Below are 112,633 nucleotides of genomic sequence, written 5' to 3' on the forward strand. Positions count from 1 at the left end.
GCTGGCGCTCCATCCACCCGCGCTGCTGCAGGCTCCAATTCCAACTCAGATTGTGTCTTCTCAATATGAATACCGTTGGCGACGGACCATTTATGGGTATTGATGAAATTTATCGTCGACGTTTCATAATGCGGGAACATCGGCGGCTGGCGAAGCTCGAAGCCGTCCTTGCCCGCTTTCCTTTCAGAGTTACACCCGCGACAAGCCACAACCAACGTTTCAATCGTTGATTCTTGGTGCGAGTTCAAGCTATCAATCGTGCCACCACGGTTCGACTTGTGGTCAGCAAAGTTCACGGTGCGCCCACACCACCGGCATTGGTCGCCATCGCGCACACGCACAGGAATCGTCAGTTCCGGATTCCGACGATCACGAGTGCGGTCACGGTCGATCTCGACCTCGGCTTTACTGCGCATGTGGACAAACTCAATGTCATTCTTCAACCTGTACAGCCAGCGATCCTCCACTTCATCTTTGTAATTCTCCACCAGTGTCGCTGCACGCAACACATCCATCAGCTTCTTCTCACGGCCCGGCGCGAGGACTCCGACTAGGCCGGGTTCGACGACGTAGTCGGTCAGGTGTGCTGCTGAGGATGTGGCGAGTGCGATGAAGAGGCCGAGAGCTTCGTTTTTGAGTGCGTGGTCGTAGTCGCATGCTTCCACCAGGCGTGACATCAGTGGGTGGGTGTTGATGTTGTCGCCGACTCTGAGCCATGCCATGGTGGCCTCCTTTCTTGTGGGTTAGCGGTTGTTTCGGTTGGTACGAGATAGGTGCGGGTAACAGTTCTCACACAGCCCCTCCCCTTTGTGCTGTGGTGCCGCGCTTGCTGCCACCCGGTCCGGCGGTGTGCATTGTGGCCACATCAGCGCCCCGCAGCCTCGGCAGTGGGACTGCTGCTCGGCGACCTCCGGGCGCGGCAGGACCTTTGGCGGAAGCAGCGACGCACGGGCTGCCGCCAGGTCGCAGTAGCGGCCTGCAACGACCCCGGCGACGCTTACCCCGGCGCGCTCCTTATCTGCGAGGTAGGCTTCGCAGGCTTCAAGTGCTGGGCATTGTGCGCACAGCAGGCGAGCCTTCGCGTGCTCTGGGTCGCGGACGACGGCTTTGTCGGCTGAGTCCCACGGGATGCGCTCGCCTTTGCTTGCTTTTCGACGCCACTTGCGCCGCTGACAAATGCCTTCGATCATGCTGGGGCGAACTCCGATTGCTTCGCTTGCACGACCTTGACGTCCGTGTCGGCGTGTTCTTCCGCGGCGTCCTTGGCGGCTTCTGCTTCCACCGCCGTGGCCTCTTTATCTGGCAGGGTCGACATGGACAGGCGCCAATCCGGGCCGACAACGTACCAACGCACGGCTGCGTCTCGCACGAGGCGCTGCATCACCTGGACTGGGCGGTCGAGGGTTTTGGCGACACTGGCGGCGGTGACGAGCTGGTCTGGTGGGATGACAAACGGCGAGCCCGACCAGACAGCTGTGCGCGATAGCGCGTCCTCGTGGTTGCCAGGTAGGACGGGGTCGGCTTCGCGGTACTCGTTGCGCCCACGAGCGAATGGGAAGAGTCCGGTCTCGTCGCGCAGGCGCAGGGCTTCCTCGCCGATGCGCAGCGAGACCAGCGGGTCAGCGTCGAGACCGCCCGGCATCTTGATTTCAAAGGTCGCGAGTGATGCTGCGACCTGCTTGGTGATGTCGACGGTGCCGTCGCGCTCCTCATTCCAGTGGATGAAGTTTGCGTGCATCGTGGTCGAGAACGTGGCTTTCTCGTTGACTGCTGAGACGGCAAGCCTATCCACGCCGAGCCGGGCAAGCCTTACGTAGGCGAGTTCTTTCTTTCCTGCGATTTTCAGTGCCGCACGCAGTGCACGCGACAGGGTGTCCATTCTGCAGGTCAGCACTGACTCTGATTCGGTGATGGGGGTCGTGGTCATTGCGTTTCTCCTTTCATTTCAATAAGCGGCAATTGGTTCGGCAGGACGCGGTGGGGGCCGTCGTCTTTCGACAGCCACCGCCACAACTGGAGTTTCCGTTTCAATGGCAGCTTGCTCCACCACACGTCGAGTTCCCTCTCATCCACGTCGCCCGCCAGACAAGTCGAGCTTCGCGAGCTTCGCCGCGAGCCAGTCAGGAGCAACTCTCGGCGCAGGACGCCCGGGCCACTTCGGACATGTCACTCGGTGAAGCTTCCACAGCAGAACGCCCTGGGCTCGTAGTGAGGCTGCTTCCTGGTCGGTGAGCCACTCCGCGTAGGTATACTCATCGCCTTCCTCAGTGCGCCGCTTCTGCATCATGTAAGTTCCCGCCGGATCCGGCGATGCATCAAAACTGACCTTTTCGCCGCGGAATATCACCGCCTTCTTGACCGGCTCACCGCAGTACTGGCAGTGCGGCTGTCGACTCTTGCGCTTATTCATCGTCCGGCCTCGTTTCAAGCGCGTGCTTTGCACGCATCAGCGCGGTGAAGGACTTGTCTGGGTCGTCCTCGAACGCCTTCACCGCAGCAGCAAGATGCCGCTCGACAGAGTCCCACGACGTCGCGCTTGAGCGCGCGAGCTGCGCTTCCAGCTCCTTGATATGAGACCTCGCAGCGACTAACAGGCGCTTCGCCTTCGTCGCCTCACCCTTGGCGTGGGCACGCTGACGGTCGGCTTCTTCACAAGCCTGTCGAGCCTCCTCGGCGCGCTCCTGAGCGGTAGCAGTCTCGCGCTCTTCGAGCAGCTGCTTGCGCAGACCCTCCGTCTCTGCGAGCAAAGACTGATTCTTCTCCCGCAAGACGCGCGCGGACTCAAGCGCTTGCTTTCGCTCATGATCAGCACGTTTCAGCTCTTCCAGCAACTGGGCACGGTCGTCGCGGGCAGCAGCGTATTGCCCTTGAGATTCCTCAAGCTTGGCCTTTAGCTCCTCGAGGTGTTTGGCCTCGATGAACGGCGAACGTGGCACGTCAGAGAGTGCGCGCTCGAGCTCGCTGCACCGTTGCGTCACCTCCTGGAGTCGAGCCATTACGATCTCGACCAGCAGAGGCACCTGCTGGCCCTGAATTTCGATCTGAGTCACCATTCCTCCTTTCTCTGCAGCACGGCGTGCCGCGTCCAACGGCGTAAAATCCCCCATCACAGCACCTCGAACGCAATCGCAGCGCCCACCGAGAAGATGACCGAAGCAAGTGCAAACCCCCACAGGGCAGCCCGGACCTCCACAGATCCTCTCGGGAAGAGCACCGGACTTACGACTGGCTCGTCTGGATCAGCTGCGAGCATGTCCTCGAGATACGCCTGCCAGCGCACTGGAATACGCCCGAAGTAAAACGCTGCAAGCTCTGCTACTTCCGCTTGAAAGTTCCTGCGCGCAACCCAATGCGGATCAACGCGTTCATCGGCCGGCGTTGTCATGCTGCACCACCTACCGCCCACACGATGATCGACATCGCCCACAGGGTGGCGACGATCATCACTCCGCCTACCACTGTTTTCCAGGTCGGTTCTCCGTCGTCGTCGGCGGTCGCACGGACATGTGCTGCCGACGGTGAAATTTGCTCGAACGGTACGCGGTGACGCTGCACGAAGGGCGCGCCCAGCACACCCACCGCCGATGCCACAGCGGTCCAGTCATCTGTCTTCATTTTCTTCTTCCTTTTTGTTATTCACGTTTGGGTGGCAGTGGAGGCACCCAGTGCCGCGGATCGCGGATAAGTCCTTGCGAGAGCGCGAGAGTTCCCTCGACGCCACTGCCTAGTGCCTGCGCCCGGAGTCGAACCGGAATGCGTGGAGAATCGCCCCACCGTGGAGCCTGCGCAGGCCAACCCCGGAAGCATCTCCGGGCACTGGGCGTTAGACGTACGCCAGCTGCTCCAACACGACGGGCGGGAATAGTGGCCACACCACGTCCAAGAGCGAGTTGATTGCGATCTGTGTCATTACGGTGTTCATGGCTAGCTCCTTAAACGGCTTCGGCTTCTGGATCTGGTGCGAGTGCGTCGATCACCGCACGGGGGAATCGCAGGGCCTCGCCCACCTTGATGGGTTTGAGCTGTTCGGCTTCGCCCAGCTTGACCCACTTGCAAATGGTGGATTTCGAAATCCCGAGGATTGCGGCGGTTTCAGCTGCGCTGTATGTGCGTGGTGTAGGCTGCATTACGAGTCCTTTCATGGTGACTTGGCCCTTTGGTGCTGGTGGTGCAGCCCAAGGGGCGTTTTCTTTTGTGAGGCCGCACAACGGTGGCCGTTTCGTGGTTCACTCATTCTTTGGGGCTGCTGCCCCCAGGAAGGAGGTGAACACAGATGAAGCTCACTGATGAGGAAAATCACCAGCGGCTGCTTGACATGCAGTATTTGATGCAGGAGGCGATCAAGCTCCAAGAGGAGCACGAGCCGAAAGAAGACGTTGACCTTCGACTCCTCGAAATCAACAAGCGCGGTCTCGAAAACATAAATCGGCTCCTTGCTGAAGCGGAGGAGAGGCTCCGCGGCTAGCGGCGCTGTGCAGTTGGCCTGAGGTTGTTGCAGCAGCCTCGGGCTGGCCGTCCTCTCCGAGAAGGATTGATACAAATTCCTCGATGTGCGATGCACAATTCGTGAGAATCTCAGCGCGCCGATCGTTTCCGACGCCTTGCCGGGCGATGATTTTGATCATCTCGAGGTTCGTGTAGACGCCGACTCTGATTGCTTTTTCCCGATAGGGATCGAGTTTCATTTGTGAGCTCATTACTCCCCGCCCCCTTCCAGCATTTCGTCCGCTAGCTCGTTCGCTGCGTCACGGATGTTGCTGTATTCGCGGGCGCCGAAGTTGCCGAAGAGGCCAATCGCAAACTCGTAGATGATCTCGTCGATGGTGCGCTCAACACGCGCCCACTCCCTGAAGTTGTGCGGTTCCGCCGTCTCGTAATTCGCCTTGGCTCTGGCCCAGATGCGGATGACCCTTGGTAGGTGGTCTGTCATTTCTGTGTTCATTGGTTTTCCTTTCTTTTCGACGGCCACTCCGCCGCCAGTTGTGCTTCACTTAATTCAGGGCAACCAGCCCTAGAAAGTGAGGTGAAATGAAGATGGATAAGGAACAAGAACGAGCCCAATTGCAGATAGCGAAGTCGTTGGTCGACCAAGCGGCTGCCTTTGTCAGTAACGCTCGTTTCAACCTGGATCAGGCCGAGGCATCCAAGCAGGCAGCTGCCGAGGAGTACGCCAAGGCTGAGGATTTCCGCCAGCAAGCCGAGAGTTCACACAACTCTGCCGTAGATGCTCTCTGCGCCGCAGTTACTGCGTTTGAGCAGAAGTACGGAGAAAAACCGTTCTAGCCAGGCTCGTCGTTTCCAATATTCTGCAGCTCTTCGTTCGCTTTCTTTGCGCTTTCGATGGCTGCTTTGGAGAAGGCGATTGACTTTTTAGTCAGTTCCTCCGGCGTTGCAGCGCCGGGGGTTTCCCTTTTCTTTTTTGAGTTCATTCCTGCTCGCCCCCTTTCAGCATCTCGTCTGCCAGCTTGTGTGCTGCTGCACGCACGGCCTCGTATTCGTCCTTGCCGAAGCCTTCGAAGCGGCCCAGTGACAGGTCGAAGACGGTTCGGTCGATGCCTTTCTCGATACCGATCCACAGCTCGGCTTCTCTTGGACCTGACCGTTCGATGTTCGCCATAGCGATGGCCCATCGACGGATGACTCCCCCGAATCGGTCTGTCATTTCCGTGTTCATTGGTTTTCCTTTTCTTTTCGACGCCTGCCCAGCGCTACGCGGCGGTTGGGTTGAGGATTTCGGCGGCTTTGAGGTGTGCTGCTCGGCGGGCTTCGAGGACTGCTGCGGTTTGGGGTGTGATTTCGGCTCCGTAGCGGAGGTTCTCGAGTTGCTTCTCGGTGAGTCCGAGGAAGCTGGCGAGGTCGTAGTCGCTCTTAGCGTTGATGTCTGCAGCGAGCTGGTCAAGAAAACCGGGGCGTAATCTCATTGCTATCTCCTGTCCACTTTGTACGTTAGTGTCCATTCTGTACCAGCGCGTCCACTTTGTCAACTCTTCCGACAAATCAACCAATTTGCGCAGTACATTGCGGACGTCCATAATGGACACATGAGCAAACAAACGTTTCCAGAATGGCTCGCCTCGCTGCCCGGCGCGCCAACCCCCTCTCAAGCCGCGGAAGCGGCACAACTCCCACGGCCCACGCTGCTACGCCACGCTGAGCGCGAACGAACGACAGCGGAGAATGCGATTGCGATTGCGCGGGCATACGGCGTCGCCCCGGCGGATGCGCTCGTCGAAATGGGCTTCCTCGAAGCCAACGAGGTCAACGCGAGCGACAAGCTAGCTGTGCGTGAGGCGCTCGAGCGTGCTGATTGGTCGGAGATTTTCGACGAGATCACCAAGCGCGTGAATGCATCACCAATGTTCGAGGGCGATTTCGAGCTGTCCCTCGATTCACCGGTGCATATCCCGGAGCCCGCCGACCTCGAAGAGAAGCGGGCCCGGCGCGAGGCGGGCGTCGAGAAGCAGTTCAAGGGCGCGAACTGGCGTGACAACCCAAAGCCTGGGCATGATGGGTATGCTGCGGACTCGTCGCCGCGTGAACCGCAGATGGGAGACGACGGGTACCACGATGGCCCCTAGTTACGTTGACTTGCTCGACATGGCCAGCGAGCTCGGCGTGTGGGTCGATGTCGATGATGCCGGCTGGCTCGACGGCGACGCTGGCGGCTGGTTCCCCGACTACGACCTCATCTTGCTTGCGCCGGGCCTGCACCCTGTCGAGCAACGCTGCACCCTGGCACACGAACTGGGACACGCTACTCACGGACACCATGCGGGGACGAGTGGTTGGCTGCATGCCCGTCAGGAACGACAAGCCGACCAATTCGCTGCCACGCTGCTTATCTCCCCGCTAGAGTACGAGCTAGCTGAACGTCTCTACGGACACAGCCCGAACCTGCTCGCACAAGAGCTAGACGTCACAACCAACATTGTCACCACGTGGCAACGCCTCAACGCCAGCCACACAATCGAACAAAGACGAGAAGCATGACCACGAAACCCCGCTACCCCATCGAAAGCATCACTTATCACGATCGCACGAAAGTGAAGGGGACATACTTTCATCAGAAACCGCTCGACTTAATGTTCCGGACATTGAACGGTCGGCTTCAACAAGAGTTTCAGGCAGAAGTCAGACTCGTTCCAGAACCGGACAACCCATACGACAAGCATGCAGTTTCCGTCCGATGGAAAGATTCGGTTATCGGGTACCTGCCCGCCGAACTGTGCGAGAGCTATGCACAGCTGCGACGTGTCGCCGCCAGTGGCTACGACGCCTCAACTACAGCGGGTGTTTGGGCCACCGATGACTGGGACGGAGAACGCAAGTACCACGTGTGGGTCACGCTCCCATCACCAGAGCTGCTTCTGCCACTGAATGAGCCACCTGCTGACGGATTCGCGCTACTGCCAGTTGGAGGAAAAGTCCAAGTCACCAAAGAATCCGACCACAGTGACTACCTCACCGACTTCGTTCCCCCAGAAGGTGAGGGACAAATCCTCGTCAGCCTCCACTGCTTTGAAGCTGGCAAAACCAAAAAGTGGACCGGTGTAGAAGTGCGCCTCGACGGCGAACGCATCGGCGAGCTAACCAAGGTGTCTTCTGAGAAGTTCGCGCCAGCAATCGAACACTTCAATAATCGGGGTCTCGACCTGTATTGCCGCGCCATCATCCAAGGGTCGTCAGTCGCTGCTGAAGTGGTGCTCTGTGGTGCGAAAGCCTACGAGCTGCCAGAGAGCTTCCTTGAGACAAAAGACACGAAACCACTCAACAAGCTCGTCGACTTCCAGCCTGATGCATCCGACTACCCAAGCGTGAACCGCTACGATCCGAAGTCCTCGAACGAGCGTCGCAACCGTCTGCAAAACGCGAACACTCGCACTCTCACAGAGCAAACCGCCGCATACACAAGCGCTAAAGTCGCCCCGTCAACCTGGCTGCCCGATGATTCTCCGGACACGCCTGCAGAGCGCGACACTTCGAGCAAGCCGGATGACTCAACCCTTGGTTGCATCGGGTGCGGTGCCATTTTGATCGTCTTGCTACTCATAATGATTCTCTGACATAACCGCAGTTCAGAGCGTCCCCTATGTAACAGTTCGAGTGATATTTTCACACAGTTGTGAAATTATTACACGCACTGTTACATCCAACGACCAGACCCCTGTTGTAAAAGCTTTTTACAACAGCCAGGTCAAAAAGCATGCCGAGTTCTTCTCCTATCTCTCACCGCATCAAAGACGTCACGCTCTCGCGGGAAATTGGCGGAGAAGCTACTTTCAAACAACTTTTGAAAGTAGCTGGTCAAACCCGCCCAGTATATCCACCCACATATCGCGGTTCATCGCATCCCATCGCCCCCGTCACTCAGGATAATTCCATCATTTTAATGCTTGATACATAGCGCTTTAGCGCGCTACAGTGTAGTTAGTTCCATAAGGACCAACGAAAAACCCAACAGAGACAGGAACCACACAATGACCACAGCCACCGTAGCCCTCTTCATTATCGGCGCCATCTTCAACTGGCACCCCGCCGCTCTTGCTGCCATCGGCGCATGCGCAATCCTCTGCCTCACACTCGACACCCGAACACTCATCATCAACCGGGAGGCATAACGATGCGCCCCATCATTACCGACGCCGACACCGGACGCGAGCTCTGGCGCGTCAAAGAGTGCGCCACCCACTGCGGTATCAAACCCTCAACCTGGACCACTTACACCGCACAGGGACGCACACCGGCCCCCATTGCTCACTTCGACGGCAGAACACCCCTCTGGGACGCCGAAGAAGTCCAAACCTGGCACGCGAACCGGCCCGGCAGCCCAGTGAAAAACCACCCCCATGGTGGCAGCAACGAAGCATAGAAAGCCGACTCTGACACCACGCCCCAACTATCAAGCGTAATTTAACACTTCCCCAGAAACCCAACGATGAAACCGCAAAAGCGAACCACAAAAACCGGCGCCGTCCGCTGGGTCGCCCGCTACACCGACCCCACAGGCAAAGAACGCTCCAAAAGCTTCGACACCCAACGCGAAGCCAAAGCCTTCATCCAAGAACAAGAACGAGCAATCCGTCGCAGCGAATGGATCGCACCCACCGACATCACCGTCGCCGACCTCACCCAAGACCGCATCAACCAAGCCCGCACGCCCTCAACCCGCAACAACCGCACCACGCTCAAAGGCAACCTTGGCGACCTCGCCGACATGCCCATCCTGGAAGTCAAGCCCGCCCACATCCGGGCATGGCTCACCCAGCTCACCGACGGCCGGCCATGGGCAAACAACACCGGGCTTGCAAACTCGACCATCGCATCACTCGCGGCGATCCTGCACGGCATCTTCACCCAAGCCATTAACGATGACCTGATTACCCGCCACCCCATGCGCGGAGTCCCCCTCCCTCGCGTCACCATCAGCGCTGACCGCGCTCGCATCCCCACCATTGAGGACATCAACCTACTGATTACTACCGCGCTTGGCACTGGCGTTGGAAGAGCGCCCAACCCCACAACCGCTGCCATGATCCAAGTCGGCGCTGAAACCGGCCTACGCGCAGGCGAGCTCTGTGGGCTGCGAGTGCGCAACGTGGACTTCCTACGAAAAGAGCTCCATATCGTAGAGCAGATCGACCAGAGAACCCGCACATTTGCACCACTGAAAACCGCCTCATCACGGCGTGTGGTGCCGATTGGTCAATCCACAGTCGACGTCATTGAGGCGCAGCTACAGCGCCACCCACGCAACCCTGACGAAACTGTGTTCTGTAGTAAGGAAGGCAAGCCACTGTCTTCCGGCGATGTGGGCGCCAGGTTCCGCACCGTTGCTAAGGCATGCGGGCTGGATGTGACATTTCACGGGTTAAGACATTTCTATGCGTCGGCGCTGATTGATTCGGGCGCGTCGGTGGTAATGGTACAGCGCGCGTTGGGACATGCTTCGGCATCAATGACACTGAATATCTACTCACATTTGTTCCCGGGTGCTGGGGACCAGTTGCGCAGTAAGTTGCCTACGGTCCGGGATTCTTCCGGGATTTCAGGCAAAAATAACACCGATAATAACGGCATTGATGCTGGTTAAGATGCTTTTATCTGGTTTGGCGCTCTACTTTGACTGCTAGATTCTGAGCCCAGGTTCGTCCTGGCCTCTTGCCCACGGTTTCCGTCACGGTTGCCGTGGGTTTTTCTTTGTCTTCTTCCTGTGCAGCGGACTTTTGCACCACATTCCCTCACGCGAAATCGGCGACCTGCGCATTTGCCGACGTCCCCTTCCCAAACCCAGGAATCTGGTGCGGGCCGCTTCGTGCCAGTGCCAAAAGACGCAACACATAACATATAGCCCTTTTGTGACCTGCGGGAACGTGGAGGTCGAAATTCAAACTTGCGCCCCCTGTCACTACGCTTCAGGCCCGGACACCAAATTCCCCATTTCCCCCAGAAAGACTTGAGTATTTCCCCAGGTGGCCGAAGTCCGCGGACGGATTGTGGTGCACAGCTCGCCCACAGAAACCTGCTCCACCCGCCCCGCTATACACAACTCCACACAAACCACACAACTCCACATAAACCACACATCTCCACACAAGAGCGCTAATGTGTAACTATGACGACCACGCAAAACCCTTTCCGTGCTTCGCTTGGGACTAGCCCGCCACTCCTAGTCGGCCGCGACGAAGTAATCGATGACTTCAGACTCGGGCTTGAAGAAGGACCAGGTGCACACGAACGCATCTCACTCCTCGTTGGCGCACGAGGTATTGGAAAAACAGCGCTACTCAACGAGTTAGAAGACACCGCAATAAACGCTGGGTGGCTAACGTTTTCCGAAACGGCGACTGAGGGGTTCGTCGATAAGTTGAGAGACCAACTTACAGAGTTTCTCGAGAGCGATGCGCCGACCCGAACCTCTTTTCAAGTTGGTCCGAGCGCTTTGCGCCTCAAGCATGAGTTCGAACGGCCCGCTCAAAGGCCACGTTCACTCCGTACTCTACTCACGGAGGTCCTTGACACGCTCGCGAACCACAACAGGTTTAACCGCTCTGCCAGTGGTGTCTTAATTACGGTCGATGAGCTTTATTTCGTACATCATGATGAAATTGTTGAGTTCGCGACGGCGATTCAACACCTCGTTAGAGAAAACAGGGAAATCGCCGTGGTAATGGCAGGTATCCCAAGTTCGGTGAGACCTCTGCTTGCCAGTGACGAAGGACGCAATCCAATCACTTTCCTAAGACGTGCAAATCGCGTGGATCTCGGCCGACTCAGAGGTACAGAGGTCCGTGAGGGACTCACAGTTCCCGTCCAGCAAGCTGGACGCTCGTGGGACGAGGGAGCCCTTGTGTCAGCTGTCCAAGCTACTGGAGGTTATCCGTTCATGATCCAGTTGATTGGCAACTTCGCTTGGCGCTTTGAATCCTCTGACACAATTCAATTGGAGGCTACGGAGAAGGCGATTACTCGTGCACGGAAGAAACTCGGGCAACTTGTTCATGAACCAGCGCTCAACGATCTTTCTGCGGAGGATCGTAGGTTCCTTGCTGCAATGTCGCTCGATGATGGTGCCTCGAAAATCAGCGACGTCGCCAACCGCCTCGAGGTGAGCGAACAGCAAGCTTACAACTATCGACGCCGTCTTAGCGAGGCCGACTTAATCACTTATGACCGCGGCACCGCAGACTTAGCGCTCCCCTATCTGCGCGAGTACCTTCGCACCCATGTGGTCGCAGATATTCTTCGTCTGCCCGAGTTTGAAGAGTGACAGTTTGCTTACTCGCAACGTGCCTTCCGGCAGACCGAGGGGCTATCGCTTGCATACCATCACCACTACTCCATCAGGCAGCAAGGGACTGCTCGGAGGAGATCATCGGATGCAAGCAACTCTCGTCTTTGAAAGTCTGTAGGTAGGCGCATCACAATGTCGGGACCGCCATATAGAGTACGAACCATGTCCCGTATGAATCCGCTCATCCATGCCGTTCGCCAAGCGCAGGACGGCAATCCGCTCGCAAACCCCGTGACAGTGTTGTGCATGCCAGGTGCACGTGATGCTGTGATGGATGCGTTGTCGCAGTCCGGCGTGGCTGTGGGCGTGAAAGTCCTGTCGTTGCAGTTGTTTGTGGAGTCCCAGTTCCCGGGATTAGTTGACCCTGCTGAGGTCGCCGCTTTGGTGGTGCATGCGTTGCAGGAACTCCCGGAGGATTCCGAGATCCGCGCGCGGGGGCTCGCTGGCGAACCGGCTACACGAACGGGAGTACGAAAGGCGGTATGGCAGCTGCTGCAGGCCCCGCGGGAGCGATGGGGACTCACTGGTACCAGGACACTGCCGAAGGAGATCGCCTCGATCACGGAGCGGATAGCGGACAGGTTCAAGTCATCGTCCAAAGGCGAGCCGGCCAGGACGCTTCCATATGAGGCTTGGCAGCAGGCCTGCATCCCGGAGCGCACCATTGTGTGGGATGTTGTTGGGCTGACGCCTGCTGAGGATCGTCTGCTCGAGCGGCTGCCGGAGCCATTGCGCCCGGACGACACTGCCCAGGTCACCACGATGGAAGTTGCGGATGAACACGTCCAGGCGCTCGCTGTACTCAGCAAGGTCCGGGAAAGCATCGCCGAGTCGTCTGCCCCACAGGAAGAGGCGCTGGACCGCGTCGGGGTTGCGATGATGAATCAGGCGTTCTACCCGGTGTTAGTTGATGCTGCGCAGGGTCTCCCGCTGGTGGGTGGCGCAACGGAGTGTCTACTCGACGCCCCGGAGGTCGCCACGGTGGTCGGGCTTGTGTCGCTCGAGGTCGACACGATACCGCGAGCGCAGCTTGCGGAGATTCTGCTGCGCGGACGGATCGGCTGGCAGGATGCGGCGGGTAAGCGCCCGGCAATCTTCGGGTTCGATTCGCTCAGTCGCCACCGAAACGGCCCGCGTTCTTGGCCTCGCTGGCAGGAGTTCAGCGTGGATCACGTGGTCAATGGAGAAAAGGTCCCGGCGCGGGTGGAGGCTGCGTGGGTTGTGGCGCTCCACGACGACCTGGTGGCGCTTCGCGCGTCTGAATCTTGGGGCGAGTGGGCGACACAGGCGCTCCAGCTGGCGAAGAAGCATGTGCAGGGACCGGTGCCGGAGTCCCTGTTTTCGAACTTGGCACAGTTTGATCAGTTGGGAATCGACTTCAGTGTGCTCGCAGCACAGGAGGCGCTGTGGGAAGCTGCGGTTGCAACTCCACTTGGTACCGATGATGCGTTTCCGGCTGGTTTGCGCGTCGGTGCACTGTCTGGGCTGGTCGGTGGGGATCTGGACGTGCTGTTGGTATGCAACGCGTCGTCGATATTTATGCCGCACGGTGTGCCGGAGCCTGCTGGTGTGTCACTCGAACAGCTCGGTACCAGCGTAGAGCGCGAGACCAGCCGTCAGCATGAGATCCTCGAAGCTGCTCTGCGTACGGCGAACGAGGTGCGGTGTATCCACGCCGATCAGCTCAGCGGTGGCGAGTTTGGCGGGGAGCCCAGCCATTGGATCCCAGCAGACCACACCCCAATAGATGGCTGCGAGGCGAATGACTTCCCGGCCGCAAGCAGGCGAACCGCCAGCTTCACCCACGCCCTGCGCGGAGCATGGCCGGTATCCACGCAGCAGACGATGTCAGTGGTGAAGGCTCGCAGCGAGGGCAACCCGAGCGATGAGTTCAATGGCTTCGTTGAGGGTCTGAGCGACTGGATTGCAGATCACGAGTTCTCTGCGTCGGCATTGAACCTGTATGTGGAGTCCCCGTACCTTTTCTTCATTCAGTACGTAGCTGGCATGCGCGAGCTTGAGGCGGATCCCGCCGAGGACCTGGATTCTCGTGATAAGGGCACGATCTTCCACTCCATCGTGGAGGAATGGACGCGCCGTGTGTGGCTCGATGCGTCTCCTCGACCTGCCAGTTATGCGGAGCTGGACTGGGATGCGGCTCGCGAAGTGCTGGATTCTATCGCCGCCGCGCACCTGAGCGCGCCCCTGCTCAGTGAGGTGAGCGCGCTTTCGCGGCACGCCTTCGAGCTGCGCTTGACCAAGGCTCTGGGTGCCTGGTTTGAGGCAGAACGTCAGCAGGCTGAGGCAGGCTGGATGCCTGTTGGTGTCGAGCTTGCATTCGGTCGGGGTTCAGACATCGAGGTATTTTTCGACACCTCCTTCGGCCAGGTATCGCTGAAGGGGTTCATTGACCGCGTCGATTTCCACCCGGAGACCAGAAGTCTGCGCGTGGTGGATTACAAAACTGGCAGGAACCGGATCGCGAAGAAGGACGTGCTCGCTTGGGACAACGTCTCCTCGTTTACCGTCCAGCCGGATTTCTACGGCCTAGCCATGTGGCAAGCGATTTCTAACGGTGCGCTCGCAGCGTGGTTGGACAAAATGGGCATCGGCGAGGATGTGGTCACGGTTTCTCCGAGCGTGGACGTGGATTTCCACTTCGTGTTCGCCGACAATCCCGATGAGGAGCACTACCTTGCCATTTTTGACCAGGAACGCTATGACGATTTCGTCCACGTGTTGGGCAGCACCCTGGAATTAATGGCCCAGGGAGTCTTCTTCCCGCGGCCGATTGATACTGAACGCTTCCTCCGCACCCAGATTCTGCGCTTGGGTGCAAATAATTACGTCCGCCAAGCCGACGCAATCAGCGATTATCTCTTTGAGCTCTACCAAAGCCTGACACCTGCGCGCGAAAATGAAGGTGAGAACTAACATGACTCTGTTGCCAGATTTTGAAAACCGTGAGCGGATCCGCACGGATGTTGACTCCACCTTGTTCGTGGAGGCCGGTGCCGGGGCTGGTAAAACGTACTCACTCGTCCAGCGCCTGCTCACGCTCATCTTGGAACGTGAAGTTCCAGTCACCCAGATCGCGGCGATCACGTTTACGAAGAAGGCTGCGGCGGAGCTTTCGGAGCGTCTCGCCCGTGAGCTGGCAAAGCACGCGGGCAACCCAGTGGCGGATCGCGCTCTGCTTGAGCTGCCCAGCGCAGCCATTGAAACGCTGCACAGCTTTTGCCAGCGCCTGCTGTGTCTTTACCCGCTCGAGTCCGGCATCCCTCCAGAGATCACGGTGCAGGATAACTTCGCCGAGGAGCGTCAATCCGACGTGCTTCGACGCCGAGTAAGCGAAGCGTTTTCGAGCGCACTCGAGGGGGTCTTCCCCATCGCTGAGCTGAGCGGGGGCAAGATTCTCGACGCCGACCTCCGCGAAGCCCTGGAGCATTTCGCGGGCGAGAACGGTTCGATGTCTTCGCTGCTGCAGCTTGCCCAATACATGGACGATAACTGGGGTGAGTTGGAGCCGACGATCGCTGCTGCCCTGCCGGAGGCGTTCGTGTTCGATGAGGACGCAGCCACGCGAATCGTGGGTGAGCTCAAGCGCACTCTCAACGAGTGCTCAGACCCTGAAGACGCGTTTGCGTTGACCTTGGGAGAACAAATTACGGATCTTCAGCTGCGGATCACCGCGGGTGATTTCACGAAGGTCGGCAAGTTCCGCAAGGGCAACGGTGGCCGAAAGGCGAACTGGGGCGGAGCGGTTGTCAAAGAAATCAAGTCGGCGTGTGAGCGTGTCTGGGACTCCTGGAATGAGAACGTGGAAAGGCAAGCGGCGCGTCCCAAAGCGGTGCTTCGCGCGTCGTTGGCCTTGATCGTGCTGGATAACGCACGTCGACGCCACCGCACTGGTGAGCTCCAATTTGGTGACCTTGTGTACCTGGCAGACCAGCTGTTGAAGCACCACCCGCATGTCCGGGAGGACGTGCACACACGGTTTACACACCTGCTTGTGGACGAGTTCCAGGACACCGACCCTGCCCAGTTGCGCATCGTGCGCGCGATTGCCACCGACCCTGCTACCGGGAAGCTCACTCCCGGGGCCTTGTTCACGGTGGGTGACCCGAAGCAGTCGATCTACCGGTTCCGCCACGCGGATCTGGACACCTACCTTGCTGCCCGTGACGCGCAGGACTGCGAGGTCGTCGAGCTGACCACGAACTTCCGCTCCACCTCGAAGGTCCTGGACTGGTCCAACCAGGTCTTCGAACGCTATTTCCCGAACGCCTTGGCTACCAGCAAGAAGCCAGACCCGAAGCTTGTGCCCCGAGAAGTGGCCTTTACTGCACTGGACGCACGGCCTGGGCTTGATGACGCCCCCGAGCTGGCAGACTTCAATAGTCGCACGATTGTCGCGCATTACGAAGCCATCAAGGAGGACAATCTGTCCAAGGAGGAGGCTGAGTGCCGCCTCATCCTGAGTATTATCAAGCAGGCGCTTGCGGAGGACTGGCAGCGCCGCGACAAGGTTGTACGTGACGACGGCACTTCGTATGAGACCCTGGTCGGGTTGGAGCCGCACGATATTGCGATTTTGGTGCGTACCCACCGTCAGGCGGCGTCGTTAATGGCGTTTCTTGATGCGCATGACGTGCCCTACGTCCCGGAGGGCGCTGCGCTGACGTATCTGGCGCCCGAGATTGAGGAGCTCCACGTCGTGCTGCACGCGGCGGCTGACCCGGCGGAATCGCTGTCGGTGGGCGCCGCGCTGCGTACAAGCCTGCTTGGTATTTCCGACCTTGAGCTTGCGCAATGGGCCGCTGCGGGCAGCAGTTTGAACATTTACGGGCCTCGGTTGCACGACCTGACTGGGCGTATTCCGGATGCGCTCAACCTCATTTTGAAGCTGCATGAGGCTTCCCGTGAGATGTCCGTCGGCGCCCTGGTGTCCTGGGCGTGCGACCAACTGAACATGGTGGAGCTGGCCGCTGCGCGAAGCGCGTTCCCCTTGGAGGCGCTGCGCCGCCTCGAGTTCGTGAAGCACAATGCGCGCGCCTTTACCGAGGCGACTCACGGTACCCTGCGCGAATACACCGCGTGGACTGATTCGTTGGCCAACGAGCGTCATCAGATCACCGATCCGGAGAGTACGACTGCGGGCGGGGTGCGCATTCTGACGCTGCACGCGTCCAAGGGCCGGGAGTTCCCGATGGTGATCTTGGCCGGGATGTACGGCGGTAGGAACAACAACCCTCAGGTCAGCCGCCCGCATCCTGCGGACCATGTGTTGGAGTACAGCGAGTTCCGGCTCACCTCCCCGCGTTCGAGGGAAATCCTGGAGCACGAAAAGCTTGCCGACGCCGCCGAGCGCGCCCGCCTCTTCTACGTCGCCACGACGCGTGCGCGTGACCACCTAGTGGTGTGTAAGCGAACTGATAACCCGAACAGCGTGGCGTCGAAGGCGTTCAATACGGCCATCGAGAACACGATCGCGGAGGGCGCAATCCCGGAAGCGATTGCTGCGGAGGACATCCCAGCATACGAATATGACTTCACCACCTCCGCCACGCGGCCCACAGAGCCGAACGCCGAGGGACTGCCGGATCTTCATGCCTCGGAGAGCGCGTGGCAGTCGGCTCGTGCACGCCGTGTCGCCAGCACGGCGGTGGCTCATGCTCGAGACGCTGACGTCGTGAAGCTTGGGCTCACGCGGGAGACTGCCTCACTCGACCCGGCATTGGTGGTTACTGGGGAGGCCCGCGCTGAGCACGGCGCGGCAGTGGGCACCGCGCTGCACGCAATGATGGAGCGCGCGACGCTCGATGACCTCACAGCTGCCGGTGGTGCAGCCGATTACGCGGCCACGCTCAGTGTGGACTGCGGTGCGCCCTCGCAGTTCCGGGAGACGCTCGCATCAATGGCGGAACAGCTGCTGGAGTGCGAAACCGTCACGCACGCCTTTTCCTCGCAGCATTACAGGGAGCTGCCGGTATTCGGCCGACTCAGTAGTGGCGGCCCAATTATCGACGGCGTCGTTGACCTGCTCTACCGCGAGGGAGATAGCTGGGTCATTGCCGACTACAAAACGGATGTCAGCGCCGATGCCCAAACTGTGTCCGAGTATTTCAACCAGCTCCGGCTGTACGCCGAGCTTTTGGGCGGGGAGCTCGACGCCCCGATTACACGCTTAGAGCTGCTCTTCCCCCGCAAGCAAGGAGTTGTGATACGCACGCGTTCACTGGGCTAAGCCGACCGAATTATCCCCGATCAACCTGCACCAACAGGCGCCACGTTAGGGATTTGGTAAGTCGCACTTTAGGGATTTGGTAAATTGCACTTTAGGGATTTGGTAAGTCGCACTTTAGGGATTTGGTGAAATAGTGTTCATTCCGAGGGAATTGGGACAGCATCTTGAGCAACTGGCTTCGTGGTTTCCGATCGTGAGCGTGACCGGACCACGGCAAAGCGGAAAATCGACGTTGATTCGTGAACAGTTCCCTGATTTCACCTATCTCAATCTCGAAGACCCAACGCTACGCGCGTTCGCCATCGAGGACCCCATGGGCTTTATCCGTGATCGTGGCTCTGCCCTCATCATCGACGAGGCCCAGTATGCGCCCGAGCTTTTCTCGGCCCTGCAGGTTATTTCAGACGAACAGGGCACACCGGGACAATACGTGCTTTCCGGCTCGCAGAACTTCCTCCTCATGGAGAAGATCTCGCAAAGTCTAGCCGGAAGAGTCGGCATCACCCACCTGCTTCCACTCTCTTTCCGGGAGGCACTCACCGCACGACCCGACACGAGCGCTGAAGATTTCATGGTTCACGGTGGGTATCCGCGCCTTTATCAAGTAGATATGCCACCAGAGATCTACTACCAGAACTACCTCCGCACATACGTCGAACGAGACGTCACACAGTTACTCAATGTTCAGAACACGGACGCCTTCCAAATGATGATGAAACTGATGGCCCTTAATGCCGGCAACCTCATCAACTACACTGGACTGGCTCGCGAACTCGGCGTCGCGTTTGCGACCGTGAAGAACTGGGTAAGCATCCTGGAATCCAGCTTCATCGTGTTCACACTGCGTCCTTTTCACACCAATTCCCGCAAGACGCTGACGAAGACCCCTAAGTTGTACTTTTACGACACTGGACTGCTCTGCCACCTCCTGGGTATCCGCACAAAAGTAGACCTCGTGAACTCCCCGGCTTTCGGCGCGGTGATGGAAAACCTCATCGTGGCAGAAACAGCCAAGTGCTACCACCACCAAGGGATAGCCCCTGACCTGTATTTCTATCGCGATGACAGCAAGATTGAAGTGGATCTCCTCGACATGACGCACGAGCCACGCGCTGTTGAAATAAAATCCTCCGCAACGTTTCGCTCGCGCCACGGGAGAAACCTCGCCACGGTTGGCAGCCAGTTGGACATTGACCCGACGCAGCGCTGGGTGGTCTACCGTGGCGAGCACGGCCAACAATTGGAAGAGTTCAAGGTGGTGCCCGTTGTCGAGTACCTGCGTCAGGATTTCGCGAGTCCTTCAAACCGGGTACTCTGACACGCGTACTAACTCTGGATGGTGGTGTAAGCAATGCGCAAAGTCGTATCCACGCTCGTTGCGGTGGCGGTACTGTTCACAGCACCGCACGCGGCCGCGAACCCGCTCGCGGGCAGCTCACAGGCGTTCTCGCAGTCCAGTTCCCAGGCTGGTGAGGAGCTCCGCACGGCTATCTATCGGGCGCTGCCTCCGCAGGCGCGCAGCCATCCGTGGGCGCAGCAGCTTGCTCCGGCACCTGCGCCTAGCGCGCCGACGCCTGCACAGGATCAACCTGCGGACTGTTCCAACTGCGTGGCCGTCACGTTCGACGACGGTCCGGCTGCCTCCACGAATCAGGTGCTGGATATCCTCGCTCGCAAGCACGCCACGGCGTCGTTTTTCGTGTTGGCGCCGAAGGTCCGCGCGAATGCGGGCGTCGTGCAGCGGATGCGGGCTGCCGGTCACACGGTAGCCAGCCACACTGCCACGCACCGTGACTTGACGAAGCTTTCGCAGCCGGAGGTGCGTCGTGAAGTGGAGGAAAGCTCCCGCGCGATTGCAGATGCCACTGGTGCTTCCCCGCGGTTTGTCCGCCCGCCGTATGGGGCGCTCAACGCAACCGTGTCTGACGCGGCGCGGGTGCAGGGCCAGGCGGTGGTCTTGTGGGACGTCGATACGCTGGATTGGAAGCACCGCGACCCGGCGCGGACGTGCAAGACTGCGGTTGACCAGGCGCGGGCCGGGTCAATCATTCTGATGCATGATATTCACCCCACGACGGCCCAAGCCGTGGAGTGCGTGATCGACGGGCTGCGTGCGAAAGGCCTGCGGCCGGCGAGCCTGGATCAGATGGTGCCGCAGCCGGTACCCGGTAAGACGTACACCACCAAGAACAGTTAACTCGCCTGCATCCGGGCGACCATGTCTCGGGCGATCCACGCCTCAACTGGCGCGCCGTCGATGGTCCAGGCCGGGTGGTCGCCGCCTTCGAAGTAGGCCAGGTGGTGGGGCATCATGTTCATCACGTGTGGGATGAGGTCAATCAGCGGCATCGGGATCTGAGGAACGCCGAGCCCGGCGGCCATCGGCAGCAGTTCCTGCGCGGCCACGTGGAGCAGCACTCCCAACCCTGTGATGTCCTCTCCCGAAAACGGCGGTGTCTCCCCCGCATATTCCTGTACTACATGAGACACGGCAGCAAGTTCCCATGCCAGTGCGAGCAGCGTAGCAATCGGGTTGTGCCCGAAGTCCTTGAAGCCACGCCCGGCAAGTTTGTGCAGCGGGGCTGCGGCGGGCTGGGCGAGGCGCACGCCGACGCGCTGCGCCAACCCGTCGTGCTGCGTGGCGCAGGCGAGGTCGTTGCTGTGGCAAAACGTGAGTACTTCAGCCTCAGTGTCGTGGAAGCTACCTCGGCGCGGCCCTGTAAGGCCGGAGACGTCGCTGGCGAGTTGTACGCCATCGAGTGGGATGAGGATCTCCCCGTTTTCGCCGCGGACGCCATGAGCACCTGTCAAGGTTTCCGCCGTGTGGTAGGTGGTGCGGCTGCGCCCCGGATCCGCGATAAGGTAGGCCGCGACAAGGCTCGGGTCGGGGGACTCCGCCACGAGGTCCCCGAGCAGGCCAGCCCCTTGCGAAAACCCGAGGAACAACACCTTCGTGTCCGGGCATGCGTCGTGGAGCGTGGCGAGGTGCGTGCGCACCGCCTGCTTACCCGTATCCAGCGATGCCCCGTACGGCAACGCCATGTTCGTCCTGGTCTCCCCCAGCGTCCCAAGCACGCCAACCGACGCCGTGTACGGCACCTGCCACGTGGACACGCTCCCGCCAGCTGCTTCGACGTCAGCGAGCAGGGTCGACCCCGGTCGCAGCCCGCGCACGCGTAGCGGGTCGTCGCCCTGGTTGGAGTCCCCGGTGCCGGCGGCGATGACAAGCTCGTAATCGGTACAGCGCGAAGGTGGGGCCGAGATGTTGCGCTCGAAGGCCTCGAGCGGGGCCGTGGGCAAGGGCTCGCTATCCCCTTTCCCCAGCAGCTGCGCGTTGGCGGGTGGTGTCACAACGCATCCGACGCACACCACGACTGCCAACACGGCGCGCACACCCTTCATCATGCTTGCCTCCATGCGTTGAGGTCCACCGTGAATCCCCCGATGAAGCCGCGGGAGGTGTACTGCCACACCTCGGGGGTGCCCATGCCGAGCGGGGACGGCCAGGCGTCGGCACCGGGGAAGGCTGGGTCGTTGGAGCCCCAGTCGGCAAGCCAGAGAGCGCCGAACTGGGAGGGGCTGGCCAAGCGCATGTATCGACGCCAATACCAGGCATTCGTGTAAACGCCAGCAACGCGCACCCCGAACCGTTGAAAGGTGTCGTAGGCGCAGCGGACGTCGGAAAGTGTGAGCCCAGCGGGGCTTTCCACGTCGAGCCACATCGGGCACTTGATGGCGCCGGGGGCGCGCTGGAGTACCTCGACGCTGGCCTCCACCTGCTCGGCCACGCTGGTTCCCTCGGAAGGGCTGCGCAGGAAGTGGTAGGTGGACACGTTGAGGCCGGCGGAGTGGGCGTCGATAAAGAGGTCGGAAAACGCGTGGTCCTGGTAGGTGCCGTCGGTGGTGCGGATGATGGCGAAGTCGAGCGGGCAGGCGGTGAACTCAAAGCCTGCCTGGTGCTCGGATACGTCGACGCCGAACCGCATTAGTTGCGCTTGCTAAAGCCCATGCGTGGCTGGAAGCCCTCGGGGCGCTTGCGTTGGGCGGCGGCGTCGCCGATGACGAGGCGCCACTTCGCGTCCGTGACCGGCATGTGGGAGAGCGGGAACCAGCCGACGTCGATGGATTCGTCGTCACCGACGACTGGCTCCTGAGAGGGGTCGACGGCTTCGAGGCGGATCTGCGTCGACATGTAGCTTGCGACGTCCCCATTGTCGTGTGTGACGGGGCCGATGGCGCCGACACCGAGGATCGCAGCCGGGGTGGCCTTGATACCGGTCTCTTCGAGAACCTCGCGCACCGCGGCGTCGTGGGCGTCCTCACCCGGGTCGGCGATGCCGGTCACGGGCGTCCACTCCTCGTTGTCCGCGCGGCGGACGAGGAGCACTTCGGGCACTGCCCACGGGGTGTCCGCGGTGGAATCCCGCAGCACGACGGCGCATACGGAGGGAACCCACATTGGGTCGGTTCCGATCTTCTTTCGGGTCTGCACGATGAACTCGGGTATAGGCATGGGTTCAAGTGTACTTCGGTTACTATTTACGGCATGTTGCACACCACCACTGATGACTCCGCACAGTCTGTCGCTTTGCTTCGCCGGGTGCCAACTGCACTGTTTGTGGCGGTGTACGGAGCGCTCGTGGTGGTGCTGGCCTCGCTGGCAGTCGCGTTGTACGCCTACCAGCACAACGCTCCACAGGAGACTCGGTTGCAGCGCGAACTAGTGTTTCAGCCCGAGGCACCGCAGGCCGACATCGCGTCGATAGAAGCGAGCATCCGGCCGTACCTGATCGCGAACGCGGAGGTGCACGAAGCACACCGCGGCGCAGCGCTGCGCGGCAACATCACGGATACCGCGGTGCAAGACGTGGACTCGTTCTCGGGCCACCTCTCACGCCTGCTGCAGCAGAACTGCATCCCCGGCGTCGAGCTGCGCACGGGCAGCAACCTCAACGTGAGTTTGTGGGACTACTGCCACGAAGCGCCCGCACCAGAATCGATTGCGCAGCAAATGCGCCTCGCGCTGAGTTACGACGCCGACTTCGTCGGGTTCCTGCACTACCCGTTCGGACAGAAAGTCAAGGTAACGTGGATGAACGTGGCCGACGAGGCTGATCGCGACAGCCTCATCGCAATGTGGGAGGAAGTCGGCCTGCCCGACGGCTTCGTCGAGGTGATTTACCAGGCCTACGGAGCTGGCGAAGTGACCACGCTCGAGATTGATGACAAGGGCAAGCACGACTTGCAGACGAACCCGACGCCCGATACGCAGTAGCTCACCACTGCTGTTCGACCCACTGGGCGTCCGGCACGACGCGCTCGATGACGCTCAGAATTTGATCAACGTTGGAGTAGGACATCATGATCGGGTCCTCCATGCCTTCCCAGCACTCCTCTCCTGAACGGTCGGCTTCCGTCCCGGAGACCACGCCGATGATGGTGGCGCGCCCATTCACGTCTGCGAAGACGGGGCCGCCCGAGTCGCCGGAGGAGGCGCAGACGCCTGCGATGTCGCCGCGGGACTCACGCTGTTCTTCGTCGTCGTGGGCGGTCACGATCTGGACGCGGCTCGCGGCCTCGAAGTGGCCACAGGTGTAGCCGGTCGTCCCGCCCGTTTTGCAGACGCGGTCAACGGGGCCGATCTCGGCACCGACGCCTGTCGGGATCGGGTCGCCGACGAGCGGCACAGCGCGGTCCGTGTCGTAGATCTCGATAATGCCGACGTCGATGCGCTCCGCCTCTGGGTCCTCTACATCAGGGGTGTAAAGCCCGGAGTAGATAAACCTACCGACTTCCTGCGAATAGTCGTTGGTGTCCGAGGCCCCTTTCGGCCACACCAGGTTGCCTTCACGCCCGCAGTGCCCGGCGGTGACGGCGTAGGAGCGGCCGTCGGCACCCGAGAACGTGAACGCGACGGTGCAGGACTGCGCGGTGAAGCGCTCCCCCGGCTCTGGGTAGTGGTCCGTGGACTGGATCAGCGAGCCCGGCGCCCACGGTGCGAACTCGGGCACCAGGATCCGGTTGCCCGTTGCCGCGGCAGGCGGTTGCTCCCCGGGTCGCTGGACGGCTTCCTGGGCTTGGCGCTCCTCGGCGGTGCGCGTGTCTATTTCAGAGGTGTGCAGGCCCAGCCACACCACCATCCCGACCAAGCACAGCGCGGCGACGATGATGGTAAACCACGCGGCACCACCTAGCCCGCGACGAGGCGCCGACTGCCCTACTGGGGCGACCGGCTCCGGGAACGTCCACTGTTGCCCGTCTTCGGGCTGGTATTTTTTGGCGAGGTCGCCGCTACTGCTCATCGCCCGCTTCATCGTCGGCGAAGGCGGTGTCGCCCTTGGCAGCTTCTTCCTTCTGAATCTTCATGTCTCGGATGAACTTCTCGGGGTCGAACTCGGTGAAGTACTCCGGGCCTGCGAACTGTTCCTGTGCCATGTGCTACTTCCCTTCGATGGAGTCTTGGATAAAGGCCTTCACGGCGTCGGCGTCATTCGGTAATTCGGTGACGTGCCGTGGTTGGTCCATGATGCCACGGAAGCGTTCGGGCACCTCCGGCTGGGTGCCGGTGGCCTCGACGATGGTCTCGGCGAACTTCACCGGCAGCGCCGTCTCAAGCACGACGACAGGAGTGTTGACGTCACCGCTGACAGCACGAGCGGCGTGGACACCGTCGGCGGTGTGCGGGTCAATCAGCACGCCGGAGCGCTCCTGGACCTCGCGAATGGTCGCCACTCGGTCAGCGTGGGTGGACGAGGAGGAACAGAAGCCGAACGCGTCGCGGATGCGGTCGAGGACGTCTGCGCCGCCGAAGTCCTCGGCGTCGAAGCCGCCGCCGTTCACCTTGGTGCCGAAGAGATCGCTGGTCAGCGCGGCGTCACGCCCGACGGCGTCGAACATCATGCGCTCGAAGTTCGATGCCTTCGAGATATCCATGGACGGCGAGGACGTTGCCTGAGTCTCGGCCGCGCTGCGCGGGCGGTACTGGCCGGTGCGGAAGAACTCGTCGAGGACGTCGTTCTCGTTGGTAGCCACGATCAGGCGGTCAACGGGCAGGCCCATCCGCTTGGTGATGTAGCCCGCGCACACGTCGCCGAAGTTGCCTGTCGGCACCGAGAAGCTCACCTTCTGCGAGTTGCTCTCGGTCACACGCAGGTAGGTAGAGATGTAGTAGACCGTCTGGGCCAACAGGCGTGCCCAGTTAATGGAGTTGACGGCGCCGATGGCGTACTTCGCCTTAAAGTCGGCGTCGCCGTTGACGGCCTTGACCACATCCTGGCAGTCGTCGAAGACGCCATCGAGGGCAATGTTGAAGATGTTCGGGTCGTCCAGGCCGAACATCTGGGCCTGCTGGAATGGCGTCATCCTGCCAGCCGGGGTGAGCATAAACACGCGGATGTTGTCGCGGCCGCGCATCGCGTACTCGGCAGAGGAACCGGTATCGCCGCTGGTAGCGCCCAGGATGTTCAGGTGGCGGCCGCGGCGGCCCAGCTCGTACTCGAAGAGCTCGCCGAGCAGCTGCATCGCCATGTCCTTAAACGCCGCGGTTGGCCCCTCGGAGAGGTGTGCCAGCCACAGGTCGTCCTCGAGTTTGGTCACGGGGACGATGGCGGCGTCGTTAAATACGGGGGTGCGGTAGGCGCGGGCGGTGATCGCTTCGATGTCGGCGTGCGGGATGTCGTCGATAAAGAGCTTGAGCACCTCGGCGGCGAGTGCCGCGTACCCGCGCTCGGCGAGCAGTGTGCGCCAGCTGTCGAGCTGCTCGGGGCTCAGCTGCGGGTACTCCACGGGAAGGAACAAGCCGCCATCCGGGCTTAAGCCCGTGAGCAGGATGTCAGTGAACTTGTAGGTTGTGCCTGCGGTATCGCGCGTTGAAATGTAATCCACGGTTGCACAGTCTACGTGACGCACCGGACCCGCATGCCGGATTGCCTAACCGAGGGAGTACCTTGTACCGCATGCCCCATTCCAACTCCCCTGTCTCCCAGACCAACGATCCACAGCAGCGCGTCACCCGACGCGCCCTTTTTGTGTGGTTCGGCGCGGTCGCGGTGTACGTGGTCGCCATCTTGGGCCGCACGTCCTTCGGCGTCGCGGGAGTTGAGGCGATCGACCGCTTTGGTATCGACGCTTCTCGGATCGCAGTGTTCACCGCAGTGCAGGTTGGCGTGTACTCGTTGGCGCAGATCCCGACCGGGGTGCTCATCGATAGGCAGGGTCCGCGCTTCATGCTGATCGTCGGCGCACTCGTGATGGCGGTGGGCCAGATCCTGCTCGGGTTTACGTCCTCCTACCCTGTCGCGCTTGCGGCTCGCGTGCTGATCGGCGCGGGCGACGCCACGGCGTTCCTGGCAGTGATGCGTATCCTGCCGAGCTGGTTCCCTCCCCGCAAGACGCCGCTGTTTACGCAGCTGTCCACTGCGATTGGGCAGATGGGTCAGTTCCTGTCCGCGGTGCCGTTCTTGGCGCTGCTGCACGCGAAGGGCTGGCAGGTCGCGTTCGTCTCGCTCGGTGCGGTCGGGGTGCTCGTGGCGCTCGCCGCGGTGGTCGCAGTGGCGGACGCTCCCACGAAGCCTGGCGAGGAGGCTGCGGCCAAAAGCGCAAAAGTGCCGCTTCGCACCACGCTCTCGACGGTGGTGCGCTCACCGGTGTGCTGGGAGGCATTCTTCATCCACGGGTTCTCCATCTTCCCGATGATCACCTTCACCCTGCTGTGGGGTGTGCCGATGATGACGCTCGGCATGGGCCTGAACGAGCAGGAGGCCGGCACGGTGCTCATCGTGCTGACGGTGTGCATGATCGTCGCATCGCCGGTGCTCGGTGCGGTCTCTGCACGCTTGGGCGTGCGCCGTGACATGGCGGTCATCGTGCTGTGCTCGCTGACGCCGCTGATGTTTTTGTGGTTCTTTTCGACGTCCACTCCGCGCGGCTTCGGCGCGATCCTGGCGGTGGTGATCGTGATGGGCACGGTGGTGCCCGCGTCCAACTTCGGTTTCGATAACGTGCGCGAGCACGTGCCGCCCGCCATGGTGGCGACCGGCACCGGCCTGGCCAACATGGGCGGGTTCACATCCTCCATGGTGGCAGCCCAGGCGGTGGGGATTTTGCTGGACCACTCGGCAGATTCGGTGCAGTACACGTGGGAGGACTTCCAGTACGCCTGGATCGCGGTCTACGTGCTAGCAGTCCTGCTGATCGTGGGCCTGCTGGTGGCACGGGCGAAGGCGCAGCCGCAGATGCGCCGACTCAAGATCGTCGAGCAAGCGCCACCAACGAAGGCAAACTAGCGCCGCGGGGGTTCCTGGCGCCCGGTCAGGATGTCAACGACGGAGCGGATGGCGGCGTCGCCAAGCTGCGGCAGCGCCGAGGATCCGGGCGTGGAGACCGTGGTCGGCCCCTCGCCTTCGCGGGTGCGCTCGGGCACGCGCTGCTGGTGTGCATCCGTGGTGCCGGGCTCCACGGCGATGCTCAGCGTGGAATCTGCCAGTTCGAGTTCGGTGTCGGGGGTGACGCCGGCGACGCGGGCGGCGTCGACAAGCGCGACGAGGTCCGCGAACGTTGCATTATCAAGGTCAATTGAGATCTGTACAGCCATGGGCACCAGCATAAGTTATTCGAACTCGTGCGACGGCGCCTCGCCCCAGAACACCTCCTCCACCACGCGATATGCGCGGCGGGTGGTGCGCCGGTAGTCCTCCAGGAACTGCTGTTGGTGCTCCGGGCTGTAGCCCGCGGAGCCTGCGACGGGGCCGAGCTGTGTGCCCGGCGCGGGCAGCTGGTCGGTGCGCTTGCCGGTGACGAGCACGATGGCGTTGCGGGCCCTGGTGGCCATCAGCCAGGCCTCGCGCAGTTGGCGGGCCTGCTGCGGTTCAATCACTTGCGGTCGGTCGTCGTTTGGGTCGGCGAGGTAGTCGAGGGCCTCCAGCGTGGAGGTGGTGTGCAAGGCCGGGTGGGTGTGCGCGTGCATCATGGTGAGCAGCTGCACGGTCCACTCGACGTCGGCGAGCGCCCCGCGGCCCAGCTTGGTGTGGGTGGCGCGGTCCGCCCCGCGCGGCAGGCGCTCGTTATCCACGCGCGCCTTGATGCGGCGGACCTCCCTGATGTCGCGCTGGCTGGCACCCCCCGGCGGGTAGCGCACTGGGTCGATGACGCGGAGGAAGTCCGCGCCGAGGTCCCGGTCACCGGCGATGGTGACGGCGCGCAGCAGCGCCTGGCGCTCCCACACCTCGCCCCACTCGGTGTAGTAACGCTCGTAGGACTCCACCGTGCGCACCACCGCGCCAGAGCGCCCCTCGGGGCGCAGTCCGAGGTCGACCTCGAGGGGTGGGTCGGCGCTCGGCTTGGCCAGGCGCGCGCGCATCGCCTCAATGACCTTGGCGGCCCACACGGTTGCTTCGTGGTCGTTGTAGCCCTCGTTGGCTGCGGCAACCACCATCACGTCCGCGTCCGAGCCATAGCCGAGCTCCGCCCCGCCGAGTCTGCCCATCCCGATCACAGCGATGCGCGCCGGCGTTGGGCGCTCGGGGTCCTGGTGCTGGGCGCGCATCTCTGCGGCGAGCGCGGCGCGCAGAACGGCGTCCCACACGTAGGTGAGCTCCTCGCAGACCTGGCGCACCTCCATGAAGCCGAGCAGGTCGGCAGCGGCGATGCGCGCGAGCTCCGCCCGACGCAGCGAACGCGCCACCGACACCGCGCGGTCCGGGTCCTCGTAGCGCCCGGCGGCTGCGACGATCGCCTTCTCCACTTGGTCGGGCGCCGCCTCGATGAGGCGCGGACCCGAGGAGCCGTCGCCAAAGAGTTTGACCACCTCAGGGGCCGCGATGATCAGTTCGGAGGCGTACGGGCTGGTGCCCAGGATCTGCATGAGGCGCTGGCTGACCACGCCCTCGTCGCGCAGCATGCGCAAAAACCAGCTCTTATCCTCCGCCGCCTCCGAAAGCTTGCGGTAGTTCAACAGCCCCGCGTCCGGGTCCGCGGTGCCACCCAGCCAGTGCATGAGCGACGGCAGCAGGATCGCCTGCAGCTTCGCCCGGCGCGAGGTGCCCTTCACCAGCGCGGTGAGGTGGTCGTGGGCGCGCGCCGGGTGGCGGTAGCCGAGTGCGGCGAGCTGGGCCTTGACGGCGTCGGCGCTCAAGGTAGCCTCGCCGTAGCTCAGGTTCACCACCGCGCTAAGCAGCGGACGGTAGAAAATGCGTTCGTGCAGGTTGGCCACGGTGAACCGGACCTGCTTGAGGCGGGTGCGCAGCGCCTCGGTCGCGGTCGCGCGTGGGCCGGTGCGGAAGCCTGAGGTGCGCGCGAGCCACCGCAGCGCTTTCGCGTCGTCGGGTTTGGGCAGCTGGTGGGTGCGCTTGAAGCGGGTGAGCTGCAGTCGGTGCTCGAGCAGGCGGAGGAACTCGTAGGCGTCGATCAGCTTGGCGCCGTCCTCGCGGCCGATGTAGCCGCCGTCGGTAAGCACCTGGAGCGCGTCGACGGTGTTCTTCACCCGAATGCTTGGGTCGATGCGCCCGTGCACGAGTTGGAGCAGCTGGACGGCGAATTCGACGTCGCGAAGCCCGCCGCTGCCCAGCTTGAGTTCGCGCTCGCGCAGGTCTTTCGGCACGTGCTCGAGCACGCGCCTGCGCATCGCCTGGACGTCCTCGACGAAGCTTGTGCGTTGCGACGCCTCCCAGACCAGCGGGCGCAACGCCGCGATGTAGCGCTGCCCCAGCTCGGCGCTGCCTGTCATCGGGCGCGCCTTGAGCAGCGCCTGGAACTCCCAGGTCTGCGCCCACCGTTTGTAGTAGGCCAGGTGGCTGTCGACGGTGCGCACGAGCGCGCCGGACTTGCCCTCGGGGCGGAGGTTGGCGTCGACCTCGAAGAAGCACGCGGTGCCAAGCTGCATCACGGTGCTGGCGGTCTTGGTTGCCGGGGCTGTGGCTGGTTCGGCGACGAAGATGACGTCGACGTCAGAGATGTAGTTCAGCTCGCGGGCGCCGCACTTGCCCATCGCCATGATCGCGAGGCGGGAGTCGGGGTCGTCGTCGCCGTAGGTTTCGCGGATGGCGACGGCCAGCGCTGCGGTCAGAGCGGCGTCGGCGAGCGTTGTGACGTACTCGGTGACGTCGCGGTACCCCACCTCACCTGCGAGGTCGGAGGCGGCGATGCGCATCATGAGGGTGAGGTAGTGCTCGCGAAGCGGTGTGGTGGCGCTGGCGTGACGCGACCACTCCTGCCCCGCCCGGTAGGTGCCGGGGGTGGTCAGGTCCTCGCTTGCTGTGTCGCCCTCGAGGCCCGCGGGTGCGGCATCGACGGCCGCGAGCATCGTGCGGAAGAGCTCCTCGCTGCCTGGGAGCGGCTCGAGCAGGCTGCACCAGCGCTGCGGGTGCGCCACCAGGTGGTCGGACAGCGCCGTGGAGCCGCCGAGCAGCGCGAACAGCCGGGTGCGGAACTGGCCGTCGGCCGCCAGGTGGGACTGCACGTCCTGCCAGGATGGGGCGTCGTCAAGCGCGCTGAAGAGACGGTAGAGCGTGTTGAGCGCCAGGTCTGGATCGCCGGCGTCGGCAAGCGCTGCGAGCACCTTCGCATCCGTGATGCCGAGTGTGGTTAAGTCCTCGGCGGCGCGGGGGCTGGTCAGCCCGAGCTTCGCAGGGTTCGGCAAGGGTGCATCTGCAGACATGGTGTTTCCTTAAAGGTCGATGCCGCTTTCGATCTCCCACGGGGTGATCTGGGAGGTGTAGGCGTGGTACTCGTCCCACTTCGAACGCAGGAAGAACTCGAAGACCTGCTCCCCGAGCACTTCCGCCATAAACTCGGAGCGCTCCAGGTGGCGCAGCGCCTGGTCGAGCGAGTTCGGCAGGTCGCGGTACCCCATCGCGCGGCGCTCCCGGCGAGTCAGCGCGAATACGTCGTCGCGGCTTGGCTCGTCGAGCTCATACTCGCCCTCGATGCCGCGCAAGCCCGCTGCCAGCACCGCCGCGTACGCAAGGTAAGGGTTGCAGGCGGAGTCCAACGAGCGGACCTCGATGCGGCGCGAGTCCGCCTTGTGCAGGCGGTAGGTGGGCACGCGCACCATCGCGGAGCGGTTGGAAACGCCCCACGTCGCCGCGGTCGGCGCCTCGGAGCCGAACTGGAGGCGCTTATACGAGTTGACCCACTGGTTCGTCACCGCGGAGATCTCGTTGGCGTGCTCGATGATGCCCGCGATGAACTGGCGGCCCGTCTTAGACAGCGAAATCTCATCGTCCGGGTCGTGGAAGGCGTTGGTCTCCCCCTCCCACAGCGAGAAGTGGGTGTGCATCGCGGAACCATCCATGTCCGCGAACGGCTTCGGCATGAACGTGGCGTGCACGCCATTGGCTTCCGCGACAGTCTTCACGATGTAGCGGAAGGTGACCACGTTATCGGCCATGGTCAGCGCGTCGGTGTGCCGCAGGTCGATCTCCTGCTGGCCGGCGCTGGCCTCGTGGTGGGAAAACTCAGTGACAATGCCCATGTACTCCAACGCGGCGATCGCCTGGCGGCGCAACTTCGGCGCCTCGTTGCGCTTCGCCTGGTCGAAGTAGCCGCCCTTGTCCGCCGGCACCGGGTCCTCCCCAGGCATGTTCTGCTTGAGCACGTAGTACTCGATCTCGGGGCTGGCGTTGAACTCGAAGCCGAGCTCACGCGCGTGCGTCATCTGGCGGCGCAGTACCTGGCGCGGGTCGGCGTAGAGCGGGTCGCCGTCCGGCATGGTGATGTCGCAGAACATGCGGGCGGTCTGCAGGCCGGTGCCTTCGTCGAACGGCAGCGGCTGGAAGGTGGAGGGGTCCGGGCGCAACAAGGTGTCGGACTCGGAGATGCGGGAGAAGCCCTCGATGGAGGAGCCGTCGAAGCCCACGCCCTCGTCGAAGGCGGCCTCAAGTTCGGCGGGGCTCATCATGACGGTTTTCAGGGATCCGAAAATGTCAGTGAACCACAGGCGGATGAACGCGATGTCTCGCTGTTCAACCATGCGAAGTACGTTTTCCTGTTGCGTGTCCATAGTGTTGTACCCTACTGCGCCTGCGCTCGTGCCGCCGCGAAAGTGGGCGAACGCGTTAGACTTTGCGGTGACCGCACATGCTTCGTGTTGAAAGTAGGGCTTCGCCGTGGCTGCACCACATGAGTACGTAGAAATTGAGATCAAGTTAGCTGTCGACGACTCCACCGCCGTCCCCGACATGCGGCAGCTGCCGGGGGTGTCCGCGCTCGCGAGCACGAGCCACCAGCAGCTCTCCGCAATCTACTATGACACGGCTGACCTGCGCCTGACGCGCGAGAAGATCACGCTGCGCCGCCGCACGGGAGGCCCGGACGACGGCTGGCACATGAAGATTCCAGCAGGTCAAGGCCGCACCGAGCTACGCTGCCCACTGCAGGACCCGCACACGGTCCCGCAGGAGCTTGTCGACGCCGTCCGCGCCATCGTTCGCCGCCACCCGCTGCAGCCCATTGCCCAGGTGGACAACCACCGCGTGGAAACCATCCTCGCCGACGAGGAAGGCCAGCCCGTCGCCGAGTTTTGCGACGACCACGTCTCCGCCCGCTCCCTGCTACCAGGGGGTTCGCACACCACTTGGCGCGAGTGGGAACTCGAACTCACGGAGCAGGTCGCGGGTACCAACGCAGGTGCGTCCCTGCTGCGCCAGGCGGAGCGCTACCTGCTCTCCTCCGGCGCTCGCCCGTCCTCCTCGCCGTCGAAGCTGACGTCCGCACTCGGGGACTCGTTGGCGAAAGCTCCGCTGCCTCCGCACCTCACCGAGGCGCACCTGCCTGCGGATTCCCCGCTACATTCTCTGTTAACTTCCGTACGCACGCTTCGCGACACCATCGTCCACGGCGACCGCGCCGTACGCGCCGACCAGTGGGACTCGGTGCACCAGCAGCGAGTGGCAATCCGGGAGCTGCGCTCCATCCTGCGCACCTTCGACGGGCTCGTGCAGGGCGATGCGTTTTCGAAGATCGAGAAGGAACTCAAGCACGTCGCGGGCGTGCTCGGGGTGGCGAGAGACGCTGAGGTGGTGCACGCCCGGTGGTTACAGCTGCTCGACACTGACGACTCCGGCTGCATGGATGATGCTGCCGCAGCCCACCTGCGCGAGGATATGCACAGCGTGTACAAGCTCGCGCACCGCAACATCGTCAACATGTGCAACAGCGACGCCTACCTCAACCTTCTCGACGCCATCGATGAACTCATCGCGAATCCTCCCCAGGTGCGCGAGGGCATCAAGGACAACGACGAAGCCCTGGCCCGCCACGTGCGCAAGGCATATAAGAAGCTGATGAAGCGCCACGCCAAGGTCGACGACCGCTACCACGACACGTCATTGCCGCGCGCGAAGCGCGAGGCCTACGTGCACGACGTGCGCAAGGCCGCCAAGCGGCTGCGCTACGCCGCGGCCGCCACCGGCGACCCGAAGTTCAAGCGCCTCATCAAGGCCTGCAAGCGCCTGCAATCGATGCTGGGTGATTTCCAGGACTGCGCGACCTCGCGCGAGGAGCTGCTGGTGCTTGCGAAGCTGGCGCGCCAGCGCGACGAGGACGTGTTCGCCTACGGCATGTGCTTCCAACGCGAACTCCGCGACGGTGAAAAGGCACTGCGCGGCTACTTCGGCGCAATCCGCGAAGTAAAGAAGGCAGCACAGAAAGCCCTGTAAGCCCTGTTCGTGTAGTAGGGGCTACTTCTCCCAGGAAGGTGGGGTGCCCCAGTTGTCCTCGGCGGCCTCTTCCGCGTCCGCCTGCTGGTTACGCGCGGCCGCGATGCGCAGCGCATCCTCGGCTTCCTCGCGCGTCTTGTAGGGGCCCATGCGGTTTTCCCAGGACTGTTCTTTGCCCTCGGTGATCTCGCCGGTGGTCGGGTTGTAGTAGAAGTTTCCGTTCATGGCGCCCACCTTAGCGCCACGGGTATGGTTGTGCCCTATGAATGTCCAACAGGAGATGCGTGCTGCGCATGCCCACCACGCTGGCTGCGCCCCCGACCACGTGGCGTCCGCACCGGCAACGGTGGTGGTGGCTGGTGATGGCGTCGATAGTTATGGCGGAGCGAGCATCATCGGGCTTGGCCCACAGCGGGTGTGTGCCGCGGTGAGCCGCAGGTCGGACGATGTCATTTCGCTCCAGTTCACGCGTGCCGACGGCCAGGTCCTCGCCGCGACCACCACCCTGGCGGCGCTCAACGCGCCCACCGCGGGCACCGAGGAAGCGCAGCTCGCGCACCGGATTACCGGGCTGATCCATACGCTGATCCACCGCCAGGTGCTTTCCCGCGAGACCACGGGAATGGACATCTCGGTGGTCTCCCACGTCCCGCACGGAGTTGGCCTCGGCGAGATTGCCGCGGCAGAAGCCGCCATCACGTTGGCATGCGCCGGCGCCCACGACGATATCGACGCCCCTCCCCTGCGCACGAAGCTTGCGGAGGTCTGCGCACAGTCCGCCACCGCGTACGCCACGTCCAGCCCACTGAAGGCGCGCTACACCGCGGCGCTTCGCGGCCACGGCACCACGCTGAACCTTGTGGAGCAGGCAGACGGCTCGGTCACGCAGATCACCCACCCGGAGCGCCTTGGCCTGCGAATGTTCGTGGTGGCCAAGGAGCAGGCTGCGCAGCCGGACGCGTTCGCGGAGTCGATGCGGCGACGCCAGGAGTTCATCGAGACGGCAGCTGCAAACTTCGGCGTGGCCTCGCTGCGCCAACTACCGGACGCGACCGCGCGCGTGGTCCAGTGGGTGGAGGCCCGCCACACCGTTGGCGATAGTTCCGCACCGGATCCGCGGCGCGCACGCGCAGTGCTGCAGCGCTGTGAGGACGAAACGGCACGCGCACTGGGTGTGGCGCAGGCGTTGCGCTCGCAGCAGATCGATGCGCTGGTCAACGCGCTAAGCCCCCACGCGGGTGACGCCGCCGATGAGGCCCTGGCAACCCCGGCGCTGCTGAGCCAGCTCGCGTGCGAGTGCGGAGCGAGCGTCGCAAGGCCAGCCGCACCTGGGGTCTCCCAGTCGGTGCTGGCGCTGGTGCCGACGTCGAAAGCCGAAAACTTTGCCTCCCGAATGAAGGAGAACCTGCTGGTCATCCCGATCACGACGGGTGAGGTTGGCAGGATCGAAGTGTAAGGCGAATGAGCCAGCCTATAAGCCGGATTCTGTACCCGCGCCCGTAGGCGCGGGCGGCAACCATCCATCTGTGCGTCCCATTGCTGGGCGCATCAAGCAGCTACCTTCGGACTGGGCGGGCAGCCTCATCACGTCCGACGACCCCAGCCTTGCGGCTGTGGTTCTTGCCTTGCTCCCGGTGGGGTTTACCTGGCCACGCACATCACTGTGCATGCCGGTGCGCTCTTACCGCACCCTTTCACCCTTACCCACCCAGTTGCCTGGGTTGGCGGTGTACTTTCTGTTGCACTTGCCCGCGGATCGCTCCGGGTTGCTGTTAGCAACCACCGTGCCCTGTGGAGTCCGGACTTTCCTCGGTCCCCGCCAGCCACAACGCGTGTGGCGGTTCGGGGCGACGCGGTCGCCCGGCCGGCTCATTCGCACTGTGCCACTCTACAACACAGCGGCCGGTGCGCTTTATTTTCGGTGGTGGGCGACGTCGTTGACGCAGCGCACCACGCCCATCTCCCCGTAGAACTCCACCACAGAAATCGACGCCAAGTCCAGAAACAGGTGCTTGAACACTTCAGCGCTCACGTTCAGCCCCTGGCGGATCACCGACTTGATCGGCGTGGTGTGCGCCACCAAGAGGATGGTTTTGCCTTCGTAGCGTTCCTGGACGCGCAGCCGGGCACGCGTGACGCGGCGATGCAGCGATGCCAGCGACTCCCCGTTCGGCGGCGCGGTGGCGGCGGAGGCCTGCCACGCCTCGAACTCCTCGGGGTAGCGCTGCTGCGCGTCCTGCCTGCTGAGCGCCTCGAAGTCGCCGAAGTCCACCTCGCGGAAGCCCTCCTCGGTGACGATGTCCTCGTGCGCAATCCCGAGTGCGTCCGCACAGGCCTGCGCGGTTTGCTGGGCACGCGCCTGCGGTGAGGCAACGATCACGTCGATGTGCCCCATCTCGGCGAGCGCGGCCGCGGCCCGGCGCGCCTGCGCCTGCCCGATTTCGGTCAGCGGCGGGTTGGCCTGCCCGCTGTAGACGCGGCGGGCGGAGTGTTCGGTTTGGCCGTGGCGCAGCAGCACGAAGCGGGTGCGTGGGGCGTCGGTGCCGGACCAGTGGCCGGGGCTGGCGGTCTCGTGGGGCTGTGCCTCTTTTGGTGCCGCCGGGGCAACCTGCTTCGGTGCTTGCGCAGGCGCCTCGTGCGCAATGAGGCCCTTTTTGCCCTTCGCGGCGGCGTCCATGGCTACGTTGGACAGCTCGTCGGCCTTCTTGTTCTTGGCGCGCGGCACCCACGTGTACGTCACCTTTGTGCACGTGCGCGCAAGCTGTTTCGCCTCCAGTGCGAGCTGCTGCATGTCGGGGTGCTTGATCTTCCAGCGCCCGTTCATCTGCTCGACCACGAGCTTGGAGTCCATGGACACCGCGACTTCGTCGGCGCCCGCGTCGATGGCGGCCTTCAGCCCCTCGATGAGCCCGTGGTACTCCGCGACATTGTTCGTGGACTTCTTGCCCACCGCGTAGACAACTTCCGCCAGCGTCTCCCCGTCCGGGCCGTAGACGACGGCACCGCTTCCGGCGACGCCGGGGTTGCCACGGGAGCCGCCGTCGCAAAACATGGCTACCTTCATGCGCCTACTCCTGTACCTGGGTGCGCACGAGCAGTGTGCCGCAGTTCGGGCACATTGGGACCTCGTCGGCCGGGGTGGCGTTGACCTGGTTGCGCTCGGTGGCGGGCAGGGCGATGAAGCAGCCGTTGCAGGTGCGGCCGTTGAACGCGGCGGCGCCGATTTCGTCGTAGGCCTCGAGGACGTCCGCGGGCAGCTGGCTGCGCAGTGCTTCGGTGTCCATGCGCTCGCGTGCCGGGAGAGCGTCCACGGCGCGCTGCGCGGCCTCGACCTTGCGCTCGAGCCCGTCCAGGCGAGCCCCATGGTTGTCGCGGTTGTTGCGCAGCGCCGCGATCTCGTTGTGGGCCTCCTTCAGCTCATACTGCAAATCCGCGATGCGCGACTTCGTGGTGTAACGATCGTGTTGCAGGTCCTTGCGGCGCTCCTCGTCTGTCTCCGCGCCGAGCATGCGCTTGTTGTCCAGGTCGCGGCGCTTGAGCTTGCGCTCGTCTTCCTGGATGCGCAAGATCTCCAGCTCCATGTCGTCGACGGCGAGCTGCGCCGCAGACGCCGCACCGCGCATGCGCTCGAGCTCCGCGGTGAGGCGCTGCAGCTCCTTTTCCTCCTCGCTCGTGGCCTCGGGGTGGGCGGCCTGGCGGTCAGCCTTGGCAAGATTCAGTAGTACCTGCTGGAGTTCTACGGCAAGTTTCACGGGGAAGCACTGCTCCTTTACTTGGCTTGATTCGGGTGGGCGGAAACGGTCCACGGGTCCGTGCGCACCGGGATGATGCACGTTTCCACGCCTAGCGGGTTCACGATACCCTCTGCCTGCTGCGTCCACGGAAATTCACTCGCCCAGTGCGCAGTATCGATCACGGCGGGCCCACCAGCGCGCAGGGGCTCGTCGACTGGGGGGGGGCGCAGGTCCGAGGTGACATAGACATCGACGCCGAGCGCCCTCGCATCGTCAAGGAAGCTGTCGCCCGAGCCGGAGGAGACGGCGACGGTGCGCACCATCTGCTCCGGGTCGCCTGCGGCGCGCACGCCCCACACGGTCTCAGGCAGGGCGTCGGCCACGCGCTGGGTGAACTCGCGCAGGGTCATCGGCTCAGGCAGGGTGCCCACTCGCCCAAGGCCGGTGGCTCGCTCGAGCGCCCCCGGCGTATCGACGTCCACATCCCCCACCGGGCGAATCGGCCTGCCGGGCCGAATCCCGACCAGCTCCGCCAACTTGTCATTGACCCCCGGGCGCGCCGAGTCCGCGTTCGTATGCGCCGCGAACAACGCGCAGCCGCCGCGGATCAGCGTGTGCACGACCTTGCCCTTCGGCGTATTCGCCGCAACAGAGTGCACCCCGCGCAGCAGTAGCGGGTGGTGAACCACCAGCATGTCCGCGCCTTCCTCCAGCGCGCGCTCCACCACGCTCATCGTGCAGTCCAGGGCAAACGCCACCTTGTGCACGGGCTCGTCCGGGTCGCCGCAAATCAGGCCGACCTGGTCCCAGCTTTCGGCGAGTTCGGGCGGGTAGGCGGCCTCGAGTGCCGCGACAATATCTCCTACAGTCTTCGTCGTCATGGCAACTAGCCTACAAACCTGGAATGCTGGTGGGCGTGACACTCCAAACAAACCGCCCGACCGTGCTCTTTGACGTCGACGGCACCATCCTCGACTCCTTCCCAGGAATCCGCGAAGGCTTCCTGCGGGGGCTCGCCGCCATCGACGTCGCCCCGCCCGACGAAGCGTTCATCGCGAAGATCCCGGGGCCGCCCATGCGCGAGTCCTGCGAGAAGGCCGGGTGCACGCCCGCGCAAGTCGACGCCGCGATGCAGGTCTACTCCGACTTCATGAGCACCGACGGGTGGCAGCAGTTCACCGTCTTCGACGGCATGGCCGAACTCATCGCCCAGCTTGACCGGGATGGGTTCCGTGTCGGTACGGCGACGTCCAAAAGCGAAACCTTCGCCGAACTCGCGCTGAAGCGCGCGGGCATCTGGCCGCACCTGGACTTCCTCGGCGCCGCCGACCACGAGCGCGGCCGCAGCACCAAGATCGCGGTGCTGGAGTACGTCCACAACACCTTCGCAGCAAAGCGCCCCATCATGGTCGGCGACCGCACCCACGACTTCACGGGTGCCGCCCACTTCGACATCCCGTCCGTCGCCGTGACCTGGGGATACGGCGACGCCGAGGAGTGGGCACAGGCCACCCACACCGCACAAACCGCAACCGAGCTCAAGGAGATCCTCTATGCATATTGATTTCGTGTGCACCGGCAACATTTGCCGCTCGCCCATGGCGGAAGTCATCATCGCCGCCAAACTTGCCGACGCCGGCCTCGCCAACGACGTCCGCGTCACCTCCTCCGGCATCGGCGGCTGGCACGTCGGCGGCCCCGCCGACCCGCGCGCCGTCGCCGAACTCGCCAACCACGGCTACGACGGCACCCGCCACCGCGCCCAACAGTTCGGCGCCAACCAAATCGATGCCGACCTCATCGTCGCCCTCGACACCAACCACGTCTCCGAACTCATCGCCCGCGGCGTCCCCGAATCCCGCATCCGCCTGCTGCGCTCCTTCGACCCAGCCGCCCCCGAAGGCGCCGGCGTCGAAGACCCCTACTACGGCGGCGCCGACGGCTTCCAAACCACACGCGAACAAATCGAAGCCGCCGCCCCAGGTATTATCAGCTGGGTCAAAGCGCAGCTAGACTAGCCGGAGAAAGTACGGAATCTGTGAAAGCGGGAGCAACAATGCAACCTGAAACAGGTGCACAACCATGGTGGAAAACGTTTCTGACCCCCGGATGGGTCATCGTCGCCATCCTGATCGTGTTGTTCTCCTACTTCGCGTTCACCCTGCTGGCGCCATGGCAGCTCAACAAGAACGAAGCGCTCGTGGAGCGCAACGACCACATCAAGACCGCCTTCGAGCATGACCCGGTGCCGATCGGAGAGGTCGTCGACAAGCAGGGCGAACTCGCGCCCGGCGCCGAGTGGACCCGCGTCACCGCAACTGGCACCTACGCCCAAGACAGCGATGTGCTGCTGCGCCTGCGCCCCATCGACCGAACCCCATCCTTCCAAGTACTGACCCCATTCCGCCTGGACAACGGACAAAGCGTGCTCGTCAACCGCGGATGGGTCCCCGCCATCGGCTCCACCCAAGTCCCCGACATCGACGCCCCACCCACCGGCGAACAAACCATCTCCGGCATGATGCGCGTCGACGAAGGCGTACACCCCTCCGCACCCCTCAACGACCAGGGCTACACCATGGTCTACTCCATCAGCCCAGGTCAAGTCGGCGAACTCACCGACACCGCCCTGGCCAGCCCCTACGTCCAACTCCTGAGCGACTCCCCCGGCGTCCTCACCGCCATCCCGCTGCCCATGCTCGAGACCGGCAACCACCTCTCCTACGGACTGCAGTGGATCGCCTTCGGCATCATGGCGCCCGCCGGCCTCATCTACTTCATCTGGGCCGAAACGCGCGAACGCCGCCGCTTCAAAGAGGAACAAGCCGAGCTTCTCGACGCCCCCTCCGAACCCGCCGAGCCTGTTGCTCCCGCCTCCGCCCCCGCTGCTCCCGCTGCTCCCGCTCAGGCGCGGTCCCGCTACGGCACCCAACGGCGCAACCCCTGGGCCAAATCATACGAAAAGGAAGAAGAACGCTAATGCCCCACCAGCTGACCCAACGCGACGTCAAACATCTCGCCCGCTGCCTCACGCTGCTCGGTGACGCCAACATCCACCTCGACGCCGCCGCCGAACCCGCCGACATCGAAGACGCCATCCTCGACGACCTCGACGCCTTCCGCGAAGCCCCGATGACCACGCTGCTCGGCCTGCGCGGACCCCACAACGCCCCGCTCATCGACTCCGTCGTCCACAGCGTCCCCCAAACCGACAACGTCTTCGTCCACCTCCTCGACTACATCGCCCTCGCCGCCAAAGCCCTGCGCGCCGAGCTGCGCGAAGTCGCCGTCTTCCCCGACCCCGACAACATCGAAACCGGCTCCCTCCGCCTGCGCGTCGGCGAATGGGACGTCACCGACATCGATATTCCTGCCGGTTCTGCTGGTCCTGCTGGCCGCCTAGGTGTGGCCGATGCCGAGCTGGCCATCATCGGCGCCCTCATGCCCCTCGACGCCGAAGCCGTCACCTTCCAGTCCCCGCAGGGCATCGGCGTCGTCCTCGCCGACGTGGTTCCCGGCACGCCACAGGCCAGCATGCAGGCCGTCTTCACCGCCATCGAGGCGGAGCTGTAGGGGTTTCTGCGCCCGCTAGGTGTTCGCTGGGTGTTCGCTGGGCACCACATTCCTTTGCGAAAAGTCCGCGACCTGGGAAAATACACGCCCTCCGAGCCGAAATACCGGGATTTGGTGCGCTGATCTCGCACCACCTGAAATAGTTCCCACGCCCGGGAACTATTTTTCGTTTTGGGCCGGTTCCCGTCGACCACCACTCACGTCTTCCCAGGTCGCGACAGGTGTCCACAAAGATCGCTCCCGGTTTCACCGATCTTCGGGGAACTTTCCTGCGCTACCAGTCAGTTTCCATTCCGGTCGAGGTGTTAGAAGCGTGCGATGCAGGTCGCTCATTTCTGCCCAGCCTGGCCGATTTTCAGCGACCAGCATCGCACTCCATTAATCCCACGCTTTTAACCCGGCACCAAGATGCCAGAACAAAAAACGGGAGGGCCTGAACGTTAGCTGTGCACCGTAATCCGGCATGATCAAGCAACGCCATGGGGAAACGCCACCGCTGCCAACAGACCCGGACTTTAGTTCGCCCCCTCCCGTCCTCCTCCTGCAATTGAGATAGCTGAGCCTTAGAATATGGAACTCATTACATAGCCAAGAACATCTAGAAGCGTTGGATGAACCGGGCTATTACGTCCAGGTTCACAATTATGGAAAGGACAGGTCAACGCAATGGGCTGGGCAAACGAAATTACTAACGGAACAGTCTCCGGCCTGATATCGGGCCTACTAGTGGCTTTTACCCTCGGTTTTATTGAGCGAACTGCCCGCCCCCGGCTGGAGCTCCGTCGAATTGATAACGGAACAGCGCTGCTAAGAAACAACGGATTTTGTCCTGTTGTCTTTGGGGATACATTTGCTCTTGAAAAAGGAACTGATTTGATTTTTCCTAAAGATGGATTTCGAGGACATATATGCGAAATGAGTTGTAAAGGACGCGGAGAAATCGTTGTAGGTTGTGCGATCAGTCTCGGAGAATCACTTTCGCTCACATATAAACCAGTGTGGACTGACAAACCACTGTCCGCCAGACACTGGCGACGCATCCATAATCAAGCACAACAGGCAGATGTTATGGCCATTCTCGAAAGGAAGTACAAACCTTGGTGGACTTTGAATGGCTTCAAGCTACGCCTAACAAAAACAACCCCAGCGGAGTTTCTAAGTCCAACGCGGCTATGGGGCTGGAAACTGACTGAACTTCCCCTAAAACCCATGTGAAAAGCGTTCGATTGGAAAGGCGCGATGCAGATCGCGCTTTCCCGCCCGGCCCGGGTCGATTTTCAGCGACCAGCGTCGCGCTCCTTGAATCCCACGCTTTTAACCCAGCCCGGAAATGCGAGAGCAACTAAAGGGCTTCCTGCACGTTAGCTGTGCACCACAATCCAGCACAGGACAACACCGACCTGGGGAAACGCAATCCCTCCAAATGAAAACCTCGAATTTGGTGCGCCAGCCCAACAGAAAGCCAAAACATACCCCCGAAAACGAAAAAGGCCCTCCCCGATTCCTCGGAAAGGGCCTTTGACCTGGTGCGCCATGACGGGCTCGAACCGCCGACCTACTGGGTGTAAACCAGTTGCTCTTCCAGCTGAGCTAACGGCGCGCTGGGTAGAGACTTTAACAAAGCTTCTACCGATCGCAAAATTAACAACAAACGGGCAGGTAAACGCCTATTTTGGCACACCGGCGGAGCGGAGGCAGGAGCCTTGCCATTCGCCGAAGCGGTCGGCGGTGGTTTGGACCAGGCCGGCGAGTTGGGCGGATTCGGAGATGACGCCGGGTTGTACACCGCCGGGCTTGGAGGCGCCTGGGGTCATGAGCCAGATGCGGGCGTTGTCGTCGAGGTTGCGGGAGCAATCGACGAGGACGTCGACAAGGTCGCCGTCGTCTTCGCGGTACCAGAGCAGGATCATGTCGCAGAGGTCTTGTGCGTCTTCGTCGAGGAGTTGGTCGCCGATGCGGTCTTCGATCGCTTCGGAGATGGTTGCGTCGGCGTCGTCGTCCCAGCCGATTTCTTGGACGATTTCGCCTTGATTGACCCCTAGTCGGTCAGCGTATGTATCGACACCGTTGGCGCCCAACGTTCTTATTCCTCCCAATGAGATGAGTGTTGTATGCAAATATGCCGTTTAGTGTACATCTGCGGGTTACACATTACCGGACAAATATGCGACGGCCGTCGGGGGCCCTCGAGTTTTGTGACGTTCAACGCAATTGGCTGAAACCACGTATCCTGTTTTGCAGGTTTTCATTCCCGCCTGTGCCTCGCTGGTTACAGGCCCGAAACGTTAGGAGGACGTTCCTTGGCTGAACACAATAATGACTCCAACATCCCGTTGATCCGCGAGGGTGTCGCTTCGTATCTGCACGATACGGACCCGGAAGAGACCCAAGAATGGATTGACTCGTTTGATGGGATTCTGGACCAGTCCACGCCGGAGCGTGCTCGATTTTTGATGCTGCGCCTGTTGGAGCGTGCGTCGGCGAAGCGGGTGGATTTGCCTGCGTTGTCGTCGACGGATTTCGTGAACACGATTCCGACGAAGATGGAGCCGGAGTTCCCTGGCGATGAGCAGATTGAGAAGCGTTACCGCCGTTGGATGCGTTGGAACGCGGCGATCATGGTGCACCGCGCGCAGCGTCCGGGTGTGAAGGTTGGTGGCCATATTTCCTCGTATGCGTCGGCGGCGGCGTTGTATGAGGTTGGTTTTAATCACTTCTTCCACGGCAAGGACGCTGAGCAGGGCGGCGACCAGATTTTCTACCAGGGTCACGCTTCCCCGGGCATGTACGCGCGTGCGTTCCTGGAGGGTCGTCTGACGGAAGACGATCTGGATGGTTTCCGTCAGGAACATTCGCGTCCGCAGGGTGGTCTGCCGTCGTACCCGCACCCACACGGTATGAAGGACTTCTGGGAGTTCCCAACGGTCTCGATGGGCTTGGGCCCGATGAACGCCATTTACCAGGCTCGCTTTAACAAGTACTTGCAGGATCGTGGCATTAAGGACACGGATCAGCAGCACGTGTGGGCGTTCCTCGGCGACGGCGAGATGGACGAGCCGGAATCGCGCGGCCTGCTGCACATGGCGTCGCTGTACGGCCTGGATAACTTGACCTTTGTGGTCAACTGCAACTTGCAGCGTCTCGACGGCCCCGTCCGCGGCAACGGCCAGATCATTCAGGAACTGGAGGCCTTCTTCATTGGCGCTGGCTGGAATGTGATCAAGGTTGTGTGGGGCCGCGAGTGGGATGAGCTGCTGGAGAAGGACAAGGACGGTGCGCTGGTCCACGTCATGAATACCACTCCGGATGGTGATTACCAGACGTTTAAGGCCAATGATGGCGCGTTTGTGCGCGAGCACTTCTTCGGCCGCGACGAGCGGACGCTGAAGCTGGTCGAGGACATGTCGGATGAGGAGATCTGGGCGCTGCGCCGCGGCGGCCACGACTACCGCAAGATCTATGCAGCGTACAAGCGTGCGCTGGAGACCAAGGGCAAGCCGACGGTCATTTTGGCGCACACGATTAAGGGTTACGGCCTGGGCCACAACTTTGAGGGCCGCAATGCGACGCACCAGATGAAGAACCTCACACTGGAGGACCTGAAGCGCTTCCGCGACAAGCAGGGCGTGCCGATCAGCGACGAGGAGCTGGAGAAGGATCCGTACCTGCCGCCGTACTACCACCCGGGCGAGGACGCGCCGGAGATCAAGTACTTGAAGGAGCGCCGCGAGGAGCTCGGCGGGTTCTTGCCGGAGCGTCGTGTGAAGTTCACGCCGCTGGAACAGCAGCAGGACTTTGAGAAGGCTTACAAGGCCATGTTCAAGGACTCGGGTAAGCAGGAAGTTGCCACGACGATGGCACTGGTGCGTACCTTTAAGGCGTTGATGCGCGATAAGGAGATCGGGAAGCGAGTGGTGCCGATCATTCCGGATGAGGCGCGCACGTTCGGCTTGGACTCCTGGTTCCCTACCCTGAAGATTTACAACCCGCAGGGCCAGAACTACGTCCCAGTGGACCATGACCTGCAGCTGTCCTACCGCGAGGCGACGGACGGCCAGCTCCTGCACGAGGGCATCAACGAGGATGGTTCCTCGGCGTCCTTCATCGCGGCCGGTACGTCCTATGCGACGCACGGCGAGCCGATGATCCCGATGTACATCTTCTACTCGATGTTCGGTTTCCAGCGCACGGGCGACAACTTCTGGGCCGCCGGCGACCAGATGGCGCGCGGTTTCATCATCGGCGCGACTGCTGGCCGCACCACCCTGTTTGGTGAGGGCTTGCAGCATATGGATGGTCATTCGCCGATTTTGGCGTCGACAAATCCGGCGGTGGTCACCTACGATCCTGCCTTTGCGTACGAGATGCCGTACCTGATTTCCAAGGGCATCGAGCGCATGTACGGCGACGGCCACGGCGAGGACGTGATGTACTACATCACCGTCTACAACGAGCCGACGCACCAGCCGGCGCGCCCAGAGAACCTTGACGTTGAGGGCCTGCACAAGGGCATCTACCTTTTCGACGAGGGCGAGAAGCACGAGCACAACGTGTCGCTGCTGGCGTCTGGCATTGGTATGCAGCAGGCGCTTCGCGCGCAGAAGATCCTGCAGGAGGACTACAACGTGGGCGCCTCGGTGTACTCGGTGACGTCCTGGGGGGAGTGTGCGCGCGACGGTGCGCGTGTGGCCAACGAGCAGCTGCTGCACCCGGGCGAGGACGTCGGCGAGGCGTTCGTCACCCGTCAGCTGAAGCAGACGGAGGGCCCTTACGTTGCGACGTCCGACTTCGCCACGGACCTGCAGGAGCAGATCCGCCCGTACGTGCCGGGCCAGTACTTGGTGCTTGGCGCGGATGGGTTCGGTTTCTCGGATACGCGTGAGTCGGCACGCCGCTACTTCAATATTGACGCCGAGTCGATGGTGGTTGCGGCGCTGATGGGCCTGGCGAACGAGGGCAAGATCGAGATGGATGTTGCCGCGCAGGCCGCGAAGGACCTGAAGATCGACGACCCAACCGAAGCCTAAGGGCTAGCGCGGGAGGTACGGGGCGAGCGCCGGAATGTTCGGCGCCAACGCTGCGAACAGCGCCCCGACCACCGCGAGCGTAGAGAGCACCCCTAGCGTGATGACGAGCGCCCTCGAACCCGAGGAGCCGTTCGAGTCCGCTGGGGGTGTTTGCGGTTGCGTCGGCTCTGGCGGGTTGGGGCCGTCGTGGCTGATCCGGAGGTAGGCGTTGCGGGTGGTGCCGTCTTCGAAGGTGGCTCGGACCGTGACGGTCGAGGGGGTGCGTGCGGCGTCGGTGGCGGTGCCGCTGACGGTGCCGGTGACGGGATCGATGGAGAGGTCCCACCCGGTGGGTGGGTCGATGAGCTCGAACTTCGCGTCGGTTGGGAGTTCGACGCGCTCGCGAAGATTAAACGGTGTCGCTGTGAACGATGTACCGTGGGCGACCTCGACTGGTTTGTAGACGGGCTCGTAGATCAGGCGCTGATCGGCAACGAGCGAGACCGGCACGCTGATGTACTCCGTGGTCCCGTCTGGGTATTTCACACCGATGTCGAGTGTGCGGGTGTTTTCGCCGCGCTGGACTGTGGTGCAACTCGGTGCGTGGAGCTGCCCGGCTTCGACTTGGTCGCAGTTGAAGAACTGGAGGCGCACGACGAGGGTCGTGTCGTTTTCGATCGTGGCAACGATGGGCACTCCTTGCGTTTCTCCCCCGCCTGCGACCCAGAACGTTGTCCCCTCCGGCGCTCCGGTCGGGGTGAAGCGTGTGCTCTCTGTGTAGAGCTGACCTGGGACCAGCGGTACGTAGCGGGGCTCGGTATGGAAGGTGGGCTGGTAGCGGTCAGCGTCCTTCACGTCAGTAGCCACCGCGTGAGGAGCACAGGCGATGGCGCAGGTTGCGGCGGTGGCGGCGGCAATCAGTTTGTAATTCATGGGTTATTTCACGTCTTCGGTAATACGTTGGATGAGTCGGTTGATGGCGGTGCTGACGGCGCCGGGGGCGTCGAGAGGCGGCATGTGGCCGCTTTCGGGCAGTACTTGCATGTAGGCGTGGGGCCAGATCTCGTGGAGTTTCGCGCTCTGGGAGACGGGGGTGACGGCGTCGTGGTCGCCGACGAGGATGTAACCGGGGATGGTGGCAAGCACCTCGCCGGTGTCGAGTTCCGAGTGGTGCAGCAGGTCCTCGAAGTAGCCTGCGTAGGTTTCCAGCGGTGTTTCGCGGATCATGGCGGCGTGGAACTGGACCAGCTGGTAGCTCATGGGGCGGAAGTAGAACCCGAGCGCCAAGATCGGGGTGAGCATGTCGGTGACGACTTGCCGCACGCCTTCCGCGAAGTGCGGGGTCACGGCGACGACGCCTTCGATGAAGCGCCCGATCGGCCCGGCCAGGATCTGCGGCAGGCCTTGGACGGTAAAGGGTTCGACCGCGCTGGAGATCTGCACCGAGCCCGCGAGGTTGAATTCGTGGTGGTAGCGCCGCATCATCGAAAGCGAAATCGGTCCGCCGAGTGAGTGCCCGACCACGATGGCGGGGCCGCGCACGTTGCGCTCACGCATGACGGCGGCGACGTCGTCGGCGGCGGCGTCGATAGTTAAGAGTTCGGGGTCGACTTTGCCGGTCTGCCCGTGCCCGCGCAGGTCAAGCAACAGTTGGCGCACCCCGTGGCCTGCGACGTCTTCGGTTTGCAGGAAGAACTCTTCGGCGGCGATGTTGAAGCCGTGGACGTAGACGACGGTGACGGCGTCGGGATCCTCGGGGCCGAGTTCGTACCAGTGGACGTTGATGCGCTCTCCTCCGTCCTCGACGGTGAGCACGCCTTCGCGGTCCGGCTTGAGCCCGTACTCGCCATCGCCAGTGTGCAACAGTTCGCGGGTTTCCACGAGCTGTCGGCGCGCTTTGGGCGTGAGCGATCGGAGGTAGGCAACTGTTTGCAGCATGCTTCCACCTTATTATGTGGGTATGGAACTCTCACAACGCCTAGATTTAAGCGCCCTCAAGCTTGACGACGCCCCCTCCGACCCCACCGCGAACACCGAGGATGCCTCCGCGTTCGCTCAGCTCACGCGCCTGATTGAGCGCGTGACCGGCGAGGACGCTGAAGCGCTGGACCGGGAGACCACGCTGGATGGCGCCGGGTTGGCGTCGTTAGATCGTATCGAGCTTGCGGTGCGCATCGAGCAAGAGCTTGGCGTGCCGATTGACGAGGAAACCTACCGGCAGCACTCGACGCTGGGTGAGCTGTGCGCCTACATTGAAGGGCACGAGGACTACAAAGGAGCGTAGCGTGACTATTTCCTATCTCACCGACATGGACGGCGTGCTGCACAAGGAAGGGCAGATGATTCCCGGCGCGGACGCCTTCATTCAGCGCCTGCACGAGGAATCGATTCCGTTTATGGTGCTGACGAACAACTCGATGCAAACCCCGCGGGACCTCTCGGCGAAGCTGGTCCGGATGGGCTTGCAGATTGAGCCGGAACGGATTTGGACATCCGCGACTGCCACGGCGACGTTTTTGTCGCAGCAGGTCGGAGAGGGTTCGGCCTACGTGATTGGTGAGGCCGGGATGACCACGGCATTGCACGAGGCCGGGTGGATCCTGACGGACCAGGATCCGGACTTTGTGGTGCTGGGTGAGACGCGCACCTATTCGTTTGAGGCGATCACGACGGCCTGCAACCTGATCCTGAAGGGTGCGCGGTTCATCGGCACGAACCCGGATCTGACGGGACCGGGCCCGAACGGCATTCTCCCGGCGACGGGCGCGGTGGCTGCGATGATTACGTCGGTGACTGGGATGGAGCCGTACTACGTGGGCAAGCCGAATCCGGTGATGATGCGCTCGGCGCTGAACAATATCGGCGCGCACTCGGAGCACACGGTAATGATTGGTGACCGGATGGATACGGACGTGAAGTCCGGCCTGGAGGCCGGCATGCGCACGCTGCTGGTGCGCACGGGAATTTCGGACGACGCCGAGATCGCCCGCTACCCGTACAGGCCAACGAAGGTGATCGATTCCGTTGCCCAGCTTGTGGACGTCATCACCGATCCTTTCGGCGACGGCGCGTACAGCTAGCCCTATCCTGCCGCTTCGATGCTGGCGCTGAAGCCGTACTCGGCGGCTAGCGTCGCGAGCGCGTCCGCGAAGCTGCGCGTGACGTCCGGGGTCGCGCGGAAAGTTTCGCGGCACTGGTAGGTGCCGGAGGCGTCGCGACGCCAGCGGGTGAACCAGGCGTCGTCCCAGAGTGCTTCCTGGTTGACTGGCGCGTCCGGGAGCATGAGCAGGAGCTCTTCGACGCGCATACGCGCTGCGGCGGGCATGTCCTGGATGCTCATGACGGAGGTCGTCGGCGCGGCGCAGACAGAGCGCCACGTACGCGGGGCAACGAGAGTTGTTGTCATTTGTGGGGACCCTTCTGTGTGTGACAGTGCGGCGCACGCGCCCGGTGACTAGCCGGTTCCGCGCCCGCTGACTAGGCGGGCACATCTTCGTGCGAGACGAGGTTCGTCTTCCCCAACGGCCTCTCACATCACTTTGCATGACACGAGACACACCGAGCAACCCTCAACAACTGGTTGATCCCCCTGTTTACTGAAGCTCTACTTGAGGGTCAGGAGCTACCTGGCTGCTACCCCAGCGCCTTTACTGCGTCGAGCACCATGTCCCAGAAGCGTTCGGCGTCGAGCTTCGTGGCCACGGAGGTGTGGCAGTCCGCGGGCGCGGGGCTGCGGAAGTCGGCCACGGTGCGCCCGGTGGTGAGCAGGCCCTGCGTCTCGACGTCCACCGGTACCTTGACCGTCTCCACCACAGTTGGGTCGATGAGGTAGGCGACGCAGCATGGGTCGTGGACTGGCGGGTCATCAAAGCCCTGGGCGTCCTGGTAGTTCTTGCGGAACGCACCGAAGAGCCCCACTACGAAGTCGCCGACGTTCGTGCCCAGCGCAGCGAACTGCTCCTCGACCTCCTTCGTCGCCAGCGCCTGGTGTGTCAGGTCAAGGCCAACCATGACGACGGGCCACTTCTCGTTGAAGACGATATGGGCGGCTTCCGGGTCGACGATGATGTTGAACTCCGCGCTTGGCGTCCAGTTGCCGGTGCCATACGCCCCACCCATCAGGACGACCTCCTTGACGCGCTCGACGATGCGCGGCTCCAGCCGGGCTGCAAGCGCGATGTTAGTCAGCGGGCCTGTAGGTACCAGGGTGACGGTCCCGGCGGGCTCGTTCATGATCGTGTCGATGATGAACTGCACACCGTGCGTCTCCTGCACCGACAGCGCCGGCTCGGGAAGCTCGAAGCCGTGGATTTCCATGCCGGTGTCGCCGTGGATGCCCTCGGCGGTTTCCACCTCGCGCAGGATCGGCCGGGTCGCACCCGCGTACAGCGGAACGTCCGTGAGCTTTGCGACGGTCAGCACCTGCGCCGCGTTACGCGTGACCTTCTCCAGCGTGTGGTTGCCACCGACGGTGGTCACGCCTAGGAGTTCAATGTTTGGGTTTCCGGCTGCGAGCAGGATGGCCACGGCGTCGTCGTGGCCTGGGTCGCAGTCGAGGATGATCTTGGTTGTCATTTACTGCACCTTCTTTCGTGCCGCGTCTTCTGCGGCGATCGTGTCAGGAAGCGATTCGGGGCGCGGGATGAGGAACGACGTACAGAACGCGCCGATGAGCAGGACCGCGCCAGCGATCATGCCGGCGCGGTAGCCGCCGTTCTGGTCGGCGAACGTGGCCACCACCGCGAAGATCACGGTGAAGGAGATACCGGCGCCAAGGTTGAACGCGCCCGCGTTCAGGCCAGGCAGGTAGCCCTGGTTCGTCTTCGGCGCCAGCACCACGTGCAGCGACCCGAGCATGATGTTCGCGATACCCGCGTAGGTCACACCAGCGGCAACCGACAGCGCCAACAGCAGGCCCTTCGTCGGGTTGGACACCACGAACGTGCCGAACACCACCGACAGGAACGCACCGGCGATCCCGATCTGCAGCATGAGCTTGTAGCCCACCCGCCCGGCACAGAAACCGGCGATCGGGCCGAACACCAGGCCGGCCAGCGCGTACGGGGTCAGCGTCCACCAGGACACCACGCCCGCCGACATCCCAGGACCGAACGTTTCGTCCTGAGCAAGGTTCGGGACCAGGCCGTTCATCACGGCGAAAATGCCGGTCATGGTCAGGGTGGTCGTCGTCAAGAGCGCCCACGTGCGCCGCTCCTTGAGCAGGTGCGGGGCGACCAGCGGGTGCTCCGTGGAGGACTCGATGCGCCAGAACACCACCAGCGCCACCGCGCCGACCGCGAGCAGAACAATAACCATGAACCAGTTCGCGGCGGCCAACGCACCGGCCTCGTTCAGCGCGGTCAGGATCGCGCCGACGGCCACGACCAGCGGGACCACACCCTTCCAGTCCATGGCGTAGCCGGCGTCGGACTTCGTCTCACGCACGCCGAAGTGCACGGCAAACACCGCCACGACCGCGAAGACGCCGATCACCCAGAACAGAGAGCGGAAGCCGAAGGCAGCTGTGAGCCAGCCGCCCATGATGGCGTCGATACCCGCGATACCACCGTTAATCGAGGTCAAGATGCCAATCAGCAGCGCGAACTGCTTCTCTTCGCGCACCTCCTGGCGCAGCATCACGGACGTCAGCGCGACCGTCGGCCCCGACACGCCCTGAATGACGCGCCCGATGAACAGCATGGTGACATTCGCCGCCAGCGCCGCAACCACCGAGCCAATCGCGGTGACCACCATCATGCCCACCAGCACTTTTCGACGCCCAATCAAATCTCCCCACCGCGGCATAAACAGGGAAAACAGGGCTGCAGCGGTAAAGAACGCGGTCTGCGTCAACCCGATCTGGGAGGTGGTGGCGTCGAGTTCGCGCTCCATCGTCGCCAGCGCGGGCGCCAGCATGGACGCGTTCAGCTGGAACGCGAAGACGGCGGTTAACAGGGCAAGCATGAGGGGCCAAACCTGGCCGGGCGGCAGGCGGTGGCCTGCTTCCGGGGGTGGCGTGTGTGTATCGTGCATGCCCCCGAGTCTAAAGCAGGGCGTTCCAGATGGCAGTGTTCGTTTCCTGCCACAAGGGCTTGGCCCACTCGCCGAACTGCTCGTCAGTGAGCGCGACCATGGCTTGGCCCTGCGCAACCCACAGATAGGTCCCCGCCATACCGAAGTGCCCCACCGTGTCGGCCGGCATGGTGTCCCCCGTCCAATGGGGGGACTTGTCCCCCTTAATCTCAAATCCGAGACCCCACGGGCATGGTTTTTGCATCCCGTAGCCTGGCACCACCCCACGCAAGTCCCCGAACTGGTTGCGGAACGCCTCCGCGACGGTGTCCGGGTGCAGCAGTGTGGGCTGCAGCAGTTCCGCGGCGAACTTGCTCAGGTCCGCGACGCTCGCGCGCGCCCCGTGGCCCGCGGAGCCCTCCAGCACCGCCGTCTCCATCCCGAGCGGCGCAAAGACTCCCTCGCGCAGGTACTCCGGGAACGCGATGCCGGTGGTTTCCTCCACGAAGACCGCGAGAATCTCATAGCCCGCCGAGGAGTAAATCCGCCGCTCCCCGACTGGCTTCTGCGGGCGCCTGCTATCAAAACCGACGCCGCTGGCGTGCGCCAGCAGGTGCCGCGCCGTGGAGCCTTCCGGCCCGCACGGGGTGTCCAGCTCGAAGGCGCCTTCCTCCACCGCCAGCAGCACCCCGTACGCGGCGAGCAGCTTGGTCACGCTCGCCAGTTCAAACACACGGTGCTGGTCCCCGTAGGTTTCTTCACACTTACCGACGAGCGCCGCCGCGCAGTGTTTCACCGGCCAGGATGCAAGGTGCTCTTCTAAAATCATGCCCACATGATAGCTACTTGCGCACCCACTCGACGCGCACGTCGTAGTCCTGCATCGCGGTGCCCTGCTTGAGCGCCTCCGCGTGCGATGTCATCAGTTCCTCCACGCGCGTGTGCGCACGATCCAGCAGCCCCTCCTTGACCGCGCGGTCCGCCGCACGCGTCTTCTCCTCGGCGAGGAAGCCAGTGACGTCCTCCACCTTGACCTGGTTGAGCGGGTTCATCGACTGCTTGTACACCTGCACGCTCTTATCGTCGATCTCCGAGGAGGTCACGCTCACCTCCGGGACTCGCACCGTGATGGTCTGGGCGGCGTCGTCAATGTTGACGCCGATCGCCTCGACGTCCGCGATGCCCGCCTTGACGGTCCCGCTGTAGCTCAGCAAGAAGTTGCGCCCGGTCAGCGGCACTTTCACACCCGCGAGCTCAAGCCCCTTATTGTCGTAGTTGCCCACGTTCGAGTACGCATACTCCTCAACCGAGAGCTCCCCCACCTGCCTAAACGACGCCCCTATCGACGCCTCACTGATCTCCTCCCGACCGACCTGCAGGCCGTTCGGGACCACAAACTTCAACACCGCAAACGCGGTGACCAACGCAATCACCAGCGCAGTAAGCACCAGCGCGCCTACTCGAAATCCTCTTTTTCCACGCTGCAAGACTACAGCGACACGTTACCGCCCGATCTCATCGGGGGCACAGACCCGAATCTTGTCAACAAACTGCTGTGGCGCACCACGGCCTCGCAGCGCGTCACCGTTGTAGCACGCGGAGTTCAGCCCGCGCTTCGACGTCCCATCCGGCAGCAGCGCCACCCAGCGATCCCCCTTGCGCTCAAACGGCACAATCCAGTCCGACTGCTTCTGCCCCGCCACGGCCCACTGACCCTCGCAGTACAGCACAGTCGTCCCGGTCACGCCTGGCCAGCCCGGCATCGCCGCATCAAAGGCCTGCGGAGAGCACTTATTTATCGACGCCCCTCCGAAGCCCAACGCCGCCAACCCCGGCACCGTCGACGACAACCCCGTCAGCCCAGCAACCACCTTCGGGTCCACGTTCGGGATCAGCCCCTGCGACACCGCGAACGCAGCGCCCGCACCAACAGCGGCCAGGACACCAAGCGTGATCCCCGCAATTGCAGCCGGGCTCAGTTCCTCGCCGTCGGAGCTGCCGGAGCTGCCATCCTTCGTTGTCGTCTGCTGCGCCCCTTGCGCATTCTCCCCCGCCGAGTTCTCCTCCGACCACGCGACAGGCGCCTGGACGGCCGACACGGACACAGCCGAAGCAACAGTGAGTGCAAGCAGTGAGTGTTTCATAGCGCCCACCCTACATACCGCCCACCTTCCATGTCCACGAAACACGCCCCCACCTGGCGATTTTTCAAATCCCAACATCCGGGTTAAAGTATTGCTCGTTGCTTTCAAGCACATATTCCTCCATAGCTCAGTTGGCAGAGCATTCGACTGTTAATCGAAGGGTCACTGGTTCGAGCCCAGTTGGAGGAGCAACTACAACCCGAGGCGTTGCCTCGGGTTTTTGCGTTTCAGACTAGCGGGTCGGCAGACGGAGGCTCCACTCTCGTCGACCTACTCCGGTTGACCAACGCAGGTCAGCGCAAAATCGACAGAATAGCCCCAAATGATCGAAATCGCGCTGGCCTGCGTTGGTCGACGCTATGAGGTCGACGGGAGCAACGGGCACCCTTTCATAAAAGTCACCGCGATAACCCTCTTACCCCGACCGATGTAACAGTTCGAGTGATATTATTACTAAAGTGTGAAAATATCACACGGAATGTTACATAAAGGAGTAACGATGCCCCATCCCCGCCAAGACAACGCCCTACTAGTGCGCCGTATCCACAAGCAGCTAACAAAGCAGCACGACGAGCTACGCGAAGCAGTCGGTGTCGCGCTGGACTACCGCCGAAATCTGCCCTACGTCGATTACCTCGATGAGTACCCAGGGTTAGACCGTGAAGCCATGCTCGTAGCACTGCATCGGCAGTTCCGCGAGAGCGGACTCGGAGGTCTTAAACTCTGCGAAGCATCAGGGTTTCCCACCCGCCTATGGTTTGAGAACGACGACGCCTTCCTGGTGGTGCGCCGCAAGAAAGGATTCCGCAACTCCCCCATAGAGACCCCGGACCAACCCTTAATCGAAAACAAACGCCGTATCGTATTGTTCTGGGAGTTCCCGAAGCCGGAGACGGACTCGATTACCAAGTTTTCGATACAACTCTTCGACGGCGAAGGCACCCTTGAAGAGGCAAGGAAACTATCGCAAGAATTCCAGCTACTTACTCCCAACGAGAAGATCACCGAAGACAAGTTTTACCCAACACGCGCCGACGAACAAGAGTTCAACTTCGGCACCTAGAAAGCACCAGCTACATGTCCACTGCAAGCACAAACCTCAAACACATCAGAATTCTGCTTGGCTACACGCAAGGAGCCTTCGCCGCAGAGCTCGGGGTTTCGCAATCAACGCTTAGTAGCGTCGAACGCCAACGACGCAACCTGTCGCCACGGCTCCTGACTACCGCGCAGTTTGTCACCAAGGTTCCCCGCGAGTTCTTTGAAGAACCCATCGACTACTACGACTCACCGGACCTCCTGTTCCGAACAGCACGACTAGGGCAACCCGAATCGGAGAAAATCGCCACCGCGTTCTCGATTACCGAGCACTACCTCAAACGCCGCTTCCCCGACCAAACCAGCAGCCTGCCAAAGCTAGACCTGCCTGATCAACCACTAGACCAGATCGTCATCGAAGAAGCAGCCGCCCGCACCCGCGAACACCTACAACTCGCACCCGATACCGCTATCGGCAACCTGACAGCAGCACTGCACCAATGCGGTGTGATCGTCACATCACTTCCCGACGACGTTGTCGACGGCACCAACTTCGACGGCGTTTCCACCCCCACAGCAGCACCTCTGCGCGTCATTGCCCTCAACCGGCAACGTAGCGGCGACCGATACAGGTTTAGCCTTGCCCACGAACTCGGCCACCTCATCCTGCACACCGCAACAACCCGGCGCGACCTCCCTGTAATTGAGACTGAAGCCAACCAATTTGCGGGGGCATTGCTGATGCCCCCGCAGCTTGTCGCTGACAACGTCACACCAGAGGCGACGTTGTCTGACTATGCGCACCTGAAATCGCAGTGGGGCTGTTCTATTCAAGCGATTGTGCGACGAACCCATGAGCTCGAGCTGATTGACTACAAGCGCTACCGGAGTTTGCGCATGCAAATCTCCGGGCGCGGCTGGCAAGTTCACGAGCCTGTCCACGTGCTGATGGAGAACACCTTCGTCGATCCGGTTGATCTCACAGAGTTGACTCGCCTTAGCGCTGAGGCGGCGCCCGTGGAGTCACAGATTGCGAGCGTGACGCAATTGCCAACCACGCACCGCAAATAAGGAGATACCGTTGACGTCTGATTTCATTGCGCTGCTGGACATGGCTAGCGAGCTCGGCGTGTAGGTCGATGTCGATGACGCTGTATGGCTCGCAGGTGACGCTGGTGGCTAGTTCCCCAACTACGACCTGATTCTGCTTGCGCCCGGTCTGCGCCCAATCGAACGGCGCTACGCACTTGCACACGAGTCGGGGCACGCTACCCACGGGCGCCACGCAGGGATGAGCGAGTCGCTCCATGCCCGCCGAGAACGACAAGCTGACCAATTCGTTGCACCCCTGCCTGTCTCCCCGCTAGAGGCCGAGCTATGTGAACGCCTCTATCGGCACAACCCGAACCTGCTCGCACAAAACTAGACGCCACAACCTACGTTGTCACCACCTGGCAAGACCTTGATAGCGACCACGCAATCAGACAAAGACAACAAGCATAACCGCGAAACCTGCCTACTTGATCGAAACTGTAATACTTCTCTGAAAGCCATGAATAAACGCATCTACCTCTACGCCGACGAAACCGGAAACCTTGACTACGACGGGACACCGAACCCACAAGGTGGCGGAGCATCAACCTACTTCGGCTTCGGAACCGCCACATTCCAGCACGACACACACGGAGACGACCTCCTACAGGGTCTCCACCTACGCGCTAGTCGCTCCAAAGAAGGAATTAAGCTCACCCGCGGATTCCACGCCGTCGACGACTCTGCTAGAACGCGAAACGAAATGTTCAGCCTCATCCAAAAGCAAGCGCCCCGCTTCGATACAACCTTCCTGTACAAGTCAAACGCATACCCGCACATCAAAGATGCTGGACCAATGGGTCTCTACAAGACAGCCTGGTACTTACACCTCAAAGAAATCGCCCTCCAAGTTTCCGAGCCTCAAGACGAGCTGTTCGTCATTGTGGCAGAGTTCGGTACCAAAGGAATCAGAGAAGCTGCGCGACAAGCAGTAGAAGAAGTGTGCAGTCAGATACAGCGAAATATCACGCTATGTGTGTGGACCGCGCCCTCAGCGTGGGGATTGCAAGTAGCTGATTACGGTCTTTGGGCTGTGCAGCGGCATTTAGAAGGTAAGAAATGCACATGGTTTGAGCCGTGCATTAAACCGACGCTTGCGAGTTTGTTCCTTCCATGGGGGCGCCCATAAAACATAGAGAAGCTGGCTATCTCACCTATCGGGGTAAGAAGTCCTCCCCTGGAGGACTTATCGCCAGCATTGCCCTGATCATAACCAATAATGTCCACCGATTCAAGAGTTTTATGTGATGGTTCATACACAAACCGCTTCGCCTTTTCCATCTGCATGAAATCACTCTCCGAGCTCCAGGTTGTTCGCACACCCCATCGCTGATAAGGATGGCTCGACCTCGTGCGGTGGACCAGAGCTTGGTGAAAACGAAGAACGACTAAAACGAGGTGAAGCCGCCATTGACTGGCTCAGGGGAAAGCTTGCAAGACAGCGAATTAGCGAAAAACATGTAAAGAGCTTTTACAAAAGCCCACAGGCTTCATACCTCCACGGCGACGAGTGAGGGATTGCAACCACCCTCTTGCAACATGCCATTTCAGGCTTTTCCAATGTTTATGACATGCTGTACACATGAGAAAAACAACTATCGCAGCAGCCCTCGCCTGCTCGCTCGCGCTCGGTGTCGCAGCACCAGCACACGCCGCTCCTGAAAGTCCTGTCCCGACAACCACCACAACCTCCAAGCCGGAGACCCCTTCAGAAGGGCTTTCCGACGGCGCCATCGCCGCCATCGCAGTCACAAGCATCCTCGCGGTACTGGGCATCGGCGCTGGTGCTACGTTCTGGGCGGTCCAGCAACGCATCATCCCGAATCCACTGCCAGGCATTATCCCTGGACCACCAGCAAAGAATCCTGCCCCGAAGCCAGCTCCTGCTCCAAAACCAGCACCGAAACCCGCACCGGCACCGAAGCCGGCCCCTGCCCCAAAGCCAGCCCCGGCTCCAGCTCCGAAGCAAGCACCCGCGCCGGCACGCAGTGGCAAGCTGCCTGCCAATGGCCACTACAAGTCCTGCGCAGAAGCTCGCCGCGCGGGTGTCACCCCCATCTACAGCCACGAGCCTGGCTACCGTTCGAAGCTCGACCGTGACGGCGACGGCGTCGCCTGCGAGTAGTCCGACCCGCAGCAGACGCAATTCTGTTCACAAAATCCCGACTCAGCTTTCGACGACACCTTCCACCCCACCGCATCCCATCACGCCCATCCCAACTAAGACCAGACCGTCCCCGCTATACTGCTTCAAATGTCCAGAAGTTCGCATCGTGTCACGCTCGCGGATATCGCGAAGCACCTCGGCGTCTCCACTGCCACGGTGAGCCTCGCACTCAACGGCAAACCCGGTTCGCGTATTCCGGAAGAGACAGTGCGGAAGGTCCGGGAGGCGGCCCGCGAGCTGGGCTACCGCCCAAACACCTTGGCGCGGGCGCTCAAGACTGGACGCACGCACACGATTGGTTTTCTCTCCGACGAGGTCACCACTACGCGTTTCGCCTCTCCAATGATTACGGGGATCGTGGATGAAGCCGAACGGCTTGGCCACGCGGTGATGATGGCGGAAACTGGCCACCGTTCGGATCGGTTTGCTCCGGCGTTGCGGACGTTGGAGTCGCGGAACGTGGATGGCGTCGTGGTCGGGCTGATGGCTTCGCGCGAGCTTGATCTGCCAAAGACGAACTTGCCGCTTGTGATTTGTAACGGCCAGGCTGGCGACCTTCCTGCGATTTTGCCCGACGACTATGCGGCGGGCAGGGACGCGATTGAGTATTTGGTAGCGCGGGGGCACCGTTCGATTGCGTTGATCGGCAGGTTCCCAGAGGCCGCGACGCCTTCGTTCAGCATCAGCGAGCGCATGCGCGGTATCGACGCCGCCCTGGCCCACCACGGGATCCGTCTGCACGCGGAGGGCCACGCGTCGGTGTGGGAGCCGGCGGCAGGGTATGCGCGGATGTCGGAAATTCTTGATGACGATCCAGCAAACTACCCCACCGCGGTCCTCGCTGCGAATGATCGTTTGGCGTTGGGGGTGTATCAGGCGATGCAGGACGCGGGGTTGGATGTGGCGTCGACAATTTCGGTGTTGTCCTTTGATGATGAGGATTTGGCGGCGTTGGTGCGGCCGGGGTTGACGACGTTCCGGCTGCCGTATCAGGAGATGGGTGCGCGGGCGGCGCGCATGCTGGTTGGCCTTCTGTCCGGCGAACAGCCCGAAGCCGAGAACCCCATATTGCTCCCCCTGAAAGTGGTTGAGCGTGGGAGCGTTTCCCAAGCTCGCTAAATCGTTTTAGCAACTTCCCCACCTTTTGCATACCCCCGACATACTATGTGCTTAAAGGTTTAAGCAGGGTCGCTGCAAGGACCAAGAACAAGAAGCGCAGCACGCGCACCTGCACATATCCCTGCGAAGCCATTGTCGCGCCCGGCTACCCCCGGGCCTCACAGAAAGGACATTCGGCGATGGAGATGCTTCGATCGCAGTTTTCAAACCCCGCGTACCGCTTCGGTTCCGCCACAATCTTCCTATTCTTCGCAGCGTGGGGAATCTGGTGGTCCTTCTACCAGATCTGGCTCACGTCTGAGGCTGGCGGTCTGCAGCTCAACGGCGCGCAGGTAGGTACCGTGTACGCCATCCAGGGCGCTATCACGATGGCGCTGATGCTGGTGTACGGCGTACTCCAGGACAAGCTTGATCTGAAGCGCCCGCTGACCATTTTCATCGGCGCGAGCGCAACCCTCATCGGGCCGTTCACGCAGTTCATTTACCACCCGTTGCTGCGTGACCACTTCATCGTCGGCGCAATCCTGGGCAGCGTAGTGCTCTCGGCCGGGTTTGTGGCTGGCGCCGGGCTGCTGGAGGCGTTCGTGGAGAGGATGGCAAACCGCACTGGCTTCGAGTACGGCCAGGCCCGCATGTGGGGTTCGTTTGCCTACGCAATTGTCGCGTTGCTCGCGGGTATCTTCTTCACCATCAACCCGATGCTGAACTTCTGGATCGGTTCCGCGCTCGGCGCGCTGCTGCTGTGCACGCAGCTGTTCTGGCACCCGAAGGGCACGGCGCAGGAGGCCTCGATTGAGGAGGTCACGGCGAAGACCCCGCCGGTTTCAGAGATGCTCGGCCTGCTCAAGGACAGCCATGTGTGGAAGGTCATCGTGATCGTGTTGCTGTCCTGGACGTTCTACACCGTGTTTGACCAGCAGATGTTCCCGGACTTCTACACGTCCCTATTTAGTTCGCCGGAGGTCGGCCAGCGTGCGTACGGCACGTTGAACTCGGTGCAGGTCTTCCTCGAGGCGATCATGATGGGCCTCATCCCGCTGTTGATGCGCAAGGTGGGCGCGCGCAATACGCTGCTGATGGGCATCGGCGTCATGTTCGTCCGTATCTTCATGTGCGCGGCGTTTACCGGCCCGGTGTTGATCAGTATCGCGAAGATGCTGCACGCGTTTGAGGTTCCGCTGTGCATCCTGGCTATCTTCAAGTACTTCGCTATTCACTTCAACAAGGCGCTCTCCGCGACCTTGTACCTGGTGGCATTCCAGTTGTCGTCGCAGCTCGGCAACGTGATCCTGTCCACCCCGCTGGGCTCGCTCCGTGATCAGATCGGTTACCAGCCAACGTTCTTCGTCATCTCGGGCGTGGTCTTCGTCGCTGGCCTCATTGCGGTCTTCGCGCTCAAGCGGGACGACGAAGCCGTGGTCAACCCCGAAGAAATCCCAACCCGCTAGCCCGCAACGATTTTAGAAAGGTTTCATCATGCAACCCCTCCGCCACACCAACGACCGCTGGTACCCCTCCTTCCACGTCGCAGCCCCTGGCGGCTGGATCAATGACCCGAATGGCCTCTGCTTTTTCGACGGCCGGTTCCACGCTTTCTTCCAGCATCACCCGTACAGCCCGGCGTGGGGCCCGATGCACTGGGGCCACGCCTCCTCCGCGGACCTGCTCGAGTGGCGCGAGGAGCCTATCGCGCTAGCCCCGGGCGAGCCTGGTTCCGACGACGCCGACGGCATCTGGTCGGGTTCCGCCGTCGTCCACGATGGCACGCTGTATGCGTTCTATACGGGTAACCGCTGGGTCAACGGCGTCGATGATAAGGACGGCAAGTTCCAGACCCAGATGCTGGCCACCTCTACCGACGGTGTCCACTTTGAGAAGCACGGCGCCGTCGTCCCGCCCGTCAACGCGGACGCGCGCGATCCGAAGGTGTTCTCCCACGACGGCCGCTGGTACATGACCATCGGCGCAGAGGTGGACGGCCGCGGCCACGTGCTGCTGTATACCTCTGAGGACCTCTACAACTGGTCCGAAGCCGGCTCCCTCTTTGTCGACCCAGACCCGAACGTTTTCATGGTCGAGTGCCCTGATTTCTTCTTCCTCGACGGCAAGTGGGTGCTCATCTACGGCCCGATGGTGCGCACCCCGATCCGCTCTGGGTACAGCCTGCGCAACGGCCACAACGTCGGCTACGTTGTGGGGTCGTGGGAGTCCGGCGCGCAGTTCGTGCCCGAAACCGACTTCCGGCTTCTCGACTGGGGCCACCACTTCTACGCCACCCAGTCCTTCGCCGCCCCCAACAACCGGCGCCTGGCGTTCGGCTGGATGGGCGAGTTCGCTCACCCGCTCGCCTCACGCGAGGACGGCTGGTCCGGCCAGCTCAGCCTCCCCAGGGAGCTCTCGCTTAGCGACGCCCTCACGCTCCACTGCGCGCCCGCCCCCGAAATCGCCGAGCTCTTCAACCCCGCCGAGACGCACGACGCCACCCTCCAAGCAGGCGAAACAACCACCCTTGCCCCGCTCGAGGAGGCATGGCTGCGCGTCACCCTCGACCTGGAGCAGCCCGTCGCGCTGCAGACAAACACCTGCGAGCAGGTAGTCCTCCACCTCATTCGTGACGACGCCCCCTCAGCCCACATAGTGCTCGACACCCTCGCCGAGCGCATCCACCTAGTACTCGCGCGAGGCAACGGCGCCGGCAGCGGTTACCGCTCCATGCCGTGGGTCCCCGGCGATGCCCTGGACATCTACTTAGACCGCGGCTCCATCGAGCTGTTCACCGCGAACGCCTCGGAGACGCTCTCCTCCCTGGACTTCCTCGGTGAGGGGCCGCGCACCGTGGAGATCGAGTCCGTGGCAGGCCTCGTCTGCGTCAACGTAGAAGTGCGCCCGCTGAAGCGAGGCTAGGCCCGCCCGCAGCAGACGCATTTCTGTTCACAAAATCCCGACTATTCCCACGAGACCCCGTCCCCCAGCGCTACTTCGCCACGAAGTAGCGCTGCTTGTTCACGAACTCGTCCATCCCGAGCGGCCCAAGCTCGCGACCGAAGCCGGAGTTCTTCACGCCGCCGAACGGCAGGCCTGCACCGCGGGCCTGCGGGATGTTGACGTGGATCATGCCGGTGACAACCTGGTTCGCAACCTTCTTGGCGCGCTCCTCGTCGGTGGAGAACACAGCGCCGCCGAGTCCGTAACGGGAGTTGTTGGCCAACTCCACGGCTTCCTCGTCGGAGGACACCTTGTAGATCTCCACGACGGGGCCAAAGAACTCTTCGTAGTAGGAGTCGGAGCCGACCGGGATATCGGTGATAACGGCCGGGGTGAAGTAAGCACCTTCCCCGGTGAGTTCGCCACCGCAGTGCAGGGTGGTGCCGGCGTCGACGGCTGCGGCGACTTGGTCACGCAACGTTTCGGCGGCTTCGCGGGAGGATAGCGGGTAGTAGTGACCGTCTTCCGGCGAGAACGGGTCGCCCTGGCGAAGCGCCGACACGGCGTCCACCATCTTGGAAACGAACTCGTCGTAGATGTCGTCCATCACGATGATGCGCTTGTTGGAGGTGCACGCCTGGCCGACGTTGCTCATGCGCTTCTTCATGGCGGTGCGCACTTCGCGGTCAATGTCGTCAGTATCCAGAACGATGTATGCGTCGGTGCCGCCGAGCTCCAGCAGGGCCTTCTTCAGGTTGGCGCCAGCTGCCTTCGCAACGGCCTTGCCTGCTCCCTCGGAACCAGTGAGCGATACGCCCTGCACGCGCGGGTCCGCGAGCAGGTCTTCGATCTGGCTGTGGCTAATGCGGCGGTAGTTGAACACGCCTTCGGGCACGCCGGCGTCGTCGAAGATCTGCTGGATTGCTTCGGCGGAGCGTGGGCAGATGGACGCGTGCTTCAGGATGATAGTGTTGCCCGCCATCAGCGTCGGCGCTGCAAAGCGTGCGACTTGGTAGTACGGGAAGTTCCACGGCATCACGCCGACGATCACGCCGAGCGGCACCTTCCGGATCACGATGTCCCCACCGTCGTGCGGCAGCGGCTCATCCGCGCCGAACTCAGCACCGTGGTCTGCGTAGTAGTTACAGATTTCCACACATTCACCGACTTCCCCGTCGCCTTGGTCGATGGCCTTACCCATCTCTTCGGCGATGATTTTTACGAGAGTGTCGCGACGCTCGTCGAAAAGCTGGGCGACTTTGCGCAGGTATGCGGCGCGTTCCTCGTAGCTGAGGGCACTCCATGTCTTATACGCAGCGTCGGCGCGCTGGAGGGTGTCCTGCAGCTCTTGGTCGGTGGTCTGCTCATACGTTGCGACGATCTCATTCGTCGCCGGATTTTGTACTCGATATGTCGTAGCCATGGCCCCACGCTACAGCTTCTTCCCACTTTTCGACGCCCATTCACCCACCTTTACGCCAGTTCCCAGAGATGACGCTCGTATCCACGACAAAAGAAAAGGGCCTACCGTAGTGGCAGACCCTCTCAGAATCGAGTTAGCGCGGAAGTGGGATCTTCACGCCTGGGATAGCGCCGGCCAGTGCAGCGATACCCACGCCTACACCGACAAGGACTAGAAGGCCGATGATGATATCGACGACCGAGTCGCTCGAAGACTCATCCCCCTGAGGAGCTGGGGTGCTAGTGTTCGTAGGCTTTGGCTCCGCCGTTGCCGTTGGCTTAGGGGTGTCGGTTGGAGCAGGCTTCGTGCTCGTCGTAGATTCCTTAGGCTTTGGGCGCGGAAACCACGAGACAAGCTTGGAGGCCACAGACACCGAGAACTTGCCAGGAAACAGCCCACTGGAGCCGTCGGAGAATGCCACTTCAGCCTGAAAATCAATCTCAAAGCGAGACGGGTACCGCGCGTCTTCAACAGGCTCTACCCATAACTTTTCAGTCTTTAATCCGAAATAGGTATATTCCCCGGTAGTCACTTTTACATCGTACGGAGAATCCCACTTCTTCAGCTTGATGGAGCGCACATACCTCCGATCGTCTGCCATATCCTCGCGGATGATCGTGCTATTCGAATTCGTCCCCAGCACAATGAAGCTCGCGTTTAGTCGCGGATTCAGCCTCTCAGCCATCGATGCCGAAACAGTTTCTTCCTCACCAAAAGCAGACGGTCCCGCAACAACAGTCAACGGCGCCACAAGCCCTACAGCAAGCGCACCAGCCATGAGTTTAGCCTTCATGGAAGCTCCTTCTCCTTAGTATTTCCAACTAAACTCACATATTAGCCCAAGGTAATTACATAGCTCCACTTACTTAAAATGAAACTCTAGGTATTCATCAAAGAATTCATGAGCACTTTGCCAAATCCACCGAACGGCGTAGAACCCGCTGGCTCAAGCTCCCGGCTCCACAGTCGCCTCACTGCCCGATTTTCTTCTTTCTTCGACATACGCTAGAGTCTCTTTCGCACCAAGTGCGCATTCCTCCATAGCTCAGTTGGCAGAGCATTCGACTGTTAATCGAAGGGTCACTGGTTCGAGCCCAGTTGGAGGAGCAAAGCGAATGGCCCGAGGTTTCCGCATCCTCGGGCCTTTCGCTTACCCTGATGGTATCGCCCGCGCCTTGAATCGAGAGGTCAGCTATGAGTTACGCCACCCAGCCGCAATCGCAACAAACTTCTTCCAAAACAAAAACGATCCTGGCATGGATCACCATGGCCTTCGGTGCCCTCATGTTTTCAGCCGACATTGGTGGCATCCTGTTTGCCTCAGCGTTCATTCTGCCCGGTGCATGGTGGATGTGGTGCGAAGCCCAAGACAAAAAGCACTACAAAGAGTCGCAAGAAGCCGCTATGAATCACAAACAGCTGCGCAAGCTCCTCGATCCGGAACGTGATGCGTTGGTGCTCAACAGCATGGGCGACGCACCCCAATTCACCCCGGTGAACCGCCGATGGCCTTTGGTTTGGTTAACAGCACTCGTGTTGTTCATTGCCGGTGGCAGCCTCCTCCCCGAATCTGAATCCACCACAAATACGGAGCCCACTTCGAGCAGCGTGGCACCCACGACAACCACGTCTGCCACGAGTGAGTCCACCTCAGCAGCAACCACTACGACACTCACGTCAACGACCAGCTCCACTCACAGCAGCCCTTCTTCGAGCAGTCTTACAACCGAGGAGACCACGGCAAGCATCGCCAAATTCGCCGACATCCCAATCGAAGAACCCGCGCAAGCTCCTGCACCCGAGCCCTTAATCGAGCAACCAGTGCCAGCTGCGCCTGCCCGGGTTTACTACGCCAACTGCTCCGAAGCACGCGCGGCCGGGGCCGCGCCGATCTATGAGGGACAGCCGGGGTACAGCAGGAAGCTCGATCGCGACGGCGACGGCATCGCGTGCGAATAGTGGGTCGACCCCTCCGGTCTACAGCCATTCCTAGGCAATCAGCCGCAGATACTCACGAAGGAATCTGACATGCGATTCGACTACTGGACCGTTCGGGCAGTCCCCCAACCGATGGGGATCACCACCATCGGCGTGGGAGTAATCGTGTTCGATCCACGCACGGGACAATCGCAGTTCAGGTTCAAGGATGCCCACCGAGCGCTCACTCATTCTGATAATCGAGACACGATCAAGCATGCACTGCAAAACTTTAAGAACGAGCTAGAGCAGCTTTCTGCTCCAACCGAACCGCTCTATCCGGAGGATCGCTATTCACTTCGTGGCTACTTAACCTTTATCAGTAGCCATTGGGGGGGAACATCATCCGAGTCGACCAGGTCAAAAGCATGAATGCCGTCAATATCTCTGAGGCAACCGAGATGCTTTTTGACACTTTGATTGGCGGCCAAGCGCAAAGCGATGTCAAACCTGGAGTCCGCCAGTTGAAGAGGGAAATCCGCACTGTGTATCGCTCGTTCCCGGAACTCGGCAAAGCCACAGTTCCGGATGCCGATGTCTCCGTTGCCAGGCGCGAGCTCGATCTCAACCTCGCAGTTGTGCGAGACGGCACTGTTTTGGAACTGAATCAGGCTTTTAATTTCCAAGTAGATAACCCTGCTAAAACACGGTCGCACATTGATTCGTGGACGCTGAAGATCGATAAGCTGCGCCAGGAAGGAGGCAAGCTTAAGTACAACGACTCCTCACTCGAGATTTGCAGGGACCACCTTTCAGTCACTGCGGTCGTCCTGGACCCGGCTACAACGGCCCAGCGAAAAAACTACGAACTGTTCCAAGACTTTTGCCATGATCTCGACGTGACGCTCATCAGTAGCAGCCGAGTGGGAGAGCATGCCGAGAGCCTGAATCGTCAGCTCAGTGCGTGACCGAAGACCATTACAGCCGACGGCGCACGGCAACAGCTACTGCTTCGCCGCGCCTTACCCCTCCTGCAACAGCACCTTCACGCGGCACAGCTCATCGTAAATAGCGCGCTCCTGCAGCGAAAAGGATCCGGTGTAGCCAAGTAACGCAGCTCACCCAAAGTAAACCGAGACTCACCCAACTGCTCCCCAAGCCGAGCCATCAGTTTGCGCTTCCGCTCCACAAGCTCAGCATCATTCGTGCGACGTAGCTTCAGTTGCATCTTGAACGCCTCCCTCCGCGCCGCAAATCAGCATACCGTCGCCCTACTCGCCCACCCCAGTTACGCTGGCCTCATCGATCCCCCTGAACAACCGGAGCCGACCATGTCAAACGCAAATAACCTCAAGGCCCGCGTACAGCTCCTGGAGCGAGCGCTCGCGAAGCCCCTTGGCACCGATGATTTCGAAGCATTCCTCACCGAATGTCGATTTGAAGCGTCCTGCGTGTGCATGTATAGCCACCAATCCATGGTGATGCGTTTCCAGCAGGTATCTAGGCATTTTGTGTAGCGAGAGTTATTTTGAACCCTAGGGCTTTCATGATTTTCGTGATAGCCGCAAAGGACGGGTTACCGTCTCTTGACAGTGACTTGTAAAGGGATTCACGGTTGAGTTGAGTTTCTTTAGCGAGCTGGCTCATGCCGTGTGCCCTTGCAATGTCACGCAACACCACCTGTACGGTTTTCGTATCGCCGTCTTCGAGTGCGATAGCCAGGTAATCGTTCATTGCCTCTTGGCTATCGAGATATTTGCTTGCGTCGAACGCTGAAAACGTTACTTCCTTCACGACTGTTCCTCCCTACCTGTTGTGCGAGCTTTTGAGGGGTTCGAATATCTTTAACCTGGCTGGATTTATCTCCTCCGGCCAGCAAGAAAACCGTTACTGCATCTAGTTGGGCGTAGTACACCCGATAGCCGGGTCCGAAATGAAATCTCATCTCGTTCACTTTCTCGCGAAGGGTTTGATATCTCCAATCATTGTTCCGTGTGCTTCACATCAGGCTATTGCATATAAAATGCGCCGTTGAGCATATTTGTCTTTCAGCTCACCTAACCAAGCGTCAAACAAGCTACTGGAAATAATCTACACACACCCAAGTGTAGCCTACAAGCTACAAAGGCCAAGGGGAGAAAACCCCTCTCATGGCTGACTCCTCTTCCGGTTTGAGAATTGGTTTGGAGGGTGAGCGGGAGTTTAAGCGAGCTATCACCGACATCAACCGCGAGATGCGGGTACTCGGGCCGACCCTCTCATGGTCAATGGCGCCCTACTCGCCGCGCCCCCAGCTACACTGACCCCATCGATCCCTCCCCGAAAACCGGAGTCCGACCATGCCAAACGCAGACGACCTCGAGGCCCGCGTGCAGCTCCTGGAGCGTGCGCTCGCGAAGCTCCTTGGCACCGATGATTTCGAAGCATTCCTCACCGAAACTGAACCCGAACCCGAAACCAAGCAATCCCCGCCCAAACCCGCAACGCCACCGCAACCCCCGCAAGCATCACAAGCAACAGCACACGAAGACCTCACCACAGTCTCCAACGCCTCCTCCCCCGACACCAAGCTGCGCCTGTTCGCCGACTACTTCCGCGGTCGCGAGGACGTGTACGCCACCGCATGGCACAACGGCGAGAAGAAGGGCTGGTCACCCGCATCTTACGGCCGCTACGACCGCAACAATCCAAACCTGAAGCCACTCACTCCGCAGGTCCTCGAGCAGCATCTGCGCCGCGACAACAACCTCCACGTTGGGCTCTACCCGCTATGCAAGGGCGACACCTGCTTCCTCCTCGCCTGCGATTTCGACGACTCCGACTTCCGCAACGCCGCCCGTCTCTACGCCGACACATGCCGAGAGTATGGCCTCGCCCCCCTCATCGAACTCTCCCGTTCCGGCACAGGCGCTCACGTGTGGCTCTTCTTCAGCGAGCCCGTCCCCGCTTCCCTTGCGCGCACCGTAGGCACCGGACTGCTCGCCAAGGCCAGCCCGAGGCATTTCTTCACCAGCTTCGATCGCTTCTTCCCTTCCCAAGACACACTGCCCGACAAACGCCGCGGCTTCGGCAATCTCATCGCGCTCCCACTCGCGGGCCAACATCGTGCCGAGCACCGCACCATTTTTGTCGACGCCTCCTTCGAACCCACCGACGATCAATTCGCCACGCTCGCTTCCACTAACAAAGCGTCCAAGTCCCAGCTCAAAAAGATTGCTGCTCGCCTGCAGCCGGATCCGGAGACCCAACTTCCCCAACCGCCGACCAAGGCCGAGCTCAAAGGGCTCAAACGAACCGGCAAGGTACTTGTCACACACGATTCCCGAGTGCACATCTCACTCGAAGGCGTCGACGGCACCACGGCCACCGCACTTCGCCACCTCGGAGCGATCCCCAACCCGCAGTTCTACATCCGCCAGGCCCAGCGCCTATCGACCTTCCAAACACCCCGCCTCATTATCCGCTTCGACGAGCACGACAACACCCTCACCCTGGATCGCGGCACGCTCGATCAAGCCATCACAATCCTCAAAACTGCCGGTTACACCGTGACACGCCGCGGCAAAACGCCAAAGCCACGCACAATGCAAACCGACTTCACCGGCGAGCTGCACCCCAGGCAGCGCAAAGCCGTCGCAGCGATGCGAAAACACCCCACGGGGATACTCGTCGCACCACCGGGTGCTGGCAAAACTGTGATGGCCTGCGTGCTGATCGCATACCGCCAAGTACCAACCGCAATCATCGTTCCTAACGTAGAGCTCGCCACGCAGTGGCGCGAAGCGCTCACCAAGTTTCTCGACGCCCCCACCATCGGCCAATATGGCGGCAACTCCAAGAAACTCAGCGGGGACATCGACATTGTCACTGCCCAGTCTATTAGCCGGACCGACTCGCGCACCGATTTCCTCGCCGACTACGGCTACATCATCATCGACGAATGCCATCGCGTCGGTGCCGCCGGCCTCACTCGCGTCCTTGCAGACCTCAACGTCCGCTTCATCAACGGTCTTACCGCGACCCCGTACCGCTCCGACGGCCTCGACGCTCTCCTACCTCTCATTTGCGGGCCTATCCGCCACACGATGGAACTCGAGCATGCTGGTCCCAAGCATTACGTTGTACAGACCACGGAGTTCACCTACGACGAGCCCCACCTCTACTGGCCAGATCTCGACAATGCCCTCGCCGCCGATAGTGCCCGCAACGCGCTCATCGCCGAGACCATCGCCCGCGCCACCGCCGATGGAAGCAACGTCCTTGTGCTGGTCAAGCGCCGCGAGCACATCAGCACCCTCAAAACGCTTCTTACGCGTAATCACTCCGACCTCCCCGCGCCGATCTTCACGCTCCACGGCGCACAGTCTTCCAAGGACCGCAAAGCCACCCGAGCGGCCCTCGACAGCACGCCCCAGTTCATCCTCATCGCCATGACACAGATCGCAGGCGAAGGGGTGGACCTCCCAGCTCTCGACGCGCTCGTCCTCGCAGCTCCTGTTGCATTCAAAGGAAACGTCATCCAGCAGATCGGCCGCGTCACCCGCGGTGCAGAAAGCGCAGCCACGGTCTTTGATTTCCACGACCATCATGTCCCTGCGCTCACCGCTGCGTTCCGCAAACGCAGCTCGGTCATTCGCAAGCAGGGGTTTGTGTAATCCGGCGCGCCAACTTTTCGGCGCTTTCCAGGTTACGAAATTCTTCACCCATACCACTAAGCGGTCCGACTACCATCGCTTCGCCGACCCCACCTGCCGTTGCTGACACGGCAGGTGAGTCATTTGGAGATTCCTGCACTTGCTGAATCAGTGCATTAGCTTATCACTCAGCCGCCGTACGGCGGGAGAGCGCCCTATCCACTTCATCACTGGCTAGCGTCGGATACTTTTGTTTACAGTACCGAAGGAATTCCTCGAACCCCACAGACTGATCGTTATTCGGATTTGATTCTGCCGCAGCAATGATGACGTCCATGTCCTCATCGCTTAGCTGTCCGGCTACAAACTCCAACTTCATGAACTCGATGTTGCTTCTATCATAGGACTGCTGCAGTTCTAGATCGCCGAGTACGTCCTCTTTCAGCCTTCGCAGTTGCGATGGCGCCAGGGCATCGGCTTGAAAGTCTTCACTTAGCTTGGACATCCACCCACCACTGGCTAAATCGGCGTAGAACCAGCTTCGAGACCTGTAGGCTCCATGAACAGCTTTGAGTTCCGCATAAAACAGGTTAACCCATTCTTCTGAAAGAGCAGGGCCAATACAGTGTAGAGCGAGGTTAGCCGTTGCCACATAGGAGAGCGCGATACTACGGTCGAAACGCTCATCCGCAACCTGGTGGACCAACTCATTCCTGAAATATTGGATCGCGAGATGGAGGTACCCAACAGCCCGACGGTAGTCTTCTTCACGCTGGCCCTTCGGGCTACAGCCGTAAATTTCGTCCCAAAACTCCGGGCTACGCGCATTGTCCCTGAAGACTTGGCTAGCCCTCTCATTACCTGTTAACTCTTCGAGTCTGAGTCGAACCAATTTGAACGCTTCAGTTACGGCCTGATAATAATCATTCCGTTCAAAATACTGCGCCACGTGAAAGCGGAGTTCCGGAAGCAAAAAATCGAGATCAGAGCTTGAATTCATCACAATCCTTTGAGCAGTTTCCGTTTATTATACACGATGCCTAGTTCCCTTGCGGGCCCAATTACGTACGTCCTCCTACAGGGGTCAGGTCCCTACACGCATCAAGCTGAACGCCGACCGAGCGGGGTCGGGTCCCGGTATGTCAGAGCATAAATGAAGCGGCAACACGCCAGCATTTATTTTACGACCAACAGGTAAGGAAGCCGACGCACTCCTGGTTCCCCAACCCCCAATTTTTCTTCGTTACTACCACTTGGTCTTACCTCAGCCAATCGCAGTTGCATTCAGTACGATGCTGGCCCACACAAAGTTCCACTTGCCCGGTCCACGACTTTCTCGTCCCTAAGGTTCGCAATAGCTGTATTCCACAGTGAAGCAAAAGCAAAAGTAAACTGTTCCTGTAGATTACGGAGGCGGAAAATTTCCCCCCAATACCGCGGAGGTTACCCAATGCAAGTTCTCACCAAATCCCGACTCTCAGATTTTTGCAGGAAGTATGATGTTGACGCAAAAAGCGAGTCAGTGGAATTCGAATATTACGCTGCGCACCACTTTCTGTCTCGATATGTCAATAACGACATTCGCCTAACAGAACAAACCCTCATCAGGGACGACGACGGCGGGATTGACGCCATTGGTATACTTATTAACGGCCAATTTGCGAACGATGCATCAGATGTAGAGGAATTAATCCGTGAAGACGATGAAAATACAGTGCGAATCGGATTTCTACAAGCGAAAACATCGGAAAAGTACGACACAAAACTAATCGCCAGATTCCTCAATGGAGTCAGCCGGATGACCCGAGCCGCAGGTGCGTGCGAGTACTCTTTGCTGGAGCCAGCCTTACGCGAGAAAGCTGAAGCTCTTGCAACAATCGTAGACAACATTTCCAAATTTTCCGTCACTACCATCCCTTGCGATATCTTTTATGTCACCCTCTCGGACAGGGTCTTCGGAGACGGTAACGCTCAAGGCGTCCCGCCTTCTTACGGAACACAAGTTGACGATGAACTAAAGCGGCTAAAAGAGCTGAATGTATACGATTTTCAGAACCTCCGTTTTGTGGGACAGAAGGCGCTTGATGAGCGCGTGGAAGAACTACGTGGAACGCTTGAAGCCAAGTTCAAACTACTTGATGCCTGTAATATTTCCGCAACCGGAAAGATCGATCGTGCGTTAATCGGTGTAATAAGCGTCGCAGAATTAAGGAAAATTATCCTCGACGATAATAGTGAAGTACGAGAACGCCTATTTGATGAAAACGTGCGTTTGTACCAAGGCGAAGATAACGAAGTTAATCAAGCAATTTCACGTACGCTAAAAAGCTCCGATAGAAGTCGTTTTCCGTTTTTAAACAATGGCTTGACCATCATTACGCGAGAACTAAATGCCGCATTCGACCAGTACCATATGAAAGGGTATCAAATTGTTAATGGTTGCCAGACGACCAATGAAATCGCCCGCTGGCTACGGGCACTCGGCAGTGACCCGAAAGAGGATCCGGACACACTCGCCGACGAAGTACTTGTTCCAATAAAGATTATTCAAACTGCGGATAAAGAATCCGTGCGCGACATTACCGTGGCCACAAATTCGCAAACCTTGATATCTAAACAAGATATCCCCGTCGATCCGGCTCTCGCAATGCGGGTGGAGGAATACTTTGCGCAAATGCCTGAGGATGCCGGGGACCAAGGGCGGATAAAGCTACGCTACAAGAGACAAAGCGGCGTTTCGCAGAATGAGGCGGTGCCTGGGCTGCGAACTTTTGACACCAGAGAGCTAAGTCGAGCTTTTCTAGCGTGTATTTACGGAAACTCGTCAACGGCAATCGGTCAACCAAATAAAGCGAACTCACCCGATTCAGGTGTTTGGGGAGACAATTCAGAAGTCCTATTCTATTTTTCCGCGTTGATGCTTTATCGCGTCGAGCGTGCTTTGGTACGAACGCCAACCAATGGAATTAAACCAGCCAAATACCATATCGCTATGCTTGCTTCCCGATACGTTCTGCCTGAACTTAGTCAAATCGGAGATCCCGCAGTTGCCAGTCAGAAGAAGCTTTACAAAGAGCTGGCGCGCTCGCTAGAAAGCAACGAGTGGCTCACGCGGATAAATACTGGTATTGAACTAGCCATTGACGTAATTCAGAGCCACTTTTCCGAAAAGCTAAAGGTTAAATCTCTTGTCAAGGATGATGTACGTTCAAAAAAGACTCAGGAAAGCCTGCTTACACTTTGGAGTTCGCTTCACGCTGGATAAGGGCAGACTGCGGTTCCCTTGTTTAGCGAACACCAAACAGTACGGATGGTACGTTCGGCAGTAAGGAGCGCGGACATTTCGCTATGGAGTTGCCCCAAACAATGCACGCACGTGTTCCTTCCTTTTTAGTGAGAATCTTTTCAATACGAGCAGGAAGAACGGCGCGAGGGCTGGGAATCCGTAGCCTAAAGGCGCCAACTGTAAATAACCGGACACGAGAGCCAAGTTACGAATGCGCAAACCGCACAGATTGCCACTGTAGGCAATCTGAGTCGCAGCTTAAACTTGTGGGGCCAGCGGGGCTCGAACCCGCGACCAGCGGATTATGAGTCCGCGGCTCTAACCGACTGAGCTATAGCCCCTTCTTTGAACAGGGCTGAAATGCACCAGTTCCGGAAACACATTACAACATGCTCAAAGCAATTTGAAACGGCCCCCACAGTTGCTACCATCAAACAGTTAAGGTATCAGCAAATTCAGCAGTTTCTAGAGCCAGATAAGGAATCCAGATGACCCCTGCAAAGATCATGGTTGTCTACGGTACACGCCCGGAGGCCATCAAGCTTGCACCGGTCATCAAGGAACTGCGCGCTCGCGATGAGTTTGAAACGCTGGTCGTCTCCACTGGGCAGCATCGCGAAATGCTCGCCCAAGTGACAGAGCTTTTCGGTTTCCAGCCGGATATAGATCTCGGCCTAATGCACAGAAAGCAACCGCTGAACCGGATTATGTCGCGAGCACTCAAGCGCCTCGATAAGGTTCTAAAAGAGTTCAAACCTGATGCACTCATCGTTCAGGGAGATACCTCAACCGCGGCATCTGCTGCCATCGCAGGTTTTAACCGCGAAGCCAAGATCGTTCACGTTGAGGCAGGACTCCGCTCATTCGACTTGAGCTCTCCATTCCCGGAGGAGGCGAATCGCAAGCTCATTTCCGCGATCGCATCGCTGCACCTCACTCCAACGAACCGCGCGAAAGACAATCTCATCGCCGAGGGCATTTCGGAAGATGCAATTGTTGTCACCGGCAATACTGTTATTGATGCTTTGCTTGAGACTGCAGCTAAGGAAAGCTACTTTACTAACACCTCAGTTGAAGATGCGCTTCGTAACTTCGACCGCCGAGTCATCTTCACCTCTCACAGGCGAGAAAATCTTGATTCCCTCGCAAGAATTGGAGTCGCCCTCGGGACCCTGGCAGAGCGTTACAGCGACACAGCATTCTTTGTTCCCATGCACTTGAACCCTCGGATTCGGGAACGCCTTCTCCCAGGTGTTGAGCATCTCCCAAATGTGGTGGCCACCGGCCCACTCCCCTACGACGAATTCATCCACCTGATGAAGCAGTCTGACCTCATCATCACCGATTCTGGCGGAGTACAGGAAGAGGCCCCAGCGCTCGGACTACCAGCGCTGCTAATCCGAGACACAACGGAGCGCCCAGAGGCCATTGAAGCCGGCGTAGTGAAGATGATTGGCCCCGACCCGGACACCATCATTTCGGAGGCCACGGAACTTCTCGACAACCCCAACGCTCACGCTGCCATGAGAAACGCAGTGAACCCTTACGGTGACGGCCACGCAGCTGAGCGCACCGTGAAGGCCCTCGGTGACCTTTTCAATCTCACAATCGAAACTCAGGCACCAGCACTTCGTCCAAGGTTTTAGCCTGTTGTAGGGGTCGACAGTCGAACGCGCTAGACTGTCAACGGCATTACCCCCACAATTCCGCTGAGGAGCACCATGACCGCTAATCGACGCGACCAATTCGACATTGCTGTGATTGGCCTCGGATATATCGGGCTCCCGACTGCAGCCTTCTTCGCGTCCACGGGACTGCAAGTCTTCGGGTACGACATCAACGCGGACCGAATAGCGACAATCGCTAGAGGCAAGGTTCCCTTTGTGGAACCCGGTTTCGACGAATTGCTCAAGACCGTAGTCGAGTCTCGATCTTTGTCCGTGGGAACGGAACTTGAGCCTGCGGATGTCTACATTATTTCGGTCCCTACTCCGCTCTCCTCAGACAAATCTGTCGACCCTTCCTACGTTTTCGAGGCAGCAAAGTCGATTGCTCCCCGGCTCCGGGGAGACGAACTTGTCATTCTCGAATCAACAAGCCCTCCCGGTTTATCAGAACAAGTGGCGGAGGTTCTGATTTCTGAACGCAGTGATCTGATGTTGACACCCGGTCAAGCAAAAAGCATTTACGTTGCACACGCCCCAGAACGGGTCTTACCAGGCAAGATCATGGAAGAAATGACAACCAACGCGCGCATCGTAGGTGGCATTAATCCTGAATCGGCAACGCGGGCAAAAGCACTCTATGAGCGTTTTTGCACAAGTGATGTTCTTGTAACTGATGCACGAACTGCGGAGATGGCAAAGCTTACCGAAAACGCCTTTCGGGACGTAAACATCGCATTCGCCAATGAGCTTTCTATCGTCTGTGATGACCTAGGCATTGATGTCTGGGAGCTGATTCGTCTTGCAAACCGCCACCCTCGTGTCAGCATCCTGCAGCCCGGTCCGGGCGTAGGTGGCCATTGCATTGCAGTTGATCCATGGTTCATTGTGGATTCATCACCAGATCACGCACGGCTGATCAAAACCAGCAGGTTAGTGAACGATTCCAAGCCAGACTATGTGCTTGCCAAGATTAATAAAGCACTCACAAATTTGCCGCAGTCTACTACTGCAGCAAATATTGGCATTCTTGGTATCACGTTTAAGCCAGATATTGATGATATTCGTGAGTCTCCCGCTCTACGAATTACGCAGCAGGTAGCTCTCGCGAATCCTGAGGCAAAAATCAAGGTCGTGGAACCAAACCTCGAAAACCTCCCGCACCAACTTCAAGCGCTGAGCAACGTGCAGCTGTGTACGCTTGAAGCGACGTTGCAAGACTCCGACGTCCTTGTCGTGCTCGTTGACCACTCAGAATTCCGTGCAGCCCACGAAAAAATTGCTAGCCACGGAAATCTCGTAGATACGAGAGGCTTATCGAGTTCTAAGTAATCGGACGGTATGACGGCGCAACATACGACTTCCGAAAGTCATCCAGAATGGCGTCGCTCGACTTAATATCGCCTTTCGATTTGTAGTCCGCCCAGCTGGTGTACCCCTGGGTGATTTCATCTACTGGTCCATCAGCGATCATTTCCCCAAGATGTAACCAGGCTGCTCGCGTGCACATCGTTTTAACCTGTCCGACCGAATGAGAGACCAGCACGGCGACACCGGCGGAGGCCGTGAGCTCATCAATGCGCTGTTTCGCCCTCTCCGCAAAGGAAGCATCGCCTGCTGAAAGCGCTTCATCGATGAGCAATATCTCGGGTGAAATAGACGTTGCAATGGCAAACTTTAGTCGCCCCGCCATACCAGACGAATACGTGTTCATAGGACGATCGATCGCTGTGCCGATGTCCGCCAGCTTCTCAATCTTTGGTGTCGCGGCATCAACCTCAGCAGGTGTCATTCCCAATGCAAGGCAACCCAAACGTATATTCTGAGCACCGGTGAGATACGTCTGCATAGCAGCCGAAATACCGAGCAGCGATGGCCGTGAATGCGCTAATACCTGGCCCTCAGTCGGCGCTTCTTGTCCAGCTAGGATTCGCAGGACCGTTGACTTGCCTGAGCCATTTTGCCCCAAAAGCCCTAGAAATTCGCCTGGACTGCCATGAAACGAAACTCCTTTGAGTGCATGGACGACGCGCTCATTTTTCGAGCGATTAAACAGCCCGGTTTCTACTTCTCCGCTCTTGAGATGGTAGTCCTTTACAACATTGTCAACAAGGAATAGTGGGGAATCCATTTTTTCTCCAAAGCTATTATCGGACATTCACGTACTTCTCTTCGGCTTGCCAAAAGAAAACGAATCCGACTAAAAACAAACCGACGCTCCACGCTATGAGTCCTCCCCAGAGTGACCAGGAGGGTGCCGTACCGTACACAACACAGTCACGAATTGCTGTAAGAAATTTGTAGGCTGGGTTCGCCATCATTACTTGTTGAACTGCTTCATGATCCACAAATCGTTCAATTGAAAAGAACACCCCTGACAGGAAGAACCAAGCCCGACTAAACAGATTCACAACCACCTTCACTTCAGGACGAAACGCTGTTAAGCGTGCGACTATGAGCATTAATCCGAGGCCAAAGAGGTGCAACAACAGATACAAAGGAACAACGAGGAGCACAGTCCAGGGAATGCTGACAGTGTCTTTCAACAGCAGCGCTCCCACAACAGCGATAAGTGCCGGGATGAGATTATCTAAAAAATAACGGAGTGCGTGTGAAAAAACGACTGCAGCCCGTGGAAAGTTAAATGAATCAATAAGATTTTTATTAACCTGGATGACTCCAACCGCTGCGGTTAGAAATTGCGACATGAAGCCAAAAAAAATAACACCGATCACCAAGAAGCTGAGAAAGCTCTCTACACCACGGCTGGTCTTCAAGATGAACCCAAATATGAACGCATAAATCAAGATGTCGAAGATCGGAAGCAGGACTAACCAGATTCTCCAAAACGCATAATCTCTCGTCGTTCGGAATGCCTTGCCTTTAGCGTCAGCAACGATAAAAAACCTGCGATTGTACAGTTGCTGCACGTAACCAAGTACCGTAGGTTTTAGCAACAAAGGTTGCAGGGTTTTGCCGTTATACTCAATTGTTTTGTCACTCAAGAAGGTTCTCCCGTTCAGTCTTTCCCTTAAAATCTTAGCGGAGCCGTCAGCCTATCGAGAACCAGGCAGTATACTACCTACAAGCAAGATTTTGCGTTCTACTTCGCCCAGAAATTCACTAAACGAAAGCGAGTCTGACTAGTGGACCATGTGATGGTCATTTCACATTACTGGTACCCTGAGAATGGCGTTCCACAAAGACGGTGGCAGTGGCTCACTGGTCTCCTAGTCGACGAAGGGTATAGCGTGACCGCTATCGCTCCGCCGCCCCACTATTTGCGAAATATTTCTACAAAACGGTGGTGGCAGAGTCTCCACAGCACCAAGAATCGTGGGCCGGAAACTGGACCCCAGGGGGAAAAAATTGATCGAGCTAGTTTCATTCCTGCCAGCCATTCACTGACTTCAAAATCCCTGAACCAGCTATGGTCGGCAATTTCAACTATCCGAATCGCGGCAACCCAGCGAGCATTTCGACAGAAACCCCGCCCAGATCTTGTCATTGGAACAGTACCTGCTATCCCGACGGCTGTTGCTAGCTATGCCGTCGCAAAAGTTTGGAAGTCTCCTTTAGTCATTGATCTGCGAGATGCATGGCCAGAGTTGCTGGAAACTTCGGACAGTTGGAACGCGGCGACAGGAGCTGTCTCAAGAAGAGAAAAGCTGCTGTCCGGCCTGCCTATGACGGTAATGAAGCGATTGGCCACGTGGACTCTCAACAGGATTTTCGCTTCAGCTGAAGCAATCATCGTCACATCAGAGCAACACCGCTTCGATCTTATCGATGCGCTGAATACAACACCTGAAAGAGTTGTCACAGTTCGGAACGTTTTCCCACCCGAGATTCCACTCTTGTCAGCAACCCAATCTTCTCTTTCTGGTCGCACCGAAGAGGACCGTACTCCGGAAAGCACGAAATTCCTTCATGTTTTATACGCAGGGACAATAGGCAGAGCGCAGAATCTCTCCAACGCGGTCATCGCTGCTCACCTAGCTAAGCAGCGCGGGGTACATATTAAATTGCGCCTCATCGGGGCAGGTGCTGCAAAACAGGAAGTAGTCAAACTTGCGCAAGAGCTCGGAGTGGATGTTGAAGTCTTCGGCCGTGTTCCTCCTGATCAGTTACAGCAGCACTATGTGTGGGCTGATACTGCACTAGTGCACCTAACCGACTGGCCCCCACTTTCAAAAGCTGTTCCGTCCAAAACCTTCGAGCTGATGGCCTTAGGCATCCATATCACGGGAGTTGTGTCAGGAGAGGCTGCTCAACTCATCGACGAATTAGGGGCGGGATCAGTAGTTTCTCCGGAGAATCCACGGCTTTTGGCCGAAACATGGACCACACTGGCTAGAGACCGCTCCTTGCTCAATCCCGATGCGCAAGCAGCAGCTTGGGTGGAAGAGGAATTTTCCCAAACCGGACCAACACAGTTCCTACGCCTCGTAGAAGAGGTCATCAATGCAACAAAGGAATCTAACTGTGGCTAAATTCTTCAGACAAGATCTTTCTAGGTCGAAGCTTGCTTTGACAGTCTCATTGAAATTATTCGCGGAAGATCCTATCGGATTTACAGCGAAGGTCGCCGAAAAATTCCGGATGGCCAAGTCTCCGACGCTACAGCGGATCGCCAATTTCTTGTCAAATACCATTAAACAGTTTAGTCATAGTCCGCTGGACATCTATGTCGACGATGGGGAGTTCACGGCGGGCTTGCAATGGGCCAAGAGCCAAAAACACCTATCGCGCAGAGAGAAATCACTGGTGCGTGTTCACCGCGAAAAAATACAACGACTGCACCATGACTTTGCTGATTCAGCGCCTTTGGATAAGGCGCAACGGGTAGTGCACTACCTGACCAACTCTTTACCGCACACGAATTCTGGCTACACATTGCGCTCGCAGAAGGTGCTCGAAGCACAGAAGTCAGCGGGACTCAGCGTGGCACCAATTACGCGCCTAGGCTATCCACTTGTAATTGGAAAAGTTTCCGTGAAGCCGACGGACAACATAAATAGTGTAGTGTACTCACGAATGCTTCCCGATAGCTTTCCGGCGTCGCTCACCGAGAGGGACAAGCTTGCAATCCGTGAACTCGTGAATTTTTGCAAGCAAGAAAAGGCCGATGCTATTCAGACAACGACTGACTTTACCAACGCAATAGTGGTTTCCGAAGCAGCATCCATCTTAAATATTCCCTGGGTATATGAAGTACGAGGCGAATTGGAGTCGACTTGGGCGTCTCGCCGCCCTCAATCCGCCGAGCGCTCGGAGTTTTACAGGCTAGCTCATGAAGCAGAGACCCGTGCGATGCTTGCAGCTGCACACGTGGTGACGTTAAGCGAGATATCGAAGCAAGACCTGATTAGCCGCGGAGTCCCTAGGGATCGGATCACAGTCGTGCCAAATGCGGTAGAAGCTGCTCAATTAACTTGGACCCCAGACAAGTGTAAAACCGCCGATCTACGTAGGTCCCTGGGGGTCAGCGACGACACAACCATCGTCGGTGCAATCACATCTGTGGTGAGCTACGAAGGGCTCGAAGTGCTCATAGACGCCACGAAGTACCTCCCAGACAACTACGCGTTTGTCATCGTCGGGGATGGAAACGATCGTGAACGCCTAGAAAATTTGCCTAATGCAAAGAATGTGCACTTTGTAGGCAAGAAGGCTCAAAGTGAGGTACTTGACTGGTACGCGTTGCTGGACGTTTTCGTTATTCCGCGGCTCGATATGGCAGTTACTAGAAAGGTGACGCCCATCAAAGGCTTGCAGGCACAAGCTCTAGGAATTCCGATCGTTGCTAGCGACCTTCCCGCTCTCCGAGAAGTTACAGGAGGTATAGAAACATATGTCACTCCTGGCTCTGCAGAAGCCCTGGCTCAAGGAATTAGAGAAGTAGCCGGCACAACACGGCAACAAGGGATTGACTGGGCACGAACACGCTCATGGTCAACGAATAGCAACCTTTATAAATCCATTTTCAGGGACTAGACACGAACATGCTCTTCGTTTAAACCAAATGTTTCAACTTCAGCGCTTTGGACTAGCAAGTGATCAGCAGTACTCCATGTGTGCTCACCATGCCTCAAAACTATGAAATTGAACTGGTTTGTCGAGAACACTGGTACCCCCGCGCTTTCTAGACGACGTAAGAAGTCGGTGTCCTCTCCCCGTGTCACATCTGCAAACGGAAACTTCTCAAAGATTTCCTTGCGGGCCATGAGAGTAGCGCCCGCTACAAAATTCGTGAACTGGTTCGTTGTCTGTGCTCGTCTCAGTGCTAATGCATTCGTCGATGAAAAGTAGATATAGTTGGCAGCTTTTCCTACTACTTCCGCATGGTTGTCCCACATCGCGAAGTACTGATCCAACAAATAGTCGGGCAAGTAACGGTCATCATCATCGAATTTAGCTACTACTTCGCCGTTACTATGTAGCACAAGGGTGTTTAAGCAGCTACCAAGACTTACATTCGCAGGTGCAGAAAGACACCCTTCTGCTTCAAACCCATGGGTCAAGATGATGAGTTCCTTGTTCGGATAAGTTTGGCGTGCAAACTGCTCTTTGACATGCGCCAGCTGATTCGGCCGGTTCGTCGATACAATCACGCTAATGAGTGGCATGTCTAAGCCAGCCTCTTCACTCATCTTGAGAAGTCGAGTTCTCCACTGCTTTGCGGCAATTTTCTTTCGTATGAGTGCCGAATTCATTGCAGCTCTGATTTCCGCTTTGTTTTCGGCAATGATCGGTACTCCAGCCCGAATCAGCTCGTCTCGAAAATGCTCGGGAGGATTGATCACAAGTTGGGCATGTTTTCCCAACTCACCGATCTGCAACGGAAAAGGCCTCCACCGCGTGTACCACCCGAGCCCACTATTGATCTCTAGATACGCAATCTTTTGCTCTTTTTCTAATTCTCGCCCAACTTTGCTAGGGCCAAAGGAGACCAACTGGAATTTTCTCTGCTCAACCAGCTGCGGCCAACTCGCCAAAACCTTTAATCCTCCGATTGGCCCTTGCCGTTCGAAAAATAGTCCTATGCGACGCAGGAGTTGCCTCATTGTTGAATCTTCCTGATGCTCTCAATCAACGCTTGACGCAAGGCAGGTGGCAGCTTTTCCAGGACCGTTTTTGCACTCTTCGGCAGTAAGGCTGGAAGGAGATAAGCAGCCAGAACTTCTGTAGGTGGTGGTATGTGTCCCTCTCCCCAATCGCCGAGCACGTAAGTTGGTCTTTCCGACAACATCGCGAGAAATGGCTCCGCGTGGGTGTCTTTATGAATATCGGTACTGTTTTGAAAATAAGTAATAGTTGGTTGGCGTGCGACGGTTTTGTAGTAGCTGGCCAAATCAATAACCTGCTCAGGTGCTTCACTTTTGCAGACAGATGCCCACGCTTTTACAGAATGCTTATGATGATAGTTTTCAATATTGGTCTGTGGATTCATTGCAAACGTCGCGGAGGAGTGTCTCAGCTGTGGTGCGGTTGCGAGAGCTGCGAAGCCTCCGGCAGACCCACCCAGCAACACAGCTTTCCTCTTCTTCCAACGACTAAGCACTGTATCAATGACTTCCGGAATCAAAGTTTGTATTGGCTCATCCCGCACCCCCGTATACCAGCCAATTCTCAAAGTCTCATCGACCGTAAAAGCGGGGTCAGAGATCGAGATGAGGGAGAAAGGCAACCACGAGGATAGTCCGACTCCGGAGAAGTACGGCGGTGTAGTGTCAGTTCTGTCTACGGCCCCGCTAAAGACGACGAGGACACTGTTACCAGGCCTTTTCCGCACCAAGATATCCAGATGCGATATGCCAAGGGATATCCGGTGGATCCCGTCCCCAAAACCCGGAGACTGATGAAAAGCGCTAGGCGAGCTGTGAAAGACGACCGGACAATCCCAGTTTTCGTAATTTGACTTATCCTGTGCCATCAAACTCTTACTCTCGATCTGAGACTCACCGACATGCCGGAATTGAATTGCTAACAGACTACTGTAGCATTTGAAAACTTTTACTAAATAGTCATTCATGGGGAACACGCTAAATATGATGGAATCTGAACTCGACAAACTTCGCGCTTCGCTCCTTCAAGCGCTGCAAGCAGCTGATCCTGCGACTGCCCAATCATTGGCAAATTCAGAAGAATTTCTCGAGCTAGCCAAAATCTGCTCTTACAGGTCCGCTCCTGAACCTGATTACGAATCCGATCACTCGGGTCTCAGCTACGGGCAGCTTAGAATGAAAAAAGCAATCGTGGCGTCCAGAGTGGCGAAAGTAATTTCCCGTAATCTGTTGCAGCGCTCAGCAGCCGACCCGTATCAGTTCAGCGCATTGGTGAGCGTATATAATTCTGCAGATTTCCTTCCTGATCTTTTCAAATCTATTGACGAACAAGAATTCCAAAACGTCGAGTACATTTTTGTCGATGATGGCTCCCAGGATGGCAGTCTTGACATCATTCGCTCTTGGGCTTCCCGGAAAACTAACGTAACGCTCATCGGCCTCGACAAAAATACAGGACCGGCCTCTGCCCGCAATCTAGCAATTGAATTTGCAACAGGTTGTTGGATTACCGTTGTGGATTCCGATGACGTTTTGGACCGAAATTATTTCCAAGAGGTCTTCGAATTCATGCAGCGGCACCCCGACTGCTCCATGTACACGACTCGAGTCCTACGGTTGAATGGAACTACAGGTGAAGTCGCTGACTCGCTACCCTTAGGTTTTAAATATCGCGAAGGCAACAGGGTTATTAATCTCGATGCCCACCCCACTCATATCCAATTGGGAGCAACCGCTTTTCTAAAACGCGCCAGATTGGAAACTCTCGGTCTAATGTACGACGAACGGGTCAGACCGACCTTTGAAGATGGAAACCTAATTTGTCGATATCTGCTGAGTGCCAATTCAAAAGAAAACTCGTCATTGGACATCGGCGAAATAGCTTCAGCTCTTTATTTTTATCGCTCACGGAATGACAACAGTTCGCTAGTACAAAGTGGATGGAGCATTGGCGAACGGTACGACGACCAACTTCGTTTTGGTTACCTCTACTTACTGCGGGACGCAATACGGGAATTGGGATTCGTCCCCAAATGGTTGGGCAACACAGTTCTTTATGACCTCTCTTGGTACTTCACCGAAGACATCACCACTCGAGCCCGCACCATGTGGTTGTATCACCAGCCCCGGCTCAAGCAAACATTTCTTTCATTGCTTGAGGATATATTCGCACTGCTGCCGAAAGATTCCGATCCGTGTCGACCCGTTAGCCAGACGATCAGGGACACTTGGTCCATCAAATACTGGGGGGCAGCGCAAACTGGTAGTTTTTGTCAACACTTTTTTGATGAACCGTTTGCCTATGTCGCGTATGAGAAAGAACCACGTCTTGTAAAGGGAAGTAACCCCCTTTCCTGGCCAGAACGCATGCGCCTTAGGCAGCTTGTAACAAGAGCTAATCCAGCCACGAACCTCATGAATGCTGTCTCGAGAAAGAGACGCCATCTACTCAAAAAAGCTGGCAAACTGAAAGCAGTTATCATTCTCAATCTTCCCTGGGTTCCTACCAGGTTGAAAGACGCCTGGATAATTACCGACCGCGTCACTGGAGCTGGAGATAACGGCGAGCACTTATACCGATGGATTGTAGACAACACTGACCAAAAGGCTTTTTACGTTCTTCGGCGGGGAGCTCCGGGCTGGGATCGGCTCAAGTCCAGCGGATACAAGGTGCTGCCATACGGAAGTGTTCGCTCAATCCTTGCGTACCTAAACGCTTCGGCGATAATTTCATCGGACGCAGTTGTCGAGTCACGAAATCTTGCACCCGCATACCTATACGGTCGACCTAAAGCACCCTTCATCTTCCTCCAGCATGGGGTTATCTATAACCGCAACATCAAGAATATTGCTGGCTGGCTAAACACTATCGATATCGACCTTATGTTCACGTCGAGCAAAGCCGAAACCGAGTACGTGGCGGGGAACGATTCCCGGTTCAGGATCGCCCCAGACAGGGTATTTCAAAACGGAATGCCGCGTTGGGACAGGCTAATTAAGCTCTCAAACGAAAAAACCAATTCGGCGACCAAGCGTGTCCTTTTGATGCCAACCTGGTTCCCCGGCAAGGACTACAGCTCCTGGCGAAATTTAGCCTCATTACTCAAGGAAAAGTATGAGGTCCAGATGGTAGCCCATCCATCTATCGCGCAAGAAGTTTCTGGCTCAAACCGAGAAGCTTTTGTCGATCCACGACAAGACGACTTTCAAGCCAGCCTCGCCCAGTGCGATGTACTGGTTACCGACTATTCTTCAGTTCTTTACGACGCCCTGACAATTGGCCGCCGCGTAATTTTATACCGACCCAAGCCTGATCGCCCAGTGCTAAGTTCTGACCCGAGAATCAATGAAATACCAGTTACAAAGAGTCCACAACAATTAATGTCTGTCTTGAGAGCTTCGACCTCACAAGCACAAACACGCCGGATAATTCAGAAAACCGATTCCTGTTCAAGTGCTTATGACGCTATTGCTAAATTTCTTCGGTCTAGCTCCTGATATACTGTAATGAACAGCTAAGCGCTTCCCTCCCTCCGTTGGTTTTAAACCAGCGTTGGAGGGAGCAAGGAAACCTATTTTTTGCGTCTTCGTATTTAGACTACAGGATTTACTCGTTTCATATCCACGATAAGGATCGCGTAACAGTGACACACAGACAGCATCGTGACCCAAAACCGATTGAGCCTCAGCGAGCAATTCGCGTTTATGATACTTCTGACTACGAAGAGCTAAAAGAAGGATACCAGCATAACATTATGATGCTGGTTGGTAACGGTTTTGATATTTCCGCCTTGCAAATGCTCGAAGCCGACTATCGGACTACCTACACCTCGTTTTTCTATTTTCTCAAAGCTCAAAATTTCAATCCGCAGAACGTGTTGTTCTCCTTGATGAACGATTTGAGAATAAAGCACGAGGGGGCTCAGACAAATAACGAGCAAGCCTATTCTAATTGGAGTGACTTCGAAGTTGCACTACAACAGCTATTAGACGAACAAAGTTCTATTTCACAGGCAAAACTGCGAGAGGATCTTCAACAACTTCAACAAGCATTTTCGCGCTATCTGGACATCGTCGTTTCCCCAGATATACTTAACCGTCTGGACCGACAAGCTAAGCAGAATGGATGGGCAGACCTCACTTTTTCGAGGTTCTTGGAGGACTTAAATGAGGAGCAACATCGACGCATAGAGCTCGCTCGCAGCTTCAACCACTACCACCTGCTCAACGTCAATGTAATCAACTTTAACTTTACGTTTCTGCTAGATAATTACCTCTTTCTTGATCAGCATCAGTTCGATCCACACCGCCACCTTCATGCCGACAGGAACTTTAGCTTCTGGCCAAACCGCCGTGACTTCCGCTATAACGGCAGCGAAGGCAATAAGAGGACCGTATGGTCATCCTATCTTATGACCGAGATTCACCATCCGCACGGTGTCCAACAAGTTCCGCGTTCACTTTTGTTTGGTGTGGATGCATCTGACGACGTTGCCAAAAAGGGTTCGGAAATGAAACTGGAAAAACCCTTTTGGGCTCAAACCCCACGACGCTTCCAGAAAATGATTGCTGAAAGCGAACTTTTTATTATTTTTGGCAGTTCTTTAGGCTCGACGGACCGTTGGTGGTGGCGCCATATCCTTGCTGCGGTTGGCCGAGGCGCTCAAGTAATCATCTACCAGTACGTTGCCGATCTTTCTTCAACAAGCATTACGGAGGATACTTCACGTGACACTTTCGTTAAGGAAAACTTTGATCGAGCTTTGTTCGACACCGAATCTCTTGACGACCAGAGCCTCATCGCCCAACTCAAGGAAAATATCATCGTCGTTCTATTTGATGATCCAACATCCTTGTCCGCTTTTGGGTGGTCGACATCAAAATCACAGCCTACCATTTGAAGTAGCGACTAGATGCCAGTGATTAGGACGTCGCCAAGATCATATTCGACCCTGAGGGCCAACTGCCAACAGTGATCGCACCGCAGTCGGCGGCAGTTTATTGGATTGTTGAGCTCCCGGACGGGATTTAGGGGGCTGATTCGTTGGTCAGCCTGTCGACTCGGGTAGTTGGCACCAACTACCCGACAAGCCTATTTAGAAGGCAACCAAGGGGAAGCTTGGGGGCGGTACAACCAATTTGTTAGCATCTACAGGTTTGTATCCGTGATGTCGTAGTCAACAATAGCTTCGCGACAAGCACGTCGCAGCTGACATTTTCTACTGTACCCATTTACGCGCACCATGAACCGCAGATCTTTCAACGGAGAATCCAATTTACGAGCTGCAAAAGTAATTTGCGAAAACAGCACTCCTTCTTTCATCCCATCATTCGGCAAGACGACCTCGTCAACAGCATTATCTAGTGGGAAGCTTAATAGACTTCGCGGCTCCACGGGGATTGGAATACCTCCTCTTTTGGAAGTAATACTTAATGAGCCCACCTTGATTGGGCGCTTTCCCCAATTGCAAATTCCAACGACAACGAAATTCTTCGGGTCTACGTCACCACACGAATAGTCTCCAGTGGCAAATCTGGTAGTAATAAATACCGCGATTAAAGAAGTGCAACGCGACTTTATAAAATCAAAAAGATAGCTTATTATACTTATGATACCTTTATACATTCACCCAGGTTACCACAACAACTCACTTTTGTACAGTCCTTTAGATGTGTCTGGGTTCGACCCCAAACTTGCCAATACCCCCTTAAGGTGCACCATCTAAATTAGCGATGATTCCATATCCATGAGAATCAAACTCAAGTCGGCACCCTGCGATCGCCACATCACCATCGCCGTACGTAGACAGGTACTGAGCCCATACAAACATAGACAAGGTCATTCGCTATACGCTCCAACGAAACATCCGAGGCCCCATTTCAAATAAGAAATAGTTCGTCAAATCTCCTCGTGCCTACTACTGCTCCAGCAGTTTTTTAATCTCTCGCTCCACTCGAGCTGAATTATTCTTGTCCTTGAACGCAAAAAACTCGTCCATTCGGCTAAGATACTCTCCCCTAGGGACACCATTAGACTCAATACCTGCGATTATCGCGTCCACAGTAGATTCTACACTTGTACAGACCGGCCCAAATCCATCCTCCATGTAGTCAAAATAGCCTTTTGTATAAGTGTGGTTCTTAAAGAACGTGTCATAGTCAAACTGCGAATACACAACGAATTTCCGGAGATAAGCGGCGTCGACGGCGACACTTGAATAGTCCGTAACAAATACCGTCGCCTTGCTTATTAAATCTTTATAATCAAAGGGAGGCTTTAGCACACTGACCTGAGGAGACGAGCGGAAATCCCCAGCCTGGACCGCGTGATTAGGGTGTAATACTAGCTTTAGCTTGAATCCAGTCTTTTTAAGGACCCGGTTAAGACGCTCATTCTCGATAAGTTGCTGATAAAACGCGAAATATTCTGAGTTTCGAAACTCTGTATTATAAACTCGCTTTTTCGTCTCTTTATCGACACTACCAGCTAGGTGTTTTCTCCACGTAGGAGCGATAATTACCGTCTTATCATGCGCAAAACTTAGTCGGTCATAACGTGGTAAGCCAGTCAGAGCGACCCGGCCCTCTCCGAACCCGTATTCGCCATCAACGATAGAACGATATTCACGATCACCAACCGTAATGAATTGGTCAATCGTCTTATCATAGCAATTCAGCCATCCACTTAGGTTTTGAATGTTAACTCCATGGCCAAGGAATACAAAACGGTATCGGTAGCTGCCTCCCATAATCTTATGGTCTTTCCCAAACGGATTCAAGACATAATCATCGGCCTGGGATGAAGCAAACACATCAGCAACCAAAAATAGAACGCGTCCCCAAAAGGTAGAAGGATCTACGACCCTACCTACTTCCGAAAGCTCATGGAATGCGGCGTCTGCTCTTGAATGCAGAAAGAAGATCTTTTCATTGCGGCTCTTATTCTGATTCAGATATCTGAAAAACGCCTCGCCATTATCTCCCGCAGAGGAGAAGCGGTCCGAAATTATCCACCATTGACGTTTCTTAGATAACCTTATCCCCAGTGCAAGGATACGATACCATAACAATAACAACTTTCTCCGCTGTATTCCTTTATACGGCCCTGTAGCAATATCTTTTGCAAAAGAGAGTTCTCGGCGCATAAGCGCCCGTTTGCTTACTGGTTTAACAGCCAGTTGCCTGTTTTCCACGTTTTGAACAAACCAGTCACCGAACTCACGATACGCCGTACGTGAATTGGTCATCTTCGCGTTCTTTGTGAAGACAAACTCGGTAGCATAAATATGCCCACCATACTTGACGGCAGGGGTTATCCGAGTATCCGGCCCGACCGGAATTTTGATTACGAAATACGGGGGCTTGAAAAGCGGTTCTCCCAAAAACTTCACTGTTTTATATTGAGGAGTTTCGGTTCGAATACTCTTGACAAATTCGCCATTCAGAATAAATCCAAACTGTATGCCATTAAGCGGTAGGCCTTTATTAAAACCCTTAAGCTCCAGTTTTCCATCTCGAATGTCGATCGAACTGACATGGCATTTAAAGTTGGTTGGTCCAGGGGCCCAGACGCAAAAGCCTCGATAGTAGAATCTCTGATTCCGCAAGTCCATGGAGGACATTGGATCCTCGCCATATTTAATGGAGAACATATAGAGCTTATGCTCGATGTTCACATGTTCGAGGCGCATTATGACCGAATCATCCAAATGCTCTATGAGTCTCTTTAACCGCCGCTTATAGTCATCTTCTTGCCAGTCAAGTAGTACAGATTGCTTTGCTTGCTTTAATCGCCACTGCAGGTCATACGCGACTACCATCTGGACATAGCGAGGTATTTTTCCTGATTCGGAATATGCATACTGATTAAACAAACTAAAGGCAAAGTATTCCAATACCGGCGAATACCAGTCCGGTACGTTTACATTCTGATCTAGAGCGGATCCTCCTCCTTCCCGCTTTCGATACAAGTATCCGCCCTTGTCAACCACGCCGTACTTACCTGTACGCATAATAAACTGCGTTACAGCTTTCATATCCTCTGCGTATTTCAAACGAGAATCCAAATGGATTTGCGAGTATACAAAAGCTTTTCGCTCAACGAAAGAGCTACTCAAAGATCCCTGGATAAGGGACCACTCTTTACTTACATCAATTACCCGACTTCCTTTTCTAAACTTGCTATTTAGTAGATGTTCTCCTTCACGCGCACCAAAAAAATGAATTGGAACAGTTGCCAACTCGACGCCATCGTCATGTCGTGACTCAAAAAACTCTAGAACCGATTTCAGCGTGTCTTCGGCGTATAAATCATCAGGATCGAGAAATCCCAAGTACTTTCCCCGCGCCATAGAGATTCCACGGTTCCTCGTTGCACTGACCCCTCTATTTTCCTGTTGATAATACCTAATATTGTCAGGAAAGCGCTGTTGATATGCAGTGCAAATATCATGTGAGCCGTCCGGTGATCCATCATTAATTAAAATGATCTCCGTATTTTCCACAAAGGGAAGTGTCTGGTTTATTACGCTGTCAACCGCCTCGGCTAAGTAGCTTTCAACGTTGTATACCGGCATAATGATCGAAAATTTTAGGGAGCAATCCGGCGTAGAGTACTGAGATTCAGGCATAGTTAGTTTTCTAAATTGTCTTCAAGCTGGTTAGAAATTCGTGCAACCGAACGTTGACTCCAATACTAATACATCTGCTTTCTGTCTACCATTTTCGTTAGAGCCTAAGACGATTGGATGCTCAATTCTGATTACATTTCGCCACTATCCACTCACCCCTGCACCGGCAAGCCTGAATGGATTAGACACTCAAGGGTTCAATTTTCACGTTTTGCAGGTTGACCTAGCAGATCAACTTATCCATGAATCCGAGCGCTATGTAGTGCATCCGGCATGCCAATGGTACGTTTGGTATCGGTTGGCCACGAAGGTAAAGAAGATCTATTCTGGCTAGTTTACTTCAATACTGTGGAATCCAGACTCATCTTTTGCGATAACGCCAATGATGCCGGAACTCGCGAAAATATCCCTCGTCATTACCAGCACACTGCACCGATAAACGCCACGAGGGATCGAGCCCGCAAGATCCAAGGGTTCTCTTCGGAGCGTGGCATAAGCCGACTTCGACTGTGAAGGCGCCACTCCGTTGGGCCTTTCCAAAAGCCCCAACGGAAAAATAAAACGTCTGTCGATGCTTTCTAACAGGAGCCTGACCACACCATCACCCCAATTGCGTAACACTGCCCCCCTGGGAGCAAGACGGCCATGCAGAGTTAATTTTCCGTCTTGAGTTATTTGAAACTGCTCAACGTAGTTGTACTCATTTTTATCTACCACGCGAATTTGCTCGATCAGCAATTTATCAACGTAGACATGTTCCTGCGTATTTACGTACCTGAAAGCGTAGCTTTCTTCAAAGATTCCTCCCCACGAGTCCGAATCGGACTGGAGGTCTCTCTCTGCCTTGAATGAACGATCCGCGAACTCAACCGCAATTCTTAAACGATTATGCCCTAACGGGAAATCACCGATTGGGATACCCTTTCGTCCCAAAGTCGCAGTCAAACCTGCAGAGTAATCAACATACTCCCAACGCGTATTTCGCGTAGTAGTTTTGTTATCAATTAGCGAGCCCAATCTAAACGTATCCTCGCCAACTATCAAGTTTCTGTTCATTTGGCCGTGTCGCTCAACAGGATACCCCCTGACAATGGTGTCAGCCTCGAGAAATAGACGAGTGTTTTCGATGTGAAGCTTGCGTAGTTTGGTCTCGAGCTTGCCATGATCCTTGTTTGCGATCGGAGAGGTTAACTCTTGATAATCTTCCACCACTTGTTCGCCTAAATGTGGGTTGAGACCGTCCAAGAGCAACAACAGTACAGCTTGCACCAAAGGCACCGAATACGGAGTGACATCAATGTGTTCGGAGATGTGTCGCGAGTTGACGCGTATTAAGCTGAAGTTTTGCATCCGCCTCAGGCTATGCAAACTTGGCTCAATTTCTTGCTCATACTGGTGATCATTTTCGGACGTTAATATAATAATTGGGATTTTACTTAGGGCTTGTGTATCAATTAGGTCCGGAAGCATCTTATCCATAACATCAAATATGGTCTGGTTGCCTCCGCTTACTTCCTCAGCGCAGGTAGGCCAATTCTTTTTGAGGTACTGGCCAACTTTGAATTGTGGAACAGTTACCATACAGCCACCCAAGTTCAACTTCAGGGTGTGATAAAGTGCGGCCGATCCCCCTTTTGAAAAACCAGTAGCGACAATATAACTACGCGGGATGTTAAAATATTGTGTCAACACATCAACGAACTCTTCAACTAGCCGTGTCGGTGTATTTGTACCATCCAAATAAGCATAGTAAGTATTGGCATTGTTATCGCCGAATTCGTCGTAAATCCAGATGATATCTTCACGCACCGGGTCGAAGCCACGACCTTGAAAATCAAGAGTTCCTTTTGGCCGAAAACCCGAAAACACTAGAAGAATTCGTCGCCTATCCGTCTTTCCTGGTTTATAGCGATATTTTAAACGGCCAGAGTTTAGATCGATGTAATTATCACCCGGTTTGAGGGTCATTTGGCTCTTTCCCTTCAAAGCATATGCCTACTAACACGATTTGTCCCGAGGTCTCCTGTTCCCAAGTTTCCTTATCAACATCTTACTGGACGACCCCGATCAAATAACTTTACCAGGCCCATAATTCACACATGGCTGTATACGAATGATTTTCGTCAATGAACTCACTTTAAAGGCCCGCTACGGGCTGAAACGGGAAAATTTTCAGGTTTAGATTGTCAAGGCTTCCTAACCAGAAATTCATACTAAAAAAATTATGAGGTAACTCTGTTGACTGCCTACGAATATATCGCACGGCTGAGGTGGATTTCATAGCATCACGACTATGCTACGCGCGATAAAGAAAAACCTTGTTGATTTTATCTCTCAGACTTATTACTTAAGAGCCTACAATGAGACTCTCTGGTAGGAGAAGAATCAACACCTAACTTACGGTTAGGATAGAAGAATGTACTATGGCACCCATGATTCAATTCGTTGTCGGAGCAGCCGCCGGGTACGTGTTCGGCACGAAAGCCGGGCGCAAGCGCTATCACCAAATTGTCAACGCCACGCAGAAGGCAGTGAACTCGCCGGTGGCCAAACAAGTGGTGACGTCCACCCGCAAGGCCATCGCGAACAAGATCGATCCGGAACCCCGCATGCGTGAGATCAAGGATTTACGGGGTAAGCGGGGGCACCAAGACCAAATCCTGGAACCAGACGAGGACTAGCGTTTACTTGCGTTAAAGTTACTATTCGTGGCTTGCCAACGAGGCCACGATGCCGTCGAGGATGTCTTTCTCACTGATCACAATCGAGTCAAGACCAGTGAGATCCTCGGCGGCTTTTAATATTTCCTCGACGACAGCGGCGCCGGCGGGGATGACGTCGGCACGTCCGGGGTGGATCACCGGGTGGTCCTTGCGTTCCTGCACGCTCAACGCTTGGATCTCAGCGATGGTGGCGCGCAGATCGTCGAAGGAGAGACGGGAGAGGTGGATGCGGGTTGGGTCGTACTCGGGAAGGCGCTGGGTGAGCGCGGAGAGCGTCGTAAAGGTGCCGGCGCAGCCGACCACCGTGCGGGCCTTCGCCATGTTGACCACCGCTGCCGCATGCTGCACCTGCTCGCGCGCGTAATCGCGGGCCGCGCGCAGCTCCTCGGGTGCTGGCGGATCCGAGCACAAGAAACGCTCCGTGAGGCGCACACATCCCATCTGGGTGGAGATGCGGCCCTCGATGGTGTCGCCGTTGCCCACAACGAACTCGGTAGAGCCGCCGCCTAAGTCGATGACGCAGAAGGGGCCGTCGTCGGCAGGAAGGTCCATCGTGGCACCGATGAAGGAAAGCTGGGCTTCCTCCTCCCCCGTGATCACCTCCGCCTGTGCGCCGGGCTGGATCTGGCTGAGCAGCTCGCGGGTCATGTCGAAGAAGACGTCACGGTTGGAAGCGTCGCGAGTCGCGGAGGTGGCGACCATGCGCACACGCTGCGCACCCTCGGCGAGCATGCGCTCAGTGTAGGTGGCGAGCGCCTTGCGGGTGCGCTCAATCGCCTCCGGGTTAAACGCGCCGGTCTCGTCCACGCCCTGCCCCAAGCGCACGATGATGTTCTCGCGGCAGACTTCCTCGAACGTGTTCGTCTCGGGGTCGAAGCGGGTGATCAGGAGGCGAATGGAGTTCGTACCGCAGTCAACCGCGGCGAGCGTTAGTGGCTGGCTCATGCGAGGTGCTCCCCCGCCTCAGCGAGCGTGATGCCGAGCTGCTCCAGCGTCGGCCAATCAGCCGGGATCGCGGTGCCGCGCAGATTACCGTGCTCGGCAGCGAGCGCCACAGCCTCCGTGCCGAAACGGAAGTGCTCCGGGCCCTCCGCCAACGCGTAGGCAATCAGCACATGCAAGCACTTCACCCGGTCCGGCATGCCGCCGCCAGAGAAGTCCGTACCCAGATCCTCAATCTCGTTGCGCTTCGCCAAAAAGTACTCGTGGGCACGGCGATAGTCCTTCTGCAAGTCCTCGTCCACGGCCAGGCGGGCCTCCATCCACTTCATCACCTGAGCGCCCTCCAAACGCGAAGCCTCGGCCGTGAGACGGCGGTCCGTCAGGTAGTAGAGCGTGGGGAACGGAGTGCCGTCGTCAAGCTTTGGTGCAGTCTTGACCACCGCAGGCTGGCCGTCCGGCGTGCGGTAGGAAATTTCCAGCACACCGCGGGGCGCGCGGCCGAGCTGCTCCTGAATGATATTGAGATCCTCTTGAGTCGGTTGCATGAGCAACATTGTTCCACACGGGGTGGGCGGTGGTGGAACGGTGCGGCGGAGGTGGGTTGAGGCTTCAGCTGCTTCTTGCACAATCAGTCATGGGGGCATTGCCTAACTGACTAAGGTTGCGTAGAATGTGTACCACAGCACCAACCCGAGAAGGATACAGCTGGGTTCCCGAATGGGAGTAAGGTCAAACGACCTGAGAATTCCTTTGCTCCAAGGGTTGGTGTTTTACTTTTCGAAGGCGATTTGCGGCTCAGTTATTTTGTATTAATTTTCCTTCTTAACTGATCAAGACAGTGACCAGGGTCTTTTTCAACTTGATGCGCGATAAATTCGACTGCTGCCTCGGAATATATCCAATTGCTCGTTTTCTCTCCCGCAGTCTTACGGTCGTAGGAGAAGCGCTCATCGCCTTTCATCTCGTACGCTTTGGTAAAGAGTTGGAAAGCATACGTAGTAAACTTCTCTTTCACTGAACCATTGAAGCAAAAAGTAATGCCTCTTTTCTTTAACAAAGAATCGATCTTTTTAGTCGCGTTACCAGCAGTATAAGGATAAAAGCTAACGGCATCTTTCACATCCTTGACGATGGCGATGCCATGCTCCGATCCGTTTTGAATGTAAACATTCAAATCTGCATCATTCTTCTTTTTAACCAGCCTCAACGAGGTCTCGTAAGTCGCCGCGATCCTCTGATTTCCTTCAGCCCCGATAGCATCCGCAACATCTTTCCGCCGGGCAAGTAGTTCCTGCGCAACTGCAGCGTCATACTTTGTCCGAATAACGTCAGGAACGATTGCACCTCTTCTCATTGCCAAGGCCAACCGATTGTCTGGGATGAGCTCGCTTACCGAACGGTTATGCAATTCCCAAAGCTTGTCCGCATAGTTTTCCACGCACGACTGCAAGAAGGGCCCATAAAACAAGTCGTACTCGTCTGTAATGAAGTGCGTGTTCGTATTACGAAACTCCATCACATTCTTCATGTTTACCCGAAGAGGATCCTTCTCATTCGTAAAAACCCTCTTCAAACAATCGGAAAGAGCAAGAGTCCTACTAGGATCATCTTTGAAGTAAATTGAATCAATGCCCCACTTTCTGATCATGTGAGCTTTCAGCATCAGCTCCCAAGCATTGCACAACAAAATCGAACAACTTTCCGCACCGTATTTTAAGCTCGGTCGATTGTACAGTTCGACAGCAAGAACAAACGCCTCCTCACTCTTATCCAGCAAGCGGGTAATTGTCTGCTCGTTTCCTTCATCGATACACATATCACCAAAGTTTACTCGAATCGATACGCAAAGACGTTCTAATATCGATCCCTTTGGTTTCGCTGCGCACCCTGTCCTGCCTGCGCTTTCTAAAACCTAATCCCCGATCAGCTGAAATTTGCTTCCTAAGTACTCTGCCTCCCTGCTAGCCCAACCGCTTTTCTTCACCAGGTTCTCAAAGGACTTATACGAGGCAGCGCCAAGAAGCCGCGCAGCATCTCTCTCAGGAATCTGTCCAGACTTTGCGGCAAAGGTGATCGTCTCGAAGAACCGCTCGCCGACGCGAGACCGAACGAGGACATGGAACGAAGGACCGCCGCTGCCTTCTTGTGTAGCTTTCTTTTCTTTCCTGACACGGACCAATCGCATAACTTCGTCGAACTCTTGTTGCTCGATCAGGAAAATATCTTTCAAGCGCAACAGCATCGCTTCCCTACTGATGCCAAACACGCTTGCCAGAGACGTGACGTTGTCGAGCAAAGAACACTTCTTGTTGTACCGTTCTTTCACTGCAGTCTCTGGGGCAATGAATGCCGCTGCAAACTCGTTACACCAGCGCTCTACCCGCAGGTGATCGCTGTGGTCAGAAATACCAGCCTTCCCCAAAGCAACATGACCCAACTCGTGGGCGAGACTGAAGAGCTGCGCAGTTTTAGCGTCACTTGTATTCACAAACACCAGGCAGAATTCCCCATCAATCAGGGTGAATCCGCGGAACTCATCAATACTGAAATGACGTTGCGTAGAGTTTCCGACAATGGAATTTCGGGATACTAAAATCCCTACATCTTCCATCTGATGCGCTAGTGTCGTCACTCTCTCTGGCCCAGGAATTGCAGAAGCCTCGTCAAACCCCAGCGCGATGCGAGCCTGGCGAGCAGCCAGGATGGAACTGGTGGAATCTTGGGCAGAGCGCAGAATTTCAGGACCAGGAATTCCAACTTCCTCCGCGTAATCCGAGTACCACCCCAAGCGCGCCTCGGCGGAGTGAATAACTTCCTGCAGGTCAGGACTCAACCCATCGAGACGCTCATTTCTGACAGTACGAAAATCAGGTAAATCAGTCTCTTCGCCAGAAGGCGCCTGTAGAAGGAGCCGTCCAAATGGGATACGAGCTTTCTTCGCTAGCTCTTCCGCTTGGTTGAGCGTCGGACGCTCCTCCCCTGAGCGCCAATCGTTTACCTTGGGAAACGTGGCACGGAGCTTTTCGTCACTGAGTCCCGTACGTCGCAGCGCCCAGTCCAATACGGACGGCTCAATATCAATACGCAGAACCCCCATCGCTTCCCTCCTTTCAACCTTGGTAATGCAAACGGCACAACAGAATTGAGAATACTTTAACTTGCCTGGTTAAACGTTAAAACCCAAGGACCCAGCCGAAGAACTCAGTGAGCTTCGAGCGCTTCTTTCTTTTCGGGAGCGTGAGGTAATCAATCAGCCACTGCTCCTCTCGTTGTCGCAAGCCGTTGGGTTGGTTTCAGGCTACACAGTTCTGGTTCTTGATTGCGCTTGTTGGACCCCAGCGTGGGCGTAAAAAGCGTGTGCTAGATGTCGTGCGATGCAGGTCGCGCTGTTTGGGCCGGGCTTGGCGGTTTTCGGCGACCAGCGTCGCACTCCTTTAATCGCACGCTGCTAATAGCACGCTGTTAGTCGGTCGACGGGAGCGCTCGGGGTGGCGTCGGTGGAAGCCTGGTGATTCTCCAAATGGGAGTAAAAGGATTGGAATAATCCAGGTGGGGGCGCGCAAAAAGTGGATTGCAGTAATCCTGTTGCTACCTTTTAGGCTCGGGCTACTGCGCTTCAGGCGCTTCAGGCGCCTCAGGTGCTTCCGCGGGCGCTTCGGGCGCAGGCGCTTCCGCGGACGCAGGCGATTCTTCAGGAGCGTCGGCGGGGATGTCCTCGGGGACCTCGCGCAGGGAGTCCCAGAGGAAGACGGCCCAGCCACGGTCATCCGGGGTTTCGTCGGAGGTGATCGTGGTGCCGTGGGTCATGCGGGGGTCGATGACTCGCCAGGCGGACTCGCCGGGCTCCATCACTCCGAGGCGGCGGCGGGCGACCTGGTTGAGATACTCGGGGTCCTCGTACTTCGCGATCTCGCGCTCGAGGTCCGCCTGGCGGCGCTCCAAGTACTCAATGTTTGCCTGGGCGCGCGCGATCTCGTTGCGGCCCTCGTAGAAATTGCGAAGTGGGGCTGCTACTGCCACGAGTACGGCGATGAGCACGATGATGAGCAGGGCGAGCGTCGCTAAGTTGGGGGCGGCGAAGCGTGACTCCCTGTTGGCCTTCTGCTCGGCGAGCTGCTGCTTGCGCTGCTCGCGGGACGCCACGGGCACAGTGCGAGCCAGCCGCTTCCTGCGGCGCTTCACTGTGTGCTTGTCTTGGGGCGTGCCAGTGCTCATAGTGTCCATCAGTGTACAGCAGGGAAAAACACGACACCCCCTGCCACGCGCGAGCGCGCGATCGGCAGGGGGTGCGTACGAATCAAGCGATTACTTGAAGCGTGGGAATGCGGAACGACCAGCGTAAACAGCGGCGTCGCCGAGCTCTTCCTCGATGCGCAGCAGCTGGTTGTACTTCGCAACGCGCTCGGAACGAGCCGGTGCACCAGTCTTGATCTGGCCGCAGCCCAGAGCCACTGCGAGATCCGCAATGGTGGTGTCCTCGGTCTCGCCGGAGCGGTGGGACATCATGGTGCGGTAGCCAGCGCGGTGAGCCATGTCCACAGCGTCGAAGGTCTCGGTCAGGGTACCGATCTGGTTGACCTTCACCAGCAGTGCGTTCGCAGCGTGCTCCTTGATGCCACGTGCGAGGCGCTCAGGGTTGGTGACGAAGAAGTCGTCGCCAACAATCTGGACCTTGTCGCCAATGGTCTTGGTCAGGTTTGCGTAGCCCTCCCAGTCATCTTCCTGCAGTGGGTCCTCGATGGAGACGATTGGGTACTCAGCGATGAGCTCCTCGTAGACCTTGGCCATCTCCTCAGCAGTGTGCTCGCCGCCCTCGAACTTGTACACGCCGTCCTCGAAGAACTCGGAGGAAGCAACGTCGAGAGCAAGTGCGACGTCCTCGCCAGGCTTGAAGCCAGCCTTCTCGATTGCCTCAACGATCAGGTCAAGCGCTGCGCGGGTGGAGTCGACGGAAGGAGCGAAGCCGCCCTCGTCGCCAAGGCCGGTGGACAGGCCCTTTGCGTTAATAACGGACTTCAGGGAGTGGTAGACCTCTGCACCCATGCGCAGAGCCTCAGCGAAGGACTCAGCGCTCAGCGGAGCAATCATGAACTCCTGGACGTCAACGCCGGAGTCAGCGTGCTCGCCACCGTTGACGATGTTCATCATCGGAACAGGCAGGGTGTGAGCGTTCGGGCCACCGATGTAGCGGTACAGCGGCAGACCAGCGGACTCAGCAGCAGCCTTCGCCGCAGCGATGGACACGCCCAGGATTGCGTTCGCGCCGAGGCGGGACTTGTTGTCCGTGCCGTCGAGCTCAATCATTGCCTGGTCGAGCAGACGCTGATCGTCAGCCTCGATGCCAGCCAGTGCGTCAGCGATCTCCTCGTTGACGTTCTTGACAGCCTTCTGGACACCCTTGCCGCCGTAGCGATCGCCACCGTCACGCAGCTCGTGCGCCTCGTGTGCGCCAGTGGACGCACCGGAAGGAACACCCGCAATGCCGTGCGCACCATCGTCGAGGAAAACCTCAGCCTCAACGGTTGGGTTACCGCGAGAGTCCAAAATTTCACGAGCAAAGACGTGCATAATATCAGCCACTACAGTTCATCTCCTTGAGATTGGCCAAACCAAATTTCCGTTACCGATTGTTCCAGATCGCAGCAAAAAATGCTTGTTGGTGTTCGTCACACTCGCGCTTTCCCTGCGTTTCCGTGCAGCGATAGGCCCACAACCACGCCATTTAAGGTCACACCATTCGGAATGTGATCTTCGTCAAACCTTTTGTCCATGCCCGGTTTCGCCCACTTTTGTGGCTTTCTCGGCATGGCTGCGGCATGCCTACCGGGTGGCGCGCTGGGTGAGCGCGTAGTTCGCAGCGGCATCGCGGACGTTGTGGAGGTACTCGCGCGAGCGGTTATACGTCAGCACCGCATCCGACCACCCCTCCGCAGTGGACAGGTCACGCCCGTTCGCACAGAGGAGGTTCGCGGCACTCAGGGCGGCGTCGTCAATTTGCTGCGGGTTTGCTACCCCATCGCCGTCGGCGTCGCGGCCATAGATCGCCCACGAGCCGGGGATGAACTGCATCGGCCCCACCGCGCGGTCGAACTCGGTATCACTATCGAGGGTGCCGCCGTCCGTGTCCGTAATGAGTGCGAAGTTTCCCGTGCCGTCGAGCGCCGGGCCGACGATCGGCGGCTGCGCCACCCCGTTCTCGTCGAGGCGGCCGGCGTCGAACTTCTTGCCCGTGTAGGTGCCGTGGCGGGTCTCCACCCACCCGATGCCAGCGAGCGTATTCCACTGCAGATTGCAGGCCGGCCAGGCTTCCGCCGCGATCAGTGCGGCGTTACCGTATGCACGCACCGCCTGCGGGTCTACCCCGATTTCCCCCGCGATAGGGGCGGCCCACGCGTGGAGTTCGTTGGCGGTTCGGCCGGGCGCGTGGACGTCGATAGTTGGCGGTGGCATGGCAGCGGCAGGGGGTACGTCTTCCGGGACGGGTTGACGCTGCACGAACTGCTCCGGACCGCCGAGCGCGCTCAGCAGGAAGGCCACCAACGCAACAACCATCACCACCGCACCGACAACGACAAGCAGCGCCACACACCCACACCCGCGCGCACGCCTGCCGGGACGGCCAGAAAACGTCATGGCAGAAGATCCTACACTACCCCCGTAATCCCCAATTTTCACTTGCGCCACACCAGTAACAGGTATGGTGTATCCCGTTCTGTTTTTCAAGCACCTATTTACAACCTGAAAGTGAGCACCCTATGCGCATTTCCACCCGTATCGTAGCCATCGGCGTCGCAGCCCTGACCGGCCTGGCAGGCCTCGCAGCACCAGCAGCACAGGCACAGGACGCCACCTCGCTCCTGCAGCTGGTCAACGGCAACGTCAAAACTATGAACTGCAGCACCCTGCGCGTCACCCTCAACGGCACCGGCGTCGCAGGCAAGGACACCACCCGCCAGCAGCTGGTCAACAACCTCAATGGCAAGATCGGCGACTCCATTGCCCTTCGCGTCATGTCCGGCGGCACCGTCCAGGCAGTTGCGGACCGTGCGCTGGAGTGCGGCATCGTGAAGCCGGACCCAGTACAGGACTGGGCGAAGCTCCGCGGCAGCTCCCAGACCAACATCCCGCCACAGCTGCAGCAGCTGTCCTCCAACCTGGACTTGGGCCAGCTCCTGGCACGCTAGGTTTTAGGCGCTCGCCCCGTTGCTTGCGCACCACATTCCCGTTTTCCTTCGCCAACTTTTGCGTTTCCCCAGGTCACGTAAAGCACGGGAGGGAATTTGGTGTCAGTTCAAGCAGCACGCGCACCACATTCCACGATTCCGACCGGCGAGCGCGGCAAAAGCCCAGGTCGGACAAAACCTGTGAGGGAATGTTGTGAGGGAATGTGGTGCGCACCCCGCTAGCGCACAATCCCCAAAGAAGCCCCTACTCCACCACCAACTTGATCACGTCGGTCGGGCCTTCGTCGCCCGCGAACTCGACGGGCTCGACGGTGGGGGTAATCGGGGCGTTCACGTCGAGCTCATCGCCGGTGGTGGCGCTGGGGCAGGCGTCGATAATTGAGGGGTCGAACCACTCGATGGCGGGTGTGCGATCATCGCTGAAGATGACGCCTATGCCACTCCAGGTCTCCCAGCGCTGCGAGTTGTTGTTGATGCTGTAGACATCGTCGGGGTTGAAACCCAGGGCCTCCGCTTGCGCCTTGTCGGTGTACGGGCAGAAAAGATAGGCACGCTCGGCGCTGTCCCCGACAACCTGCGACACCGTAAACGGTGCGCCCTCCTGCGCGGCGGCTGCGAAGCCCAGGTCCGTCGACTTCCCTGTCGAACACCCGGCTAGCGCCACGCAGCTCAGTGTAAGTCCAGCAAGAGCCGTTGTACGCGCCTTCATGATGGTCTCCTATCCTTGGCGGGCGTGCTCACGTACCGCGAATTCTACCGCGTCGAGTGGCAAGTCGGGGGCGTGCTCGTCGCGCCCGGCCTTGATAGCCGCCAGGTAGGCGCCGTATTCGTCGGCGGACCAGTCGCTGGTTACGTCCAGGCCGGCGCCCTTCGCGCGGTTGGAGCAGATGATGAGCGGCTTCTCGTCGGCGGCCTCCTGCGGGCCGGCCAGGAAGTAGATCAGGCCCGACGCGAACTTCGCAGGCAGGCCGGTAGCCACGACGGCCTCGTACTGCTGGACCGGCGTGAGCTCACCAGAGCCGACCTTACGCAGCGCCTGCAGCAGCGCGTTCGCCTTGCCCTTGTTGCGCAGGAACTGCTGCAGCTTCAACTGCGCCTGCGCGTTCTTTCCGCCCTGGAACGCGAAGGACGCGCCCAAAAAGTCGATGATCTGGTCGCGGGCCAACTCGGAGTCCACCACATCCTGTGCGAAGGCGAAGACTTCGCGGCGGGTCAGCGTCGCGGTGGCGTCGTCGCGGAAGGGTGGGACGCGGCGCAGGTTGTGCGGCCAGCCGGTCTTCCAGCGGATCGGGGAAAAGCTGACGGTTTCTTGCGCGACGGCCTCCGCGGTTGGGGAAACGGCCTTGATGGCTTCTGCAATCTGGTTTGTCATGCGGACTATTGTTACACACTATGACCATCCTCGTGCTTGACCCTCGTTGGCCCGACATGCTGCCCGTTTCAGTAGCGCAGCGCATCCGCGGACCAGTGGAGTTCACCATGGAAGTGCCCGTCTCCGTGCGTTGGGACCTTGCCGACGCCCCCGACGGCCCCTCCCCCTGGCTCCTCACCACGAACGAGGACGACGAGCTCGTGCGCGAGCGCATTGCGAAAGGTGAGCACGTCGAGCGGGTGCCCTCGCTCGAGGACCCCGTCCACCAGGCAGTATCCGTCATGCACGCGGCGCGCACCCGCGGGCAGTGGGAACGCTCCATGACGCACGAAACGCTGCTGCCCTACCTCCACGAGGAAACCGAGGAGCTCGCCGCCGCCATCACCGACAACGAGGGCGACGAAGCCCTGCGCAAAGAGCTTTCCGACGTCCTTTTGCAGGTCCTCTTCCACGCCGAAATCGCGGCAGAGCGCGGCGCGTTCGGGTTCGCGGAGGTGGCGCAGGGGTTCGTCGATAAGATGAAGGCGCGCTCCCCCTACCTTTTCGACGGCAGCACCGGCACCATCGACGCCGAAACCCAAGACCGCCTGTGGCAGGAGGCCAAAGCCAAGGGCCACTAGCCTTGCGGCCCGTACGCTCCGCCGCGTAAGGCGCGGTCGTTGAGCTCCCGACGCGCCTGCTCCAACGCCACCAAGTCGGAAAACAGTGCGTTGTAGGCGGCCTCGTCGTCGGAAGGACGCATGCGCTGCAACTGCGCTTTCAGCAGCGCAATCTGATCTCCCACGCGGGTCTCCTGCAACCGCGAGAGCACCGAATCCACGTAGCGGTCAATGTCGTCCGGGTGCATCGGCTCAACCGCCAACTCTGAAACGAAATTGCGGCCCACCAGGTCCAGCATCTCCTGCGCGACCTTCGCCAAAAACTGCGGGCCGACGTGCGCGCCCGTCACCCCGCCAGCCTTCTCGATCGCGTCACGCACCTGGCGATACGCCGGGTTGGTAAACGCCTCCGGCGAAATACCCTCAAAGTAACTGCCGGCCTTCTCCGGGTACTGCAACGCAATCTTGAGCGCCTCGCGCTGCGGCCACAGCAGCGGATCCTGCGGGTTCGGCGGCACCAACGCGGGCGGCTGGCCCGGCGCGGCCTGCTGCTGGTTGCGCTGTGGTTTCTGCCAGGTGCGCTGCTGCTTCTTCGGCCGACGCGCCTCCTCGCGGACCTGCTGGAGCACCTCGTCCGGGTTCGGCCAGCCCACCCAGCCGGCGAGCCTGCGTGCGTACTCCGTCTGCAGCACCTTGTCGCTGATACCGGCAACGACGGGAACGGTGCGTCGCAACGCCTGCAGGCGCCCCTCCGCCGTGTCTAGCGAATAGTCCTTCAGCAGGGACTCGATCACGAACTCAAAAATCGGGATTCTCGACGCCACCAAGTCCCGCAACGCGGAATCCCCACGCTCAAGGCGCAGGTCACAAGGGTCCAGGCCGTCGGGGGCGACCGCCACAAACGACTGCCCCGAAAACTGCTGATCCCCCTGGAACGCGCGCATCGCCGCCTTCTGGCCGGCCTCGTCGCCGTCGAAGGTGTAAATCAGCTCGCCGCGGAAGTAGTTGTCATCCAGCATGAGGCGGCGGATCACCGCCATGTGATCCTTACCGAACGCCGTACCACACGACGCCACCGCCGTCTTCACCCCCGCAGCGTGCATCGCCATCACGTCCGTGTAGCCCTCCACCACCACCGTCTGGTGATCCGTGGCGATGTGCTTCTTCGCCAAATCCAGCCCGAACAGCACCTTGGACTTGTGGTACAACATCGTGTCCGCGGTGTTCATGTACTTACCCATCGGGTCATCCTCGAAGAGCTTACGAGCCCCGAACCCGATCACGTTGCCGGCCACGTCCTTAATCGGCCAAATCAAACGGCGCCGAAACTTATCAATCGGCCCACGACGCCCCATACTCGAAATCCCGGCGTCCTGGAGCTCCTGGGCGTCGAAACCCTTGCGAAGCAAGTGCTTCGTCAGCGTGTCCCAACCATCCGGGGCGTAGCCGCACTCGAAGTGATAAATCAGCTCCTTCGAAAACCCACGCTCCAGCAAAAAATTCCTACCGACCTCCGCCTCCGGAGTCTCCAACTGCTCACGGTAAAACTCGTGGGCCGCCTTATTCGCCGCCAACAAGCGCGCGCGAGTCCCCGGCTTCACATCACGCCCACCAGTGGTCCCGCCCTGGTAGTTAATGTGGTAGCCAATCTCCTGAGCAACCGCCTCCACCGCCTCCGGGAAGGACATCTGCTCCATCTCCATCAGGAACGAAAAGACGTCCCCGCCCTTGCCCGTAGAAAAGCAGTGGTAGTAACCACGCGCCGGACGCACATGGAAAGACGGCGTCTTCTCATCCTTAAACGGGCTCAAGCCCTTCAGCGAGTCATACCCAGCCGGTTTGAGCTGCACATACTCGCCAACGATGTCCTCGATCGCCGCCCGCTCACGAATAGCCTCAATGTCACTATCCGGAATTCTGCCCCTAGCCATACGCACATCGTAGCGCCTGTGCCACAATGACTCAGCGTGAGCCGAAAATCGAAGAACACCGCCGTCGGTGCCGTCGTTGTCGCCGCGGCGCTCCTGATCAACACGTTCCTGCCCAACAAGGACGAGGGCGCCGCGTCGGGAGACCCCACCTCCTGCCCGAACCTCCCCGCAGAGGCCTGGGACACCATCGACCTCATCGAATCCGGCGGACCCTACCCACACCCAGAGGACGACTCGCGCTTTGGCAATTACGAGCGCACCCTCCCCGAGGAGCCACTCGGCTACTACCGCGAGTACACCGTGGACACTCCGGGCGTGCACCACCGCGGGCTGCGGCGCATCGTCACCGGCGGCGGAGCCGACGGCGTCGTCGACGAGTGGTACTACACCGACAACCACTACGACACCTTCTGCGAGGTGCAACCGAGGTAACCAACTGGGGGAAGGTGGCGTCTCGAGCACACTCGGGAAATTGTGAACAAAATTGCTACACTGCCAACGCATGGGGGAATTCGCAGCGCTCAACGCACACATTCACAGCCTTCGGGGACGCACAGTACTAGCTCAGCGGCACAAACAGGCCGTCGCGAGCGGGACTATGGTGCAGATTGGGAGGTATGGGGCCGTCGAAAAGCGGTGGTGGGGCACGCTTGACCCCGACACCCGCCGCATCGCACGAGCCCTCATCCACGGCCGCGAAAACCGCAAAGCCGCCATCGTTGGGCGCACCGCCGCGCGCCTCCACCGCCTCCCCGTGCCACACCTCGGCCGACAGCCCGAACTCACCGAAGTCGCACTGCCCAACGGCACCTCCATCACCCGCAGCAAATGGCGCCCCGGCCTCCACTATCGACGCCAAATCCTCCACACAACCGACACCATCGCCGAAATCCGCGTCGCACCCCTGCCCGAAACCATCGCGGGCATCTTCAAATGGGAGCCACGCGCGCAGCTCTACCCCGTCCTCAACCACCTCAAACACATCGGTGGCCACGAGGACACCATCACCGCAGCCATCTGGGCCCTGCCTCGCCAACGCGACCGCAACACCCTCCAACTCTGCTGGGAGCGCGCCACCCACCACCCAATCGCGCCCGAGCTCAGCTACCTCGCCACCGCCCTCCTCTCCCACCACGCACTCCCCGCGCACTACTGGCACACCCAACCGCACCGCGTCATGTACGGCACCCACTTCGCCCTCACACTCACCGACGCCCCACTTTTCGACGACCACTGCGCCCCCACCGAAACCAGCTGGGTCCGCACATTGCACGTCCCCGTGGAAGCACTCCACCGCGACCTCCGCGGCACGATCAACCTCATCGCCGACACCGTGCGCGCCACCTACCGCGGCCGCCCGCATTGCGACATCTGCCGGGGCCCGCGCGAACCACTGCAATACGCCGACGACCCCCTCCGCGACGCAAGCATTGAAGCCTACATCGCAAGGATTAGCAGATTCCCCGACGATGAGCGGCCCGAAGGCCTTCTTCCCGCGTGGTGATTTTGGGGTGGCATGTGTGCTCTCGAGCGGAGTCGGGAATTTGTGAACAAAATTGCTTGTGGCTGGAGTCACAAAATACGCAATTCTATTCACGATTTTCCGAACAATCTCGCGAGGCATATCCCCACCCCACGCGAGTCGTCGCCGACGAGAACCTCCGGGAGAGTTCAGAAAACACCGGAAATGAGCTGTGAGGTGTGGCATACTTTCCGCAGTTGTGACTCAAGACACTGACAGAAAGGCGACCGCATGAACTCGCTCTTCCTCGTACTCATCGGGCTGGCGATGCTGCTCACCGGGTACCTGCTCTATTCAAAGTTCCTGGGCCAGCGGGTCTATAAGCTCTCTGAGAGCTATGAGACCCCGGCGCACACTATGGAAGACGGTGTGGACTACGTGCCCACCAACAAGTACGTGCTGTGGGGCCACCACTTCACTTCCGTGGCGGGCGCCGCGCCGATTATCGGCCCGGCAGTCGCTGTGATTTGGGGTTGGCTGCCCGCATTCCTGTGGGTGACCTTGGGAACGGTGTTCTTTGCGGGGATGCACGATTTGGGGGCGTTGTGGGCGTCGCAAAGGCATAAGGGGCAGTCGATTGGTACGTTGTCGGGGCGCTATATCGGCGCACGGGGGCGCAATCTCTTCCTCGTGGTGATTTTCCTGCTGCTGCTGATGGTGAATACTGCGTTCGCGGTGGTGATTTCGAATCTGCTGATCGCGACGCCGTCGGCGGTGATTCCGACGTGGGGCGCGATCCTGGTCGCGTTGCTGATTGGGCAGGCGATTTACCGACTGAAGTGGAATCTGCCGCTGGTGTCGGTGGTTGGTGTTGTGGCGCTGTACGCGCTGATGGTGATTGGTGACCGCGTGCCGCTCGCGCTGCCGGAGACGGTGATGGGTATTCCGGACCGCGGTATCTGGATCATTTTGCTGTTCGTGTACGCGTTCATTGCGTCGATGCTACCGGTGTGGGTGCTGTTGCAGCCGCGTGATTACATCAATGGTCTGCAGCTGTTTGTTGGTCTGATTATTTTGTACGCTTCGTTCTTTATTGTGCGTCCGGAGATTGTGGCGCCGTCGATTAATGAGGCGGTGCCGGAGGGCACGCCGAGTATCTTCCCGCTGCTCTTCGTGACGATTGCGTGTGGTGCGGTGTCTGGCTTCCACGGCATTGTTGCTTCGGGTACGTCGGCGAAGCAGTTGGATAAGGAGACGGACGCGCGCTTCGTCGGGTACTTCGGTGCGGTTGGTGAGGGCCTGCTGGCACTCGGCACGATTGTGGCGACGACGGGCGGCTACAAGACGATCGCGGATTGGGAGAACGTGTACAACGAGTGGAACGCCGGCGGTGTCAACGCCTTCGTCGAAGGTGGCGGTGCGTTGATGAACCAGGGCCTGGGCATCCCGACGTCCCTGTCGGCCACGATTCTGGCCACCATGGCTGTCCTCTTCGCTGCGACCACGATGGACTCTGGTGTGCGTTTGCAGCGCATGGTCGTCGGCGAGATCGGCCAGATTATGGGAGTGAAGCTCTCCGGCCTGGCAGCCACGATCATCGCGGTAGGTGCCGCACTGGGATTGACGTTCTCGACGGGCCTCGACGGGTCCGGCGGCATGATCATCTGGCCGCTGTTCGGCACCACGAACCAGCTGATGGCCGGGCTGACCCTGGCAGTCCTGGTGGTCATCCTGACCAGGCTGCGTCGCCCAACGCTGCCACTGCTGATCCCGCTGGCGTTCGTCACGCTCATGTCACTGTGGGCGGCGGTGCTGCAGCTGCGCACCCTCTTCGAGGCGGGCAACTGGCTGCTGCTCGCTATCGACGTCGTCATTATTATCTGCGCGATCTGGGTCATCGTCGAGGCGATTACCGCGATCAGCAAGGCGCGCCGCGAGCCAGCCGTCGAGTGGGAGGACACGCCGGTCCATGAGCCTGCGCAGTAAGCTGGCCGCGCTCGGCGCGGGCCTCAGCGAGTTCTACCAGGCGCCCTACCGGCGCGAATTCGCCCGCGCCGCGCGCGAGGAGGACGACCTGTTCACCCTGCTGGTCGCCTCCGAAATGCTCGGCATCCCGAACCCCGCCGGCTACTACACACTCGAACTCCTCCCCCTGCTTTACGACGACTTCCACGCCTGGCACACCCGCATGGGCATGGAACACTCACCACTCGACGGGATCTCATGTTGCTAGACGCCCCAGTCATGTTCTTCGGCGGGAAAGGTGGCGTCGGCAAGACGACCATCTCCGCCGCCACAGCCGTGCGCCTCGCCGCGCGCGGCCGCCGCGTCCTCTTAGTTTCGACGGACCCCGCACACAACCTCGGGCACATTTGGGGCACCACGCTTGACGACGCCCCCACCGCCCTCGAACCGAACCTCCACGCCATCGAGCTCGACCCGGCAACTATCACTTCACAGCACCTTCGCGCGGTCGGCGAATCAATGCGAGCCATGATGCCCGAACGGCTCCACCGCGAAGTAGACCGCCACCTGGAGATGTCACGGCACTCCCCCGGCATGCACGAGGCCGCACTCCTCGAACGCATCGCGGACCTTGTCGCTGAGCGCGGCGACTACGACCACATCATCTTCGACACCGCCCCCTCCGGCCACACCTCCCGCCTCATGGCACTCCCCGAGGTCATGGCCGCCTACACCGACGGCCTCTTGGCCCGGCGCGACAAGTCCGATAAGTTCAGCGAGCTCGTCCGCGGGATGGGCGGCACTTCCGGGGACAGCGGCTCCCCTGTCGACCGCCGCAACCAGCAGATCCGCTCCACGCTGCTGAAGCGCCGCCGCAAGTTCGAGCGCCTGCGCGCCGTCCTCACCGATCCCGCCCAGTGCGTCTTCCACATCGTGCTGACCGCGGAGCGCCTGCCCGTGATGGAGTCGATGGAGTTCTACGAGGAGCTCACTTCCCACGGCGTGCACGTCGGCGGGGCCGTCGTCAATCGACGCACACCCGATGAGGTCGGCTCATTTTTGGCGGGACGGCGCGAGGTGGAAGCGCGAGCGCTGGAGCTGCTGGACCTGCCGGTGCCGATCCTTGAGCTTCCGTGGCTTCCGGGCGAAATTGGCACGCGGGGTGCGCTCGAGCAGATCGCTGGTTTCCTCTCCGCGTAGAGGTAGAAGGTGTTGTCTCGAGCGGAGTCGGGATTTTGTGAACAGATTTGCTTGTGCCCTGAGTCACAAAAATTGCAATTTTGTTCACGATTTCCCGAATAATCTCGTGAGGCATACCTCTAGTAGAAGCCGTCGAACGCGGCGGCCTTCTTCGCGGTGCGCTCGAGGCGCGACTCCGTCATCGAAGCGATCTGGTCCACGATGACGCGCTCGCGCTCCAAATCCGTCTCGGCGGCCTCGAACCACTGCTGGAACATCGTGTCCAGGGTGCCCGGCGCGCCGGCGCGCAGGTACTCGTGGACGTGGAAGATACGATCGCGTTGCCGGTCCTGGCGAGCGAGGTGCGCGGGCTCGTCCATCACGTAGAGCACGGCCACCGTTTTGAGGAGACGGACCTCTGCCTCCACGTCGGGCGGGACCACGAGGTTGCCGTGCTGTCTGCCCAGCGCGCGATTTGCTTCGTCGGTGAGCGTGGCCTGCGTGACCCCGCCGACGTAGCGCCCCACCAGCTCAGAGGTGAGCGCTTTGAGCTGGGTCCAGGATTGGAGGGTGAAGTCGAAGTCGGCGGCTGCGGCGATGGCGGGCAGGGCGCGGAGGCGGTCGGCGGCGTCGATGAGGGAGTCGGCGGTGCCGCCGAACGCGGCGGCACCTTTCTCGGCGAGGGCGGCGAGCTCGACGAAATCCCAAAGGACTTGGAGGGATACGCGGGAGGAGACGATGCCGTCTTCAACGTCGTGGACGGAGTAGGCGATGTCGTCGGAAAAATCCATGACTTGGGCTTCCATGGGTGGGCGCGAATCGGTGTGGCCGGCGCGTGCCCAGGCGAGGATGTCGGCGTCTTCGTCGTAGGCGGAGTACTTACGGTTAGTGGAGCCGTCGGGGTTGGTGCGGGTCCACGGGTATTTGGTGGCGGCGTCGAGGCTGGCCCGGGTGAGGTTGAGGCCGTAGGTGGTGGCGTCGATAATTATTTTTGGTTCGAGGCGCGCGAGGATGCGTAGGGTTTGTGCGTTGCCTTCGAAGCCGCAGGGGGCGGCTTCGTTGAGGGCGTTTTCGCCGTTGTGGCCGTAGGGCGGGTGGCCGATGTCGTGGGTGAGGCCGGCCATTTCGCACAGGTCGGGGTGGAGGCCGAGTCCGGTGCCGATGCCGCGCGCGATCTGCGCGACTTCCAGCGAGTGGGTAAGGCGTGTGCGTGGTGTGTCGCCGTCGCGGGGTCCGACGACTTGGGTTTTGTCGGCGAGGCGTCGTAGCGCGGCGGAGTGGAGAACGCGGGCGCGGTCGCGGGCGAAGGCGTCACGGGTGTCGGCCTGGGGCGCGGTTTGGGCCCCTTTGGGGGCTTCGGGGGCGCGGCGTTCGACGTCTGCGGCGTTATAGGTGTACACGTCTACTGAGCGTAAACGGTTCCGGCACGTTTCTGCGTGAGCGACTACCCTCATTGGCATGACTAAGCGCAACTACCGTCTCTTGGCCGCTGCCCCGCTGTTTGTTGGGGGCGCGTTGTTGGCCGTCGCCCCGGTGGCGCAGGCTGCAGCGCCGTCTATTTCTGTGCAGGCGCTACAGCCCAGCTTGTTGACGTCGCCGGTCACCGACGAGGCTGGCGTCCTGACCGCCGGGGAGGTCTCCCAGGTTGAGGACGCTATCGCGCAGGTCAGCGCGCAGAAGGGCCGCTCGGTGCGGGTGGTGTTCCTGGAATCCTTTGAGGGCACGCCGCCGTCGGAGTGGACGGAGGACGCCGTGCGGGCCAACGGTCCGAATACGGCCGTCATTGCGATTTCGCCGAACGAGCGCGCCTACAGCGTGACTACTGGCGAGCAGTGGTCGTCCGCGGAGGCGGACGCGATTGACCAGGCTGCGTACGCGAGGTTGGTGCAAAGCGATTGGGCTGGTGCGGCGTTGGCCGCGGTTGAGGCGGCCGGCAGCTCCGGTGCTGGTTCGGGCGGCACGGGTTCGGGCTCGGGCGGCGGCGAGGCAACCGGCCTGATTGCTGGCGGTGCCGGGCTCGCCGCGGTTGCTGGTGGCGGGTACTGGGCTGTGTCGCGCCGGAAGAATAAGCAGCACAGGGAGGCGCAGGTGGCGTCGGCACGCGAGCTTGCACCC

General features: G+C 59.0%; 110 protein-coding genes, 4 tRNA genes and 1 other RNA gene (1 of these 115 cut by a window edge). 55 read left to right on the forward strand and 60 right to left on the reverse strand.

Annotated elements, in window-relative coordinates; all coding sequences use genetic code 11:
* The 8 genes from HMPREF3170_RS11905 to HMPREF3170_RS03660 form a co-directional block, all read right to left on the reverse strand.
* Positions 1–722 (reverse strand): HNH endonuclease (locus HMPREF3170_RS11905; RefSeq protein WP_371327488.1); only part of this gene is annotated, 722 nt, incomplete at its 3' end.
* Positions 723–743: 21 nt separating this feature from the next.
* Positions 744–1,190: a hypothetical protein gene (locus tag HMPREF3170_RS03630; RefSeq protein WP_070477880.1), complete on the reverse strand. Its 447-nt coding sequence runs from the start codon at positions 1,188–1,190 to the stop codon at positions 744–746.
* Entirely contained in the window at positions 1,187–1,927 is a 741-nt protein-coding gene (locus tag HMPREF3170_RS03635) for a hypothetical protein (protein WP_070477883.1), read from the reverse strand. The genes HMPREF3170_RS03630 and HMPREF3170_RS03635 overlap by 4 nt, the downstream gene beginning before the upstream one ends.
* A 138-nt stretch (positions 1,928–2,065) precedes the next feature.
* A complete protein-coding gene (locus tag HMPREF3170_RS03640) occupies positions 2,066–2,410 on the reverse strand; it encodes a hypothetical protein (RefSeq protein WP_070477886.1) in 345 nt (114 codons plus the stop codon).
* Positions 2,403–3,050, reverse strand: a complete 648-nt coding sequence (locus HMPREF3170_RS03645; protein ID WP_141742186.1) for a hypothetical protein — start codon at positions 3,048–3,050, stop codon at positions 2,403–2,405. Before HMPREF3170_RS03645 ends, HMPREF3170_RS03640 begins: the two co-directional genes overlap by 8 nt.
* A gap of 56 nt (positions 3,051–3,106) precedes the next feature.
* Positions 3,107–3,385 (reverse strand): hypothetical protein, encoded by a 279-nt coding sequence (locus HMPREF3170_RS03650; RefSeq protein ID WP_070477890.1) that lies wholly within the window; start codon positions 3,383–3,385, stop codon positions 3,107–3,109.
* Positions 3,382–3,615: a hypothetical protein gene (locus HMPREF3170_RS03655; protein ID WP_070477892.1), complete on the reverse strand. Its 234-nt coding sequence runs from the start codon at positions 3,613–3,615 to the stop codon at positions 3,382–3,384. Before HMPREF3170_RS03655 ends, HMPREF3170_RS03650 begins: the two co-directional genes overlap by 4 nt.
* A gap of 317 nt (positions 3,616–3,932) precedes the next feature.
* Positions 3,933–4,127 carry a helix-turn-helix domain-containing protein gene (locus HMPREF3170_RS03660; protein ID WP_070477894.1) on the reverse strand — a complete coding sequence of 65 codons (195 nt, stop codon included), beginning with the start codon at positions 4,125–4,127 and terminating at the stop codon, positions 3,933–3,935.
* A 146-nt stretch (positions 4,128–4,273) separates the two neighbouring features.
* On the opposite strand from HMPREF3170_RS03660, the gene HMPREF3170_RS03665 reads away from it, so the two are divergent.
* On the forward strand, positions 4,274–4,465 hold the full coding sequence (locus HMPREF3170_RS03665) for a hypothetical protein (RefSeq protein WP_070477896.1): 192 nt from the start codon (positions 4,274–4,276) through the stop codon (positions 4,463–4,465).
* Between the two features lie 231 nt (positions 4,466–4,696).
* Here HMPREF3170_RS03665 and HMPREF3170_RS03670 read toward each other — a convergent pair whose 3' ends face one another.
* Positions 4,697–4,942, reverse strand: a complete 246-nt coding sequence (locus HMPREF3170_RS03670; RefSeq protein WP_070477898.1) for a hypothetical protein — start codon at positions 4,940–4,942, stop codon at positions 4,697–4,699.
* Between the two features lie 92 nt (positions 4,943–5,034).
* Between HMPREF3170_RS03670 and HMPREF3170_RS03675 the strand changes: the two genes are divergently transcribed.
* A complete protein-coding gene (locus HMPREF3170_RS03675) occupies positions 5,035–5,283 on the forward strand; it encodes a hypothetical protein (RefSeq protein ID WP_141742188.1) in 249 nt (82 codons plus the stop codon).
* On the opposite strand, the gene HMPREF3170_RS11670 is transcribed toward HMPREF3170_RS03675, so the two are convergent.
* The 3 genes from HMPREF3170_RS11670 to HMPREF3170_RS03685 are packed head-to-tail and all read right to left on the reverse strand — an operon-like array spanning position 5,280 to position 5,921.
* Complete coding sequence (locus HMPREF3170_RS11670) at positions 5,280–5,429, reverse strand: hypothetical protein (protein ID WP_168161612.1); 150 nt, start codon at positions 5,427–5,429, stop codon at positions 5,280–5,282. The genes HMPREF3170_RS03675 and HMPREF3170_RS11670 overlap by 4 nt on opposite strands.
* A complete protein-coding gene (locus tag HMPREF3170_RS03680; protein ID WP_070477902.1) occupies positions 5,426–5,674 on the reverse strand; it encodes a hypothetical protein in 249 nt (82 codons plus the stop codon). The genes HMPREF3170_RS11670 and HMPREF3170_RS03680 overlap by 4 nt, the downstream gene beginning before the upstream one ends.
* 34 nt (positions 5,675–5,708) lie before the next feature.
* The gene (locus tag HMPREF3170_RS03685; protein WP_070478037.1) at positions 5,709–5,921 is read right to left on the reverse strand and encodes a hypothetical protein; all 213 of its coding nucleotides are present in this window, start codon (positions 5,919–5,921) and stop codon (positions 5,709–5,711) included.
* A gap of 120 nt (positions 5,922–6,041) precedes the next feature.
* On the opposite strand from HMPREF3170_RS03685, the gene HMPREF3170_RS11675 reads away from it, so the two are divergent.
* The 11 genes from HMPREF3170_RS11675 to HMPREF3170_RS03735 all read left to right on the forward strand — a co-directional run bounded on the left by HMPREF3170_RS11675 (position 6,042) and on the right by HMPREF3170_RS03735 (position 20,235).
* Entirely contained in the window at positions 6,042–6,578 is a 537-nt protein-coding gene (locus tag HMPREF3170_RS11675) for a hypothetical protein (RefSeq protein WP_070477904.1), read from the forward strand.
* Entirely contained in the window at positions 6,568–6,990 is a 423-nt protein-coding gene (locus tag HMPREF3170_RS03695) for an ImmA/IrrE family metallo-endopeptidase (RefSeq protein WP_070477906.1), read from the forward strand. The genes HMPREF3170_RS11675 and HMPREF3170_RS03695 overlap by 11 nt, the downstream gene beginning before the upstream one ends.
* Before the next feature lie 92 nt (positions 6,991–7,082).
* Entirely contained in the window at positions 7,083–8,063 is a 981-nt protein-coding gene (locus tag HMPREF3170_RS03700) for an HIRAN domain-containing protein (RefSeq protein ID WP_168161613.1), read from the forward strand.
* A gap of 414 nt (positions 8,064–8,477) precedes the next feature.
* On the forward strand, positions 8,478–8,618 hold the full coding sequence (locus HMPREF3170_RS11680) for a hypothetical protein (RefSeq protein WP_168161614.1): 141 nt from the start codon (positions 8,478–8,480) through the stop codon (positions 8,616–8,618).
* 2 nt (positions 8,619–8,620) lie between these two features.
* Positions 8,621–8,869, forward strand: a complete 249-nt coding sequence (locus HMPREF3170_RS03705) for a helix-turn-helix transcriptional regulator (RefSeq protein WP_070477909.1) — start codon at positions 8,621–8,623, stop codon at positions 8,867–8,869.
* A 66-nt stretch (positions 8,870–8,935) separates the two neighbouring features.
* Positions 8,936–10,090, forward strand: a complete 1,155-nt coding sequence (locus tag HMPREF3170_RS03710; protein WP_070477910.1) for a tyrosine-type recombinase/integrase — start codon at positions 8,936–8,938, stop codon at positions 10,088–10,090.
* Positions 10,091–10,612: 522 nt separating this feature from the next.
* On the forward strand, positions 10,613–11,767 hold the full coding sequence (locus HMPREF3170_RS03715; protein ID WP_070477911.1) for an AAA family ATPase: 1,155 nt from the start codon (positions 10,613–10,615) through the stop codon (positions 11,765–11,767).
* Positions 11,768–11,953: 186 nt separating this feature from the next.
* A complete protein-coding gene (locus HMPREF3170_RS03720) occupies positions 11,954–14,725 on the forward strand; it encodes a PD-(D/E)XK nuclease family protein (RefSeq protein WP_070477912.1) in 2,772 nt (923 codons plus the stop codon).
* A gap of 1 nt (position 14,726) precedes the next feature.
* The gene (locus HMPREF3170_RS03725; protein ID WP_070477914.1) at positions 14,727–18,038 is read left to right on the forward strand and encodes a UvrD-helicase domain-containing protein; all 3,312 of its coding nucleotides are present in this window, start codon (positions 14,727–14,729) and stop codon (positions 18,036–18,038) included.
* Between the two features lie 133 nt (positions 18,039–18,171).
* Positions 18,172–19,356 carry an ATP-binding protein gene (locus tag HMPREF3170_RS03730; RefSeq protein WP_070477916.1) on the forward strand — a complete coding sequence of 395 codons (1,185 nt, stop codon included), beginning with the start codon at positions 18,172–18,174 and terminating at the stop codon, positions 19,354–19,356.
* Between the two features lie 33 nt (positions 19,357–19,389).
* Positions 19,390–20,235, forward strand: a complete 846-nt coding sequence (locus HMPREF3170_RS03735; RefSeq protein WP_070477918.1) for a polysaccharide deacetylase family protein — start codon at positions 19,390–19,392, stop codon at positions 20,233–20,235.
* Here HMPREF3170_RS03735 and HMPREF3170_RS03740 read toward each other — a convergent pair.
* From HMPREF3170_RS03740 to HMPREF3170_RS03750, 3 genes are read right to left on the reverse strand one after another with little or no spacing between them, the layout of a single operon-like run.
* Positions 20,232–21,443, reverse strand: coding sequence for a cutinase family protein (locus HMPREF3170_RS03740; RefSeq protein WP_070477919.1), 1,212 nt, complete (start codon positions 21,441–21,443; stop codon positions 20,232–20,234). The genes HMPREF3170_RS03735 and HMPREF3170_RS03740 overlap by 4 nt on opposite strands.
* Complete coding sequence (locus HMPREF3170_RS03745) at positions 21,440–22,024, reverse strand: glycoside hydrolase family 25 protein (RefSeq protein ID WP_070477920.1); 585 nt, start codon at positions 22,022–22,024, stop codon at positions 21,440–21,442. The genes HMPREF3170_RS03740 and HMPREF3170_RS03745 overlap by 4 nt, the downstream gene beginning before the upstream one ends.
* A complete protein-coding gene (locus tag HMPREF3170_RS03750) occupies positions 22,024–22,551 on the reverse strand; it encodes an NUDIX hydrolase (protein WP_070477922.1) in 528 nt (175 codons plus the stop codon). The genes HMPREF3170_RS03745 and HMPREF3170_RS03750 overlap by 1 nt, the downstream gene beginning before the upstream one ends.
* Before the next feature lie 33 nt (positions 22,552–22,584).
* Here HMPREF3170_RS03750 and HMPREF3170_RS03755 point away from each other — a divergent pair, with 33 nt between their 5' ends.
* The gene (locus tag HMPREF3170_RS03755) at positions 22,585–23,313 is read left to right on the forward strand and encodes a hypothetical protein (protein ID WP_070477924.1); all 729 of its coding nucleotides are present in this window, start codon (positions 22,585–22,587) and stop codon (positions 23,311–23,313) included.
* 1 nt (position 23,314) lies between these two features.
* On the opposite strand, the gene HMPREF3170_RS03760 is transcribed toward HMPREF3170_RS03755, so the two are convergent.
* From HMPREF3170_RS03760 to thrC, 3 genes are read right to left on the reverse strand one after another with little or no spacing between them, the layout of a single operon-like run.
* Positions 23,315–24,340, reverse strand: a complete 1,026-nt coding sequence (locus tag HMPREF3170_RS03760) for a trypsin-like serine protease (protein ID WP_083290861.1) — start codon at positions 24,338–24,340, stop codon at positions 23,315–23,317.
* Entirely contained in the window at positions 24,330–24,473 is a 144-nt protein-coding gene (locus tag HMPREF3170_RS11685) for a hypothetical protein (protein ID WP_168161615.1), read from the reverse strand. Before HMPREF3170_RS11685 ends, HMPREF3170_RS03760 begins: the two co-directional genes overlap by 11 nt.
* 3 nt (positions 24,474–24,476) lie before the next feature.
* A complete protein-coding gene (thrC, locus tag HMPREF3170_RS03765) occupies positions 24,477–25,922 on the reverse strand; it encodes a threonine synthase (RefSeq protein WP_070478039.1) in 1,446 nt (481 codons plus the stop codon).
* Positions 25,923–25,993: 71 nt separating this feature from the next.
* On the opposite strand from thrC, the gene HMPREF3170_RS03770 reads away from it, so the two are divergent.
* On the forward strand, positions 25,994–27,322 hold the full coding sequence (locus HMPREF3170_RS03770) for an MFS transporter (protein ID WP_070477926.1): 1,329 nt from the start codon (positions 25,994–25,996) through the stop codon (positions 27,320–27,322).
* On the opposite strand, the gene HMPREF3170_RS03775 is transcribed toward HMPREF3170_RS03770, so the two are convergent.
* From HMPREF3170_RS03775 to glnA, 3 genes are read right to left on the reverse strand one after another with little or no spacing between them, the layout of a single operon-like run.
* A complete protein-coding gene (locus tag HMPREF3170_RS03775; protein WP_070363461.1) occupies positions 27,319–27,630 on the reverse strand; it encodes a hypothetical protein in 312 nt (103 codons plus the stop codon). The genes HMPREF3170_RS03770 and HMPREF3170_RS03775 overlap by 4 nt on opposite strands.
* 15 nt (positions 27,631–27,645) lie before the next feature.
* Complete coding sequence (locus tag HMPREF3170_RS03780; protein ID WP_070477927.1) at positions 27,646–30,690, reverse strand: bifunctional [glutamine synthetase] adenylyltransferase/[glutamine synthetase]-adenylyl-L-tyrosine phosphorylase; 3,045 nt, start codon at positions 30,688–30,690, stop codon at positions 27,646–27,648.
* Between the two features lie 9 nt (positions 30,691–30,699).
* Positions 30,700–32,034, reverse strand: coding sequence for a type I glutamate--ammonia ligase (gene glnA, locus HMPREF3170_RS03785; protein WP_070363460.1), 1,335 nt, complete (start codon positions 32,032–32,034; stop codon positions 30,700–30,702).
* Between the two features lie 106 nt (positions 32,035–32,140).
* On the opposite strand from glnA, the gene HMPREF3170_RS03790 reads away from it, so the two are divergent.
* Complete coding sequence (locus HMPREF3170_RS03790; RefSeq protein ID WP_070477928.1) at positions 32,141–33,691, forward strand: CYTH and CHAD domain-containing protein; 1,551 nt, start codon at positions 32,141–32,143, stop codon at positions 33,689–33,691.
* Positions 33,692–33,712: 21 nt separating this feature from the next.
* Here the strand turns inward: HMPREF3170_RS03790 and HMPREF3170_RS03795 are convergent, their stop codons facing one another.
* Complete coding sequence (locus HMPREF3170_RS03795) at positions 33,713–33,916, reverse strand: hypothetical protein (RefSeq protein ID WP_070362162.1); 204 nt, start codon at positions 33,914–33,916, stop codon at positions 33,713–33,715.
* A 37-nt stretch (positions 33,917–33,953) separates the two neighbouring features.
* On the opposite strand from HMPREF3170_RS03795, the gene HMPREF3170_RS03800 reads away from it, so the two are divergent.
* Entirely contained in the window at positions 33,954–35,147 is a 1,194-nt protein-coding gene (locus tag HMPREF3170_RS03800; RefSeq protein ID WP_070477929.1) for a hypothetical protein, read from the forward strand.
* Positions 35,148–35,149: 2 nt separating this feature from the next.
* On the opposite strand, the gene rnpB is transcribed toward HMPREF3170_RS03800, so the two are convergent.
* The 4 genes from rnpB to HMPREF3170_RS03820 all read right to left on the reverse strand — a co-directional run bounded on the left by rnpB (position 35,150) and on the right by HMPREF3170_RS03820 (position 38,306).
* Positions 35,150–35,563: RNase P RNA component class A (rnpB, locus tag HMPREF3170_RS03805), an RNA gene on the reverse strand.
* Between the two features lie 40 nt (positions 35,564–35,603).
* Positions 35,604–36,755 (reverse strand): bifunctional RNase H/acid phosphatase, encoded by a 1,152-nt coding sequence (locus tag HMPREF3170_RS03810; RefSeq protein ID WP_070477932.1) that lies wholly within the window; start codon positions 36,753–36,755, stop codon positions 35,604–35,606.
* Between the two features lie 4 nt (positions 36,756–36,759).
* A complete protein-coding gene (locus HMPREF3170_RS03815) occupies positions 36,760–37,443 on the reverse strand; it encodes a zinc ribbon domain-containing protein (protein WP_070477934.1) in 684 nt (227 codons plus the stop codon).
* Positions 37,444–37,460: 17 nt separating this feature from the next.
* Entirely contained in the window at positions 37,461–38,306 is an 846-nt protein-coding gene (locus HMPREF3170_RS03820; RefSeq protein ID WP_070477936.1) for a Nif3-like dinuclear metal center hexameric protein, read from the reverse strand.
* A gap of 35 nt (positions 38,307–38,341) precedes the next feature.
* Here HMPREF3170_RS03820 and HMPREF3170_RS03825 point away from each other — a divergent pair, with 35 nt between their 5' ends.
* The 5 genes from HMPREF3170_RS03825 (at position 38,342) to HMPREF3170_RS11525 (ending at position 42,213) form a co-directional block, all read left to right on the forward strand.
* Positions 38,342–38,989 carry an HAD hydrolase-like protein gene (locus HMPREF3170_RS03825; RefSeq protein ID WP_246814906.1) on the forward strand — a complete coding sequence of 216 codons (648 nt, stop codon included), beginning with the start codon at positions 38,342–38,344 and terminating at the stop codon, positions 38,987–38,989.
* On the forward strand, positions 38,979–39,443 hold the full coding sequence (locus HMPREF3170_RS03830) for a low molecular weight protein-tyrosine-phosphatase (protein ID WP_070477939.1): 465 nt from the start codon (positions 38,979–38,981) through the stop codon (positions 39,441–39,443). The genes HMPREF3170_RS03825 and HMPREF3170_RS03830 overlap by 11 nt, the downstream gene beginning before the upstream one ends.
* A gap of 38 nt (positions 39,444–39,481) precedes the next feature.
* Positions 39,482–40,405: an SURF1 family cytochrome oxidase biogenesis protein gene (locus HMPREF3170_RS03835; protein ID WP_070477941.1), complete on the forward strand. Its 924-nt coding sequence runs from the start codon at positions 39,482–39,484 to the stop codon at positions 40,403–40,405.
* A complete protein-coding gene (locus HMPREF3170_RS03840; protein ID WP_070477943.1) occupies positions 40,405–40,998 on the forward strand; it encodes a hypothetical protein in 594 nt (197 codons plus the stop codon). Before HMPREF3170_RS03835 ends, HMPREF3170_RS03840 begins: the two co-directional genes overlap by 1 nt.
* A 666-nt stretch (positions 40,999–41,664) precedes the next feature.
* On the forward strand, positions 41,665–42,213 hold the full coding sequence (locus HMPREF3170_RS11525; protein WP_141742189.1) for a hypothetical protein: 549 nt from the start codon (positions 41,665–41,667) through the stop codon (positions 42,211–42,213).
* A gap of 309 nt (positions 42,214–42,522) precedes the next feature.
* On the opposite strand, the gene HMPREF3170_RS03845 is transcribed toward HMPREF3170_RS11525, so the two are convergent.
* Both HMPREF3170_RS03845 and HMPREF3170_RS03850 read right to left on the reverse strand, forming a co-directional pair.
* Positions 42,523–42,598 (reverse strand) — tRNA-Val (locus HMPREF3170_RS03845).
* 67 nt (positions 42,599–42,665) lie between these two features.
* Positions 42,666–43,076: a DUF3052 domain-containing protein gene (locus HMPREF3170_RS03850; protein WP_083290848.1), complete on the reverse strand. Its 411-nt coding sequence runs from the start codon at positions 43,074–43,076 to the stop codon at positions 42,666–42,668.
* Between the two features lie 222 nt (positions 43,077–43,298).
* Here HMPREF3170_RS03850 and aceE point away from each other — a divergent pair, with 222 nt between their 5' ends.
* Positions 43,299–46,025, forward strand: a complete 2,727-nt coding sequence (aceE, locus tag HMPREF3170_RS03855) for a pyruvate dehydrogenase (acetyl-transferring), homodimeric type (protein ID WP_070477945.1) — start codon at positions 43,299–43,301, stop codon at positions 46,023–46,025.
* Between the two features lie 3 nt (positions 46,026–46,028).
* On the opposite strand, the gene HMPREF3170_RS03860 is transcribed toward aceE, so the two are convergent.
* Both HMPREF3170_RS03860 and HMPREF3170_RS03865 read right to left on the reverse strand, forming a co-directional pair.
* The gene (locus HMPREF3170_RS03860) at positions 46,029–46,937 is read right to left on the reverse strand and encodes a Rib/alpha-like domain-containing protein (RefSeq protein ID WP_070477948.1); all 909 of its coding nucleotides are present in this window, start codon (positions 46,935–46,937) and stop codon (positions 46,029–46,031) included.
* Between the two features lie 3 nt (positions 46,938–46,940).
* A complete protein-coding gene (locus HMPREF3170_RS03865; RefSeq protein ID WP_070477951.1) occupies positions 46,941–47,942 on the reverse strand; it encodes an alpha/beta fold hydrolase in 1,002 nt (333 codons plus the stop codon).
* Between the two features lie 22 nt (positions 47,943–47,964).
* Here HMPREF3170_RS03865 and HMPREF3170_RS03870 point away from each other — a divergent pair, with 22 nt between their 5' ends.
* Entirely contained in the window at positions 47,965–48,288 is a 324-nt protein-coding gene (locus HMPREF3170_RS03870) for an acyl carrier protein (RefSeq protein ID WP_070478040.1), read from the forward strand.
* A 1-nt stretch (position 48,289) separates the two neighbouring features.
* Positions 48,290–49,084, forward strand: a complete 795-nt coding sequence (locus tag HMPREF3170_RS03875) for an HAD-IIA family hydrolase (RefSeq protein WP_246814907.1) — start codon at positions 48,290–48,292, stop codon at positions 49,082–49,084.
* 2 nt (positions 49,085–49,086) lie between these two features.
* Here the strand turns inward: HMPREF3170_RS03875 and HMPREF3170_RS03880 are convergent, their stop codons facing one another.
* From HMPREF3170_RS03880 to HMPREF3170_RS03905, 6 genes are all read right to left on the reverse strand, one after another.
* Positions 49,087–49,410: a hypothetical protein gene (locus HMPREF3170_RS03880; RefSeq protein ID WP_070477953.1), complete on the reverse strand. Its 324-nt coding sequence runs from the start codon at positions 49,408–49,410 to the stop codon at positions 49,087–49,089.
* A 227-nt stretch (positions 49,411–49,637) separates the two neighbouring features.
* Positions 49,638–50,579 carry a uridine-preferring nucleoside hydrolase UriH gene (locus HMPREF3170_RS03885; RefSeq protein WP_070477956.1) on the reverse strand — a complete coding sequence of 314 codons (942 nt, stop codon included), beginning with the start codon at positions 50,577–50,579 and terminating at the stop codon, positions 49,638–49,640.
* On the reverse strand, positions 50,580–52,037 hold the full coding sequence (locus tag HMPREF3170_RS03890; protein ID WP_070477959.1) for a uridine transporter UriT: 1,458 nt from the start codon (positions 52,035–52,037) through the stop codon (positions 50,580–50,582).
* A gap of 10 nt (positions 52,038–52,047) precedes the next feature.
* A complete protein-coding gene (locus tag HMPREF3170_RS03895) occupies positions 52,048–52,845 on the reverse strand; it encodes a serine hydrolase domain-containing protein (protein ID WP_070478042.1) in 798 nt (265 codons plus the stop codon).
* Positions 52,846–52,858: 13 nt separating this feature from the next.
* On the reverse strand, positions 52,859–53,464 hold the full coding sequence (locus tag HMPREF3170_RS03900) for a DUF4230 domain-containing protein (RefSeq protein ID WP_168161616.1): 606 nt from the start codon (positions 53,462–53,464) through the stop codon (positions 52,859–52,861).
* A gap of 54 nt (positions 53,465–53,518) precedes the next feature.
* Positions 53,519–54,160: a hypothetical protein gene (locus HMPREF3170_RS03905; RefSeq protein ID WP_070477961.1), complete on the reverse strand. Its 642-nt coding sequence runs from the start codon at positions 54,158–54,160 to the stop codon at positions 53,519–53,521.
* A 116-nt stretch (positions 54,161–54,276) separates the two neighbouring features.
* Here HMPREF3170_RS03905 and HMPREF3170_RS03910 point away from each other — a divergent pair.
* From HMPREF3170_RS03910 to HMPREF3170_RS03945, 8 genes are all read left to right on the forward strand, one after another.
* Positions 54,277–54,349 (forward strand) — tRNA-Asn (locus HMPREF3170_RS03910).
* Positions 54,350–54,659: 310 nt separating this feature from the next.
* Complete coding sequence (locus HMPREF3170_RS03915; RefSeq protein WP_070362139.1) at positions 54,660–55,223, forward strand: hypothetical protein; 564 nt, start codon at positions 54,660–54,662, stop codon at positions 55,221–55,223.
* 14 nt (positions 55,224–55,237) lie between these two features.
* Entirely contained in the window at positions 55,238–56,269 is a 1,032-nt protein-coding gene (locus tag HMPREF3170_RS03920) for an XRE family transcriptional regulator (protein ID WP_070362138.1), read from the forward strand.
* A 481-nt stretch (positions 56,270–56,750) separates the two neighbouring features.
* Complete coding sequence (locus tag HMPREF3170_RS03925; protein ID WP_070362137.1) at positions 56,751–57,419, forward strand: DUF3800 domain-containing protein; 669 nt, start codon at positions 56,751–56,753, stop codon at positions 57,417–57,419.
* A gap of 453 nt (positions 57,420–57,872) precedes the next feature.
* Positions 57,873–58,415 (forward strand): excalibur calcium-binding domain-containing protein, encoded by a 543-nt coding sequence (locus HMPREF3170_RS03930; RefSeq protein WP_070362136.1) that lies wholly within the window; start codon positions 57,873–57,875, stop codon positions 58,413–58,415.
* Positions 58,416–58,544: 129 nt separating this feature from the next.
* The gene (locus tag HMPREF3170_RS03935; RefSeq protein ID WP_070477963.1) at positions 58,545–59,576 is read left to right on the forward strand and encodes a LacI family DNA-binding transcriptional regulator; all 1,032 of its coding nucleotides are present in this window, start codon (positions 58,545–58,547) and stop codon (positions 59,574–59,576) included.
* A 179-nt stretch (positions 59,577–59,755) separates the two neighbouring features.
* Entirely contained in the window at positions 59,756–61,024 is a 1,269-nt protein-coding gene (locus HMPREF3170_RS03940; RefSeq protein ID WP_070477965.1) for an oligosaccharide MFS transporter, read from the forward strand.
* 28 nt (positions 61,025–61,052) lie between these two features.
* Positions 61,053–62,480 carry a glycoside hydrolase family 32 protein gene (locus tag HMPREF3170_RS03945; RefSeq protein ID WP_070477966.1) on the forward strand — a complete coding sequence of 476 codons (1,428 nt, stop codon included), beginning with the start codon at positions 61,053–61,055 and terminating at the stop codon, positions 62,478–62,480.
* 70 nt (positions 62,481–62,550) lie between these two features.
* Here the strand turns inward: HMPREF3170_RS03945 and HMPREF3170_RS03950 are convergent, their stop codons facing one another.
* Positions 62,551–63,924, reverse strand: a complete 1,374-nt coding sequence (locus HMPREF3170_RS03950; protein ID WP_070477968.1) for an NAD-dependent succinate-semialdehyde dehydrogenase — start codon at positions 63,922–63,924, stop codon at positions 62,551–62,553.
* A gap of 133 nt (positions 63,925–64,057) precedes the next feature.
* Positions 64,058–64,756: a hypothetical protein gene (locus HMPREF3170_RS03955; RefSeq protein ID WP_070477969.1), complete on the reverse strand. Its 699-nt coding sequence runs from the start codon at positions 64,754–64,756 to the stop codon at positions 64,058–64,060.
* Between the two features lie 241 nt (positions 64,757–64,997).
* On the opposite strand from HMPREF3170_RS03955, the gene HMPREF3170_RS03960 reads away from it, so the two are divergent.
* From HMPREF3170_RS03960 to HMPREF3170_RS03975, 4 genes are all read left to right on the forward strand, one after another.
* Positions 64,998–65,070, forward strand: a tRNA-Asn gene (locus tag HMPREF3170_RS03960).
* Positions 65,071–65,157: 87 nt separating this feature from the next.
* Positions 65,158–65,922 carry an excalibur calcium-binding domain-containing protein gene (locus HMPREF3170_RS11910; protein WP_070477970.1) on the forward strand — a complete coding sequence of 255 codons (765 nt, stop codon included), beginning with the start codon at positions 65,158–65,160 and terminating at the stop codon, positions 65,920–65,922.
* 69 nt (positions 65,923–65,991) lie between these two features.
* Positions 65,992–66,312 (forward strand): DUF3037 domain-containing protein, encoded by a 321-nt coding sequence (locus HMPREF3170_RS03970; protein ID WP_070477971.1) that lies wholly within the window; start codon positions 65,992–65,994, stop codon positions 66,310–66,312.
* Positions 66,309–66,848 carry a hypothetical protein gene (locus tag HMPREF3170_RS03975; protein WP_070477972.1) on the forward strand — a complete coding sequence of 180 codons (540 nt, stop codon included), beginning with the start codon at positions 66,309–66,311 and terminating at the stop codon, positions 66,846–66,848. Before HMPREF3170_RS03970 ends, HMPREF3170_RS03975 begins: the two co-directional genes overlap by 4 nt.
* A gap of 532 nt (positions 66,849–67,380) precedes the next feature.
* Here the strand turns inward: HMPREF3170_RS03975 and HMPREF3170_RS03985 are convergent.
* Together HMPREF3170_RS03985 and HMPREF3170_RS11820 are read right to left on the reverse strand one after the other, a co-directional pair.
* Positions 67,381–67,674 carry an addiction module antidote protein gene (locus HMPREF3170_RS03985; RefSeq protein ID WP_070477974.1) on the reverse strand — a complete coding sequence of 98 codons (294 nt, stop codon included), beginning with the start codon at positions 67,672–67,674 and terminating at the stop codon, positions 67,381–67,383.
* Positions 67,625–67,825 (reverse strand): type II toxin-antitoxin system RelE/ParE family toxin, encoded by a 201-nt coding sequence (locus HMPREF3170_RS11820; protein WP_210385494.1) that lies wholly within the window; start codon positions 67,823–67,825, stop codon positions 67,625–67,627. The genes HMPREF3170_RS03985 and HMPREF3170_RS11820 overlap by 50 nt, the downstream gene beginning before the upstream one ends.
* 205 nt (positions 67,826–68,030) lie before the next feature.
* Between HMPREF3170_RS11820 and HMPREF3170_RS11690 the strand changes: the two genes are divergently transcribed.
* Together HMPREF3170_RS11690 and HMPREF3170_RS03990 are read left to right on the forward strand one after the other, a co-directional pair.
* Positions 68,031–68,183 carry a hypothetical protein gene (locus tag HMPREF3170_RS11690; RefSeq protein WP_168161610.1) on the forward strand — a complete coding sequence of 51 codons (153 nt, stop codon included), beginning with the start codon at positions 68,031–68,033 and terminating at the stop codon, positions 68,181–68,183.
* A gap of 36 nt (positions 68,184–68,219) precedes the next feature.
* Entirely contained in the window at positions 68,220–70,535 is a 2,316-nt protein-coding gene (locus HMPREF3170_RS03990) for a DEAD/DEAH box helicase (protein WP_070477975.1), read from the forward strand.
* A gap of 163 nt (positions 70,536–70,698) precedes the next feature.
* On the opposite strand, the gene HMPREF3170_RS03995 is transcribed toward HMPREF3170_RS03990, so the two are convergent.
* Positions 70,699–71,514 carry a TIGR02391 family protein gene (locus HMPREF3170_RS03995; RefSeq protein ID WP_070477976.1) on the reverse strand — a complete coding sequence of 272 codons (816 nt, stop codon included), beginning with the start codon at positions 71,512–71,514 and terminating at the stop codon, positions 70,699–70,701.
* A gap of 450 nt (positions 71,515–71,964) precedes the next feature.
* On the opposite strand from HMPREF3170_RS03995, the gene HMPREF3170_RS04000 reads away from it, so the two are divergent.
* Complete coding sequence (locus tag HMPREF3170_RS04000; protein WP_070477977.1) at positions 71,965–73,779, forward strand: AIPR family protein; 1,815 nt, start codon at positions 71,965–71,967, stop codon at positions 73,777–73,779.
* Between the two features lie 288 nt (positions 73,780–74,067).
* Here the strand turns inward: HMPREF3170_RS04000 and HMPREF3170_RS04005 are convergent.
* A tRNA-Ile gene (locus HMPREF3170_RS04005) sits at positions 74,068–74,141 on the reverse strand.
* A 147-nt stretch (positions 74,142–74,288) separates the two neighbouring features.
* Here HMPREF3170_RS04005 and wecB point away from each other — a divergent pair.
* Together wecB and wecC are read left to right on the forward strand one after the other, a co-directional pair.
* Positions 74,289–75,446 (forward strand): non-hydrolyzing UDP-N-acetylglucosamine 2-epimerase, encoded by a 1,158-nt coding sequence (gene wecB, locus HMPREF3170_RS04010; RefSeq protein ID WP_070477978.1) that lies wholly within the window; start codon positions 74,289–74,291, stop codon positions 75,444–75,446.
* 75 nt (positions 75,447–75,521) lie between these two features.
* The gene (gene wecC / locus HMPREF3170_RS04015; protein ID WP_070477979.1) at positions 75,522–76,796 is read left to right on the forward strand and encodes a UDP-N-acetyl-D-mannosamine dehydrogenase; all 1,275 of its coding nucleotides are present in this window, start codon (positions 75,522–75,524) and stop codon (positions 76,794–76,796) included.
* Here the strand turns inward: wecC and HMPREF3170_RS11260 are convergent.
* Together HMPREF3170_RS11260 and HMPREF3170_RS04025 are read right to left on the reverse strand one after the other, a co-directional pair.
* Positions 76,789–77,622 carry an ABC transporter ATP-binding protein gene (locus HMPREF3170_RS11260; RefSeq protein ID WP_083290850.1) on the reverse strand — a complete coding sequence of 278 codons (834 nt, stop codon included), beginning with the start codon at positions 77,620–77,622 and terminating at the stop codon, positions 76,789–76,791. The genes wecC and HMPREF3170_RS11260 overlap by 8 nt on opposite strands.
* Positions 77,612–78,469 carry an ABC transporter permease gene (locus HMPREF3170_RS04025; RefSeq protein WP_070477980.1) on the reverse strand — a complete coding sequence of 286 codons (858 nt, stop codon included), beginning with the start codon at positions 78,467–78,469 and terminating at the stop codon, positions 77,612–77,614. Before HMPREF3170_RS04025 ends, HMPREF3170_RS11260 begins: the two co-directional genes overlap by 11 nt.
* A 153-nt stretch (positions 78,470–78,622) precedes the next feature.
* Here HMPREF3170_RS04025 and HMPREF3170_RS11535 point away from each other — a divergent pair, with 153 nt between their 5' ends.
* Complete coding sequence (locus tag HMPREF3170_RS11535; RefSeq protein WP_070477981.1) at positions 78,623–79,957, forward strand: glycosyltransferase family 4 protein; 1,335 nt, start codon at positions 78,623–78,625, stop codon at positions 79,955–79,957.
* Positions 79,950–81,461: a glycosyltransferase family 4 protein gene (locus tag HMPREF3170_RS04035; protein ID WP_168161617.1), complete on the forward strand. Its 1,512-nt coding sequence runs from the start codon at positions 79,950–79,952 to the stop codon at positions 81,459–81,461. Before HMPREF3170_RS11535 ends, HMPREF3170_RS04035 begins: the two co-directional genes overlap by 8 nt.
* Here the strand turns inward: HMPREF3170_RS04035 and HMPREF3170_RS04040 are convergent.
* Entirely contained in the window at positions 81,458–82,531 is a 1,074-nt protein-coding gene (locus tag HMPREF3170_RS04040; RefSeq protein WP_070477982.1) for a glycosyltransferase family 2 protein, read from the reverse strand. The genes HMPREF3170_RS04035 and HMPREF3170_RS04040 overlap by 4 nt on opposite strands.
* Positions 82,528–83,499 carry a hypothetical protein gene (locus HMPREF3170_RS04045; protein ID WP_083290853.1) on the reverse strand — a complete coding sequence of 324 codons (972 nt, stop codon included), beginning with the start codon at positions 83,497–83,499 and terminating at the stop codon, positions 82,528–82,530. Before HMPREF3170_RS04045 ends, HMPREF3170_RS04040 begins: the two co-directional genes overlap by 4 nt.
* Positions 83,500–83,518: 19 nt before the next feature.
* On the opposite strand from HMPREF3170_RS04045, the gene HMPREF3170_RS04050 reads away from it, so the two are divergent.
* Both HMPREF3170_RS04050 and HMPREF3170_RS04055 read left to right on the forward strand, forming a co-directional pair.
* Complete coding sequence (locus HMPREF3170_RS04050) at positions 83,519–86,029, forward strand: bifunctional glycosyltransferase/CDP-glycerol:glycerophosphate glycerophosphotransferase (RefSeq protein WP_168161618.1); 2,511 nt, start codon at positions 83,519–83,521, stop codon at positions 86,027–86,029.
* A gap of 146 nt (positions 86,030–86,175) precedes the next feature.
* On the forward strand, positions 86,176–87,432 hold the full coding sequence (locus HMPREF3170_RS04055; RefSeq protein ID WP_141742192.1) for an AbiH family protein: 1,257 nt from the start codon (positions 86,176–86,178) through the stop codon (positions 87,430–87,432).
* A gap of 248 nt (positions 87,433–87,680) precedes the next feature.
* Here the strand turns inward: HMPREF3170_RS04055 and HMPREF3170_RS11540 are convergent, their stop codons facing one another.
* The 3 genes from HMPREF3170_RS11540 to HMPREF3170_RS04065 form a co-directional block, all read right to left on the reverse strand.
* Positions 87,681–88,157, reverse strand: coding sequence for a hypothetical protein (locus HMPREF3170_RS11540; protein ID WP_141742193.1), 477 nt, complete (start codon positions 88,155–88,157; stop codon positions 87,681–87,683).
* A 292-nt stretch (positions 88,158–88,449) separates the two neighbouring features.
* The gene (locus HMPREF3170_RS04060; RefSeq protein ID WP_083290855.1) at positions 88,450–91,161 is read right to left on the reverse strand and encodes a bifunctional glycosyltransferase/CDP-glycerol:glycerophosphate glycerophosphotransferase; all 2,712 of its coding nucleotides are present in this window, start codon (positions 91,159–91,161) and stop codon (positions 88,450–88,452) included.
* 330 nt (positions 91,162–91,491) lie between these two features.
* Complete coding sequence (locus tag HMPREF3170_RS04065) at positions 91,492–93,129, reverse strand: hypothetical protein (protein WP_141742194.1); 1,638 nt, start codon at positions 93,127–93,129, stop codon at positions 91,492–91,494.
* Between the two features lie 464 nt (positions 93,130–93,593).
* Between HMPREF3170_RS04065 and HMPREF3170_RS04070 the strand changes: the two genes are divergently transcribed.
* On the forward strand, positions 93,594–93,842 hold the full coding sequence (locus HMPREF3170_RS04070; protein WP_070363455.1) for a hypothetical protein: 249 nt from the start codon (positions 93,594–93,596) through the stop codon (positions 93,840–93,842).
* Positions 93,843–93,863: 21 nt separating this feature from the next.
* On the opposite strand, the gene HMPREF3170_RS04075 is transcribed toward HMPREF3170_RS04070, so the two are convergent.
* The 7 genes from HMPREF3170_RS04075 to HMPREF3170_RS04105 form a co-directional block, all read right to left on the reverse strand.
* Positions 93,864–94,829 (reverse strand): Ppx/GppA phosphatase family protein, encoded by a 966-nt coding sequence (locus tag HMPREF3170_RS04075; protein WP_070477988.1) that lies wholly within the window; start codon positions 94,827–94,829, stop codon positions 93,864–93,866.
* Positions 94,826–95,371, reverse strand: a complete 546-nt coding sequence (locus HMPREF3170_RS04080) for a DUF501 domain-containing protein (protein WP_070478046.1) — start codon at positions 95,369–95,371, stop codon at positions 94,826–94,828. The genes HMPREF3170_RS04075 and HMPREF3170_RS04080 overlap by 4 nt, the downstream gene beginning before the upstream one ends.
* Positions 95,372–95,625: 254 nt before the next feature.
* Positions 95,626–96,642, reverse strand: coding sequence for a DUF3644 domain-containing protein (locus tag HMPREF3170_RS04085; protein ID WP_070362111.1), 1,017 nt, complete (start codon positions 96,640–96,642; stop codon positions 95,626–95,628).
* A 96-nt stretch (positions 96,643–96,738) separates the two neighbouring features.
* Positions 96,739–97,923 (reverse strand): ImmA/IrrE family metallo-endopeptidase, encoded by a 1,185-nt coding sequence (locus HMPREF3170_RS04090; protein WP_070477989.1) that lies wholly within the window; start codon positions 97,921–97,923, stop codon positions 96,739–96,741.
* Positions 97,924–98,432: 509 nt separating this feature from the next.
* Positions 98,433–99,041, reverse strand: a complete 609-nt coding sequence (locus tag HMPREF3170_RS04095; protein ID WP_070477990.1) for an FtsB family cell division protein — start codon at positions 99,039–99,041, stop codon at positions 98,433–98,435.
* 90 nt (positions 99,042–99,131) lie between these two features.
* Positions 99,132–100,406 carry a phosphopyruvate hydratase gene (gene eno / locus HMPREF3170_RS04100; protein WP_070477991.1) on the reverse strand — a complete coding sequence of 425 codons (1,275 nt, stop codon included), beginning with the start codon at positions 100,404–100,406 and terminating at the stop codon, positions 99,132–99,134.
* A 240-nt stretch (positions 100,407–100,646) separates the two neighbouring features.
* Positions 100,647–101,459 (reverse strand): lytic transglycosylase domain-containing protein, encoded by an 813-nt coding sequence (locus HMPREF3170_RS04105; RefSeq protein WP_070477992.1) that lies wholly within the window; start codon positions 101,457–101,459, stop codon positions 100,647–100,649.
* 122 nt (positions 101,460–101,581) lie between these two features.
* Here HMPREF3170_RS04105 and HMPREF3170_RS04110 point away from each other — a divergent pair, with 122 nt between their 5' ends.
* Positions 101,582–102,010, forward strand: coding sequence for a hypothetical protein (locus HMPREF3170_RS04110; RefSeq protein ID WP_070477993.1), 429 nt, complete (start codon positions 101,582–101,584; stop codon positions 102,008–102,010).
* A 244-nt stretch (positions 102,011–102,254) separates the two neighbouring features.
* Here the strand turns inward: HMPREF3170_RS04110 and HMPREF3170_RS04115 are convergent, their stop codons facing one another.
* Positions 102,255–102,719 (reverse strand): hypothetical protein, encoded by a 465-nt coding sequence (locus HMPREF3170_RS04115; protein ID WP_070477994.1) that lies wholly within the window; start codon positions 102,717–102,719, stop codon positions 102,255–102,257.
* Between the two features lie 9 nt (positions 102,720–102,728).
* Entirely contained in the window at positions 102,729–103,382 is a 654-nt protein-coding gene (locus HMPREF3170_RS04120; RefSeq protein ID WP_070477995.1) for an 8-oxoguanine DNA glycosylase OGG fold protein, read from the reverse strand.
* A gap of 20 nt (positions 103,383–103,402) precedes the next feature.
* Here HMPREF3170_RS04120 and HMPREF3170_RS04125 point away from each other — a divergent pair, with 20 nt between their 5' ends.
* The gene (locus tag HMPREF3170_RS04125) at positions 103,403–104,002 is read left to right on the forward strand and encodes a MazG nucleotide pyrophosphohydrolase domain-containing protein (protein ID WP_070477996.1); all 600 of its coding nucleotides are present in this window, start codon (positions 103,403–103,405) and stop codon (positions 104,000–104,002) included.
* Here HMPREF3170_RS04125 and dnaG read toward each other — a convergent pair.
* A complete protein-coding gene (gene dnaG / locus HMPREF3170_RS04130) occupies positions 103,999–105,912 on the reverse strand; it encodes a DNA primase (RefSeq protein WP_070477997.1) in 1,914 nt (637 codons plus the stop codon). The two genes, HMPREF3170_RS04125 and dnaG, sit on opposite strands and share 4 nt — an antisense overlap.
* Positions 105,913–105,948: 36 nt before the next feature.
* Between dnaG and HMPREF3170_RS04135 the strand changes: the two genes are divergently transcribed.
* From HMPREF3170_RS04135 to HMPREF3170_RS04155, 5 genes are all read left to right on the forward strand, one after another.
* On the forward strand, positions 105,949–106,344 hold the full coding sequence (locus tag HMPREF3170_RS04135; RefSeq protein ID WP_083290856.1) for a guanyl-specific ribonuclease: 396 nt from the start codon (positions 105,949–105,951) through the stop codon (positions 106,342–106,344).
* A gap of 70 nt (positions 106,345–106,414) precedes the next feature.
* Positions 106,415–107,416, forward strand: coding sequence for a hypothetical protein (locus HMPREF3170_RS04140; protein ID WP_141742195.1), 1,002 nt, complete (start codon positions 106,415–106,417; stop codon positions 107,414–107,416).
* Between the two features lie 249 nt (positions 107,417–107,665).
* Positions 107,666–109,360 carry a carbon starvation CstA family protein gene (locus HMPREF3170_RS04145; RefSeq protein ID WP_070477999.1) on the forward strand — a complete coding sequence of 565 codons (1,695 nt, stop codon included), beginning with the start codon at positions 107,666–107,668 and terminating at the stop codon, positions 109,358–109,360.
* The gene (locus HMPREF3170_RS04150) at positions 109,344–109,607 is read left to right on the forward strand and encodes a cory-CC-star protein (protein WP_070478000.1); all 264 of its coding nucleotides are present in this window, start codon (positions 109,344–109,346) and stop codon (positions 109,605–109,607) included. The genes HMPREF3170_RS04145 and HMPREF3170_RS04150 overlap by 17 nt, the downstream gene beginning before the upstream one ends.
* Positions 109,598–110,539 (forward strand): ArsA family ATPase, encoded by a 942-nt coding sequence (locus HMPREF3170_RS04155; RefSeq protein WP_210385492.1) that lies wholly within the window; start codon positions 109,598–109,600, stop codon positions 110,537–110,539. The genes HMPREF3170_RS04150 and HMPREF3170_RS04155 overlap by 10 nt, the downstream gene beginning before the upstream one ends.
* A 119-nt stretch (positions 110,540–110,658) precedes the next feature.
* Here HMPREF3170_RS04155 and HMPREF3170_RS04160 read toward each other — a convergent pair whose 3' ends face one another.
* The gene (locus HMPREF3170_RS04160) at positions 110,659–111,972 is read right to left on the reverse strand and encodes a deoxyguanosinetriphosphate triphosphohydrolase (protein WP_070478001.1); all 1,314 of its coding nucleotides are present in this window, start codon (positions 111,970–111,972) and stop codon (positions 110,659–110,661) included.
* Between the two features lie 4 nt (positions 111,973–111,976).
* On the opposite strand from HMPREF3170_RS04160, the gene HMPREF3170_RS04165 reads away from it, so the two are divergent.
* On the forward strand, positions 111,977–112,633 hold the start of the coding sequence (locus HMPREF3170_RS04165) for a TPM domain-containing protein (RefSeq protein WP_070478002.1). 1,365 nt of this gene lie beyond the right edge of the window; only the first 657 of its 2,022 coding nucleotides appear in the window; its start codon is at positions 111,977–111,979; its stop codon lies off the right edge, out of view.

It is taken from the genome of Corynebacterium sp. HMSC08D02, assembly GCF_001807505.1.
In the GTDB taxonomy this organism is placed as follows: domain Bacteria; phylum Actinomycetota; class Actinomycetes; order Mycobacteriales; family Mycobacteriaceae; genus Corynebacterium; species Corynebacterium pseudogenitalium.

Coding starts and splice junctions, on each gene's coding strand:
- HMPREF3170_RS03630 (WP_070477880.1), bottom strand. CDS start 1,190: ATGATCGAAGGCATTTGTCAGCGGCGCAAGTGGCGTCGAAAAGCAAGC.
- HMPREF3170_RS03635 (WP_070477883.1), bottom strand. CDS start 1,927: ATGACCACGACCCCCATCACCGAATCAGAGTCAGTGCTGACCTGCAGA.
- HMPREF3170_RS03640 (WP_070477886.1), bottom strand. CDS start 2,410: ATGAATAAGCGCAAGAGTCGACAGCCGCACTGCCAGTACTGCGGTGAG.
- HMPREF3170_RS03650 (WP_070477890.1), bottom strand. CDS start 3,385: ATGACAACGCCGGCCGATGAACGCGTTGATCCGCATTGGGTTGCGCGC.
- HMPREF3170_RS03655 (WP_070477892.1), bottom strand. CDS start 3,615: ATGAAGACAGATGACTGGACCGCTGTGGCATCGGCGGTGGGTGTGCTG.
- HMPREF3170_RS03660 (WP_070477894.1), bottom strand. CDS start 4,127: ATGCAGCCTACACCACGCACATACAGCGCAGCTGAAACCGCCGCAATC.
- HMPREF3170_RS03665 (WP_070477896.1), top strand. CDS start 4,274: ATGAAGCTCACTGATGAGGAAAATCACCAGCGGCTGCTTGACATGCAG.
- HMPREF3170_RS03670 (WP_070477898.1), bottom strand. CDS start 4,942: ATGAACACAGAAATGACAGACCACCTACCAAGGGTCATCCGCATCTGG.
- HMPREF3170_RS03675 (WP_141742188.1), top strand. CDS start 5,035: ATGGATAAGGAACAAGAACGAGCCCAATTGCAGATAGCGAAGTCGTTG.
- HMPREF3170_RS11670 (WP_168161612.1), bottom strand. CDS start 5,429: ATGAACTCAAAAAAGAAAAGGGAAACCCCCGGCGCTGCAACGCCGGAG.
- HMPREF3170_RS03680 (WP_070477902.1), bottom strand. CDS start 5,674: ATGAACACGGAAATGACAGACCGATTCGGGGGAGTCATCCGTCGATGG.
- HMPREF3170_RS03685 (WP_070478037.1), bottom strand. CDS start 5,921: ATGAGATTACGCCCCGGTTTTCTTGACCAGCTCGCTGCAGACATCAAC.
- HMPREF3170_RS11675 (WP_070477904.1), top strand. CDS start 6,042: ATGAGCAAACAAACGTTTCCAGAATGGCTCGCCTCGCTGCCCGGCGCG.
- HMPREF3170_RS03695 (WP_070477906.1), top strand. CDS start 6,568: ATGGCCCCTAGTTACGTTGACTTGCTCGACATGGCCAGCGAGCTCGGC.
- HMPREF3170_RS03700 (WP_168161613.1), top strand. CDS start 7,083: ATGTTCCGGACATTGAACGGTCGGCTTCAACAAGAGTTTCAGGCAGAA.
- HMPREF3170_RS11680 (WP_168161614.1), top strand. CDS start 8,478: ATGACCACAGCCACCGTAGCCCTCTTCATTATCGGCGCCATCTTCAAC.
- HMPREF3170_RS03705 (WP_070477909.1), top strand. CDS start 8,621: ATGCGCCCCATCATTACCGACGCCGACACCGGACGCGAGCTCTGGCGC.
- HMPREF3170_RS03710 (WP_070477910.1), top strand. CDS start 8,936: ATGAAACCGCAAAAGCGAACCACAAAAACCGGCGCCGTCCGCTGGGTC.
- HMPREF3170_RS03715 (WP_070477911.1), top strand. CDS start 10,613: ATGACGACCACGCAAAACCCTTTCCGTGCTTCGCTTGGGACTAGCCCG.
- HMPREF3170_RS03720 (WP_070477912.1), top strand. CDS start 11,954: ATGTCCCGTATGAATCCGCTCATCCATGCCGTTCGCCAAGCGCAGGAC.
- HMPREF3170_RS03725 (WP_070477914.1), top strand. CDS start 14,727: ATGACTCTGTTGCCAGATTTTGAAAACCGTGAGCGGATCCGCACGGAT.
- HMPREF3170_RS03735 (WP_070477918.1), top strand. CDS start 19,390: ATGCGCAAAGTCGTATCCACGCTCGTTGCGGTGGCGGTACTGTTCACA.
- HMPREF3170_RS03740 (WP_070477919.1), bottom strand. CDS start 21,443: ATGATGAAGGGTGTGCGCGCCGTGTTGGCAGTCGTGGTGTGCGTCGGA.
- HMPREF3170_RS03745 (WP_070477920.1), bottom strand. CDS start 22,024: ATGCGGTTCGGCGTCGACGTATCCGAGCACCAGGCAGGCTTTGAGTTC.
- HMPREF3170_RS03750 (WP_070477922.1), bottom strand. CDS start 22,551: ATGCCTATACCCGAGTTCATCGTGCAGACCCGAAAGAAGATCGGAACC.
- HMPREF3170_RS03755 (WP_070477924.1), top strand. CDS start 22,585: ATGTTGCACACCACCACTGATGACTCCGCACAGTCTGTCGCTTTGCTT.
- HMPREF3170_RS03760 (WP_083290861.1), bottom strand. CDS start 24,340: ATGAGCAGTAGCGGCGACCTCGCCAAAAAATACCAGCCCGAAGACGGG.
- HMPREF3170_RS11685 (WP_168161615.1), bottom strand. CDS start 24,473: ATGGCACAGGAACAGTTCGCAGGCCCGGAGTACTTCACCGAGTTCGAC.
- HMPREF3170_RS03770 (WP_070477926.1), top strand. CDS start 25,994: ATGCCCCATTCCAACTCCCCTGTCTCCCAGACCAACGATCCACAGCAG.
- HMPREF3170_RS03775 (WP_070363461.1), bottom strand. CDS start 27,630: ATGGCTGTACAGATCTCAATTGACCTTGATAATGCAACGTTCGCGGAC.
- HMPREF3170_RS03780 (WP_070477927.1), bottom strand. CDS start 30,690: ATGTCTGCAGATGCACCCTTGCCGAACCCTGCGAAGCTCGGGCTGACC.
- glnA (WP_070363460.1), bottom strand. CDS start 32,034: ATGGACACGCAACAGGAAAACGTACTTCGCATGGTTGAACAGCGAGAC.
- HMPREF3170_RS03795 (WP_070362162.1), bottom strand. CDS start 33,916: ATGAACGGAAACTTCTACTACAACCCGACCACCGGCGAGATCACCGAG.
- HMPREF3170_RS03800 (WP_070477929.1), top strand. CDS start 33,954: ATGAATGTCCAACAGGAGATGCGTGCTGCGCATGCCCACCACGCTGGC.
- HMPREF3170_RS03810 (WP_070477932.1), bottom strand. CDS start 36,755: ATGAAGGTAGCCATGTTTTGCGACGGCGGCTCCCGTGGCAACCCCGGC.
- HMPREF3170_RS03820 (WP_070477936.1), bottom strand. CDS start 38,306: ATGACGACGAAGACTGTAGGAGATATTGTCGCGGCACTCGAGGCCGCC.
- HMPREF3170_RS03830 (WP_070477939.1), top strand. CDS start 38,979: ATGCATATTGATTTCGTGTGCACCGGCAACATTTGCCGCTCGCCCATG.
- HMPREF3170_RS03835 (WP_070477941.1), top strand. CDS start 39,482: ATGCAACCTGAAACAGGTGCACAACCATGGTGGAAAACGTTTCTGACC.
- HMPREF3170_RS03840 (WP_070477943.1), top strand. CDS start 40,405: ATGCCCCACCAGCTGACCCAACGCGACGTCAAACATCTCGCCCGCTGC.
- HMPREF3170_RS11525 (WP_141742189.1), top strand. CDS start 41,665: ATGGGCTGGGCAAACGAAATTACTAACGGAACAGTCTCCGGCCTGATA.
- HMPREF3170_RS03860 (WP_070477948.1), bottom strand. CDS start 46,937: ATGAATTACAAACTGATTGCCGCCGCCACCGCCGCAACCTGCGCCATC.
- HMPREF3170_RS03865 (WP_070477951.1), bottom strand. CDS start 47,942: ATGCTGCAAACAGTTGCCTACCTCCGATCGCTCACGCCCAAAGCGCGC.
- HMPREF3170_RS03870 (WP_070478040.1), top strand. CDS start 47,965: ATGGAACTCTCACAACGCCTAGATTTAAGCGCCCTCAAGCTTGACGAC.
- HMPREF3170_RS03880 (WP_070477953.1), bottom strand. CDS start 49,410: ATGACAACAACTCTCGTTGCCCCGCGTACGTGGCGCTCTGTCTGCGCC.
- HMPREF3170_RS03885 (WP_070477956.1), bottom strand. CDS start 50,579: ATGACAACCAAGATCATCCTCGACTGCGACCCAGGCCACGACGACGCC.
- HMPREF3170_RS03890 (WP_070477959.1), bottom strand. CDS start 52,037: ATGCACGATACACACACGCCACCCCCGGAAGCAGGCCACCGCCTGCCG.
- HMPREF3170_RS03895 (WP_070478042.1), bottom strand. CDS start 52,845: ATGATTTTAGAAGAGCACCTTGCATCCTGGCCGGTGAAACACTGCGCG.
- HMPREF3170_RS03905 (WP_070477961.1), bottom strand. CDS start 54,160: ATGAAACACTCACTGCTTGCACTCACTGTTGCTTCGGCTGTGTCCGTG.
- HMPREF3170_RS03915 (WP_070362139.1), top strand. CDS start 54,660: ATGCCCCATCCCCGCCAAGACAACGCCCTACTAGTGCGCCGTATCCAC.
- HMPREF3170_RS03920 (WP_070362138.1), top strand. CDS start 55,238: ATGTCCACTGCAAGCACAAACCTCAAACACATCAGAATTCTGCTTGGC.
- HMPREF3170_RS03925 (WP_070362137.1), top strand. CDS start 56,751: ATGAATAAACGCATCTACCTCTACGCCGACGAAACCGGAAACCTTGAC.
- HMPREF3170_RS03930 (WP_070362136.1), top strand. CDS start 57,873: ATGAGAAAAACAACTATCGCAGCAGCCCTCGCCTGCTCGCTCGCGCTC.
- HMPREF3170_RS03935 (WP_070477963.1), top strand. CDS start 58,545: ATGTCCAGAAGTTCGCATCGTGTCACGCTCGCGGATATCGCGAAGCAC.
- HMPREF3170_RS03940 (WP_070477965.1), top strand. CDS start 59,756: ATGGAGATGCTTCGATCGCAGTTTTCAAACCCCGCGTACCGCTTCGGT.
- HMPREF3170_RS03945 (WP_070477966.1), top strand. CDS start 61,053: ATGCAACCCCTCCGCCACACCAACGACCGCTGGTACCCCTCCTTCCAC.
- HMPREF3170_RS03950 (WP_070477968.1), bottom strand. CDS start 63,924: ATGGCTACGACATATCGAGTACAAAATCCGGCGACGAATGAGATCGTC.
- HMPREF3170_RS03955 (WP_070477969.1), bottom strand. CDS start 64,756: ATGAAGGCTAAACTCATGGCTGGTGCGCTTGCTGTAGGGCTTGTGGCG.
- HMPREF3170_RS11910 (WP_070477970.1), top strand. CDS start 65,158: ATGAGTTACGCCACCCAGCCGCAATCGCAACAAACTTCTTCCAAAACA.
- HMPREF3170_RS03970 (WP_070477971.1), top strand. CDS start 65,992: ATGCGATTCGACTACTGGACCGTTCGGGCAGTCCCCCAACCGATGGGG.
- HMPREF3170_RS03975 (WP_070477972.1), top strand. CDS start 66,309: ATGAATGCCGTCAATATCTCTGAGGCAACCGAGATGCTTTTTGACACT.
- HMPREF3170_RS11820 (WP_210385494.1), bottom strand. CDS start 67,825: ATGAGATTTCATTTCGGACCCGGCTATCGGGTGTACTACGCCCAACTA.
- HMPREF3170_RS11690 (WP_168161610.1), top strand. CDS start 68,031: ATGGCTGACTCCTCTTCCGGTTTGAGAATTGGTTTGGAGGGTGAGCGG.
- HMPREF3170_RS03990 (WP_070477975.1), top strand. CDS start 68,220: ATGCCAAACGCAGACGACCTCGAGGCCCGCGTGCAGCTCCTGGAGCGT.
- HMPREF3170_RS03995 (WP_070477976.1), bottom strand. CDS start 71,514: ATGAATTCAAGCTCTGATCTCGATTTTTTGCTTCCGGAACTCCGCTTT.
- HMPREF3170_RS04000 (WP_070477977.1), top strand. CDS start 71,965: ATGCAAGTTCTCACCAAATCCCGACTCTCAGATTTTTGCAGGAAGTAT.
- wecB (WP_070477978.1), top strand. CDS start 74,289: ATGACCCCTGCAAAGATCATGGTTGTCTACGGTACACGCCCGGAGGCC.
- wecC (WP_070477979.1), top strand. CDS start 75,522: ATGACCGCTAATCGACGCGACCAATTCGACATTGCTGTGATTGGCCTC.
- HMPREF3170_RS11260 (WP_083290850.1), bottom strand. CDS start 77,622: ATGTCCGATAATAGCTTTGGAGAAAAAATGGATTCCCCACTATTCCTT.
- HMPREF3170_RS11535 (WP_070477981.1), top strand. CDS start 78,623: ATGGTCATTTCACATTACTGGTACCCTGAGAATGGCGTTCCACAAAGA.
- HMPREF3170_RS04040 (WP_070477982.1), bottom strand. CDS start 82,531: ATGAGGCAACTCCTGCGTCGCATAGGACTATTTTTCGAACGGCAAGGG.
- HMPREF3170_RS04045 (WP_083290853.1), bottom strand. CDS start 83,499: ATGAATGACTATTTAGTAAAAGTTTTCAAATGCTACAGTAGTCTGTTA.
- HMPREF3170_RS04050 (WP_168161618.1), top strand. CDS start 83,519: ATGGAATCTGAACTCGACAAACTTCGCGCTTCGCTCCTTCAAGCGCTG.
- HMPREF3170_RS11540 (WP_141742193.1), bottom strand. CDS start 88,157: ATGTATAAAGGTATCATAAGTATAATAAGCTATCTTTTTGATTTTATA.
- HMPREF3170_RS04060 (WP_083290855.1), bottom strand. CDS start 91,161: ATGCCTGAATCTCAGTACTCTACGCCGGATTGCTCCCTAAAATTTTCG.
- HMPREF3170_RS04065 (WP_141742194.1), bottom strand. CDS start 93,129: ATGACCCTCAAACCGGGTGATAATTACATCGATCTAAACTCTGGCCGT.
- HMPREF3170_RS04070 (WP_070363455.1), top strand. CDS start 93,594: ATGATTCAATTCGTTGTCGGAGCAGCCGCCGGGTACGTGTTCGGCACG.
- HMPREF3170_RS04075 (WP_070477988.1), bottom strand. CDS start 94,829: ATGAGCCAGCCACTAACGCTCGCCGCGGTTGACTGCGGTACGAACTCC.
- HMPREF3170_RS04080 (WP_070478046.1), bottom strand. CDS start 95,371: ATGCAACCGACTCAAGAGGATCTCAATATCATTCAGGAGCAGCTCGGC.
- HMPREF3170_RS04085 (WP_070362111.1), bottom strand. CDS start 96,642: ATGTGTATCGATGAAGGAAACGAGCAGACAATTACCCGCTTGCTGGAT.
- HMPREF3170_RS04090 (WP_070477989.1), bottom strand. CDS start 97,923: ATGGGGGTTCTGCGTATTGATATTGAGCCGTCCGTATTGGACTGGGCG.
- HMPREF3170_RS04095 (WP_070477990.1), bottom strand. CDS start 99,041: ATGAGCACTGGCACGCCCCAAGACAAGCACACAGTGAAGCGCCGCAGG.
- HMPREF3170_RS04105 (WP_070477992.1), bottom strand. CDS start 101,459: ATGACGTTTTCTGGCCGTCCCGGCAGGCGTGCGCGCGGGTGTGGGTGT.
- HMPREF3170_RS04110 (WP_070477993.1), top strand. CDS start 101,582: ATGCGCATTTCCACCCGTATCGTAGCCATCGGCGTCGCAGCCCTGACC.
- HMPREF3170_RS04115 (WP_070477994.1), bottom strand. CDS start 102,719: ATGAAGGCGCGTACAACGGCTCTTGCTGGACTTACACTGAGCTGCGTG.
- HMPREF3170_RS04120 (WP_070477995.1), bottom strand. CDS start 103,382: ATGACAAACCAGATTGCAGAAGCCATCAAGGCCGTTTCCCCAACCGCG.
- HMPREF3170_RS04125 (WP_070477996.1), top strand. CDS start 103,403: ATGACCATCCTCGTGCTTGACCCTCGTTGGCCCGACATGCTGCCCGTT.
- dnaG (WP_070477997.1), bottom strand. CDS start 105,912: ATGGCTAGGGGCAGAATTCCGGATAGTGACATTGAGGCTATTCGTGAG.
- HMPREF3170_RS04140 (WP_141742195.1), top strand. CDS start 106,415: ATGGGGGAATTCGCAGCGCTCAACGCACACATTCACAGCCTTCGGGGA.
- HMPREF3170_RS04145 (WP_070477999.1), top strand. CDS start 107,666: ATGAACTCGCTCTTCCTCGTACTCATCGGGCTGGCGATGCTGCTCACC.
- HMPREF3170_RS04150 (WP_070478000.1), top strand. CDS start 109,344: ATGAGCCTGCGCAGTAAGCTGGCCGCGCTCGGCGCGGGCCTCAGCGAG.
- HMPREF3170_RS04155 (WP_210385492.1), top strand. CDS start 109,598: ATGTTGCTAGACGCCCCAGTCATGTTCTTCGGCGGGAAAGGTGGCGTC.
- HMPREF3170_RS04160 (WP_070478001.1), bottom strand. CDS start 111,972: ATGAGGGTAGTCGCTCACGCAGAAACGTGCCGGAACCGTTTACGCTCA.